Raw genomic sequence first — 110,191 nt, forward strand, 5'->3', positions numbered from 1 at the left:
TGCAGCCGGCGGCGGCGTCACCGGTTCGATCATAGACCCCAATCCAGAGGTCCGCACCTATGTCCAGGAAAACCCGGTCGAACCGGTCTACCTGGAAGGTGAAGTGGTCGTCGGTGCCAGCCTGCCGGAGACCGTCGAGGTTCGCGAGATTCCCGACTACGAATACCGCTACGTTTACGTGAACGGCCAGCCGGTGCTCGTCGAGCCGGGCACGAACCGCATCGTGTACATCGTCCGCTAGTTCCCTCAGTCTGTCGGACGATGTCGAGGCCGCCTGTCCTCCGCGACAGGCGGCCTCTTCTGTTGGGACGGCATTTGCCTTGACTCTGCCGCGCTTTTCCTGTCTAGAGCGCCTGAATTCAGCGACGAGTGACAACTCCGAGCCGCCGACCGGGGCGATCTTCCTGCGAGAAGATAACGATCCCGGAGGTCAACACCCGGCAGCGCGATGCGCCCCCGGGTGCTTTTCGGCTTTGAGGTTTGGCATACCGCCGCTGGGGCATTACCTCTCTGGCGAACGAAATCGACAGGGAACGGGAAAAGCGGATGTTTGAGAGCCTACAGGAACGACTTGGTTCGATATTGAACGGCCTGACCGGCCGTGGCGCGCTGTCGGAAGCCGATGTGTCCGCCGCGCTGCGCGAGGTTCGCCGTGCGTTGATCGAGGCCGACGTTGCGCTAGAAGTCGTCCGCTCCTTCGTCGACAAGGTGCGCGAGAAGGCCGTCGGCGCCGAGGTACTCAAGTCGATCAAGCCCGGCCAGATGGTCGTCAAGATCGTCCATGACGAGCTGGTCGAGATGCTCGGCTCCGAAGGCCAGACCATCGACCTCAACGCGCCTGCGCCCGTCGTCATCATGATGGTCGGACTGCAGGGTTCCGGCAAGACGACCACCACCGGCAAGATCGCAAAGCGGCTGACCGAGCGGCAGGGCAAGAAGGTCCTGATGGCCTCGCTCGACACGCGCCGGCCCGCCGCTCAGGAACAGCTTCGCCAGATCGGCGAGCAGACCGGCGTCGCCACCCTGCCGATCATTGCCGGCCAGTCGCCGGTGGACATCGCAAAGCGCGCCGTGCAGGCAGGCAAGCTCGGCGGGCACGACGTCGTCATCCTCGACACCGCTGGCCGCACCCATATAGACGAGCCGCTGATGGTCGAGATGGCCGAGATCAAGCGGTCCTCGACCCCGCACGAAATCCTGCTCGTCGCCGACTCGCTCACCGGTCAGGACGCCGTCAACCTCGCCCGCAACTTCGACGAGCGCGTCGGCGTCACCGGCCTCGTGCTCACCCGCATGGATGGCGACGGTCGCGGCGGTGCTGCTCTTTCCATGCGTGCCGTCACCGGCAAGCCGGTAAAGCTCATCGGCGTCGGCGAGAAGATGGACGCGCTCGAGGAGTTCCATCCCAAGCGCATCGCAGACCGCATCCTCGGCATGGGCGACATCGTCTCCCTTGTCGAGAAGGCTGCCGAAACCATCGACGCGGAAAAAGCCGCGGCGATGGCCAAGAAGATGCAGTCGGGCAAGTTCGACCTGAACGATCTCGCCGACCAGCTTGGCCAGATGCAGAAGATGGGCGGAATGGGCGGCATCATGGGCATGATGCCCGGCATGGGCAAGATGAAGGACCAGATGTCTGCAGCCGGCCTCGACGACAGGATGTTCGGTCGCCAGATCGCCATCATCCAGTCGATGACCAAGGCCGAGCGCGCCAACCCCGATCTGCTCAAGCATTCGCGCAAGAAGCGCATCGCGGCGGGCTCGGGCACCGACGCCGCCCAGATCAACAAGCTTCTGAAGATGCACCGCCAGATGGCCGACATGATGAAGGCCATGGGCGGCAAGGGCAAGGGCGGCGGCATGATGCGCGGCCTCATGGGCGGCATGGCGTCGAAGATGGGGCTTGGCGGCATGATGCCCGGCATGGGTGGCATGCCCGACCTGTCGAAGATGGACCCCAAGCAGTTGGAGGCGCTGCAGAGGCAGGCCGAGGCAGCGGGCCTCGGTGGCGGGCTGCCAAAGGGCCTGCCGGGCGGTTTTCCCGGCCTGCCGGGTGGAGGGCTTCCGGGACTTCCCGGCGGCATGAAGCTTCCGGGCCTGCCCGGCAAGAAGAAGTGAGGGGGAGATGAACGAAGCGACACCCATGGACGCCGCGCGCGCCCAGCTCGCCGAATACCGGGCCTCCATCGACAATATCGACGCGGCCCTCATCCACATGCTTGCCGAGCGCTTCCGCTGCACCAAGGCGGTAGGCGTGCTGAAGGCGAAGCATGATTTGCCGCCGGCAGACCCGGCGCGCGAGGGCCAGCAGATCGCGCGGCTTCGCCAGCTCGCGCAGGACGCTCACCTCGACCCAGATTTTGCGGAGAAGTTCCTGAACTTCATTATCCGCGAGGTCATTCGCCACCACGAGGCGATCGCCTCCGGCAACCAGACAAATCCCTGAACACCAAGATCAACGAACCAAGGCCCAGGCCCAGAAATCCAGGAGAAATGAAATGGCACTGAAAATCCGTCTCGCCCGCGCGGGCTCCAAGAAGCGCCCCTACTACCACGTCGTGATCGCCGACGTCCGTTCGCCCCGCGACGGCCGCTTCATCGAGCAGGTCGGCTCGTGGAACCCGATGCTGCCCAAGGACGGCGACCGCGTGAAGCTCGACGAAGACCGCATCAAGCACTGGCTGTCGAACGGCGCGCTGCCGACCGACCGCGTCGCCCGCTTCCTGTCGGAAGCCGGCCTCGTGACGCGCGACGCCCGCTCGAACCCGACCAAGGGCGTTCCGGGCAAGAAGGCGCAGGAGCGCGTCGCCGCTGCCAAGCAGGCCGAGGAAGACGCAGCCGCCAAGAAGGCCGCAGCCGAAGCCGCTGCCGCCGAGGCAGCAGCCGCGCCGGCAGAGGAAGCCGCTTCGGAAGAAGCTGCATCCTGATTTCTTCCTGCACATCGCAGATACGAAAATGGCGGGCCTGAGCCCGCCATTTTTTTGGTACCCGGACGCCTTTCAGCTGGTGCCGAAGCGGTCGATCACATCGGTAAGCGGCACATGACCCCTGCACGCGCCGTTGCCCGGCTGCATCTCGCCGCTCTCCAGCGCCATCGCATAGGCGACGGCGGGTTCGGCTTCGATGCGCTTTCTCAAAGCTGCGAGCTTCGGCCAGCGGGACGTGTCCGCCACCTGGTGAAAATCAAGCCAGCGCGCGACGCCGATCAGAACGCCGTCGGCCAGAGTGGGATGGTCCGCGACCAGAAATCGCCCGTCGCCGATCATTTCTTCCAGTCGGTCATGGCGCTCGATGACGCCGTCTGCTCCCCATTCCTTCAAAACCGCCTGAACAGGCGGGTTTGGCGGCTCCATCTCCATTGCGGCCCATAAGGGGCCGAATGCTCCCGTGAAGCCGGTGTTGATGAACGCCATCAGCTGGTGCGCCCGCTCTGCCTCGCGCGACAGCGGATCGAAGCTGATGCGGCGACCCGTATCCCTCGCCTCCAGCCAGGCGGCGATCGCCATGGTTTCCGTGAGAACGCCGCCCTGTTCGGTGATGAGGGCCGGCGTTTCCACACGCGGGTTGATTCGCCTGTAGGAGGGCTCTCTCATCTCGCCGAGCATGTCGACGCGACACAGGCTGTAGGGCTTGCCCAGCCATTCCAGCGAGGCGACGAGCCCCATGGAGCTTCCGGCCGGGAAGCCATATATAAGGATCGGTTCCATATTTGTTGTTCTCCGTGATTTCTTGAGATCACGCTGCGCAGCGGAGCCGGACCATATCGGGCGGCCGCGCCAAGTAAATTACGCACCTTTTTGTAACCACGAGCTGCTCATGAAAGACCTCGTCTCCCGCTGCCCGATCGAAGAAGTCATGCAGGTGCTGAGCGGCCGCTGGCCGGCGCTGCTGATTTACTACCTGCATGAGGGGACCAAGCGGTTTACCGACCTTCGTCGCGACAATCCGACGATCTCGCACAAGATGCTCGCGTTCGAGCTTCGCAAGCTCGAAGACGCCGGTATTGTCCGCCGCACCGAATTTGGCGGCTATCCGCTGCGGGTCGAATACGACCTGACCCCTGCCGGAGAACGCCTGGTGCCGCTCATCGACGCGCTGGGGGACTGGTGGGAGGCGCAAGAGCCGGGCTTCACGGATACGCCGCCAACGGTGGCCGCTTCAGCCGAGGTCTAGCCAGCAGCGTAACAGCAGAAACACAAAAGCCGCGACGACGCGCGGCTTTGTGATCGGTTGGGAAAACTGGAGCGGGCGAAGGGATTCGAACCCTCGACCCCAACCTTGGCAAGGTTGTGCTCTACCCCTGAGCTACACCCGCTCGCGCGGCTCTCGCCGCAAGCCGCGCCTATATGGCCGAACTCGACCGGGAATGCAACAGGCAAAGACATGAATTTCTTGGCCTCTCGCGGCGCGGCTTGAGGCCATGTCTGGCGACGCCACCAACCGGGCTGGACGCGCGGCGCGCGCTTCGGCTAAGCACGATCTTCCATGCCTTCGACGGAGCTGACGCAATGCCCAAGACGCCCGACCAGCTTTTCGCCTTTCTGGACGGCCTGGGCATCGCGGTGAAGACGGTCACCCATCCGCCGCTCTTCACCGTGGCCGATTCGCAGGCCCTACGCGGCGAGATCGCCGGCGGTCACACCAAAAACCTGTTCCTGAAGGACAAGAAGGACAACTATTTCCTGCTCACGGTAGAGGAGAATGCGGAGGTGGACCTGAAGCAGATCCACCATGTCATCGGCGCGGCGAGCCGCGTCTCTTTCGGCAAGCCCGACAGGCTGCTCGAACTTCTGGGCGTCACGCCGGGAGCCGTCACCGCCTTCGGCATCGTCAACGACACAGCCGGCGCTGTGAAGATCATCTTCGACGAGGCGCTGATGCGCCACGACATCGTCAATGCCCACCCGCTGACCAACGATGCCACGACGTCGATAGCGCGCGAAGACCTGCTTCGCTTCGTGGAGGCGACCGGCCACCAGCCGCTCGTCTTGAAACTCTCGGCCTAGACGCCACATTTCATTGCGCGTCTACTCGACCTGCCGCGCCGCTGGTATTAGAGCGTGCGAAAGTCTCGGCGAAACAAGGAACGGTTATGAGCGTTCAGGACAACCCCTATGGCGGCTATGCCGTCCAGTACGGCGACAACGGTGCGCCGGCCGAACCCGCGCAGGACGCCGCGGGAGCGGTGAAGGACACGACCACGGCCGGCTTTGCCGCGGACGTGATACAGGAATCGCGGAACCAGCCGGTTCTTGTCGATTTCTGGGCGCCTTGGTGCGGCCCGTGCAAGCAGCTTGCGCCGGCGCTTGAAAAGGCGGTGCGTGAATCGCGTGGCCGGGTGAAGCTGGTCAAGATGAACATCGACGAGCATCCGGCCATTGCCGGCCAGCTCGGCATCCAGTCCATTCCCGCGGTCATTGCTTTCCGCGACGGCCAGCCGGTCGACGGCTTCATGGGCGCGATACCCGAAAGCAAGATCGTCGAGTTCATCGACAAGGTGGCGGGTGCGGGCGGCGCCGGGCAGGCGACTGCCGACGCTCTCGCCGCCGCCCAGGAAGTGCGCGCGGAAGGCGACCTGCAGGGCGCGGCGCAGATCTATGCCGCGATCCTCCAGCAGGAGCCGGAAAACCTCGATGCTCTGGGCGGTCTGGCGGAAGTGCTGTTCGACGCCGGTAGCGCGGACAATGCCCGCGAAGTTCTTGCCCGCGCGCCCGAAACCGCCAGCGATGCGCCGCAACTTGCCGGCATCCGCGCCAAGCTGGCGCTGGCCGAGCAGGTGGCCGAGCTGGGCGACCCTGCGGCGCTGGAGCGCCGTCTGGCCGAAAACCCGAAGGACCATCAGGCGCGTTTCGACCTCGCTCTGATCGCTAACGCGCTCGGCGAGCGCGATCAGGCGGCCGACCATCTGCTGGCGATCATGAAGGCCGACCGCACCTGGAAGGACGACGGCGCGCGGCTCCAGCTTCTGAAGTTCTTCGAGGCTTGGGGCATGGCTGACGAAGCGACGCTTGCGGCCCGGCGCAAGCTTTCGTCGCTTCTGTTCTCGTAAGCGCAGGCGAGGTAACGCCGGCAGCGGCAGATAGGAGACGATGGTGCAGGCGGGAAACGCGCGCTACCGAACGGCGAAGGACATTCCCGACACGGTCCCGGTGTTTCCGCTGACCGGCGCGCTGCTCTTGCCGGGTGGCCGCATGCCGCTCAACATATTCGAGCCGCGCTATCTGGAGATGATCGACCATGCGCTGGCCCATCAGCGCCTCATCGGCATGATCCAGCCGCGTCTTGACGGGGCGCTGCGCAGCGATGGCGAGCCGGAACTGTGCGAGGTCGGCTGCCTTGGGCGCCTCACCTCCTTTGCCGAGACCGGCGACGGACGTTACCTCATATCGCTTCAGGGCGTGTGCCGTTTCCGGATTGCCTCCGAGATGCACACAAGGGCCCCTTTCCGCCAGAGCCGCATCGCCGCCTTCATCGCCGACCTCGACGCCGAGGCGGGCGCGGGCGAGGTCGACCGCCCAGCCCTGCTCAAGGCTTTCCGTGCCTATCTGAAGGCCAACGACCTCGACGCGGACTGGGAAAGCGTCAGCCGCGCCGAGAACGCGATGCTGGTCAACGCGCTGTCGATGATGGCGCCCTATGGCCCGGCCGAAAAGCAGGCGCTCCTTGAAGCGCCGGACCTGAAGACCAGGGCCGAGACGCTGATCGCCATCACCGAGATCGCGCTGGCGCGCGACGACGAGGATTTCGGCTCCAGCCTGCAATAGTGGGGAAACATGGACGAGACGGCACTGGCCAAAGCACACGCGGTCGACCCGAAACTTCTCGAGATGCTGGCCTGCCCGCTGACCAAGGCGCCGCTGAAGTGGCGGCCCGAAACCTCCGAGCTGGTATCGCCTTCGGCAAAGCTGGCCTATCCCGTGCGCGACGGCGTGCCCATCATGCTTCCCTCCGAAGCGCGGCCGCTGGCCGAGGACGAGCTGGACCGGTGAGGTTCTTCCCGGACAGGCTCGGTCCAGTTGCGCGCAGGTGCCACCGTGACCCGTCGGGACCCTCGTGAGCAGCCCTGAAAAGCAGGCCCGCCGCAGCAAGGGCTATGCCAACCGCGAGGCGATCACCGCGGCCGCGGCTGGGCTGTTCTGGCGCGAAGGCTACGCCTCTACGACGCTTGCCGACGTGGCGATTGCCGCGAACGTGCCTCCCGGAAACCTCTTCTACTATTTCAGGACCAAGGCCGACCTCGCCCGCGCCGTCGCCGACGTGTTCGTGGCCGAGACGGAGGCGATGCTGGAAGCGACCGGCGCGGATGAAGGCGAACCGCGCCGTCGGCTGGCTGCCCTGGTGGCGAGGCTGTCGCGCAGCGCGCCCGGCCGTGTGGCGCATGGCTGCCTGATCGCGCTTTGCGTCAGGGATTTTCGCCGCGACGCGCCGGAAGCCTCCGATCGTGCCGCCGAGGCTTTCGCGATGCTCGTCGGCTTCATGGCGCGCGAGCTTGGCCGGGCCGGCCAGCGCCCCTCGCTGGCGCTTTCACGCGCGCGCGCCGCACTGGCCGAGTGGCAGGGCGGCATCATGCTTGCCCATGCGCTCAAGGACGCCTCCATCCTGTCGGAGAGCTTTCGCCGCATGGAACGTACGCTGGCTGGATGAGCCGCTGAAAAGCGCTTTCCGGCGGTCGTGATGGATGCCATGCACATCAATGAAAATTCCGTCCCTTGGGCATCACCTTGACGATCCGGGCCGCCGCGTTCTCGGCAGACGGGCCCGCATGCTTTGAAGGAACGGCGACGACGGCATGGCGACGAAGCAGCCCCGCCGCAGCCAGCGTCCGCCGGTCTTCGTCTATGCCACGCTTCACCTCGTCGGCCGGTCCGGCAAACTCCACCCTGCCTGCGGTTTCCGAAAGTGCGCCAAGTTGCCAGCTCAGATCCTCCATCTGCTCGGCCACAATATGAATGACGTCTGCCTCGCACTGCAGGCGGCCGCTCACGCGCAGCAGCTTGCCGCCCATGATGACCGGCCGGAACCGCTCGAAATCCCTGTGCCAGACGATGACATTGGCGATTGCCTCTTCGTCTTCCAGCGTAAGGAAGATGGCATTGCCCTTCCCCGGCCGCTGCCGCACCAGAACCAGCCCCGCCACCGAGACCCTGCGCCCGTTCGGCACCGATCCGAGATCGACATTCGGCGTGATGCCGGCCTGATCGAACTGCCGGCGCAGGAAGGAGAGCGGATGGGCCTTGAGCGACAGGGACAGCGCGCGATAATCGTGGATCACATGCTCTCCAAGCGGCATGACAGGCAGTTGCATTTCAGGCTCCCTGTCTTCGAGGTGCACGTCGGGCCTGTCGAAAAGCGGCAGCGTTTCCGTGGCCGAAGCGCGATCGAGCGCGCGGACGGCCCAGAGTGCGGCGCGCCTGTCGAGGCCGATGGATCGGAACGCATCGGCCTGCGCCAGCTTCTCGATAGCGCCGACATCGAGGCCGGACCGTAGCCACAGGTCGCGGACCGAACGATAACCCTCGCCGCGTCGTTCGACGAAAAGCTTCATCTGCTTCTCGGGCAGCCCTTTCACCTGCCGGAAGCCGAGCCGAACTGCGTGGGCAGTTTTGATGACACCGCGCATCGAGGCATGCCGCCCGATGATCTTCGAAGGATCGAAACTCATCTTTTCGAGAGTGCAGTCCCAGTCCGACTCGTTGATGTCCACGGGCAGAATCCCGACCCCGTGGTCGGCCGCATCCCGCACCAGTTGCGCCGGCGCATAAAAGCCCATCGGCTGCGAATTGAGGATCGCCGCACAGAAGACGTCCGGATAGAAGGTCTTGAACCAGCAGGAAGCATAGACCAGCAAGGCGAAGGACGCGGCATGGCTCTCGGGAAAGCCGTAGTCGCCGAAGCCTTCGATCTGAGCGAAGCAGCGCTCGGCGAAATCCTTCGTATAGCCCTTGGCAATCATGCCGGAGACCATTCTTTCCCTGTAATTCTGAATCGTGCCGTTTCGGCGGAACGTCGCCATGGCCCGGCGGAGCTGGTCGGCTTCGCCGGGCGAGAAACCGCCCGCAACGATGGCGATCTTCATCGCCTGTTCTTGGAACAGGGGTACGCCGAGCGTCCTGCCGAGGATTTCCCGCATCTCCTCCTTCGGGTAGTCGACCTTCTCCTTTCCCATCCTGCGCCGCAGATAGGGGTGGACCATGTTGCCCTGGATCGGGCCGGGCCTAACGATCGCCACCTCGATCACGAGATCGTAGAATTCACGTGGCCTTAATCGCGGCAGCATCGACATCTGGGCACGGCTCTCGATCTGGAAGACGCCGAGCGTGTCGGCGCGGCAGATCATGTCGTAGACGTGCCTGTCCTCCTTCGGCATCGTCATGAAATCCACGATTGCTTCGCCCCGTTCGTTACGGGGCGCATAATTGGCGGAAAGAAGATCAAACGCCCGCCGCAAACACGACAGCATCCCAAGCGCCAGCACATCGACCTTGATGAGACCGACCGCATCGAGGTCGGTTTTGTCCCATTCGATCATCTTGCGTTCGTCCATCGCCGTCTTGATGATCGGCACGATTTCGTCCAGCCGATCCTTGGTGATGACGAAGCCGCCGACATGTTGCGACAGATGGCGCGGACATTCGATCTTCATAAGTTCGTTGGCACAATCCATGACGTGCGCGCGCATCGGATGACCTTTGGAAAGGCCGCCGGTATCGGCTTCTCTTTCGCCTAGCCTGGACGTCCACCATCCCCAGATCGAACCGGAAAGAGCGGTCTGCAGGTCGTTGGACAAGCCCATGGCCTTTGCGACTTCCCGCAACGCGGAGCGCCCGCGATAGGTGACGACCGAAGCAGCCAAAGCCGTGCGCTTGGCGCTGTATTTATTGTATATATAGTCGATGATTTCGGCGCGTCGTTCGTGCTCGAAATCGACGTCTATATCCGGAGGCTCGTCGCGTTCCGTCGATACGAACCGCTCGAAAAGCAGGTCTGACTTGTCGGGATCGACATCGGTGATGCCTAGACAATAGCAGATCACGGAGTTAGCGGCCGACCCCCGCCCCTGGCAGAGAATTTTCTCCTGCTTCGAAAAACGGACGATGTCGTGCACCGTTAGGAAATAGCGGGCATATTTCTTTTCGGCGACAATCTGGAATTCACGCCGAAGTGCGGCCGATATCTTCTCGGGTATGCCATCGGCATAACGTTTATGCGCTCCTTCCCATGCAAGTCTTTCCAGTTCGGTCTGGGGATCGACGCCTTCTTCGGTCGTTTCTTCAGGATAGTTGTGCTTGAGCTCATCGAACGAAAAACCCAGCGTTCCTGCAAAGCGGACCGTCTCGGCGATCGCCTGCGGATGGCGGCGGAACAGGCGCGCCATTTCGGCAGGCGGCTTCATATGCCTCTCGGCATTGGCTTCGAGCTCAAGACCGGATTTCGCAACCGGCCTGTTGAGACGGATCGCGGTCATCACGTCCTGCAGCGGGCGACGCTCACGCCCATGGTAGAGCACATCGTTGATCGCCATCAGCGGCAGACGGGCAACGGCGGCAAGAGCCGCCGCCTGCTCGATGCGGAAGCGGTCGTCGCCTCGATAGGCGGGAGCGACGGCTACCCAGATCGCATCGGCGCCGAAACGGTCGCGCAACTGCACCAGAAACGCCAGATCGGCGGTTCCATCCTGCTCGAGTTTCGGAATGACGGCCAATGAGATTCGGTCGCCCCACTCGAGCAGATCCGAACGATAGACCTGCGGGTCTCCCTTGGGGCTTTCGTCGCGAAAATTAGCCTGGGTGAGCAAGCGGCACAGATGCCCCCAGCCCTTGCGATCGCGCGGATAGGCGAGCACGTCCGGGGTGCCGTCGGCAAAGGCCAGGCGGCAGCCGGGATGATAGGGCAAGGTGGATGCCGGGCCCTTTTCTTTCAGAATAATCTGTTTGGACTGGCTCCATGCGCGCACGGTTCCGGCAACCGTGTTGCGGTCTGCCAGCCCCATCGCCGCATGACCCAGCCCATAGGCCGCAAGCACCAGCTCTTCAGGCCTTGATGCCCCGCGCAGGAAGGAAAAATTCGACTGCACGGCGAACTCGACATAGGCGGGGGAAGTCGGGGAACTCAAGCGAAGAGCCCGTGCAGATACCAGCGCGGCATGTCGGCCGTCGCGTCGTAGAGACCCTGCCGATAGAGCCAGTAGCGGCGGCCCTCCTCGTCCTCGATACGGAAATAGTCGCGCGTGGGTTCTTCCTGCCTGCCGCCGAGCCACCATTCCGGCGCGATGCGTTCCGGCCCTTCCGCGCGCGCGACCCGGTAGAGCACGCGCCGCCAGCGGAACTGGCGCGGCGGGCCCTCCGGCACCTCCGCCATGAAGACGTCGATCGGCTCGGCCTGCGGCAGGAGCCGTATCGGGCGCTCGCGCGGCACGGGCCTGGGCGCCGCGCCGGTGGCCAGGCCGCCATACGGCATCAACGCGACCGCGCGTTCGGGAATGTGGCTCTCGACCGGCCTGGGGATCGCCAATGCGCCTTCCCCCAGCCTGGCGCGGACACGATCTGCAAACATCGCTAGATCGGTCTCGTCGGCCCCGTTGCCGCCGGCAAGGTTGGCCTGCTCCGGCGCAATCCGCGCGGTTTCCAACGCCGAAAGCCGCACCAGCTCGAAGCCGCAATCCGCCTCCAATTCACCGATGGCCGAAAGCCGCTCGCGAAACAGCTTCAGCACCAGCGCCGGCTCGCGCAGCGGCCGCGACGCCCCAACCCCCAGCCGCCTGACCGCGCCATCGACGCGAAAGAGAGAGAGCTGAAGAAAGCGTGCGCCCTCGCCGCGCCGTTCCATGTCTTCCTTCAGCGTGCCCGCCAGCAGGAAGACGAGCCGCTCCACATCCTCGGAACGCACGACGGGTTCCGGCAGATGGCGCTCGACCGAAAGGGCCGCGACAGGCAACCGGGGCGAAACCGCCTCCTCGACCTCGCCCAGCGCCTGGTCGAGCCGCAGGATCACCCCCGCACCGAAGCGGCGGGCAAGCGGCGCGCGCGGCGCATCCACGATCGCGCCCACGGTGCGCAGGCCCACGCTTTCCAGACCGGCGCGCGCCGCAGGCTCCAGCCTCAGGGCTGCCAGCGGCAGCGGCATTAGTGTTGCCCGCTCTTCGCCGGGAGCCACGGGAACAGGGTCCAGAAAGCGCGCCGCCGCCCAGGCCATGCCCGGCGTGGAGGCAAGCCCGGCGCGGGCGCGAAAACCCTGCTGCGAAAGCCGCTTCAGCGCGTCCTCGAGCATCGCCTGCTCGCCGCCGAAGAGATGCGCGCAGCCGGCAATGTCGAGGAAAAGCCCGTCTGCACCGTCTAGCGCGACCAGCGGCGTGTAGCGGTCGCACCAGTCGGCGAGGCTTTCGAGCAGCTGCCGGTCGGCCGCATCGTCGGCTTCCACGACCTCGATTTCGGGATGCATGGCGCGCGCATCGGCCAGCCCCATGCCGCGCCTGAGCCCCAGCCCGGCCGCATCTTCCTCGACTGCGGCGATGCGCTGGGCGTTGTTTTCGTGGCGGCTGACGACAAGAGGCGGGCGCGGTTCACGCCACCCCGCGCGCCAGGACCGTCCCAGCCTGCCCCGCAGGATGCGCTCCGTCGGCAGATACGGAAACCACAGCGCCATGATCCTGCGCTTCGTCCGGCAATGTATGTCGCTCGTGAAAGGCGCGTTCATCTGCGTTCCACTCCAGCATGAAGGTTGCGGGGATGCCGGTCCGGCTTCGGCTCGTCTCGACGCGGAAGGCAGGCGGGCCGATCGAGCCGGCAAGCCGGCCGGCAAGAGTTTCGCGCTCTCCCGACGCGGCAGCCGACACGACGAGGCGCACGGGCGCGGCGGTCGGCTCCGGCAATCCCGCCTGGCGCAGGAGAAACAGGGGCCTGCGCGCTGCCTGCGTGCGGTGGTGCAGGCGGCGCGTCGCTGTCAGGTCGAGCCGACGCGAAGGCCCGCGCACTTCCAGCAGCACGACCGAAAGCGCAGTCAGCGACGCGGCCTCTTCCGCCACCCACAGTGCGTCCTCAAGCCGGCGCGTCCGGGTGAACATCATGGCTTCCGGCTCGATACCGAAGCGGTTGAGAATGCCCGGCATGTAGGGCGCTCCCGCTTCCGAAAACGCCTCGCCCGCGCCCACCCACAGCAGCGGCGCGTTCGCCGTCCGTTTCCGGGCAAGCGCGGCCAGCGCCAGCGTGAACCCGGCCACCGCGCCCGCATCGCGCGACTGCCTGCCGTGGATTTCCACCAGGGAGGCAAGGGGCAGGCCGCCGCCCAGCGCCGTGTCGAGCCCGGCTGAGCCTGTCCTTAGAAGGCCCGCCGCTCTTTCGGGCGCGCCACCCCGACGCAGCACCAGACCCTCCTGCCCACTTTCGCGCGCGGGCAGCTCCAGCCTTTCCGGCAGCGTTCCCTCGATCCTCGCAATTTCCCGGCGCAAGGCAAAAACGGCCTCACGCGCCACGGCGGCTGTCGCCATGATGCTGCTCTTTCGCGGTCTGTGTTCCTGTTATGTTCTTATGGATTCCAGAGCGCCGCGAAAGAGTCAAGCAGCTTGGAAAGAATTTATTCCTGTCGTCGCGCGGGGCGGCGAGTCCTTTCGGCACACGGGTCTTGGCCGCTCGTGCAATAGGGGGGTCGAAAGCCTTGCGGCAAAGCTATATATGCCCCCAAAAGGACACTGAATGGCCCGCATCTATCAGACCCGCGACTGGAGCGACCAGCTCTCCCCCTCGCTTCAGGAGTTCGAGCTTCTGGCGCTGGAAACCTATGCGCATCTTCCAGCCGAGTTCCGCCAGCTCACCGGCGAGATCGTCATCCAGATCGCCGAGTTCCCCACCGACGAGATCATGGACGACCTGTCGCTGGAAACCCCGTTCGACCTGCTCGGGCTGTTCGAGGGCCGCGGCATCGCCGAGCGCTGGAACCCGTCCACCGGCGAAGGGCCGAACCGCGTCACGCTCTACCGCCGCGCCATCCTCGACTACTGGGCGGAAAACGAGGAGACGCTGGGCGACATCGTCGCCCATGTGCTGATCCACGAGATCGGCCACCATTTCGGCCTGTCGGACGACGACATGGAGCGCATCGAGGAAAACGCGGAATGACCGCGCCGTCCGAACTCTATGACCGCCTGAAGGGGGCATGGAGCGTTCGGACTTCCACCGTATGGACGGCTGAAAATCCCGCCCGCGGCCAGTGCAGCGTCACCGCGCTCGTGGTTCAGGACATTCTCGGCGGAGACATACTCAAAACCGGAACACCCGGCGGCACGCATTTCTACAACAGTATCGACGGCGTGCGCTGGGACTTCACAATCGGCCAGTTCGAGCAGCCGATCCCGTTCGAGGATATTCCTTCCACCCGCGAGGAAGCCATGGCCGACACCAGCCCGGCACAATACGCCGAACTGCGGCAAAGGCTCGGCCTCTGACCGCCTGCTGCTCTCCGAGCTCCCTTAAATGGCAGTCTTGAGTACGGGACGCCGAAGCGCAGAAAACCGCCATTTGCAGCCCGCCATCGCGCGTTTCTACTGCTCCCCGAGCTTCATCTCGGGGTCGTAGTCCTTCCCGTGCACTTCCTTCACCACCGCCTGCCCGCAGCGCATGGTCTTGGTCTCGGCATCGAAGGCGTAGGTGGGTGACCCGTGCAGGTGCCAGCCCTTGCTCAGCGCCAGCGTCACCTTGTGGCAGAAGCTGGAATCATCAGGTCCGGTGAGAAGCCGGTAGAGTTTCATGGTGTCTGTCCCTGTGAATCTGTCACTGCAGGTCGGCCCGGGCCAGCAGCCGTTCCGCCTGTTCGAGATGCAGCCGCTCGACCATCTTGCCGTCCAGCGAGATGGCGCCCCTGTCGGCGTTTTCCGGAAGCGCGAAGGCCGCGCGGATCGCAAGCGCCTCGGCCACCTGCTTTTCCGAGGGCGAAAACGCAACGTTGGCAGAGCCGATCTGCGCCGGGTGAATCAGCGTCTTGCCGTCGAAGCCCATGTTGCGGGCCTCCGTGCATTCCGCGGCAAATGCGTCGAGATCGGAGAAATCGTTGCTCACCCCGTCCAGCACGTCGAGAGAACCCGCGCGCGCCGCCAGCACCATCTGCAGCAGCCACGGCGTCAGGTAGCGGCGGTCGGGCGTGGCGAGGATACCGGTTTCCTTCACGAGATCGTTCGTTCCGGCCACGAGGCAGGAAAGCCTGGCGCCCCGGTCCCGCCCCAGCGCTGCGATCGCGCCTATATTGAGCATGGCGCGCGGCGTCTCGATCATCGCCCACAGAGACAGCGACGGCCGTGCGTCCCGGTCGTCCAGCAGGTCGTTGGCTTCCAGTATGTCGCGCGCCGTCTCCACCTTGGGCAGCAGGATGGCGTCCGGACGGCACGTGCGTGCGGCAAGCAGATCGTCGGCGCCCCATTCTCCCGAAAGGGCGTTGATGCGGATGACCATCTCGCGGCCATCCTTCTCGCGACCCGCAAAGAAGTCTTGCATCCGCTCTCGCGCTGCCTGCTTCTGCAAGGGCGCGACCGAATCTTCCAGGTCGATCACCACCGCGTCGCAGTCGAGCGAGGCGATCTTGCCAAGCGCCTTCTCGTTGGTGGCGGGCACGTAGAGCACGGAACGGCGGCGGCGCGGCGGTCTGATCTGCATGACCTCTTTCTGGCGCAACCGATTCTTCCGCGCAAGCACCACTGCGCGGCAATGCGCCACTTGCGGGGCGGCGGTGAAGCTGTTTCCTTCCGCCCGACAACAAGGGGAGCCTTCAGCCATGCCCGATACCGACATCGTCATCATCGGCGGCGCGATCGTGGGCGCGTCCGTGGCATGGTTCCTGCGAGAGGAAGGCTTTGCCGGATCGATCACGGTGATCGAGCGCGACCCGCAATTCGCCACCGCCTCGACCACGCTTTCGGCAGCCTCCATCCGTCAGCAGTTCTCGATCGCCGAGAACATCCGCCTGTCGCGCTTCACGCTCGGTTTCTTCAACGAATTGAAGGATCGTTTCGGCTCCGACGCCGACATCGCGTTTCACGAGAAGGGCTATCTGATCCTCGCCGGCCCTGAAGGCATGCCGATCCTCGAAGCCAACCATGCGGTTCAGATCGGCGAAGGCGCGGACATCGTGCTGGAGGACGCGGGCGCGCTCCAGAAGCGCTTTTCCTGGCTGTCGGGCGACGGGATTTCGGGCGGTGCCTATGGCCGCAGCGGCGAGGGCTGGTTCGACGCGCATGCTCTGCTCACGCTCATTCGCAGGTCGCTGAAGGACAGGGGCGTCCGACTGGTCACCGGCGAGGTGACCGCCATCCAGCGGCAGGGCGACCGCGTCACCGGCGTCACGCTTGCCGACGGCACTAGGCTCGACGCCGGTATGGTCGTCAACGCCGCCGGGCCCTCTGGCGGCAAGGTGGCCGCGATGGCCGGGCTTGCCCTCCCGGTAGAGCCGCGGAAGCGCTCGGTCTTCGTCTTCGAGGCGCGTGAGCGCTACGGGGACATGCCGCTTCTGGTCGATCCGTCCGGCATCTGGGTGCGCCCGGAAGGTGCCGTCTACATCACCGGGGGCGCGGAAAACGAGGACGGCGAAGGCCCGGCCGAACCGGGCGACTTCGAGCCCGACTGGTCGCTGTTCGAGGATGTCGTGTGGCCGACGCTCGCAACCCGCATCCCCGCCTTCGAGGCGATCCGCCCCGGCCGCGCCTGGGCCGGCCACTACGAATACAACACGCTCGACCAGAACGCGGTAATCGGCCCGCACCCGGAGGTGACGAACTTCCTCTTTGCCAACGGCTTTTCGGGCCATGGTCTTCAGCAGGCCCCGGCTGTCGGCAAGGCGCTGGCCGAACTCGTCGTGCACGGCGCATATCGCACCATCGACTGCTCGGCCTTCGGATACGCACGCATCGCGGAAGGCCGCGCCTTCCGCGAGCTGAACGTGATCTGAGCGGCCATTGACGCCGCCCGCCTGAATTCCTATCTGAGCCGCGGGCTTGGAAGCCCCTGCCGCCCGCGGGCGAAAGCCACGGTGAAGCTTCCCCTAAACGTCTCGTTTCCCTGTCATTCGACGGCCGAAACGGCAATGCGGGCACCCGTGACCTTTCATGCCGTCCCAACGGATAGGAGAAACGCGATGACCACGCCGTCATCCGATTACAAGACCCATGCCAGACGCCTGCGCGATGCGCTGGCCGCCGAAGGCATCGCCATCAGCCACGGCAAGGCGCTCGACATCGTCGCACGCCAGAACGGCGAACGCGACTGGAACACGCTTGCTGCCCGCACCGACAACGAAACCGCTGTGGTGACGGCGGCGCCATTTTCGGTTGGCGACGAGGTCCGGGGCACGTTCAACGAGGTTCCTGCGCATGGCCGCGTCATCGGCCTGTCGGAGACGATCAAGCCGAACCTCTGGCGCGTTACCGTGCGCTTCGACCCGCCGGTCAACGCCTCGACTTCCAGGCACTTCGCTGCCGAGCGCAGCCGCGTGGAAATGGTGGTGGGTGCCGACGGCCGCTCGCGCCGTCTCACCGGCACCGAAACCGGCGTCATGGCGCTTCGCCGCGCGTGATCGAAAAAACAAAGGGGCGGTCGTTCAGGCCGCCCCTTCTGCATCGAGGCTGGCAAGAAAGCCCGACACCGCTGCAAGCCCGTCGCGAAGCACCTGCGTGCTGTTGGCATAGCCGATGCGCGCAGTTCCCTCGACGCCGAGCGCCGCGCCCGGTGTAAACAGCGCGCCCGTTTCTTCCAGGAGCCGCGTGCAGAACCTCTCCGATCCCATCGCGTGGCGATAGGCGAGCAGCGCCGTCGTGCCCGAGCGCGGCCTAACCCACGAGATCGAAGGCTCCTGCGCCACCCACGCATCGAGGATGGCAAGGTTGTCGCGCACGATGGCGCGATTACGTGCGAGGATCGCACCGCTGGCCTCCAGCGCGGTTGCCGCCATGAGATCGTCGATCATGCCGACGCTGATCGTGTTGTAGTCGCGGTGGATCGAGACCGCGTGAAGCAGGTCGCGCCGCGCGACGATCCAGCCCAGCCGCAGTCCCGCCAGCGAGAACGCCTTCGACATCGACCCGGTCGAGATGCCTTTTTCGTAGAGATCGGCGATGGAGACCGTGCTGCCATCGCCCTGCTGGTCGAGCCCGCGATAGACCTCGTCGGCCAGCACCCATGCGCCGCAGCCTTGCGCGATGCGAACGATCTCCTCCAGCACGTCGCGCTCCATCAGCGCCCCGGTGGGATTGTTGGGGTTGGAGAAGACGATCAGCTTCGCGCTGTCGCCCGCAAGCGCCCGCAGCGCATCGAGGTCCGGTGCGTAGACGTCTTCCTGCCTCAGTTCCAGACGCACCACCTCGGCTCCGAGACTTTCGGGGATCGAGACATGCTGCTGGTAGGTCGGCACGATGGAGACAACCCGGTCGCCCGGCTCCACCAGCGTCGAATAGACCAGCGCATTCGCCCCAATCGCGCCATGCGCGACCATAACCTCGTCGGCGTCGCGGCTTTCGTAGAGCGCGGCGATCGCATCGCGCAGCCGCTGCGAGCCCTCGATGGCCCCATAGGTAAGCTTCATCGGCAAAAGCTCGTCGAGGATAGCGTTGGACTTGCCGGCGAGTGCCAGCACTTCCGCCACGGTCAGCGATTCCACGCAGGTTTCGGCGAGATTGTAGCGGCAGTCGTTCTCGTGCCGGTTCATCCAGATTTCGACGCCGAATTCCTCGATCTTCACGACCACGCCTCCCCAGTCTTTGAATTTCCGGACTTTATGTGTAAAGCGGGTTCCATCCAATTCCGAGGCCGAAAGACAGGCAGAACCATGGACAAGTTCACCAAGCTGACGGGCGTCGCCGCTCCCCTTCCGATCGTCAATGTCGACACCGACATGATAATCCCGAAGGACTACCTCAAGACGATCAAGCGCACCGGGCTCAGCAAGGGCCTGTTTGCCGAGATGCGCTTCAACGAGGACGGCACCGAGAACCCGGATTTCGTGCTCAACAAGCCTGCCTATCGCAATGCGCAGATCCTCGTTGCCGGCGACAATTTCGGCTGCGGTTCCTCGCGCGAGCATGCGCCTTGGGCCCTGCTCGACTTCGGCATCCGCTGCGTCATCTCGACCTCTTTCGCCGACATCTTCTACAACAACTGCTTCAAGAACGGCATTCTGCCGATCAAGGTCAGCGAGGAAGATCTCGAGAAGCTGATGGACGACGCCTCGCGCGGCGCGAATGCGACGCTCACCGTCGATCTCGAAGCCATGGAAATCCGCGGCCCCGACGGCGGCGTCATCGCCTTCGACCTGGACGCATTCCGCCGCCACTGCCTGCTCAACGGCCTCGACGATATCGGCCTGACGATGGAAAAGGCACCGTCCATAGACAGCTTCGAGAAGCGCAACGCCGAGAGCCGCCCCTGGGCCTGACGCCGCGATGACTCCCTTCGTCCCGAAGCGTTTCGAGCATGTCGCGTTCGGCCTGCTGCTGTCCGGCATGATGTCGTTTCTGGTCTCCGGCCTGTCGACGATCATCGCGCGGGGCGTCGATTCCGGCCTGCCGATGGTCTGGCTGGCGGCATGGCTGCCTTCCTGGGCCGTCGCCTTTCCGGCCGTCCTGGTGGTGGCCCCCTTCGTGCGCCGCATCCTGCGGCGCATCGTCAGGGAAAGCTGAGTCACACGAACCCGGTTTCGTGACCGGAGCGGACGAGCTACATTGCGCGGCGCAATATACGGAGCCGCCATGCCCTTCCCGCTCAAGACCATCCTTTCCGTGTCGGCACTTGCGGCGCTGCTGGCGTGGCCGGCGGCCGCGCAGGACGATGCGGCCGAACCGATCCCGTTTGCCGGCGGCGAGCTTACCGTCACCGAGACCGAGGACTTCGAGAAGATCCTCGCCTTTGACGGCCGCGAGCTGGCGCGCGACTATTTCGTCATGTTCGACAGGATCGCCAGCGTCGGGGGCACGGACGTGGCCTTCTTCAGCGTCGGGCCGGGCGGCAACGCCTGCGCGCCGGCGGCCGTCATGGTCTGGAAGCCGCAGGATGGCGAGGTGAGGTCAGCCGCGCTCGACGACGAGTGCGACACCCCTGCCGCAGCCATCTCCGATTACGAGGTCTTCTTCGTACCCTACCTGTTGCCGGGCGCCACGGCTGACGTTCGCGTCTGGAACCCCCAGGAGGGTTTTCGCATGCACGGGCGGATCGCCTACGCGCCCGAACCCGATACGGGCTGGGACACGCTCGATCAGGCCGCCCTCTCCCACCCCATGGATCTGTTCCGCAATTCCGCCATCTACGCCGCCGCGCAATCTTTGCTGGGCGACGAGCTGGGCGATGTCGCACTCGGCCTCGGCACGTCCAGCATGCCGACGGAGGCCGGCGGCCTGCTCTACGCGCGCGGCTGCGTGCCTCATGCGTGCGGCGGCTCCGACACCTTCATGGTGGTGGATCGCGATGCGCAGGCGCTCTACTTCGCCCAGCAGGGCGACCCGACAAGCTACTGGCCCGCGCTGGACCAGTGGCCGCAGGCCGCCGTTGCGCTCATCCCCTCCGATTTCTGAGAAAGCGATGACGCGCCGCCTGATTTCCACCGGCTCGCCCTTCGAGAAGACCGCCGGCTATTCGCGCGCCGTGGTGGACGGCGAATGGTGCTTCGTGTCCGGTACCACCGGCTACGACTACGCCACCATGACCATGCCTCAGACGGTCGAGCAGCAGACGCGCAACTGCCTAGCCACGATCGCTGCAGCGCTCGAGGAAGGCGGCTTCTCGCTCGCCGACGTGGTGCGCGCACACTACTACGTCACCGACCGCGCCTATGTCGCCAGGGTGTTCCCGATCCTCGGCGAGCATTTCGGCGACATAAGGCCCGCCGCGACCATGATCGTCTGCCAGCTCAACGAGCCGGAAATGAAGATCGAGATCGAGGTGACAGCGCTGCGGCGCGACCGCTGACGCACCCGCCACTTGCGTGGAGCTTCCGCTGCGGATAGCAAGACGCGGCTGCAACTTCTTCCGAAAGGCTTTCCCATGGCATCGCGCAAGCTCCTCCTTCTTCCCGGCGACGGCATTGGCCCCGAGGCGATGGCGGAGGTGAGGAAACTCATCGCGGTCATGAATGCGGAAATGAACGCCGGTTTCGAGACCGACGAGGGCCTCGTCGGCGGCTGCGCCTACGACACGCATGGCGCGGCGATCTCGGATGCCGACATGGAAAAGGCCATGGCGGCCGACGCCGTTCTGTTCGGCGCTGTCGGCGGGCCCAAGTGGGACGCCGTGCCCTACGACGTGCGGCCCGAGGCCGGCCTGCTGCGCCTGCGCAAGGACATGGAACTGTTCGCCAACCTGCGTCCGGCCATCTGCTACCCGGCGCTGGCCGCCTCCTCCTCGCTCAAGCCCGAAGTGGTCGAGGGTCTGGACATCCTCATCCTGCGCGAGCTGACCGGCGGCGTCTATTTCGGCGAGCCCAAGGAGATCATCGACCTGGGCAACGGCCAGAAGCGCGGCATCGACACGCAGGTCTACGACACGTTCGAGATCGAGCGCATCGCGGGCGTCGCCTTCGAACTGGCGCGTACGCGCGGCAACAAGGTCTGCTCGATGGAAAAGCGCAACGTCATGAAGTCGGGCGTGTTGTGGAACGAGGTCGTCACCGCCACCCACAAGGCGAAGTATCAGGACGTCGAGCTCACCCACATGCTGGCCGATGCCGGCGGCATGCAGCTCGTGCGCTGGCCCAAGCAGTTCGATGTCATCGTCACCGACAACCTGTTCGGCGACATGCTGTCCGACGTGGCCGCCATGCTCACGGGCTCACTCGGCATGCTGCCCTCCGCCTCGCTCGGCGCGCCCGACCCCAAGACCGGCAAGCGCAAGGCGCTCTACGAGCCGGTGCACGGCTCCGCGCCCGACATCGCCGGCCAGGGCATCGCCAACCCGATTGCCATGATCGCATCTTTTGCCATGTGCCTGCGCTATTCGTTCAACATGGTGGCCGAGGCCGACCGTCTGGAAGCCGCCGTCTCGGCGGTGCTGGACGACGGTCTGCGCACGCGCGACATCATGTCTGACGGTATGACGGAAGTCGGCACCGTCGCGATGGGCGATGCGATCGTGGCGAAGTTCCGGGCCGCGTGACTGTTGGGTGACTACGGGTTGGGATTGGGCATACACCCCGAGACCACCAGCAGCACCGCAACGAGAACGACTATCGCAAGGGCGACGGTAACGACGCCCTTGCTGGCGCGGAACTGCGGTCTGGCGCGCGCTCCCGAAAACTCCTTGGGTTTTCCGAGTTCGGACATGACCGGCTCCTTTCACGGGTTCAACCGGTGCGCCGCGTGAAGGTTCCCTCAGATGAAGCCGATGAAGCGCCCGGCGACGAGGATCGACACCCATAGCAGCATCGAGAGCGCAGCCAGCAGCCGCGCAGCGATCGGGTAGACCGTATCGCCCGCCGGCTGCGGCAGCAGGCGGAATGCCAACAGGTTCACGCCTGCCAGCGCAAGCAGCGCCATCTTGATGAGGAACGCCTGGTTGGTGGCGTATTCCTGCGCACGGATGGAAAAGAGCGCGAGTCCCGACAGCACGGCAACGGGAAAGGCGAACGCGATCGCTTCGCGCAGCAGATGCAGCAGCGGCCGGCGCGCGACACCGCCCCCCACGCCCAGAATGCGCAGATCCATCAGAAGCACGCAGGTCACCGTCGCGCCGATCGAAAGGATGTGCAGCGCGTTGATGAGCGGATAGACGACGAAGGAGACCTTCAGCGCGTTGACCGCCGGCAGGCCCTCGATGCCGGCGAGGATGTCGAAGAGCATCTCGCTCAGTTGGCCGGCACCCGGCTCGGATAGACGTCGAAGGTTTCGCCGTTGACGATGATGCGCACCGCCTTCATCCATCGCTCGGTCGAATCGCGCGAGCGGTTGCCGATCGCATAGACCTCGTCGCCGACCTCGGCCTTGTCCTCAGTGAAGCCGGCGCGCTGGGTCGCCGCCGGTGTGGCGAGGTCTACGCGCCAGACCTCGCCGTCGATCTCGACATCCAGCGTCGGGTGCGGGTTTGCGAAGCTGATCGCGACGATCACGCCCTCGAGCTCGAAATAGCCATCCTCGGTCCACGCCCAGCCGTGATGCGCCACCGCCGCGCCGGCCCCGCCGATCACAAGCGCGCCGGCAAGGCAGGCCGCCCGGAAGAATGCGGTCAATGCCATGGGTCTCTCCTCGATCCGGTTTCGTCCTGTAATGAAACCCTATGGCGGAGGCAGCGGGGGTCAAATCACTTAGACCTGATCGCGATGGCCCGTGGCGATGCCCGCTCATTGACTCCCGACGCAAAGCGCGTAAAAGGCGGGCGCGAACTGGAAAAACGCGATGCGCGGCCTTCTGACGGCATATCTGGCATTCTTCTCCCATGGCGGGCTTCTTGCCGCTTCGGGCACAGATGCCGCACGCGCGCGTTTCACCAAAACCATGGCCAAAACGACGACCACGAAAACGGTCTGATTTCCCTTGGCCTTCTCGCCCTCTCCCCGGGTCTGGCCCGAGGGAGACGCCCGCAGCCGGCGGGTCTTTCCAAACCAGCGGAGAGTTAGGCGTGGTCCGCCACGCTTCCACAAGGAGCAACGGGAATGGGTTTCAAGATTGCAGTCGCCGGCGCCACGGGCAATGTCGGGCGCGAAATGCTCAACATCCTCGAAGAGCGCGGCTTTCCCGCCGACGAGGTCGTAGCGCTGGCCTCGCGCCGCTCGGTCGGCTCCGAAGTCTCCTACGGCGACCGCACGCTGAAGGTTAAGGACCTTGCCACCTACGACTTTTCCGACACCGACATCTGCCTGATGTCGGCCGGCGGCAACGTGTCCAAGGAATGGTCGCCGAAGATCGGCCGTCAGGGCTGCGTCGTGATCGATAATTCTTCGGCATGGCGCTACGATCAGGACGTCCCCCTCATCGTGCCGGAAGTGAACCCGGACGCCATCGAGGGCTTTACGAAGAAGAACATCATCGCAAACCCGAACTGCTCGACCGCGCAGCTCGTCGTCGCGCTCAAGCCGCTGCACGACAAGGCGAAGATCCGGCGCGTCGTGGTCGCCACCTACCAGTCCGTCTCGGGCGCGGGCAAGGAAGGCATGGACGAACTGTTCACCCAGACCCGCGCGGTCTTCGTGGCCGACCCGGTCGAGGCCAAGAAGTTCACCAAGCGCATCGCCTTCAACGTCATTCCCCACATCGACGTCTTCATGGAAGACGGCCAGACCAAGGAAGAGTGGAAGGTGATGGCCGAGACCAAGAAGATGCTCGACCCGAAGATCAAGGTCACCTGCACCGCCGTGCGCGTGCCGGTCTTCATCGGGCATTCCGAAGCGGTCAACATCGAGTTCGAGAACCCGATCACCGCCGACGAGGCGCGTGAAATCCTGCGCGAGGCGCCGGGCTGCCTCGTCATCGACAAGCACGAGGACGGCGGCTACATCACCCCGCTGGAATCGGCGGGCGAGGATGCGACCTACATCTCGCGCATCCGCGAGGACCAGACGGTGGAAAACGGCCTCAACATGTGGGTCGTCTCCGACAATCTGCGCAAAGGCGCAGCGCTCAACACCGTCCAGATCGCCGAGCTTCTGGTCGCGCGCGGCCTGATCCAGCCCAAGAAGCAGGCCGCCTGATCTTGACCGCATGAAAAACCCGCTCCGGCAGGGGCTGGAGCGGGTAAATGACTTTCACATGGAAGCCGGAGCCGGGGCCTATTCGGCCTCCTTCTCCTTCTTGATCGCCGGCGTGTCCGCCGGGGTCGATGTGGCAGGCGCCGAGATGCTCGCCACGGTCATTTCCTTGTCCACGGACGCGGTCACGTCGCGTTTCATCGGGCAGGCCGCAGCGACCGAAACCGACAGGCCAAGAGCGGCTGCAAGAGCCAGTGCCGTCTTCATGGTCATTCTCCTGTGCTTCAGACCTGGGAAGGCTAACAAAGCCACACTTGACGACCAAATCACGATTGCCGTGATCGCGCCGGCAGGCCCGTGGAACCTTAGTCACCGCTCCGCATTTATGCGGCAGGTTCATCGAGCTGAGGAGAGGACCATGGACGACGCAGGCATTGGCTGGATCGCAGCGATCATCATCGGCGGTTTCGCCGGCTGGTTCGCATCGAATTTCATGAAAAGCGACACCGGCATCTTCATGAACATCATTCTGGGCATTATCGGCGCGGCGGTCGCGAGCTTCCTCTTCGGGCTGCTCGGCGTGTCGTTCGGCGGCTGGCTCGGCTATCTCGTTGCCGGCTTTATCGGCGCCTGTATCCTGATAGGCCTCGGGCGGGCGATAAGGCGCTAGCCTGAAAAACCCTGAAAGAATGAAGGCGGCTCGAAAGGCCGCCTTTTTCAGTTCACCGCTTGGATACTGTACCCGGCATCGCGCAGCAGCGCCACGAGGCCTTCTTTGCCGGGCAGATGCAGCGCACCCACCGCGACGAATGCACCGCCCGCATCGATGAAAGGTGCGGCATGCTCGGCCATCGTCCTGTTGCGCGCCGTCACCATTGTCTCCTCGAAGGCGGCGAAGCCCGCTTCCGTCTCTTCGTCGGATTGCAGCGCGACGCGGAAGAACGGCCAGAACATCGCCGTGTCACCCCCCAGATAGAGCACGATCATCGTCTCGATCATGTCGTCGACGCGGTCGCCCAGCTTCAGCGTATCGACCAGCCCGCGAATGTGAAAATCCATCGGCAGCGAGGCCATCGCGCCGAGCTGGTCGGCGATCGTCTCCAGCCCGCCCAGCGCCTTGCCCGACGCTTCGGCCTGCTTGGCCAGTTCCACGTCGAGCACGGGAGCGCCGGCAGACTTGCGCGCCAGTTCGCAGGCCGGCAGTGCGATCATGGACGCGATGATCCAGGGTTTCATTTTCTGGACGCTTGCGGGCGGAATGCCGCGCGCGTTCAGCGCAGCCTCGACTTCGGCGCGCTCGTCTTCGGGCAGAAGCGAGAACAGCGTCGTCCCGTCGGTGAACATGGTCATCTCGGGATTGGCCAGCATCGCCGCCATTGCCTTCGCAGGATCCAGCACTTCCGTGGTTTCGATGACCACCGTGGAGGAGGCATCGAAGGCGGCCTTCGCGGCTTCGGAAAGTTTCACCACGCGCGGGTCGGCCATGTGCATGGTGCCGAACAGATAGGAGGGCTCGACGCCCTCCTTCTCGATCTTCCATAACAGTGCGCCGCCATTCTCGACATTCGCCGCTTCGGCGCGGATGCGTTCGAGCGCTGCGGGGTCCTCGCGCTGCATCTGCGCCAGCATGTCCTTGCCGGTGCAGGCGACCGCCTCCTGCGCACCGGCCTTGGTGGCGGCAAACAGCAGCGTCGCCAGGAAAGCCGCGACGAAGAGAAGGTTGATCGCCGCGATCAGCCTGAGCGACAGGCCGGCGGCGCGTTCTGCGAAGGAGAAGGCGGTTTTCATGGCCGCACCCTCGCAGCAAAGTGCGGCAAAACGGTTAAGGCGGTCATGAAAACCCGACGCGATCGGTCACGCGCGCGGATGCGCGGCGTCGTAGATGTCGAGCAGCCTTGCGGTATCGACGCCGGTATAGATCTGCGTGGTCGAGAGGCTGGCATGGCCCAGCAGTTCCTGGATGGTGCGCAGGTCGCCGCCCTTGGCCAGCAGGTGTGTGGCGAAGGAATGGCGCAACGCATGGGGCGTAGCAGTGTCGGGCAGGTTGAGTGCCGAGCGCATCTTCGCCATTTCACGCTGGATGATCGCCGGCTGCAAGGGCCCGCCGCGCGCACCCCGAAACAGCGGGCTTTCGTCGGCAAGATGATACGGACACAGCCGGCGGTACGCCGCGATGGCCTCGAACGCGATCGGCAGAACCGGCACCAGCCGCGTCTTGCCGCCCTTTCCGGTGACGCGAAGCACGGTCTCGCCGGCGTCCTTCAACTCGTGGCCGGCAAGGCCCAGCGCCTCTGAAATGCGCAGTCCGCAGCCGTAGAGCAGGGTGAGGACGGCGGCATTGCGGGCCGCGATCCATGGCTCCTCGGCAAGCTGCTCGCCGGCCGAAACGACACGCCTGGCATCGGCCGCCGTCAGCGGTTTCGGCAATGATTTCGGCTGCCTGGGAGCACGCATGGCGGCCGCACCGGCGGCATTGGCAAGGCCCCTTCGCTCCAGAAACCTCAGGAAGGAGCGGATGCCGGCCAGCCCACGCCCGAGCGAGCGGGCGCCGGCCCCTCCATTGCGGCGATGGGCCAGAAAAGCCCGCAAATCCACGGGCTTGAGTTGCGCGATGTCGGAAATTCCCGGCGCGCCGCCACCATGGCCGGTGAGGAACTGGAGGAACTGGCGCGTATCACGCTCATAGGCGTCGACCGTCAGCGCCGAAAGACGCCGCTCGGAGCCCAGAGAACCAAGCCATTCGGTCCGCGCACGCTGGAGATCCGGCCTCGCGGAAACAAGAAATTCGTCCATCCGGGTATGATACCCAGAAGGTCGTTATCGGCTGATGAATCCAACCTCGGATGGGTGGCTCTTCTGAACACTCGAAATACGGCCAGCGGCCGCAAGCCCGACCGGGCGTCGGGGCACTTGCCCCGCCCCGCGGAGGGCCAGCCGCCACCGGGCGGCGGTACGGCCCGTGAGCGAGAACAAGACATTGAAACCTGGAAGCCACGCGGATAGAGACGCACGATGACAAATCCGCAAAAACAGGTCCAGATGGCCGTCATCGGCGCCCCGCACGGCATCAAGGGCGAGGTGCGGGTGAAGACGTTCACCGCCGATCCGCTGGCACTGGGCGATTACGGCCCGCTGAAGGACGCCGCAGGCAAGACCTACACGGTCGCGGCCATCCGCCCGGCCAAGAACGTCGTCGTGGTGCGGTTCAAGGAGATCGCCAGCCGCGAGGCTGCGGAGGCGGTGACCGGCACCGAGCTTTTCATCGGCCGCGACGCCCTGCCGGACGATCTGGACGAAGAGGAGTTCTACCACGCCGATCTGGTCGGGCTGGCCGTGCGCGACGAGACGGGCGAGACGGTGGGCAGGGTAACGGCCGTGCAGAATTTCGGCGGCGGCGACATCGTAGAGGCGACCATTTCGGGCAAGAAGGGTCTCATGATCCCCTTCACGCTGGCGGCGATCCCCGAAATATCGGTGTCCGAAGGCTTCATCCGCATCGACATGGCGGCGGCAGGGCTGCTGGACGACGAAGAGGAAGGCGGCGAGGAATGAGCTTCCGCGCCAGCGTCGTCACGCTCTATCCGGAGATGTTTCCCGGCGCGCTCGGCCTCTCGCTGGCCGGACGCGGGCTGGAAGCCGGCGCATGGTCGCTCGAAACGGTCCAGATCCGCGATTTCGCCACCGACCGCCACCGCACCGTGGACGACACGCCGGCAGGCGGCGGCGCAGGCATGGTGCTGCGGGCCGACATTCTGGCAAAAGCCATCGACCATGCAGCGCCGGAAGGCGACCAGCGGCCGAAGCTTCTGATGAGCCCGCGCGGCAGGCCGCTGACGCAGGCGCGGGTGCGCGAACTGGCGCAGGGACCGGGCGCGGTGATCGTCTGCGGCCGCTTCGAGGGCGTCGACCAGCGGGTGATCGACGCGCGCGGGCTGGAGGAGGTCTCCATCGGCGACTACATCCTGTCGGGCGGCGAACCGGCCGCCCTGGTGCTGCTCGACGCGGTGGTGCGGTTGCTGCCCGGCGTCATGGGCAACGAGGCGTCGGGCGAGGAAGAAAGCTTCGAGGGCGGCCTGCTGGAGCATCCGCACTACACCCGCCCGCAGCTCTTCGAGGACCGCCCCATCCCCGAGGTGCTGACTTCGGGCAACCATGGCAGGATCGCGCAGTGGCGGCGCGACGAGGCTGTGAAGCTGACGCAGGAGCGCAGGCCGGACCTGATCGCCGCCCCGCAGGCGAAAAATTCGCCGCCAGACAGGTGACAGCGGGGCCAAAAACCTGTATGAGCCCGCCACAATCCGGGGAATGAATCCCGGCCCGTCAACAATTACGGTGAATTCGCTCCTGCCTTCCGGTCTCGACCGGGCGGCATAGCCCAGCGGCCAAGGATGCTGCAAGGCAAGTGAGAGCGCTCTGGCTGTTCGAAGAACAAGAAGAGGATTCTCGCGATGGACATCATCCGTCAGCTCGAGGCCGAGCAGGCCGCCAAGATCGAAGAAAAGCGTACGCTCCCCGAATTCCAGCCGGGCGACACCGTTCGCGTGCAGGTTCGCGTGACCGAAGGTACGCGTACCCGCGTGCAGGCCTATGAAGGCGTGTGCATCGCCCGTTCGGGCTCCGGCTTCCAGGAAAGCTTCACGGTCCGCAAGATCTCCTACGGCGAAGGCGTGGAGCGCGTGTTCCCGGTCTACTCGCCGCTGGTCGAGGCCGTCGAGGTCGTGCGCCGCGGCAAGGTCCGTCGCGCCAAGCTCTATTACCTGCGCGACCGTCGCGGCAAGTCGGCCCGTATCGTCGAGAACACCGGCGTGCGCGCCCGCAAGCTGAACGACGCCGAGCGCGAGGCGATCGCGGCCGAGAAGGCCCGCCTCGAGGCCGAGAAGGTTGCCGCCGCACAGGCGCTGGCAGCCGAGAAGGCAGCAGCGGACGCAGCCGAGAAGGCCGCCGCCGATGCAGCCGCCAAGGAAGCGGCAAGCGCCGAATAAGCGCATCGCTCACAGGATTTCGACAATGGCGGTCCCTCGGGCCGCCATTTTCGTTTCAGGGCGGCGGATTTGGGAGAAACCTTGATGGACAACCAGAAAGGCACGATACGGCCGCTGACCCCTGCGGATGTCGCACGCTACAGGGCGCTGCGTCTTGCGGCACTGGCCGAGAGCCCGGAATCCTTCGGTTCCAGCGTCGAGGATGAAAAGGACGCCTCCGACGCCTTCATGGCCGAACGCGCGGTGCCCGCTGCACCGGGCGTGACGTTCGGCGCGTTCGATGGCGAAGACCTCGTCGGCATCGCGAGCTATGCCGCATCGCAAAAGGTGAAGACGCGCCACAAGGGCCCGATGGTCGGCGTCTACATCGCCCCTTCGCACCGCGGAACGGGCCTCGGGCGCAGGCTGGTCGAACGCGTGGTGGAGCATGCTGCACGGCTGGGCGTCATTCTCAACTGCACCGTGACCAGCCACAACGCAGCCGCGCTTCGGCTTTATCGCGACCTCGGCTTCCGGACCTATGGCCTGGAAATGGCCGGGCTGTATGTGAACGGTGTCTTCCTCGACGAGGAACTTCTTGCTCTCGACCTGCGGGAAAACAGGTAAGCGCCTTGCTTGCGCCGGCCGGCGGCCTGACTAAACTACGCTTCATCAAATTCTCAGGAGCGTCGTCATGATCCGTGTTCTCTCGTCGCTGGCCGCAATGGCGGCCGCTTTCACCCTGTCTGCAACGGCCTTCGCACAGGACCTTCCCGATCTGGGCGGGCGCACGGTGGTGGTGGTGACCGAAAACGCCTATCCGCCGCTGCAATTCGTGGACCCGTCGAGCGGCAACGCCATCGGCTGGGAATACGACGCGATGAAGGAAATCTCGGAGCGGCTGAACTTCACGGTCGAGTACCAGAACACCAGCTGGGACGCGATGATCCAGTCGGTCTCCGACAAGCAGTACGACATGGGCATGACCGGCATCACCATCCGTGACGACCGCAAGGAGAAGGTCGATTTCTCCGCGCCCTACATGCACTCCGAAATGCGCATGCTGGTGCGCGCCGACGAGACGCGCTTTACGGACGAAAAGGAATTTGCAGCGCTTGAAGACGGGCTGATCGCCGCCCAGCCGGGCACCACGCCGTTCTACGTCTCGGTCTATGACATTCTCGACGGCAACGAGGCCAACCCGCGCATCAAGCTGTTCGAGACTTTCGGTGCGACCGTGCAGGCGCTGCGCGCCGGCGACGTCGACCTCGTGCTGACCGACGGCGTTGCGGCCAACGGCTATGTCGATGCCTCGGGCGGTGCGCTCAAGGTGATCGGCGGGCCGCTCGGCTCGGAGGATTTCGGCTTCATCTTCCCCAAGGGCTCCGATCTGGTCGAGCCGATCAACGCCGCCATCGCAGCGCTCGAGGCCGACGGCACGCTCGACGCGCTGAACACGAAGTGGTTCCTCGAATACAAGATGGGCGAGTGAGCGCGGCGCAGCCTTCCTCGCCCGACAAGGAATTCCCCTACTGGCTTGCAGCCGCCGGCGCGATCGCCGCCGGCGTCGCGATATACGTAGGGACCAGCGATCTTTACGCGCAGGTCTTTTCCATCGTCGTGCGCGGCATCGGCATCACAATCTTCGTCACGCTTGTGGGCTTCGCGCTGGCCTCCGCGCTGGGGCTGGGCATTGCGCTGATGGCGCTGTCGGGCTCGCGCGTGCTGCGCGAAATCTCGCGCTTCTATGTCGAGATCATCCGCGGCGTGCCGATCATCGTGCTTCTGTTCTGGATCGCCTTTGCCGGCGTGCCGGCCTTCGTGGCCGGCTGGAACTGGCTGACCGGACCGCTGGCGCAGGCGGGAATTGTCGAGCCGATGATGGTGCGCGACATCTCGCTTCTGTGGCGCGCGGTCATCGCGCTGACCATCGGCTATTCCGCCTTCATCTCCGAGGTTTTCCGCGCCGGCATCCAGTCTGTCGATCCGGGCCAGATCGAGGCTGCAAAGGCGCTCGGCCTGTCGCGATTCCAGCGCTTCCGCCTCATCGTGATGCCGCAGGCGCTGCGCACGATCCTGCCGCCGCTCGGCAACGACTTCGTCGCCATGGTCAAGGATTCCTCGCTCGTCTCGGTGCTGGGCGTCGCCGACATCACCCAGATGGGCAAGGTCTATGCGGCCGGCTCGTTCCGCTTTTTCGAAACCTATTCAATCGTGGCCTATATCTACCTTCTGCTGACCGTGAGCCTGTCGCTGGCGCTGCGCGGCCTGGAGAAGAGATTGAGAAGAGGACCGACCGGATGAACGAAAACAAGAGCGCGCTCGATCGCGTCTATGCCGCTAATGGCCCGCAGGAGCTGGGCGACGCCTATGCGCAGTGGGCCGCCGACTACGACCGCGAAACCATAGCGCTGGGCTATTGCCTGCCCTTCGTGATCGCGGGCTGGGTGGCACGTTACGTCGCGCGAGGGGCGGGGCCTCTGCTCGACGCCGGCTGCGGCACCGGCCTTTCGGGCCCATTCCTGCGGGCGCTGGGCTATGACCGGCTGGAAGGGCTCGACTATTCGCACGAGATGCTGGAGCTTGCAGCCGGGCGAAACGCCTACGACGAGCTGAAGCACGCGGAGCTGGGCAAGGCGCTGCCATGGGCGGTCGGGCATTTCGCGGCGTTCCTGTCGACGGGCGTCTTCACGGCCGGTCATGCGCCCGCCTCCAGCCTCGAAGAGCTGGCCCGCATCACGCAACCGGGCGGCCACGCGATCTTCACCGTGCGCGACATGCTGATCGAGGATGGCGGGTTCGCCGACATTTTCCGCCAGTTGGAAGAAGCGGGCCGCTGGCGTAAGCTGGAAGAGAGCGAGCCGTTCCGCGCCTTCGTGCTGGCCGAGCCGGATGTGAAGGTGAAGGCCTTCGTCTTCGAAATCCGTTAGCCGGAACCCGTTCTATCGATCCGCGTTGAGGGATGCGGCGCAGAGGGGCGCCGTTTTCGAGGGCAATCCATGCAGGACATTTTCGACGACATCGGCCACGCCACCTGGCTGCCGTTTTCGGTCATCGCCGCGCGTCTGGCGCTGGCGGCGCTTCTGGGCGCGGTGATCGGTTTCGAGCGGGAATGGCGCAACCATCCCGCGGGCCTCAGAACCCATATCCTCGTGTCTCTGGCGGCCGCCTGTTTCACCATCATCGGCATCGAGATCGTCCACAGCGCCCAGTTCGAGCAGGAAGGTTCGCGGCTCGATCCGCTGCGCCTGATCGAGGCGGTGACGGCGGGCGTCGCCTTCCTTGCCGCCGGCACGATCATCTTCGCGCGCGGGCGCATCAAGGGCCTGACGACCGGCGCGGGCCTGTGGCTTGCCGGCGCGATCGGGCTGGCCGCGGGCCTCGGCTTCTGGCAGATCGCTGGCTTCGCAACGCTGCTGGCGGTGGTGATACTCGGGCTGATGCACCCGCTGGAAAAGGTGGTGCTGCCCGCAGACAAGGCCAGGCAGCGCGCCGAGGAAGAGTAGACCCGGCCGCGTTGCCGCCGATTGCCGATCCGGCCAAAGGCTGGTAATAGCGGCGCATGGAAGAACTCTTCGGACACCCGGGATATAAGGGCTTCGTACTGCAGGACGTGAAGCGCCTGCCGTCGCGCTTCTTTGCCCGCATTTCCGGCGCGCGCCTCACCCGCACGGCCTGACGGCTGCCGCCGGCCGCCTCGCGGCCTTCTTCCTGTTTCCACATCGACGGCCAAAATCGATGGCCAAAATCGACGGATTGACGCACATGACCGCACCGCGCACGCTCTACGACAAGATTTTCGACGACCACGTGGTCGACCGCCAGGACGACGGAACCTGCCTGCTCTACATCGACCGCCACCTCGTGCACGAGGTGACCAGCCCGCAGGCCTTCGAGGGGCTGCGCATGACGGGCCGCAAGGTTCGCCAGCCCGAACGGACGCTGGCCGTGGTGGACCATAACGTGCCGACCTCGCCCGACCGCAAGAACGGCATCAAGAACGAGGAAAGCCGCATCCAGGTCGAGGCGCTGGCGAAGAACGCGGCCGATTTCGGTGTCGAGTACTATTCGGAAAACGACGTGCGCCAGGGCATCGTGCACATCGTGGGGCCGGAGCAGGGCTTCACCCTGCCGGGCATGACCATCGTGTGCGGCGACAGCCACACCTCGACGCATGGCGCGTTCGGCGCGCTGGCACACGGCATCGGCACGTCGGAGGTGGAGCATGTGCTGGCCACCCAGACGCTGATCCAGAAGAAGGCCAAGAACATGCTGGTGCGCGTCGACGGGCAACTGCCCGAGGGCGTGACGGCCAAGGACATCGTGCTCGCCATCATCGGCGAGATCGGCACGGCGGGCGGCACCGGCTACGTCATCGAATATGCGGGCGAGGCGATCCGCGCGCTGTCGATGGAAGGCCGCATGACCATCTGCAACATGTCGATCGAAGGAGGCGCGCGCGCCGGCCTGATCGCGCCCGACGAGACGACGTTCGCCTACGTCAGGGACAAGCCGCGCGCACCCAGGGGCAAGGCGTGGGACATGGCGCTCGATTACTGGAAGACGCTCAACACCGACGAGGGTGCGCATTTCGACAAGGTGGTGGTGCTGGACGCAGCCAAGCTGCCGCCCATCGTCACCTGGGGCTCCTCGCCGGAAGACGTCGCCGCCGTGACCGGCGTGGTGCCGAACCCCGACGACATCGCCGACGAGAACAAGCGCAACTCCAAGAAGCGCGCGCTCGACTATATGGGCCTGACGCCGGGCACGAAGATGACCGACATCGCGGTCGACCGCGTCTTCATCGGCTCGTGCACCAACGGCCGCATCGAGGATCTGCGCGCGGTCGCCAAGGTGGTCGAGGGCAGGAAGGTCGCCTCCACCGTCAATGCCATGATCGTACCGGGCTCCGGCCTCGTGAAGGCGCAGGCCGAGGCCGAGGGCCTGGACCGGATCTTCGTCGCCGCCGGCTTCGACTGGCGCGAGCCGGGCTGCTCGATGTGCCTTGCCATGAACGACGATCGCCTCAGCCCCTACGAGCGCTGCGCGTCCACCTCGAACCGCAATTTCGAGGGACGGCAGGGCTTCAAGGGTCGCACGCATCTGGTGTCGCCCGCCATGGCCGCCGCCGCGGCGATTGCCGGCCACTTCGTCGACATCCGCGACTGGAAATGACGATATGCCCGCAGCCGGTGAAAATGTCGCCGGCTGCGGGAAATCCGCCAAAAGAACTTGCTTGTTTCACGGCGCTTAACGGCTTGTTCGTTGTTGCGCTGTAAAGCCTCTGCCCTAAGGTAAATTGGGTGGGGCGACTTGGACACGAGCGTTTTCATCGCATTGATGAACCCAGGAATGTCGCTGGTCTTCGCAGCGACATTTTTTCTGCTCTGGCGTCATCAAAGGCAGCAGCGCTACATCGCGCTGCTGAGCGCCTCCTTCGTGGCGATAGCCGGCGGCTTCCTGCTGCAATATTTCACCATCTACAGCGTGCCGATCTCCAAGCTGCTCTCGAACCTGCTGTTCCTCGCCGGCGGAGTGGGCTTCGCCATCGGCGGTCTGGGGCGGTTCGAGCGCAGGCCACCAGTCGCATCGACCGCGTTCTTCGCCACGGCGGGGATCAGTGCGTTCACGTGGTTCCTTTTCGTCGATCCGGACATCACCAAGCGCATCTACGCGATCAACTTCGCCTTCGGCGCGATCACGCTCATCATGGCGGCAGAGCTGCGGCGGGCTCATGAGCGCAGGTTCGTCGACAACCTGCTGCTCGGGCTGCTGGTTTTCTACGGGATCAGCTTCTTCGTGCGGCCGGTGGCGGTGATCTGGATCGACGGGCCGTATCAGAGCTATGAAAATTTCCACCAGTCGCTCTACTGGATCACGCTCACCTTTTCGGCATCCATGTTCCTGCTCATCTTCGCGCTGTGCCTCATCACGGCGATAACGCTGGAGCTGATGGACGATCTGCGGCGCGAATCGCAGACCGACCCGCTTTCCGGGCTGCTCAACCGGCGCGGCTTCGAGGAGGGCGTGGCCGAGGCGCTGCGAACGGCCCGGCGCAGGCACATGGAAGGCGTGCTGATCTTCTGCGACCTCGACCACTTCAAGACCGTCAACGACACCTACGGCCACGCAGCCGGCGACCGGGTCATCAAGACCTTTGCCGAATGCCTCCACGGCTGCGTGGGCCCGAACCACGTGGTCGGGCGCATCGGCGGAGAGGAATTCGCGATCTTCCTGCGCGGGATCGACCTTCGCGCCGGTAGGCTCTTCGCCGAAGGGGTGCGAGCGGCCTTCGGCGCACTCTGCGTGCCGGGCCTACCGGAGGAGCTGCGCTGCACCGCAAGCTTCGGCGTCGCCGAATGGCGCGAGGGCGAAACCGCGACAGAGCTCTTCATCCGCGCAGACCGCGCGCTCTACGACGCCAAAGCGGCCGGCCGCGACCGCGTGCGCGTCGACCGGCGCAAGGCGGCTCCCGAGGTAAGGGACGGCCCGTTGCTGACCGCCGAAGCGTGAGCGCCGGCAGCCCGAAATAAACGTACCCGCGGAAGCCGGCGTTAACGACTTCTTCGCCAACCGTCCCCGAATATGCCCTCGGGAACGGGTCGGGTCATGAGCGGCGCAGCTTTTATTCTTCTTATCAATCTGGCCGTGGCCGGACTTTTCTGCGCGACATTCGTCCTGATCGCCTTCTACAGCCGCTACGAATCGGCCCGCTGGTTCGCGGCCGCCTACGCGGCCGGCATGGTGCATCTGGGCCTCGAGGCAACGCTGCCTACCCTTGACGACGCGCGCGTGGGCGTGCTGCTCGGCGCGATGGCGTTTCTGTGCGCCCTGCTTTTCCTGAATGTCGGCCTTGCGCGCCGCTACGATATCGAAGCCCCACGCACGCTGCTTACCGCGGCATTCGCGGTTTCCCTGGTCGTCATCGCGCTGACGCTGGGAATGGAGCGCGGCTCCATGCTGCGCATGGCGCTTTACCAGGCGCCGTTCGCCGCGATGCAGGCCATCGGCGCAGGGATCGTGATGGCGGCCGGACGCCGCAGGCTCGCAGACAGCCTGCTCGCGGGCTTCATGACGCTGAGCGCGCTGCATTTTCTCGCCAAGCCGGTGGTTTCGGTTCTGGTCGGGGGGCCGGGCGCAAGCCCGCAGGACTATCTGGGCACCAGCTACGCGATGTTCTCGCAATCGATGGGAACGATCCTGTCGGTCGCGACCGCGCTGCTGCTTCTGGCCATGCTGATCGCCGATCTGGTCAAGGACATTACCGCCAAGTCGGAAACCGACATTCTTTCTGGCCTTCTCAACCGCCGCGGCTTCGAGCAGCGGCTGGAAGAAGCGCTCCGGCGCAGCGCGTCGAACGGCCTGCCGGTGTCGCTGGTGATCTGCGATCTCGACCACTTCAAGGATGTGAACGACACCTACGGCCACGCGATCGGCGACCGTATCATCGCGCTGTTCGCGGCCACGCTGCGCGAAAATGCTGCCGACCACCATGTGCTGGGCCGGATCGGCGGCGAGGAATTCGCCATCATGCTGCCGGGAAGCAATCTGGCGGCGGGGCGCCTGTTTGCCGAAAACGCCCGCGGCGCCTTCTCGGGGCTCGAAAGCGAGCGCCTGCCCGTCGCCTCCCGCTTCACCGCCAGCTTCGGCGTGGCCGAGATGAGCCACGGAGAGGTTTCCGTCTCGCTGATGGCGCGGGCGGACGCCGCCCTCTACGAGGCCAAGCGTGCCGGCCGCGACTGCGTGCGCGTCGCCCGCGTAGAGCAGATCATCGACGACGGCCGCTCGATCACCGCAGGCGCGAAAGCGGCGAAATAGCTAACGGCTTGCGACCGACGACCCGGTGGTGACGAGCCGGTATCGCGCCATCTCCTCGCGCGACAGGTAGTAGAGCGCCTGCGGCGGGGTATCGAGCGCGTGAAGCCACAGCGCCGGGTCGACGTCCATCTCGGCCAGATAGCGCGAGATGCGGGCCGCCGTGGCCTGCGCGTCGGACATCGCCTGCGCCGGGCCGGTGACGGTGTCCGACATCGCGTAGAACTGGTGCAGCCCTACCGCCGCCTTCGGGCCGACCTCGCGCCCCACGCCGCCAGCCAGCACCAGCGGGCAGGAAGACGCGCACAGCGCGCCGTCGGCGACCTGCGTGCCGACCCCACGCTCCCGCGCCAGCCGGGCCATCGCCATGGCGTCCTCCAGAGAGCCGCCCGGCGAATTGAGCGACAGGACGCGGACATATTCGCCGCGCTCTTCCATTTCGGCGGCGAAACGCTGTGCCGCGCCGACATCGATGGAGCCCTCGGCCGCAAGGACACCGCCGGGACGCAGATCGAACTGCATCGGCCGACGCAGCGCGTCGTTGTCGAGCGTGACGTTCTCGCGCGGGTCGAGGCCCGGCGCGCCACCCGGCCCCGGCTGCACGACCGGCGGCAGCGCCGGCTCGACATGCACCGTGGTGCCGGTCGACTGCGGGTCGAGCATCGGCCGCGTGTCGTAAAGCTCCTTGAGGTCGAGGCCGATCACGAAGACAGCGCCGACCAGCAGGCCGCGAAATGCCCAGCGCGCCATCTCGCCGTCGTCGAACCGCGCCGCGTAGCGCATCAGGAGGTTGCGGCGCGGGTGGGCGCCGAGGGCCATGCGGTTTTCGCTCATAGTTCATGTCGCTTCCTGTCGGCCACCGAAAGTGGCGTGACGTTTTCCGCCGCAGGCGGTGGCTGGTCCTGCTCCGTTTGCGCTACGGCTGCGATATCTTCCTGCGGGACGGCGTCTTCGATGGCGGCTGCGCGCCGTCGCGCGGCGATGGCCTCGTGGATTTCGAGCGACCGCATCATGTCCGCCGCCGTGATGCGCTCGGCATCGTCCATCTCGTCCTCTCCGCGCCGCATGGCGGCATGGGCGACCGCGAGAATGGCCACCAGCACGCCGGGAAGAAGATCGATGGAGATGGCACCGGCCCAGCTGGGCAGGAAGGAGCCGGCATAGAGGATGACGGCCTCGGCCGAGGACAGCGGCACGAAGCGGCGTTCCTCTACCTTGGGCTGGGCCAGGATTTCGGCTGCGGCGGCCGACAGCGCCTCCGACTGGGCGGCCACGGAGGTGCGGATCGTGTCCATGATCTGGTTCTGGCGGCCGGCAAGGTCGGCGGTACCGCCACCGGCGACCGGCGCGATGAACCCGACCGAGAGATCGGCGGCCGCGCGCGCCACCGAAGGCGCGATGGAGGTCTGCTCCAGCGACGAGATGACGCCCGACAGGGCAACCGCCTCCGACGCGAAGGAATCCGCGCGCGGCTGGACCGACCCCGCCCCGGAGACGAGGCCGCGCATGGTGGCCAGATGCTGCTGACCTTCCTCGAACAGCGTGCGCACCGTGTCGCGCGAGCCCTGTATGGTGGCTTCCAGCTCGCGCATCTGCGCCGACATCTGGGTGAGAAGCTGTACCACCGTGCCCGAGCCGGACGTGCCGGTGAGCGCGCCGGATTCGCGCTCGTCTTCGGCCAGCCGGGCGAAGCGCTCGGATGCGCGCTGGATGTCGGGCAGGAGAGACAGCGCGCCGAGCGCGTTGGAATGGGCCTGATCGAGATCGGCGGTGTAACCTTCCTGCGTGACGGCCAGATGCTGCTCGACCGCTGCCGAGCCGGCCAGCGCGGCGGCGTTAAGCCATGACGACATGGCGATGATCATCACCGAGCCGACGGCCATGATGGCGACCAGCGCCAGCCGGGAGGCGCCGTCGCGCAGCTCAGGCAGGAAGCGGCTGAGATAGACCCAGAACCCGTAGATGCCCACCGACACGGCGACCGAATAGACGATGGCCGCGAAGAAAACGATGGTCGCGTCGCCGTCGAGCAGGCTGCGCACGCCCAGATAGGTGTAGACGCCGCTGGCCAGCGCCAGCGTCGCCAGCACGAAGCGGGTCATCGTTTCCAGGGACGAGACGTGTTCCCTGAGGCGGCGGGAGGTGCGGGCCTTGCTGCTGCTCATGGAAGCTCCTTTTTTCCCCATTGCAGCGGCAAAGGTGACCAAAACGCGGCCATTAACCTGCTCGTCCTCGCCAATCGCCCGTTCTCACGTCACTGTTATTCGCAGACCAGAGGCGCCTGCGGGATTTCGCCGTCCTTCAGCCCGTACATGTGGGCGCGGCCATGCCAGACATGCGGCGGCCGCGAGCAGCGGCGTACCTGCGGCGAAGCGCGGTCCTCGTCCAGATAGACCACCTGCGGATCGGCGGGCTCGTAATAGGAGCCGGTGAGGTTGTAGGAGTGGGCGACTTCGCCCATGCCCACGATGATGCGCTTGTAGCCGGCGCTGCTGTGGATCACCAGATTGCCGAAGGAATCGGCGTAGACGCGGTCGCGCCCGTCGCCGGCGCTCGCCGGCGCAGAGAAGGCCGCCGCAAAAGCCGCAGCGGCGATGAAGCATGAAAGTCTGCGCATGGCGTTCGCTCCTTGCCCGTGGAGGAATCGAACCCTCCCTGCATGGGAACTTAACGCTTTATTAACCTTTGTTAAGACCCCGGCCGCATCGTCGCCCTGCCTGTCGGCCAAGATGGTTAACGCACGCGCCGATTGACAGGCGCCGCCGAAAGAGCCGAAAGGAGAGGATCGGGAAGGACAAGCCATGGCATCGAACCACCAGATCGACATCTCGCTCCTGCGGCTCAAGGATGCGCGCGACCTGGCACCGCTTCTGGCGGCCTACGCGCAGGCGCTGAAACGCGGCGCGCCGCGCAGGCCAGACGAGTTCTATGCCGAAAGCCTGCTGCAGGACCGGACCGCCGAGGTGATGGGCGCGCGCATCGACGGCGAACTGGTGGGCTTCGCCATCTTCACCGACCTGCCAGACCCGGTGACCGGCCTGCGCTGCGGACAGGTGGATCACATCTACGTGCACCACGACCACCGCAAGAAGGGCATCGCCAAGGCGCTGGTCGACATTCTGGCGGATCAGGCCGAGGAACGCGGCTGGTCGCGCCTTGCGCTGAACGCGCCGCGCCAGCCCGATGACGGCCGCAAGCTCTACGAGCAGATCGCGGCACCCGCCGACTGGACCGCGTTCGTCATCCGCTACGACGTGTCGTAGGGCGGGCCGTCAGTTGAGGGGAATGGCGTTGTCGGCCTTGCCCTGCTGGTAGGCGTCGGAGAGACGCGCATACTCCGCCCGGATCGCCTCGGCGCGCCGCATCATCTCCGCCCGCGAGGCGGGATCGGCCCTGGCGATCAACTCGGCCATCGAGCCGCTGCGCCAGAAGGCGTTTTCCTTGCGGTAGCCGCCGGGATCGAGCGTGAAGACCTCTTTCAGGATCTTCAGGTCGTGCGGGATGGCGAAGCTGTCGCGCGAATCCTCGTGGCTGAAGAAATAGGTGAAATTGTCGAAGCCGGCCCAGGTGATCGCCGATAGGCACATCGAGCAGGGCTCGTGCGTCGAGAGGAAGATCAGCTCGGCAGGGTTCGGGCGTGTGTCCGCCGGCATCTCGTAGAAGCGCTTGAGCGTGTGCACCTCGCCATGCCAGAGCGGGTTCTCGATCTCGTTGTTGGTTTCCGCCAGCACCACCGACAGGTCGGATTTGCGCAGCAAGGCCGCGCCGAACACCTTGTTGCCGCGCGCCACGCCTGCGCGCGTCAGCGGCAGGATGTGGTTCTCCATCGCGTCGAGAAGCGCGTTCGCCAGTTCGTCAGCCATCGTGGCCTCCCGTCCATTCGATCCAGCGGCCGTGATAGTCGCACCGCGCAAGATGGCGCGTCCGCCCGCCGGGCCACAGCGTCAGGCTGAGCGTGGCATGGGGATCGCTGAGTTCCAGCGGCTCCATGCGCAGATGCGCGACCGGCGCCTCCGCTGTCGCGGCCTCGCCGGCCTGCGCCATCGCGCGCGTGATGGCGGCGCGGGTTTCGTGCGGCATGTACTGCCACATGATCGAGTGGAACAGCGCGAAGGCGGAACCGGGCGTCCGGCCCGCCAGTCGACCGGCCACGAAGGAAGCCGCGTCCGCCTCGGCCAGAGAGTACTCATGCTCCCGCGCGAGCTGGAAAGCGCCTTCCAGCCGCTCGTGGCGCAGGGGCTGGTCCGGCCAGACATAGGAGCGCAGGCGCATCCGGCCCGCCTGCGACCGCGCATCGACCGGGGCGATATCGCAGCCATCGCGCGAGGCGACCGACAGCGTCCCGTCGAGCGGCGGCGGCGCACCGCGTATGTCGGGCGCAAGCCTGACTGGCGAGGCGGCATCGCCCCAGTTAAGGTCGCCGTAGCTGTAGGCGAAACGGTCGAAGAGCAGGTTCAGCCCGCCGCTGGACCCGATCTCGCACAGCGCCAGCGGCAGCCTCGTCTCGCGCGCGATGGCGAGGAAGCCCGGCAGCAGCATGCCGGAACGGCCGATCTCGTTGGTCTGCGGCGGGGAATCGAGGTTGGCGAGCAGCGCGTCTTCATGGGCCACGATCGCGGCGCGGACTGCCGAAGCGAGCGCCGCATCGCCCGCTTCATGGGGCGGATAGACGGCTGCAAGCCCGGGATCGCGGCCTTCGAGCACCAGCCGGTGAAGCCCGCCACACATGCGCAGGGCGACCGCGTCGTCGCGCACCTCGCCCGGCCAGTTCGCGACCCGCGCGCCGGTGGCCGTCGTGTCGTCGAGCACCTCGACCAGAATGCGGCAAAGCCTGGCGGTGAATGGCGAGCCGAGCCGGTCGCAGGAATCGGCCTGCGCCAGAAAGTGGGCAGCGATGCCGCCGCCCAACGCCATCAGACGCGGCGCTCCACCATCATCTTCTTGATTTCCGCGATCGCCTTGGCCGGGTTGAGCCCCTTGGGGCACGCCTGCGTGCAGTTCATGATGGTGTGGCAGCGATAGAGCCGGAAGGGGTCTTCCAGATTGTCGAGCCGGTCGCCGGTGGCCTCGTCTCTGGAATCGATCAGCCAGCGATAGGCCTGCAGGAGCACTGCGGGGCCGAGATAGCGCTCGCCATTCCACCAGTAGGACGGGCACGAGGTCTGGCAGCAGAAGCACAGGATGCACTCGTAGAGGCCATCGAGCTTGGCGCGGTCCTCGTGGCTCTGCTTCCATTCCTTGGCAGGTTCCGGCGACACGGTCTGGAGCCATGGCTGGATCGAGGACAGCTGCGCGTAGGGCACGGTGAGGTCCGGCACCAGATCCTTGACCACCGGCATATGCGGCAGCGGGTAGACCTTTACGGCACCGTCGATCTCGTCGCAGCCCTTTGTGCAGGCGAGCGTGTTGGTGCCGTCGATGTTCATGGCGCAAGAGCCGCAGATGCCCTCGCGGCAGGAGCGGCGCAGCGTCAGTGTGGGATCGACCTTGTTCTTGATCCACAGGAGCGCGTCCAGCACCATCGGCCCGCAATCGTCCATGTCGACATGGTAGGTGTCGACGCGCGGATTCTCGTCGTCATCCGGCGACCAGCGATAGATGCGATACTCGCGCAGATTGGTCGCGCCTTCCGGCTTCGGCCAGACCTTGCCTTCATTGACCCGCGAGTTCTTGGGGAGGGTGAGTTCAACCATTCTTTTCCCTCGCGATCAGTAGACGCGCGCCTTGGGCGCGATCTTTGCCGGGTCGATGCCGCCCTTGTCCGTGGGCAGCATGGTTTCGGTATGCACAGGGCGATAGTCGAGCTTCACGTCGCCCGCCTCGTTGACCCATGCCAGAGTGTGCTTGCGCCAGTTGACGTCGTCTCTGCTGTCGAAGTCCTCGCGGGCGTGGGCGCCGCGGCTCTCCTTGCGCGCTTCCGCGCCGTAGACGGTGGTGATGGCGCAGGCCATCAGATTGTCCAGCTCCAGCGTCTCGACGAGATCGGAGTTCCAGATCATCGAGCGGTCGTGGACCTTGACATCCGGCAGCTCGCTCCAGATCGCCGAGATGCGCCGGCAACCCTGCTCCAGCGTCTCCTGCGTGCGGAAGACAGCTGCGTCCTCCTGCATGGCGCGCTGCATCTTCTCGCGCAGCAGGGCGGTCGGCTTGGAGCCGTTGGCGTGCCGCACGCGGTCGAAGCGCTCCATGATCTTCTCGACCGCCTGCTCGTTGACGGCGGGGATCGCCGCTTCGCGGTCGATCACCTGGCCGGCCCGGATGGCGGCGGCGCGCCCGAACACGACGAGGTCGATCAGCGAGTTGGAGCCGAGACGGTTGGCGCCGTGCACCGAGGCGCAGCCGGCTTCGCCCACGGCCATCAGGCCCGGCTGGATGCGCTCGGGATTGGAGGCGTCGGCGTTGAGCACCTCGCCCCAGTAGTTGGTCGGGATGCCGCCCATGTTGTAATGGACCGTCGGCAGCACCGGGATCGGCTCACGCGTGACATCGACGCCGGCGAAAATCTTGGCGCTCTCGGAAATGCCCGGCAGGCGCTCGTGCAGGACGGCCGGGTCGAGATGGTCGAGGTGAAGGAAGATGTGGTCCTTCTCCTTGCCGACGCCGCGGCCCTCTCGGATCTCCATGGTCATGCAGCGCGAAACCACGTCGCGCGAGGCAAGGTCCTTGGCCGACGGAGCGTAGCGCTCCATGAAGCGCTCGCCTTCGGAATTGACGAGATAGCCGCCTTCGCCGCGCGCGCCCTCAGTGATGAGGCAACCCGCGCCATAGATGCCGGTCGGGTGGAACTGCACGAACTCCATGTCCTGGAGCGGCAGGCCCGCGCGCGCGACCATGCCGTTGCCGTCGCCGGTGCAGGTGTGGGCCGAGGTGGCCGAGAAATAGGAGCGGCCATAACCGCCGGTCGCCAGCACCACCATCTTGGCCGCGAAGCGGTGGATGGTGCCGTCATCGAGGTTCCACGCCACGACGCCGGTGCACACCCCGTCGGTCATGATGAGGTCGAGCGCGAAATACTCGATGAAGAACTGCGCGTTGTTCTTGACCGACTGGCCATAGAGCGTGTGCAGGATGGCGTGGCCGGTACGGTCGGCCGCCGCGCAGGTGCGCTGCACAGGCGGGCCGTCGCCGAAATTCTGCATGTGGCCGCCGAACGGGCGCTGGTAGATACGGCCGTCCTCGGTGCGCGAGAACGGCACGCCGTAATGCTCGAGTTCGTAGACGGCGGCAGGTGCTTCCCGCGCCAGATATTCCATCGCGTCCACGTCGCCGAGCCAGTCGGAGCCCTTGACGGTATCGTAGAGGTGCCACTGCCAGTTGTCCGGCCCCATATTCTGGAGCGAGGCGGCGATGCCGCCCTGTGCGGCGACCGTGTGCGAGCGGGTAGGGAACACCTTGGTGATGCAGGCCGTCTTCAGGCCCTGCTCGGCCATGCCGAGCGTGGCGCGCAGGCCGGCGCCGCCGGCGCCCACCACCACCACGTCGAACTTGTGGTCGACATAGGTGTAGGCGCTTCCGGTCACGCCCGGCTTTGCGACGTTGTTTCTTGTATCGGCCACGCCTCAGCCTCCGAATGCGATCTTGAGCAGCGCGAAGATGCAGACCGCGCCGACGATAAGGGTGTAGAAGATGTTGAGCATCAGCGAGACGATCTTGAGGAACTCGTCATGGACGTAGTCCTCGATGATCATCTGCATGCCGAGCTTCATGTGATAGGTCACCGAGATGACCGCCAGAACCAGCAGCACGGTGATGAAGGGGTTGGCCAGCGTGGCGCGCACGTCGGCGAAGGACGCATCGCTGAGCGCGATGATGAGGCCGACGAAGAACAGGATGAGCGGGATGTTGGCCGCCGCGGTGACGCGCTGATACCAGAAATGCCCGGTTCCCTCGCGGGCGGCGCCCAGGCCGCGAACGCGCGAAAGCGGAGTGCGGAAATCGGTCATGTCAAGCTCCCCGCGCCATGAAGCCGACGACCCAGAGCAGCACCGTCAGCGCGATCGAGACGACGGGCATCAGCGCCGCCACCTTCGTGGAGAAGTGCTTGTCCAGCCCCAGGCCCAAATCCATCACGAAGTGGCGAACGCCGCCGAGCATGTGATGAACCAGAGACCAGGTGAAGCCGAACAGCACGAGCAGCCCCAACCAGGAGCCGTAGATGGCCGACACCGTGTTGAACCAGGCCTCCGACGTCGCCGCCGCCAGCAGCCATGCCGCCACGAGCAGGATGCCGAAATAGAGCGACGCACCGGTGATGCGATGCACGATCGACATCACCATCGTCGGTATAGGCTTGTAGATGAAAAGATGCGGAGACAGCGGTCTCGGGCGGGTGGCTGCGGATTTGCTCATGGCTCCCCCAATCTGGTGGACGCGCCCTGCGGAGCCTGTTGAATGCGGCATCGACGGTTTGGAACGCGACCTGTGGCTGCGGGTCTTCTAATGCGGTTTTTGCACCGCGTCAAAGCCGGAAAACCAAGTCTGTGCGCCTGTTTAGCGAGACCCGCGGAGACGGCCGCAACTTCAATCGATTGAAGCGCTTATGCCCGGTGCCGGTTCCGGCGGGAGACGTGTTGCCGGCGAATCAGCGCCGGCAGGTCATCGGCTCGTGCCGCGCCTTCATCCAGAGCGCCTCGCGGCCTTCCAGCACAAGCGCATATCCGCCTTCGCCGTAGCGGCTGGTCTGGGTGGGCGGCGAGGCAGGAAGGTCGTAGCTGTCGCCCTGCGCTTCCACCAGCCGGACGGCGGTGCGCCCGTTTTCCACGGTGATCGAGCCGTCCTCGCCGCAGTCGTAGGTGGCGTTGCGCGGCTGGATCATGGCGGTCTCGGCCAGTTCCTGCCGCGCCTGGCTCTGCTGGTCGTCGGCCATGCAGGCCGTCATGAGAACGCCAAGAGCGATAACGGCCGCGACGCGCCGGACACGGGGCCCGCTGTGTGGATTCGCATTCATGGGGCGCAGACTTATCGCCAATCGTGGCGAAAGATCAACGGCGCGGGTGCTGACCCTACCAGAGCGTCTTGGCGTAGGCGTCGTCCAGCGAGCGATCGACATCGTCGGCGCTTTCCGAAAGCGCGAGCTGGTCGCGAAGGATTTCGCCCAGCGTCGGCATCGACGCGCGGTCGGGCCACGTTTCCGGCTTCCAAAGCCCGGAGCGCATGAACGCCTTGGCGCAGTGCATGTAGGTTGCCTTGACCTCCACGATCATCACCGTGACGGGCGACCTGCCATCGACCGCGAGCCGGTCGCGCAGGCTTTGGTCTGCGGTGATGCGGCCTTGGCCGTTGACGCGCAGCGTCTCGTTCATGCCGGGGATGAGAAAAAGCAGACCCACGGCCGGATTGACGATGACGTTCTGCCAGGTGTCGAGCCGGTTGTTGCCCGGCCGGTCCGGGATCGCGAGCGTCGTGTCGTCGAGCACGGCGACGAAGCCCGGCCTGTCGCCCTTGGGCGTCACGTCGGCATTGCCGGCCTTGTCGGACGAGCCGATCAGCACGAACGGGCTTCGGGCGATGAAGGAGCGGGCGTGATGGTCGAGCGCGCGCAGCTCCTTGCGCACGGCCTTGTCATGCACCTGCCCGTAGTGCTCGCGCAGCCCTTCGAGGCTGGTGATGAATTCCATTGCTCCCCCTTCGCCGGTCTATTCCGCCGGCTTGTCCTCCAGCGAATGGCGCATGATGAGCGGCATCTGGCTGAATGTGAAGACGAGCGTGATGGGCATGATGCCCCACACCTTGAAGGCCACCCAGAAATCGGTCGAGAAATTGCGCCAGACGATCTCGTTGGCCACCGCAAGGAAGAAGAAGAACAGCCCCCAGCGGAAGGTGAGCTTGCGCCAGCCTTCGGCGTCGAGCTTGAAGGCAGAATCGAAGACGTAGCCCAGAAGCGCCTTGCCGAAGAAAAGCCCGCCCAGCAGCACCGAGCCGAACAGCGTGTTGACGATGGTCGGCTTCATCTTGATGAACACGTCGTCCTGAAGCCACAGTGTCAGCGCGCCGAAGACGAACACCACGACGCCGGAAACCAGCGGCATCATCGGCAGCGACCGCGTGAGCAGCCACGACACCGACAGCGAAATGGCCGTGGCGACCATGAAAAGGCCTGTGGCGAGGAAGATCGGCCCGCCGAAGGAGCCGAGCGCCGGCCAGCTTTCGACGAGGCTTTCGCCCCGCGCATTGGCGAAGAAGAAAACGACCAGCGGCCCCAGCTCCAGCGCCAGCTTGAGCAGGGGGTTGATGTCTTCCTTCTTCTTTGGGTCGGCGGGGTCGCGTTCGATAATCTGGTTCATCAGGACACTCCGGCGATCGCCTTGGCGAAATCGCCTGCGGAAAAGGGTTCGAGGTCGTCGACCTGCTCGCCGACGCCGATGAAGTAGACCGGCAGTTTATGTTTCGCCGCGATGGCGACGAGGATGCCGCCGCGCGCCGTGCCGTCGAGCTTGGTCATGACGAGCCCGTTGACGCCCGCAACATTGCGGAAGATTTCGACCTGATTGAGGGCGTTCTGGCCCGTCGTCGCATCCACCGTCTGGAGCACCGTGTGCGGCGCTTCCGGATCGTGCTTGCCAAGCACGCGGACGATCTTTTCGAGCTCCGCCATCAGCTCGGCCTTGTTCTGGAGGCGGCCGGCCGTATCGATGATGAGCACGTCGGAGCCTGCGTCCTTCGCCTGCTTGTAGGCGTCGAAAGCGAGGCCCGCCGCATCCGCGCCCAGCCTGGACGAGACGACCGGCGAGCCGGTGCGCTCGCCCCAGATCTTCAGCTGCTCGATGGCCGCAGCGCGGAACGTGTCGCCGGCCGCAAGCGTGACCTTGAGCCCGCCGGCCGTTAGCTTGGCGGCGAGCTTGCCGATGGTGGTGGTCTTGCCGGTGCCGTTGACGCCGACGACGAGGATGACATGCGGCCTGTGCGACAGGTCGAGCTCCAGCGGCAGCGCCACGGGCGTCAGCACCTTCTCGACCTCCTGCGCCATCACGGCGCGCACCTCGCCGTCGGACACATCCTTGCCGTAGCGGCCCGACGCCAGCGCATCGGTGACGCGGATCGCCGTCTCCATGCCGAGATCGGCGCGGATCAGCACGTCCTCGAGATCCTGCAGCGTGTCGTCGTCCAGCTTGCGCTTGGTGAAGACGCCGGAAATGTTGTCGCGCAGCTCGCGCGAGGACCGCGACAGGCCTTCGCGCAGACGCTGGAACCACGGCGTACGCGGCGCGGAAGCGGGCTCCGCAGGCGCGACCGGAGCCGCCTTCGCCTCGACGGCTTTCGAGACCGTGACGCGTGACGGCTGGACCTCTTTTGCCGGCTCTGAGAGTGGCTCGTTCGATAGAGCGGAGGGCATCGGCTTGGACGCGCTCGACGATCCGGGGACCCCACCTCGCTCGGCTTCGCCGGCCGACCCTCCCCTCAAGTGGGAGGGAGGCGCAGGCGCTACTTCTGGCTCTGGCTCTGGCTCTGGCTCTGGCTCTGGCTCTGGCTCTGGCTCTGGCTCTGGCTCTGGCTCTGGCTCTGGAATTGTCGGGGCCGGTTCCGGCATCTCAAGCGGAATTTCAGGCACGGGACGCGGTTCGGGAACGGGCGCGATCTCCGGCTCGAGCGAAACCGGCGGGATTTCGGCTGGAACCGGCTCGGGCTCGACCGGCTGCTCTGCCTCGGGCGCGGGCTCTGGCTCGACGGCAGGCGCTGCTTCATGGGCGGGGCGGCGCAGAAATTCCGGGACCGGGCCTTCGACGGGGGGCTGGGCGACGGGAGCCGCCGCAACAGCGGGCTCGACAGGCGGGGGTGCTGCCGGCTCGACGGCCGGCGCGGGCGTAACCGGCGCGGCTTCGGCAGGCTGCGGCGGGGTCAGCGCGGCTGGTGCGTCGTCGGCCGGGCGCTCCTCGACCTCCTTGTTGCCGAAGGAGAATATCTTCTTGATGAAACCGAATGCCATGTCTGTGCGCGTATCCTTCAGGCGGCCCGTGCGGCCACGGGCCGGGCAAGCAGCCGCTCGCCGTCATGGCCGGTTATTGTCGCATCGACGATCTCCCCCGGCGCACCGGCATCGATGGCTGCAAGCGTGAAGCCCTCGGTGCGGCCCAGTCCCTCGCGTTCGACCAGCACGCGCTGGGTGGTTCCGGCGAGCGTGGCGAGATGCCGGCGATAGGCGGTGTCGCCCGCGGCGCGAAGCCGGGCCGCGCGTTCCTTGACGATGCCGCGGTCCACCTGCGGCATGCGCGCGGCGGGCGTGCCCTCGCGCGGGCTGAACGGGAAGACGTGAAGGTGGGTGAGCCCGCACTCCTCGACGATCTTCAACGAGTTCTGGAACATGTCTTCGGTTTCGGTCGGGAAACCGGCGATCAGGTCCGCGCCGAACACGATGTCGGGCCGCAGCCTGCGCACGTCCTCGCAGAACCGGATCGAATCGTCGCGGCTGTGCCGGCGCTTCATGCGCTTCAGCACCATGTCGTCGCCAGCCTGCAGGGACAGGTGCAGATGCGGCATCAGCCGGCTTTCGGTGGCGATGGCTTCCAGCAGTTCTTCGTCGGCCTCGATGGAATCGATCGAGGAAAGCCGCAGGCGCGCAAGGTCGGGCACCTGCCTCAGGATCGTCTTGACCAGCCGGCCGAGCTTGGGACTGCCGGGCAGGTCGCCGCCATAGCCGGTCATGTCGACGCCGGTCAGCACCACCTCGGCATAGCCATTGCCGGCAAGCCGCTTGACCTGCTCGACCGCCGCACCCATGGGCACCGAGCGTGAATTGCCGCGTCCGTAGGGGATGATGCAGAAGGTGCAGCGATGGTTGCAGCCGTTCTGCACCTGCACGAAGGCGCGTGCGCGACCCTCGATGGCGTCGACCATGTGCGAGGCGGTCTCCGTCACCGACATGATGTCGTTGACGCGGGCCTTCTCGAAGTCGTTGACGCCGAAATCGGGCAGGGCGCGGTAGTTGTGCGCCTTCAGCTTCTCCTCGTTGCCCAGAACGAGATCGACCTCGCCCATGGCGACGAAGCTGTCGGGGTCTGTCTGGGCCGCGCAGCCGGTGACGATGATGCGGGCAGCCGGATTGTCGCGCCGTGCCTTGCGGATCGCCTGTCTCGCCTGCCGCACGGCCTCGCCCGTGACCGCGCAGGTGTTGACGATGATCGCGCCGCCGGCGAGTTCGCCGAGTCCGGCGGCCGTCGCTTCCCGGCGCATCACCTCGGACTCGTAGGTGTTGAGACGGCAGCCGAAGGTGACGAGGTCGATGCCCCTGTTGTCGATGCCCTTGCCGCCGCTCATGCCGCGCCCTCGACATCGCGCTGCCACGCGCCGGTCGCCGGATCGAGCGTCCCGGAAAACTCCCACTCGGCAGGACCGGTCATGATGACGTGATCGTCGTCGCGCCATTCGATGGCGAGCTTGCCGCCGCTGGGCGCGGTCACCGTCACGGAGCGGCCGGTACGGTTGGTGCGCGCTGCCGAGACGGCGGCCGCGCAGGCGGCCGAGCCGCAGGCGAGCGTCAGCCCCGCGCCGCGCTCCCATGTACGGATGGTCATGGCGTCGCGCGCCGTGACCTGCGCGATGGTGATGTTGGCGCGCTCGGGAAAGAGCGGATGGTTTTCAAGCAGCGGGCCGAAGCGGTCGAGCTCGTAGGACCAGACGTCGCGATCGACCCAGAAGATCGCATGCGGGTTGCCCATCGATGCGACCGACGGCGAGTGCAGCACCGGCGCGTCGATCGGCCCGATCTGCAGTTCGATCATCCGCGTGTCGCGAAACTCCTCAGCCAGCGGAATGTCCTGCCAGCCGAAGCGCGGCTTGCCAAGATCGACCGAGATCAGCCCGTCCTCGTGCTCGCGCGCGTTAAGAAGGCCTGCCACTGTCTCGAAGGTGAAGGTCTTCCTGCCGGTTTCGGCCGAAAGCGCCTGGACGACGCAGCGCGTGCCGTTGCCGCAGGCCTGCGCATGGCTGCCGTCGGAATTGAGGATCTCGACATAGGCGTCGGTTCCGGGCGTGCGCGGATCGTGGATCGCCATGATCTGGTCGAAGCGCGTCGCCGGATCGACGTTGATCGCGATGGCGGCGGCGGCCGAGATGCGGTCGGCACGGCCGCGCATATCGGCGACGATGATCTCGTTGCCGATGCCGTTCATCCTGGCGAAGGGGACGCGTACGCTCATGCGCCGCTATATGGCGGAATTGACCCGGAATTACCAGTCTCGCGCGGTCTCACGCGGCCGTGGATGCCGGTGGAACCTCCCAGGCCTCGCCGGGCAGCATCGGTCGAAACCGCTCGCGCGCCACGCCGCGTGCATCGAGCGCGGCCTCCAGAAGCTGGCGGGGCTCTTCCACCGGCTCGTTGGTGAGCTGGAACGTGCCCCAGTGGTGTCCGGCGGCGAACGAAGCGTTGGCAAGCAGCATGCCCTCGACCGCCTCGGCGGGGTTCTGGTGCTGCGCCTCCATGAACCAGCGCGGCTCGTAGGCACCGATGGGCAGGATGGCGAGGCGGAAGCCGCCGTGTTTCTGCGCCGCGCCCCGATAGTTGGTGCCGCCGTGAAAGCCCGTGTCGCCGACGACATAGATGTTGCCGCCGGGCGTCTCGATGACGAAGCCCGCCCAGAGCGCCATGCGCCGGTCGCCCATGCCGCGCGCCGACCAGTGATGCACCGGTTCGACATGCACCGGCACCGAACCGCAGATGGCGGTCTCGCCCCAGTCATGCGCGGCGACGCGGATATCGGGCACCGAGCGGCGGACGATGACGTCGTTGCCGAGCGGCGTGATGATTTGCGGATCGTGCGCAGCCTTCAGCCGCGCCAGAGTGGCGACGTCGAGATGGTCGTAATGGTTGTGGCTCAGCAGGACGAGGTCGACCGGCGGCAGGTCTTCAAAGGAGATGCCCGGCGGATTGGCGCGGCTGGGCCCGACGAAGGAGAAAGGCGACACACGCTGCGACCACACGGGATCGGTGAGGATGTTGAGGCCGGCGGTCTGGATCAGCAATGTCGCGTGGCCGACCATCGTGACCACGAGGCGGTTGCCTTCCACGCGCGGCTCGGGCTTGGCCGGCTCGAACGGGCTCGGCCATTCGGCGGGCCAGGTGGCCCTGCCGCCGCCCAGCTGCCACCGCATCAGGTCGGCGAAGCGGGCGGGCGGCTTCCCCTGCGGGTTGAAGAACACAGAACCGTCGAAATGGTCGCTTTCCGGCCCGTCATAATAGCGGTTGCCGGCCTGCGCCTGCACGGCCACGCCGCCACCGACGGTGGCAAGACCCCCGACACCCAGCCACTTCATCATTCTGCGTCTGTTCATGGCTGGCAGGATAGCGTCTCGGCACCGCCGTGCAACCGAAAGGAGAGGCCGTTTTCTCCCGCAGAACCATTGCCTCGAACGCTTATTTAACCATATGCGGTGGATTGTCCCCAAGATCGCCACTATTCTGGCGATTGAAGGGGACGTGAACAAACGTGCGGAGCGGCATTCGCTTCGACGGAGGGAATTTATGGCTTTCAAACTGACCGGCGTCGTTGCCACGACCTTTCTCGCACTCGCGCTGGCGGGTTGCCAGAGCGAGCGTTTCTCGCGGCTCGATACCAGTGGCCCGTCTCCGGCACCGCTTCCGGCAGCGCCCGCAGGTACGGTGACCATGGGCCAGCTTCCGCCGCCCGTTCAGCCCGGCACGACCGATCCGAGCCAGTTTCCAGCCCCTCCCGGCTCCGAAGGCCTTCCCGGCGATGGCACGCAGATGGCAGCCGTGGACCCCGGAGCTGCCAGCGGCCCGGAAGTGACTACGGGCGCGGTTGCAGGCGTGTGGAACGCCAGCGTTTCGGGCCAGAGCTGCCGCATCGCCACGCCGCAGACGCGCTTCGGCCAGGGCTACCGCGCAGGACCGCTGCGCTGCCCCGCGCCGCTCGACGGGGTGCGCTCGTGGAACGTCTCGGGCAGCCAGCTGGCACTCTACGACGACAATGGCGACGTGCTGGCGCGGCTCCAGTCTGCGGGCGGCGAGCGTTTCGACGGCCAGACCAGCAGCGGCATTCCCATTTCGCTTTCCCGCTAGTATTGGTGCGGACCGAATAGCAGCAATCGGGTTCCCGCAATGTCCTCGCTTGACGGGCTGCCGACGTTTCGCACCGTCAGGCAGGACTACCAGCATCTCGAGCAGTCCGGCACCATCGTCGGCGACACGGCGCAGCTTGCCGTGGTGGATGCGCTCGACCGCCTGATCGAGGAGATCGCGTCCAAGCGCCTCGCCTCCAAGTCGAGCGCGCTGGGCTGGCTCTTCGCCAAGCGCAAGCCGACGCATGAGCCGGTCAAGGGCCTCTACGTCCATGGCGGCGTGGGGCGGGGCAAAACCATGCTGATGGACATGTTCTTCGAGCGCGTGACCGTGAAGCGAAAGCGCCGGGCGCATTTCAACGACTTCATGGCCGACGTTCACGACCGCATCCAGAAGCATCGCGAGATGCTCAAGCGGGGCGAGACGAAGGAAACCGACCCCATTCCACCCGTTGCCAGGGCGCTCGCCCAAGAAGCGTGGGTGCTGTGCTTCGACGAGTTCACGGTCACCGACATCGCCGATGCGATGGTGCTGTCGCGGCTTTTCTCCAGCCTGTTTTCCGAGGGCGTGGTGCTGGTGGCCACCTCCAACGTCGCACCACGCGACCTCTATCGCGACGGTCTCAACCGGGCGCTGTTCGAACCTTTCATCGGCATACTGGAGCGCCACACGCGGGTGATGGCGCTGGACGGGCCGACCGACTATCGCCGCCGCAACCTCGACCGCATGCAGGTCTATATCTCGCCGCTGGGCGAGGACGCCGACGCGCTGATGGACGAGGCGTGGGAGGCGGCGACCGCCGGCCACGTGACGAGGCAGGAGCGCCTTGCCGTCAAGGGCCGCGAAGTGGTGGTGCCCCGCGCCAACGGCACGGCCGCGCGCTTCACCTTTGCAGATCTGTGCGAAAAGCCGCTGGGGGCGCGCGACTATCTCGCGATAGCCGCCCATTTCGACACGCTGTTCATCGACCGCATACCGGTGATGGGGCAGGAGCGGCGTAACGAGGCCAAGCGCTTCATCCTGCTGGTCGACACGCTGTACGACCAGAAGATGCGCCTCGTGGCCAGCGCCGAGGCCTCGCCCGAACGGCTTTATGCCGGCACCAGCGGCACGGAGGCATTCGAGTTTGCGCGCACCGCTTCGCGCCTCACCGAGATGCAGAGCCGCGAATGGCTGGACGCAGCCGCGACGCGCGCTGGCGCCGACTGATCCATCCGGCGTGCAATTCCGTGCGCCGCCGACGCTTGCATGCTCGACCGACTCAAAACAATTGACGTTTACGTAAGACAAAAAACATCTAAACGATTGAAAATGTTTGCTCGGTAATAATCGGTTGAGTTTTTTGGGCGATGCGTCTATGCCCCAACGCTAATTCGGACGGCCTCCCGTGTCCGAACGCAGTTCTCGGCAACGCTTTATTCAGGCCGGCGCGGTAGCAGACCGGCGCACTCAACAGGGAAAACAATCACCATGGCTCGAAACAAGATTGCCCTCATCGGCTCCGGCATGATTGGCGGCACGCTCGCCCATCTCGTCGGCCTCAAGGAACTCGGCGACGTCGTCATGTTCGACATCGCCGAAGGCATCCCGCAGGGCAAGGGACTGGACATCGCGGAATCCTCGCCGGTGGACGGCTTCGACGCGCGCTATGTCGGTGCCAACGAGTATTCGGCCATCGAGGGCGCGGATGTCTGCATCGTGACCGCCGGCGTGCCGCGCAAGCCCGGCATGAGCCGCGACGACCTTCTGGGCATCAACCTCAAGGTGATGGAGCAGGTGGGCGCGGGCATCAAGAAATATGCGCCGAACGCCTTCGTCATCTGCATCACCAACCCGCTCGACGCCATGGTCTGGGCGCTGCAGAAGTTTTCCGGTCTCCCCAAGACCCACGTGGTCGGCATGGCCGGCGTGCTGGACTCGGCCCGTTTCCGCTATTTCCTGTCTGAGGAATTCAACGTCTCCGTCGAGGACGTGAGCGCGATGACGCTCGGCGGCCACGGCGACGACATGGTGCCGATGGTGCGCTATTCCACCGTTGCCGGCATTCCGCTGCCCGACCTGGTCAAGATGGGCTGGACCTCCAAGGAAAAGCTGGACGCCATCGTCGAGCGCACCCGCAAGGGCGGCGGCGAGATCGTCGCCCTGCTCAAGACCGGCTCCGCCTACTACGCGCCGGCCGCCTCGGCGATCGCCATGGCCGAGAGCTACCTCAAGGACAAGAAGCGCGTGCTGCCCTGCGCCGCGCACCTTTCGGGCCAGTACGGCTTGAAGGACATGTATGTCGGCGTGCCGGTGGTGATCGGCGCCGGCGGCGTCGAGCGCATCATCGAGATCGACTTCAGCAAGGCCGAACAGAAGATGTTCGACAAGTCTGTCGCAGCCGTGCAGGGTCTCTGCGAGGCCTGCATCGGCATCGCGCCGGCTCTCGGCAAGAAGAAGTGAGGCTATCCGCATGAACATCCACGAATATCAAGCCAAGCAGCTCCTCAAGGGCTATGGCGCACCGGTCGCCGAAGGCGTGGCCATCATGAAGGCGGGCGAGGCTGAAGCTGCCGCAAGGTCGCTGCCAGGCCCGCTTTATGTGGTCAAGAGCCAGATCCACGCGGGCGGCCGCGGCAAGGGCAAGTTCAAGGAACTCGGCCCCGACGCCAAGGGCGGCGTGCGGCTTGCGAAGTCCGTCGAGGACGTCGTCAGGAACGTCAACGAGATGCTCGGCAACACGCTGGTGACCGCCCAGACGGGCGATGCCGGCAAGCAGGTCAACCGCCTCTACATCGAGGACGGCGCGGACATCGACCGCGAGCTGTATCTTTCGCTGCTGGTGGACCGCTCGGTCGGCCGCGTCGCTTTCATGGTGTCGACCGAAGGCGGCATGGACATCGAGGCTGTCGCCCATGACACGCCCGAGAAGATCCACACCATCGCCATCGACCCGGAAGCCGGCGTGACCGCTGCCGATGTCGCCAGGATCAACGAGGCGCTGGAACTGGCCGGCGAAGCGGCGAAGGACGGCGAGAAGCTGTTCCCGATCCTCTACAAGGCATTCGTCGAGAAGGACATGAGCCTGCTGGAGGTCAACCCGCTGATCGTCATGACCAACGGCCGCCTGCGCGTGCTGGACGCCAAGATGTCGTTCGACGGTAACGCCCTGTTCCGCCACGACGACGTGAAGGAACTGCGCGACGAGACCGAGGAAGACGCCAAGGAGATCGAGGCTTCCAAGTGGGACCTCGCCTATGTCGCGCTCGACGGCAATATCGGCTGCATGGTCAACGGCGCGGGCCTCGCCATGGCGACGATGGACATCATCAAGCTCTACGGCAAGGAGCCGGCGAACTTCTGTGACGTCGGCGGCGGCGCAGGCAAGGAAAAGGTCGCGGCAGCGTTCAAGATCATCACCGCCGACCCGAAGGTCGAAGGCATCCTCGTCAACATCTTCGGCGGCATCATGAAGTGCGACGTCATCGCTGAAGGTGTTGTCGCTGCGGTCCAGGAAGTGGGCCTGAAGGTGCCGCTGGTCGTGCGCCTCGAAGGCACCAATGTCGAGCTTGGCAAGAAGATCCTCAACGAGTCCGGCCTCGCCATCACGGCCGCCGACGACCTCGATGACGCCGCCAAGAAGATCGTCGCCGCGGTCAACGGCTAACGGACAGGACCAGAATTTATGTCGATCCTTATCAACAAGAACACCAAGGTCCTCGTCCAGGGCCTGACCGGCAAGACCGGCACCTTCCACACCGAGCAGGCGCTGGCCTATCACGGCACGCAGATGGTCGGCGGCATCCACCCCAAGAAGGGCGGCGAGACCTGGACCGGCTCGAAGGGTGAAAGCCTGCCGATCTTCGCTTCCGTCGCCGAGGGCAAGGAAAAGACCGGTGCGGACGCATCGGTGGTCTACGTGCCGCCGGCAGGTGCCGCAGCCGCCATCATCGAGGCGATCGAGGCCGAAATCCCGCTGATCGTCTGCATCACGGAAGGCATCCCGGTGATGGACATGGTCAAGGTCAAGGCGAAGCTCGACAAGTCGAAGTCGCGCCTGATCGGCCCGAACTGCCCCGGCCTCGTCACCCCCGACGAATGCAAGATCGGCATCATGCCGGGCTCGATCTTCCGCAAGGGCTCGGTCGGCGTTGTATCGCGCTCGGGAACGCTTACCTATGAGGCAGTGTTCCAGACGACGAATGAAGGCCTCGGCCAGACCACGGCCGTCGGCATCGGCGGCGACCCGGTCAAGGGCACCGAGTTCATCGACATCCTCGAGATGTTCCTCGCCGACGACGAGACCAAGTCGATCATCATGATCGGCGAGATCGGTGGTTCGGCCGAGGAAGACGCTGCCCAGTTCCTGCGCGACGAAGCCAAGCGCGGACGCAGCAAGCCGATGGCCGGCTTCATCGCCGGTCGCACGGCCCCTCCCGGACGCACCATGGGCCATGCCGGCGCGGTGATTTCCGGCGGCAAGGGCGGCGCGGAAGACAAGATCGCGGCGATGGAGGCAGCGGGCATCCGCGTGTCGCCTTCGCCGGCCCGCCTCGGCAAGACCCTGGTCGAGGCGATCAAGGGGTGAGGCATTCGGCATCTGGCAGCCGGCAGTCGGGACGATCCGATTGCCGGCTGCCGAAAACCGACTGCCCTTAAGAAGGAGACGGAGCAAGCGCTCCGGAAAGACAGATGGCGCGGCAAGATCAGGCCAACGACCAATTTTCGCTCACCTCGTTTCTCTATGGCGGCAATGCCGACTATATCGAGACGCTTCATGCGGCCTGGCAGGAAAACCCTTCTTCGGTCGATCCCGAATGGCGGGATTTCTTCGCCGCGCTGAAGGATGACGCCGGCGACGTGCGCAAGAGCGCAGAGGGCGCTTCCTGGACGAAGCCCAACTGGCCGGTAGCCGCCAATGGCGAGCTCGTCTCCGCGCTCGACGGCGACTGGGGTGCGGTCGAGAAGCACGTCGAGAAGAAGGTGAAGGAAAAGGCGGCCGACAAGGGCGCCGCGCTCTCCGACGCCGACGTGCTGCAGGCGACGCGCGATTCGGTTCGCGCCATCATGATGATCCGCGCCTATCGCATGCGCGGCCATCTGCACGCCGATCTCGACCCGCTCGGCATTGCCGAGGAAAAGGAAGACTACAACGAGCTTTCGCCCGAGGCCTACGGCTTCACGGAGGCCGATTACGACCGCCCGATCTTCATCGACCATGTGCTGGGGCTGGAATACGCCACCGTCCGGCAGATGCTCGACATCCTCAAGCGTACCTACTGCTCGACGCTGGGCGTCGAGTTCATGCACATCTCCAATCCCGAGGAGAAGGCCTGGATCCAGGAGCGCATCGAGGGGCCGGACAAGGGCATCGACTTCACGCCGCAGGGCAAGAAGGCGATCCTTTCCAAGCTGATCGAGGCGGAAGGCTTCGAGCAGTTCATCGACGTGAAGTACAAGGGCACCAAGCGCTTCGGCCTCGATGGCGGTGAATCGCTTATTCCGGCGCTCGAGCAGATCATCAAGCGCGGCGGCGCGATGGGCCTGAAGGAAGTCGTGCTGGGCATGGCCCACCGCGGCCGCCTCAACGTGCTGACCAACGTGATGGCCAAGCCGCACCGCGCCGTGTTCCACGAGTTCAAGGGCGGCTCCTACGCCCCCGACGACGTCGAGGGCTCGGGCGACGTGAAGTATCACCTTGGCGCATCGTCGGATCGCGAGTTCGACGGCAACAAGGTGCACCTGTCGCTGACGGCCAACCCGTCGCATCTGGAGATCGTCAACCCGGTGGTGATGGGCAAGGCCCGCGCCAAGCAGGACCAGATTTTCGGCCGCACCCGCGAGGAGACCGTGCCGATCGAGGAGCGCGCCAAGGTTTTGCCGCTGCTGCTGCACGGTGATGCCGCCTTTGCCGGACAGGGTGTCGTGGCCGAATGCCTCGGGCTTTCGGGCCTGCGCGGCCACCGCGTCGCCGGAACGCTGCATTTCATCATCAACAACCAGATCGGTTTCACCACCAATCCGCGTTTCTCGCGTTCGTCGCCCTATCCGTCGGATGTGGCCAAGATGATCGAGGCGCCGATCTTCCACGTCAACGGCGACGACCCGGAAGCCGTGGTCTACGCCGCCAAGGTGGCGATGGAATTCCGCATGACCTTCCACAAGCCGGTGGTCATCGACATGTTCTGCTACCGCCGCTTCGGCCACAACGAAGGCGACGAGCCGGCGTTCACCCAGCCGATCATGTACAAGAATATCCGCGCCCATAAGACGACGGTACAGCTCTACTCCGAGAAGCTGATCGGCGAAGGCCTGCTGACGCAGGATGAGGTCGATGCCATGCGTGCCGACTGGCGCGCGAGGCTCGAAACCGAGTTCGAGGCCGGCCAGTCCTACAAGCCCAACAAGGCAGACTGGCTGGATGGCGCATGGTCGGGCTTGCGCACCGCCGACAATCAGGATGAGCAGCGCCGCGGCAAGACCTCCGTGCCGCTCAAGACGCTCAAGGAAATCGGCAAGAAGCTGACCGACGTGCCGAAGGACTTCGAGGTACACCGTACCATCGGGCGCTTCCTCGAAAGCCGGCGCAAGGCGATCGAATCGGGCGAAGGCCTCGACTGGGCGACCGGCGAAGCGCTGGCGTTCGGCTCCATTCTGATGGAAGGCAACCCTATCCGCCTTTCGGGCCAGGATTCGGAACGCGGCACGTTTTCGCAGCGCCATTCCGTGCTCTACGACCAGAAGAGCGAGGACCGCTATATCCCGCTCAACAATCTGAGCCCGGCGCAGGCGAACTACGAGGTCATCAACTCGATGCTCTCGGAAGAAGCCGTGCTCGGCTTCGAATACGGCTTCAGCCTCGCAGAGCCGCGCGCGCTGACGCTGTGGGAAGCCCAGTTCGGCGATTTCGCCAACGGCGCGCAGGTCGTGTTCGACCAGTTCATCTCGTCGGGCGAGCGCAAGTGGCTGCGCATGTCGGGTCTGGTCTGCCTTCTGCCGCATGGCTACGAAGGGCAGGGACCGGAACATTCGTCTGCCCGTCTGGAGCGCTTCCTGCAGATGTGCGCAGAAGACAACATGCAGGTGGCCAACGTTACGACGCCGGCTAACTACTTCCACATCCTGCGCCGGCAGCTCAAGCGCGACTTCCGCAAACCGCTCATCATGATGACGCCCAAGTCGCTGCTGCGCCACAAGCGCGCCGTGTCGACCCTGTCGGAAATGTCGGGCGAAAGCTCCTTCCACCGCCTGCTGTGGGACGATGCGCAACTGCTGGCCGACCAGCCGATCAAGCTGGTGAAGGATTCCAAGATCCGCCGCGTCGTGCTGTGCACCGGCAAGGTGTATTACGATCTCTACGAGGAGCGCGAGAAGCGCGGCGTCAATGACGTCTATCTGCTGCGTGTCGAGCAGCTCTACCCGTTCCCGGCCAAGGCGCTCATCAACGAGCTGTCGCGCTTCCGCAATGCGGAGATGGTCTGGTGCCAGGAAGAGCCCAAGAACATGGGCGCGTGGTCCTTCATCGACCCGTATCTGGAATGGGTGCTGGCCCATATCGACGCCAAGCATCAGCGCGTGCGCTATACCGGGCGTCCGGCGGCAGCATCCCCGGCGACGGGCCTCATGTCCAAGCATCTGGCGCAGCTCGAGGCCTTCCTCGAAGACGCGCTGGGCGAATAGGCCAATGAGCGTCGCGCCCAGGCACTCCCCCACCCCTTACCCCTCCCCACAAGGGGGAGGGAGACATGCGCGTCGCGCGCGCACCGTCATCTTTGCATCGATGGAAACGACAAATGAGACGCTGACGCCCTCCCTCCCCCTTGTGGGGAGGGATAAAGGGTGGGGGTCCTTTCTCGCGACCGACATTCATTCCAGAACCAACGGATAGGAATCCGACATGGCAACCGAAATCCGCGTCCCGACCCTCGGGGAATCCGTCACTGAAGCGACCATCGGCAAGTGGTTCAAGAAGGCAGGCGACGCGATCGCCGCCGACGAGCCCGTCGTGGAGCTGGAAACCGACAAGGTGACCATCGAGGTTCCCGCGCCTGCCGCCGGCACGCTGGGCGAGATTACCGTCAACGAGGGCGACACGGTCGAGCCGGGCGCGCTGCTGGGCATGATCGAGGCGGGCGGCGGTGCTGCCGCAGCTGCACCTGCAAAGAAGGAAGAGCCCAAGGCCGAAGCGCCGAAGGCGGAGCCTGCGAAGGCTGCTCCGGCCGCCGCGCAGGCCGGCAAGACCGACATGCCACCAGCTCCGGCCGCGGCAAAGGCGCTGGCTGAAGCCGGCATCTCGGCCGATCAGGTTACGGGCTCCGGCAAGCGCGGCCAGGTGCTCAAGGGCGACGCGCTCGAAGCAATCGCCAAGGGCGTTTCCGCACCGGCCGCCGCCCCGTCGGTGCCCGCAGCGGCCCGTGCGCCTTCTTCGGGCGACGATGCTGTCCGCGAGGAACGCGTGCGCATGACCAAGCTGCGCCAGACCATCGCGCGCCGCCTCAAGGACGCCCAGAACACGGCCGCCATGCTCACCACCTTCAACGAGGTGGACATGAAGCCGGTGATGGACCTGCGCGCCAAGTACAAGGACCTGTTCGAGAAGAAGCACGGCGTGAAGCTGGGCTTCATGGGCTTCTTCACCAAGGCCGTGACCCACGCGCTGAAGGAAATCCCCGCCGTCAACGCCGAGATCGACGGCACCGACATCATCTACAAGAACTATGCCCATATCGGCGTGGCTGTTGGCACGGAGAAGGGTCTCGTCGTGCCGGTGGTGCGCGATGCCGATGCCATGTCCATCTCGGAGATCGAGAAGGAGATCGGCCGTCTGGGCATCGCCGCACGCGACGGCAAGCTCTCGGTCGCCGACATGCAGGGCGGCACCTTCACCATCTCCAACGGCGGCGTCTACGGCTCGCTGATGTCGACGCCGATCCTCAACGCGCCGCAGTCGGGCATTCTGGGGATGCACAAGATCCAGGAGCGCCCCGTCGTCGTGGGCGGCCAGATCGTCGTGCGGCCGATGATGTATCTGGCGCTCTCCTACGATCACCGCATCGTCGATGGCAAGGAAGCGGTTACCTTCCTCGTCCGCGTCAAGGAAACGCTGGAAGACCCCGAGCGCCTGGTGCTGGATCTGTAGGGCTGACAGGCCAAACCGGAGCGACCGACATGGCTGCAAAGGCGATGCTGGTGACGGGCGGCGGGCGCGGGATCGGCGCCTCCGTCGCACGGCTGGGCGCAGCCTCTGGCTGGCGCGTCGCGATCAATTATGCGGCGAACGACAAAGCAGCCACCGCGCTGGTGGACGAAATCACCGAAGCCGGCGGCGAGGCTTTTGCCGTCAAGGGTGATGTCGGGGTCGAAGCCGACGTGCTTTCCATGTTCGAGGCCGTCGACAGACGCTTCGGACGGCTCGACGGGCTGGTCAACAATGCCGGCGTGGTGGATCGCAAGGCGCGGCTCGACGAGATGGACATCGCGCGTTTCGAGCGCATGATGCGCATCAACGTCATCGGCTCGTTGCTGTGCGCCCGCGAAGCCGTGAAGCGCATGTCGACCAGGCATGGCGGCCAGGGCGGCGCCATCGTCAACATATCCTCGGTCGCCGCGGTGCTGGGCTCGCCGGGCGAGTATGTCGACTACGCGGCCTCCAAGGGCGCGATCGAAAGTTTCACGCTGGGGCTTGCCCGCGAGGTGGCGACCGAGAACATCCGGGTCAACGCCGTGCGGCCGGGCATCATCGACACGGAGATCCACGCCTCGGGCGGCCAGCCCGACAGGGTGGCGGCAATGCGCGGGCTGGTGCCGATGCAGCGCGAGGGCAAGGCCGACGAGGTCGCCCGCGCCGTGCTGTGGCTTCTGTCCGAAGAAGCGTCCTATACGACGGGCGCGATACTGAATACGAGCGGCGGGCGCTGAGGGCCGCCGCGCAGAAGGAAGGACTTCCCATGAGCTATGATGTCGTCGTTATCGGAGCTGGCCCCGGCGGCTATGTCTGCGCCATCAAGGCCGCGCAGCTCGGCCTCAAGACCGCGCTGATCGAAAAGCGCGACACCTATGGCGGCACCTGCGTCAATGTCGGCTGCATCCCCTCCAAGGCGCTGCTGCACGCGACCGAGATGCTGCTGGAGGCAGAGCACTCGTTCGACGCGCTGGGTATCGAAATCTCGAAGCCGAAGGTGAACCTGAAGAAGCTGATGGCGCACCGCGTCAACACGGTGGAGCAGAACACCAAGGGTCTGGTCTTCCTGATGAAGAAGAACAAGATCGACACGTTCCAGGGTACCGGCCAGGTTCTGGCGGCCGGCAAGGTGTCCGTCACCGGTGAGGACGGCAAGGCGCAGGAGATCGAGACGAAGAACATCGTCATCGCGACGGGTTCCGACATTGCCGGCATCCCGGGCGTCGACGTCGCCTTCGACGAGAAGGTGATCGTGTCGTCCACCGGCGCGCTGGAGTTCGACAAGGTGCCGGGCCATCTCGTCGTCGTCGGCGGAGGCGTGATCGGGCTGGAGCTCGGTTCGGTCTGGGCGCGGCTGGGCTCCAGGGTCACGGTGGTCGAGTATCTCGACACCATCCTCGGCGGCATGGACGGCGAGGTCGCCAAGCAGTTCCAGCGCATCCTGGCCAAGCAGGGCATGGACTTCAAGCTGAGCGCGAAAGTGACGGGCGTGAAGAAGACCGGCAAGGGCGCTTCAGTCACGTTCGAACCCGTCAAGGGCGGAGACGCCGAGACCATCGAGGCGGATGCCGTTCTGGTCGCGACCGGCCGCAAGCCCTACACTGATGGCCTAGGCCTTGAAAACGCCGGCGTCGAGCTGGACGAGCGCGGTCGCGTCAAGGTCGACGGCCACCTCAAAACCAACGTGCCGGGCATCTACGCCATCGGCGACGTGGTCGTAGGCCCCATGCTTGCGCACAAGGCCGAGGAGGAAGGCGTCGCCGTCGCCGAGATGCTGGCGGGGCAGGCGGGCCATGTGAACTACGACGTCATCCCCGGCGTGGTCTACACCAGCCCCGAGGTCGCTTCCGTCGGCAAGACCGAGGAAGAGCTGAAGAAGGCGGGGGTGGACTACAAGGCCGGCAAGTTCCCGTTCACCGCCAACGGACGTGCCCGCGCGATGCTGCAGACCGAAGGTTTCGTCAAGGTGCTGGCCGACAAGGCGACGGACCGGGTGCTGGGCGTCCATATCGTCGGCTTCGGGGCCGGCGAGATGATCCACGAGGCTGCGGTTCTGATGGAATTTGGCGGTTCGTCGGAAGATCTCGCCCGCACCTGCCACGCCCACCCGACGATGTCGGAGGCCGTGAAGGAGGCAGCACTGGCCACTTTCTCCAAGCCGATCCACATGTAGACGGTATTCCTCGCAGACGAGAAAAGGCGGGCCCTTTCGGACCCGCCTTTTTTGTACGCGAACACTTACTTACGCGGTAACGCCACGCTTACTGGTCGGCGGCAGGCGCTTCGTCAGCCGGGGCGGCCGGAGCGGTCGGCTCTGCCGGAGCAGCCTCGGGAGCCGGCGCAGGCGCCATTTCCTCGGTCTGCTCGGGGATCACGGCAGTCGTGCCGGGATCGGTAGCGGGACCGGAGGTAAACGCGATGAGCGCAATGACCAGCAGCACGGCAATGACGCCGGCTGCGATCAGCCCGCCACGGCCGCCGCTGTTGTGCACGACGGTCTCGTTCACGACGCGCGGGTCCGCCGCAGGGTCGGTGTAGGGTGAATGGGGTGCTACGCGGGGAGCGTCCGGATGGCCCGGATCGACGTAGCGCGGATCAGTGTTCCTCGGGTCTGTCATGGTCGTTCTCCATGCGTTTACTTGCATTATCGGGGTGAACAACGCGCAAAAGGCGAAACCGGTTCCCCCGGCCCCCAAAAGCACAACGATATTGGGCTTCCCTTCCCCGCGTGCTGTGGTAGCCAGAGCGCATGGCTCAGAAGAAAGCGCACGAGGTCGACGGCTGGCTGCGGCGTCCCGATCCGGACGTCCGCATCGTGCTGATCTACGGACCCGACAGGGGGCTGGTTTCGGAACGCGCCAAGGCTTTCGTCGCGAAAACGGGGCTGGATGCGGACGATCCGTTCTCGTCGGTACGGCTGGACGCTTCGGAGGTGGACGCAACGCCCGGGCGGCTGAGCGACGAGGCCGGCACCGTGCCGATGTTTTCCGACCGCAGGCTCATCTGGATCAAGGGCGCGGCTGCCCACAAGCAGCTTGCAGACGAGGTCAAAGCGCTGGCGGCGTCGCCGCCGAAGGATTCGATCATCCTCATCGAGGCGGGCGACCTGAAGAAGGGGGCGGGCCTACGCGCCACGGTTGAGAACGCGTCGGGCGCGATGGCCCTGCCCTGCTACGCCGATGAAGGCCGCTCGATCGACGGGGTGATCGACGAAATCCTCGGCCGCGACAAGCTGACCATAGGCCTCGAAGCAAGGCAGGCGCTGCGCGCCAATCTGGGCGGCGACCGGCTCGCCACCCGCAGCGAGATCGAAAAGCTGGCGCTCTACTGCCACGGTGCGGGCGAGGTTTCTCTCGAAGACGTGGGCGCGATGACCGGCGACGTGTCGAGCCTCAGCCTCGATGACGCGGTCGATGCAGTGCTTTCCGGCAATGCCGATGCGTTCGAGACGGCCTTTGCACGGCTGGTTTCGTCGGGCACCAACCCGTATCTCGTCCTTGCCGCCGCGATGCGGCAGTTTCAGGCGCTCAGCGTCATGCGCAACGAGATGGACAAAGGCGGCAAGCAAGCCGGCGCGGTGGTCGCCTCCGCCCGGCCGCCGGTGTTCTTCACACGCCGCAAGCTGGTGGAATCGGCCCTCCAGCGCTGGAACGCCGCCGCCCTCGCGCGCGCACTGGACAGACTTCAGGCGGCGGTACTGCAGACGCGCCAGCGTGCCGATCTGGCGGTTCCCTCGTCGCGCCAGGCCCTGATCGCATTGCTGGTCGAATCAGCGCGAGCGGCAAGGCGATGAACGGTAGCTGCTTCGCAAAGCGTTGTTTTTACTTGTTTATCAGCCCTGAAGGCGTCGGCACAGCTCGTCCAGCTGCTCAAGCGTCTTGTACGACACCTTCAGCTCGCCGCCCTTCTGGCCGTGATTGATCGACACCTTCATCCCGGTGACGTCCGACAGTGCCTTTTCAAGCGCTAAGGTGTCGGCATCCTTTTCGGCCGCCGTCTTCGGGCGCGACGGCGCTTCCCACGGCCGGGTCGGCTGATGGGCCAGCGCTTCCGCCTGCCGCACCGAAAGGCCCTCCTCGACGATGCGCTTGGCCAGCGCCGCCGGATCGTCGGACGTGACCAGCGTGCGCGCATGGCCGGCCGACAGCGAACCGTCCACCAGCATGTCGCGGATCACGTCGGGCAACTTCAGCAACCGCAGCGTGTTCGCCACGTGGCTGCGGCTCTTGCCGATGACCTGGCCCAGGTCGGCCTGCGTGTAGTTGTGTTCGTCGATGAGCTGCTGATAGCCCTGCGCCTCCTCGACCGGGTTGAGGTCGGCACGCTGGACGTTCTCGATGATGGCGATCTCGAGCGCCACGCGGTCGTCCACGTCGCGGATGATGACCGGCAGCTCGGTAAGACCGGCGCGCTGCGCCGCACGCCAGCGGCGCTCGCCGGCGATGATCTCGTAGCGCCCCGCGGGCGTGGTGCGCACGACCACGGGTTGCACGATGCCGTGCTCACGGATCGACTGCGCGAGGTCGGCGAGGTCGGCCTCGCCGAAGGTGCGGCGCGGATTGCGCGGGTTCTGGGTGACGAACTCGATCGGCACCCGGCTGTCGGCGCCTATGCGCGGGGTCGAGGCCGATTGCTGCGCCGGCTTGTCCATTTCGCCGATGAGAGCGGCCAGGCCGCGTCCAAGCCGTTTTCTTGAAGGATCGTCGCTCATGGTCAGTTCCGCATCATTTCGACTTCGGCTCGAGGCGTTCTAGGCTGCCCTGAGGCGACGTTCGCGCCGGATGACCTCCGACGCAAGCTGGAGATAGGCCTGGCTGCCGGTGCATTTCAGGTCGTAGAGGATCGCCGGCTTGCCGTAGGAAGGCGCTTCCGAAACCCGCACGTTGCGCGGAATGACCGTCTCATAGACCTTGTCGCCCATATGCGCGCGCACATCCTCGACCACCTGGTTGGCGAGGTTGTTGCGGCCATCGAACATCGTCAGCACGATGCCCTGTATCGTCAGGTTCGGGTTGATCGAGTTGCGCACCTGCTCGACCGTCTGGAGCAGCTGGCTCAGGCCTTCCAGCGCGAAGAACTCGCACTGAAGCGGCACCAGCACCGAATCGGCCGCCGCCATCGAGTTGAGCGTCAGGAGATTGAGCGACGGCGGGCAGTCGATCAGCACATACGAAAAAGCCGAGCCCGAATCCGCCGAGCGCCGCAGCGCGTTGCGCAGGCGCAGTACGCGGTCTGGTGCCGACGCGATCTCCATCTCGATACCCAGAAGATCGAGAGTGGAGGGGATGATGCTCAAACCCGGCACCGCGGTCGGCATAGCCGCCTCTGCCACGCCGGCGTCCCCTGTCAGCAGGTCGTAGGACGAAACCTCGCGGTCATGCCTGTCGATGCCCAGCCCGGTGCTGGCATTGCCCTGGGGGTCGAGATCGACGACGAGCACCCTCTCGCCGATGGCTGCAAGTGCCGTGGCGAGGTTGATGGCGGTGGTGGTCTTTCCGACGCCGCCCTTCTGGTTGGCGACGGTGATGATGCGGGGATAGGGGGTCATGACGTTGGTCTACCGCGCGGATTCGTTGGCATTTGCTTCTGCCTGGCGGCGCGCCAGCCCCGAAATCTCGAGAACGCGGCTCGCCGGATCGATCTTGCTTCGATGTTCTACCAGATCGAATCGCCACGCGTCACGGCTTTCAGCAATCTCGGCGGCGTAATCCCGTCCTTTGTGAAAGAGACCGACAGCGCCGGCTTCTAGCCACGGAGCAGCAAGCTCCAGCAGGCGCGACAGGGGCGCAAGAGCGCGTGCAGTAACGATTTCCGGTGTGTCCATGCGACCGGTTGCGTCTTCAATCCGGCAGATGTGGACGGTGGCAGGAGCGTTGAGGCTGCCGAGGATGGTGCGCAGGAACGCGGCTTTCTTGTTGTTGCTCTCCACCAGATCGATGATCGCACAATCCCGCTCCGCCAGCAGGATCGCCATCACCGCGCCGGGAAATCCTCCTCCGGAGCCCAGATCCAGCCATCTAAGCGCTTGCGGTTTCAAGGCTGCAAGCTGCGCACTGTCGAGAATGTGGCGCTCCCACAGCGATTCGAGCGTTGAGGGAGCAGCGAGATTGATGCGGGTGGACCACCTTCGAAATTCGGCTTCGAACAGCTCAAGCTTGTTCAGTGTTTCACGTGAAACCGTTCCGGAAACGTCACGAATTTGCTCTAGCCGACCGATGCTCACGCCGCGCCTCGCTGAGCGGCGCGGTGCTGGAGGCTTGCGATCACGATGGCAAGCGCAGCCGGTGTCATCCCGTCGATTCGCTGGGCATCGGCCAGCGAGCGCGGCTGACGGATCGCCAGCTTGTGCTTGAGTTCGTTGGACAGGCCCGGTATCGCACTGAAATCCATATCAGCCGGGATGACACGTTCCTCCTCCCGTTTCAGCACTGCGGCGTCCGCCTTCTGCCGGTCGAGATAGACCGAGTAGCGCGCTTCCGTCTCCAGCCGCTCGGCCACGCGCGGTTCGATGGCGCCGAGCTCCGGCCAAATATCGGTAAGACGCTCAAGGCCTATGTCCGGATAGGCCAGCAAGTCATAGGCGCTGCGCCTCTGCCCGTCGCGGTTGAGATTCAGCCCGAAGTTGGCCGCCTCGTTAGGAGTCAGTGAAAGCTGGCGGGCCATGGTCCTGGCATTTTCGAGAGCCGCATTCGAAGCTTCGAAACGCTGCCGACGATGTGTGCCGACAATCCCCAACCCGATGGCCATGGGCGTGAGCCTATCGTCGGCATTGTCGGCGCGCAGCGACAGGCGATATTCGGCACGCGAGGTGAACATGCGGTAGGGCTCACTGACGCCCCGGCTCACCAGATCATCGACAAGGACGCCGATATAGGCATCCGCACGCCCGAAGATCACCGGCTCGCTGCCGCCAGCCTTGCGCGCGGCATTGAGGCCTGCGACCAGCCCCTGTGCGGCGGCCTCCTCATAGCCGGTCGTTCCGTTGATCTGGCCGGCGAGAAACAACCCCGGGACCCTCTTGGTTTCCAGCGAGTGATCCAGCTCTCGCGGATCGACATGATCGTATTCGATGGCGTAGCCGGGCTGCGTTATGACCGCCCGCTCCAGGCCGGGGATCGACGCGATCAGCGCCTCTTGCGCGTCGCGAGGCAGCGAAGTCGAGATACCGTTCGGATAGACGGTGTCATCGTCCAAACCCTCTGGCTCGAGGAAAATCTGGTGGCCGTCGCGATCGCCGAACTTGACGATCTTGTCCTCGATCGAGGGACAGTAGCGCGGGCCGATACCCTCGATCGAACCGGAATACATCGCCGAGCGTGAGAGATTCGCGCGGATGACGTCGTGAGACTTTATAACCGTTCGGGTGATACCGCAGGCGATCTGGGGGTTGCGGATGGTATCCGTCAGCAAGGAGAAAGGAACGGGATCATCGTCGGCGTGCTGCTTGTCAAGCGAGGCCCAATCTATGGTCCGCCCGTCGAGGCGTGGCGGCGTGCCGGTCTTCAGGCGACCGAGCGCAAACCCCAGCCGGCTCATCGATGCAGACAGCCCGGTCGATGCCTGTTCGTTCATGCGGCCTGCGGGAAAACGCTCGTCACCAATGTGGATGAGGCCGCGCAGGAACGTTCCAGTCGTCAGCACCACGGCGGCACAGCGTATGGCGCGCCCGTCGGCGAGCGTGACACCCGCTATGCGGCCGGCCTCGATCACCAGATCGAAGACTTCACCTTCGACAACATCGAGATTCGTGTGATCCGCTATCGCTTCCTGCATGGCCTGACGATAGAGCTTTCGATCCGCTTGGGTTCGCGGGCCGCGCACGGCCGGACCCTTTCGGCGATTGAGCAGGCGGAACTGGATGCCGGCGGCATCGGCCACCCGGCCCATCAGCCCGTCCAGCGCATCGACCTCGCGCACGAGATGCCCCTTGCCGAGCCCGCCGATTGCCGGGTTGCACGACATGACACCGATGGTGTCGCGCTTCATGGTGACGAGCGTGGTCCTGGCGCCGGCACGCGCCGAGGCCGAAGCGGCCTCGCAACCTGCGTGGCCGCCGCCAATCACGACAACGTCGTAGCTGAGCGTCATTGCCCGTTCCTCATATGTTGAGCCGCACAGATGTTATCGGGAAACCAGCAAGTCAACAGAAAATCTGCAGGTCGTTTCACGTGAAACGCAAAGTCGAGCCCCGCGGAGCTGTTTCACGTGAATCATGCTGCTTTTCGGGGTGAGCAATGTTTCACGTGAGTCATTTGCCGATGCAGAACTCTGAAAAGATGACGCCGAGAAGGTCTTCGACATCGATCGCTCCGGTGATTCGACCCAGCGCGTCGCCGGCCAGCCTCAACTCCTCGGCGCGCAACTCAAGACCATGGCCATCACGCAGCGCTGACTTAACATGGCTTCGACATGCGCGCAGCAATTCGACCTGCCGGAGGCGAGATGGGACGGTAGCGCCGGCCGGTGCCGCCGCCCCGCGCGCCCTTCTCGCAATCTCGGCGATGAGTTCCGCCATCCCGATGCCCGTCAACGCAGAGATGGCTTGGCCTTCATGTTCGGGTGTCCCGCCTTTGTCCGCCTTCGTCCAGACGCGAATAGTTGGTGCATCCCAATCGCCACAGGCCTGAGCAACCTCACCGGCCGGATCGATCAGCTGGACCACGAGATCGGCGCGCGCTGCGGCCTCTAACGCGCGGTCTACCCCGATCCGCTCAACGACATCGCTTGTCGACCGGATTCCGGCCGTGTCGGTGACGAGAACCTTCATCCCATCCAAATCCAGCGCGACCTCCACAAGGTCGCGAGTTGTCCCCGGCACATCGGTCACGATGGCGACGTCGCGTCGAGCCAGCGCATTGAGAAGACTGGATTTTCCCGCATTGGGCGCGCCGACGAGCACGACGCGGAAGCCGTCGCGGACGATTTCCGCAGCGCGATAGCCGTCGATATGGTTACCGATTTCTTGCGCCAGCGCCGCCATGTCGGCCCATACCGTTCCGGAAACAGACCCGGGTACGTCGGCCTCGTCGGCGAAATCCAGCTCGGCCTCGATCATCGCCCGTGCATGCAGCAGCCTGTGCCGCCAGCCCGAGTACAGTTGCGCTTGTCCGCCCTCCGCGTTGGCGAGCGCCATTCGGCGCTGCGTCTCCGTCTCGGCCGCGATCAGATCGGCCAGGGCCTCCGCACCTGTCAGATCGATCTTGCCGTTTATGAAGGCGCGGCGGGTAAACTCGCCAGCTTCGGCGGCCCGCAATCCAGGCAGCGCGGCAAGCGCGGCAAGGGTGGCCGACACGACCGAGCGGCCGCCATGAAGGTGGAGTTCGGCACAGTCTTCGCCAGTAAAGCTCTCCGGGCCTTGAAAGAAGAGTACGAGACCCCTGTCTATCGGCGCTCCGGCAGCATCGAGAATGCGGCGCAGCACTGCTCGCCGCGGCGCGGGCACGCCGCCAGCCAAGCCTTCAAGCGCAGGCGCTACGTGTTGGCCCGATATGCGTATGACCGCCACGCCCGACGGCAGGCCGCCGGTCGACAGCGCGAAGATCGTATCCGGGAAGTGTGATTGTCCGGCCACCGCCTACACCCAAAGCCTGGTCGAGAAAGACAGGGGGCACATGTCCTTCTTATCGCTGAAACCTGCTCAGCCGCGAAACCGCCTGTTTGTAGTTCCAACGAGTACACCCGCCTACGTTTGAACATCAAGGCCGATCGCGAGGAACCAACGTCATCGATCGCCTTTGGATGGCAATCTAACGCAACTGGTTGTTTCGTTGCCGAATCGATGTGGCTACCGCTCGGCTTGCGCGCCATCAGGTGCCGGTAACTGGCGTGGAACGACGCGCCGGTCGCCGTGGTCATTGAGAGGAAAGGCTTGTTTCGGAAGCGAATCGGCCGGCGTCGCACGCATTGAATATCGCGCTTCGCGTGGTCGGAGTTTAGTTGCTTGCCAACAGTCCGGTGCCAGAGGAGCGGGCAACTCCTCCGATACCGACGCTGTGCGTCAGGTGTTCATCGAATCGAAGAAGTCCGAATTCGTCTTCGTCTGCTTCAGCTTGTCAATGAGGAACTCGATCGCATCGGTCGTGCCCATCGGCGCGAGGATGCGGCGCAGCACGAAAATCTTCTGCAGATCCTGACGCTGGACGAGCAGGTCTTCCTTGCGGGTGCCCGACTTGAGGATATCCATCGACGGGAAGATGCGCTTGTCGGCCACCTTGCGGTCCAGCACGATTTCCGAGTTGCCGGTGCCCTTGAACTCTTCGAAGATCACTTCGTCCATGCGGCTGCCTGTGTCGATCAGCGCGGTCGCGATGATGGTGAGCGATCCGCCTTCCTCGATGTTGCGCGCGGCGCCGAAGAAGCGCTTTGGGCGCTGCAGCGCGTTCGCATCGACACCGCCGGTCAGCACCTTGCCGGAGGACGGCACCACGGTGTTGTAGGCGCGGCCGAGGCGGGTGATCGAATCGAGAAGGATGACGACGTCGCGGCCATGCTCGACCAGGCGTTTGGCCTTTTCGATGACCATTTCGGCCACCTGCACGTGACGAACCGCCGGCTCGTCGAAGGTGGAGGACACGACCTCGCCCTTAACCGAGCGCTGCATGTCGGTCACTTCCTCCGGGCGCTCGTCGATCAGCAGAACGATGAGGTAGGCTTCCGGATGATTGGTCGCGACCGAATGCGCGATGTTCTGGAGCAGAACGGTCTTACCGGTACGCGGCGGCGCGACGATCAGGCCACGCTGGCCTTTGCCGAGGGGGGCGACGAGATCGATCACGCGTGCGGAAAGATCCTTGGTGGTCGGGTTCTCCGTCTCCATGCGCAGACGCTCGTTCGGGTAGAGCGGCGTCAGATTGTCGAAATGGATCTTGTGACGGATCTTCTCGGGATCCTCGAAATTGATCGTGTTGACCTTGAGAAGCGCGAAATAGCGCTCGCCTTCCTTGGGGCTGCGGATCGGGCCTTCGACCGTATCGCCGGTCTTGAGCGAGAAGCGCCTGATCTGCGAGGGCGAGATGTAGATGTCGTCCGGGCCGGGCAGATAGTTGGCGTTGGCCGAGCGGAGGAAGCCGAAGCCGTCCTGCAACACTTCGACGACGCCTTCGCCGATGATTTCGATGTCCTGAGCCGCAAGCTTCTTCAGTATGGCGAACATCAGCTCCTGCTTGCGCATGACGCTGGCGTTCTCGACCTCGAGCGATTCGGCGAACGCGATCAGGTCGGTCGGGCCTTTGCTTTTCAGCTCTTGTAGTTTCATTTCCTGCATGATGCGGACTCTGGGATAGGCGGTAGGAAGAGGGTGCGGGCGGCAGTGTACGCGAGGAGCGCCTGTAGAGGACAGAAAGCACTACGCCATGCGGGGAGAGAGGATGAGACTCTTATCCCTCATCCTTCCAAAGCGCAATATGGGAATTCCGGTCCGATTTTAGAAGGGCTTCACCACGACCAGGATGACGATGACGATCATCAGCACCGTCGGGATTTCGTTGACGATGCGCCAGTGACGTGCGGGCTTCTCATTGCGATCGTCCGCGAAGCGGCGCACGGAGGCCGAAAGATAACCGTGGACGCCCGACAAAAGCAGCACCGCGAGAATCTTGGCGTGTAGCCATCCGCCGGCAAAGTCGAAGCCGGACCATGCGAGCCACAGCCCCAGAACCCAGGTGACGACCATCGCCGGGTTGATGATGGCGCGCAGAAGCCTGCGTTCCATCACCTTGAAGGTCTCGGATTTCTCCGAGCCGGGCTGTGCCTCCGCATGGTAGACGAAAAGCCGCGGCAGATAGAGCATGCCCGCCATCCACGAGATCACCGCGATGACATGCAGGGCCTTGATCCAGGGGTAGAGCCCCTGTGGATCGAGCCATAAGAGCAGCACCGTCAGCACTGCGACTATGGCCAGGCCCGCCACCGCGCGAACCGCCACATTGCCGCTGTCGGAACCCTGCGTCATCGACCTGCCCCCCGAACCAGCGCAATCATCTTCTCGACATGCGCGATCGGGGCTTCCGGCGTGATGCCGTGCCCGAGATTGAAGACCAGCGGTCCGTTACCGAGCTCGCGCAGGATCGCCGCCACGCCTTCTTCCAGCGCCTGGCCGCCGGCCACGAGCCTGAGCGGGTCGAGATTGCCCTGTATCGCGCCCTCTGCCTGAAGTGCGCGCGCCTGGCTCCAGGGCACGCTCCAGTCGAGCCCCAGCGCCGTCACGCCCGTCCTTGCCCGGTAGGAACCGTAGAGGGCTCCAGCGCCCTTCGGAAAGCCGATGATCGGCACGTTCGGGTGAACGGCACGGACCTTTTCCACGATACGCGCCACCGGACGAACGCAATATTCCTCGAAGCAGGCCTCATCGAGCACGCCCGACCACGAATCGAAAATCTGCACGGCATCCGCGCCCGCATCGATCTGTCGGATCAGATACTCGCCAGACTGCTCGGCAAGCAGACCAAGCAGATCGCGCATCTTATCGGGATGGCGATAACCGAATAGCCGCGCCGGCGCCTGATCCGGCGTTCCATGCCCGGCGATCATGTAGGTCGCCACCGTCCACGGCGCGCCGCAGAAGCCCAGCAGCGTCGTGGTCGCCGGCAACTCACCACGCAGCCGCCGCACCGTCTCGTAGACCGGGGCCAGATGGTCGTGAAATCCTTCGCCGTCGAGCTTGCCGATCTCGGCAGCCTCGATGGGCGTCATCAGCGGCCCGCGTCCTTCCTCGAAGCGAAGATCGCGGCCAAGTGCGTGAGGCACGACGAGGATGTCGGAGAACAGGATCGATGCATCAAAGCCGAAACGGCGGATCGGCTGAAGGGTCACCTCGACTGCCAGGTCGGGATTGTAGCAGAGGTCGAGAAAACTTCCCGCCTTTTTGCGCGTTTCCCGATACTCGGGAAGGTAGCGTCCAGCCTGACGCATCATCCAGATCGGAGGGGGAAAGACCGCTTCCCCGTTCAGGACGTCGAGGACGATCCGTTTCTCGGCCATGCTGTACCTCTGCGAACCGGGCGCCAGAAAACAAGTAAGATTCTTTTAAATGAATCTTCTGATTCTATGACTCTGTTGGAATCGGCGATTACGGCTTGTCCACGCTCGGCCGCCAAAACTCAATGCGCAAAGCGCCGCAGCCGCCGTGTACCGCCATCGGTGAATAGTGGGGAAAGTTCCGGAAATCGTTGCCGGATCAGCTGCTTGCCGACCACCCCCATCTGCGTCCGAAAACGTCCATTGTGGATGTCGACGTTCTATCCCCGTTTTCCCGCACACGGGCGCAACGATTTCCGATGCGGGGTGAATTGTGGATAGATCGGGGTCTGATACAGTCCGCCTCCGCGGCGCGGCGAATTTCCGCCCGTTATCCACACCAGCCAACAGGGCAGCATCCGGCCTGTGAACAAACCGCAGAGCTTCTTTCATCTCCACCTGATCTCCGATGCCACCGGCGAGACGTTGCTGGCGGCAGGCCGCGCCGCGTCCGCGCAATACAAGGATGCGCGCGCCATCGAGCACATCTACCCGCTCATTCGCACCGAAAAGCAGCTGCTGAAGGTGCTGGAGGAGATCGACGAGACGCCGGGCATCGTGCTCTACACGGTGGTGGACCAGGAGCTGGCGCAGCTCATCGATACGCGCTGCGCGGCGATGGGCCTGCCCTGCGTTTCGGTCCTCGAGCCGGTTCTGGGCGTGTTCCAGTCCTATCTCGGCGCACCGGCCGGCCGCCGGGTCGGCGCGCAGCACGTCCTGGATGCGCAATATTTCCGCCGCATCGACGCGCTGAACTTCACCATGGAGCACGATGACGGCCAGCTTCTCAATGATGTCGAGGAAGCCGACGTCGTGCTGATGGGCATCTCGCGAACGTCGAAGACGCCGACAAGCATCTATCTGGCCAATCGTGGCATCAAGACCGCCAACATCCCTATCGTGCTGGGTGTGCCGGTTCCCGAAAGCGTCATCTATGCCAAGCGCCCGCTGGTGGTGGGACTGGTGGCGACGGCCGAGCGCATCTCGCAGGTGCGCCAGAACAGGGTGCTCGGCAGTTCGGTGGGTTACGATTCGCAGACCTATATCGACCGCACCGTCATCGCGCAGGAACTGGCCTATGCAAGGCAGCTCTGCGCCAAGCACGGCTGGCCGATGATCGATGTCAGCCGCCGTTCCATCGAGGAAACGGCTGCGGCAATCGTTGCGCTGAAGGCAAAGACGCGCTAACGCCTGCGCGCCAGGGAGATTGCGCAATGGCGACTACAATCGTGCTGGCCTCGGGCAGTCCGTTCCGGCGCAAGATGCTGGAAGACGCCGGACTGGTCTTCGAGGCGGAAAAACCCGAGATCGACGAACGCGCCGTGGAAGCGGCGGTGGAGGGCTCGGGCGTCACGCCCGAAGACCTCGCGCTGATCCTTGCCGAAGCCAAGGCTCTCGACATTTCCCAGAACCGGCCGGGCGCACTGGTGATCGGCACGGACCAGACGCTCTCGCTGGGCGACGAGGTTCTGCACAAGCCGCGCGACATGGAAGAAGCGCGCCGCCGGCTGCTGGCCCTGTCGGGCAAAGCCCATCAGCTCAACAGTGCCGTCGTGCTGATGCGCGACGGCGACGTGATATGGAGCCATGTCGGCGTCGCCCGGCTGACGATGCGCGACCTCGAACCCGGTTTCGTCGGCCGCCATCTGTCGCGCGTGGGCGACAAGGCTCTTTCCAGCGTCGGGGCTTACCAGATCGAGGGCGAGGGCATCCAGCTCTTCGAAAAGATCGAGGGCGATCATTTCACCATCGTCGGCATGCCGCTGCTGCCGCTGCTTGCAAAGCTGCGCGAGCTCGGGGCGCTGGATGGCTGAACCGGTCAGGGCTTTCGTGATCGGCCACCCGATCGCGCACTCCCGCTCACCCCTCATTCACGGCCACTGGCTGGAAAGATACGGCATCGCCGGCAGCTACGAGCGCATCGACGTCGCGCCGCAGGCGCTGGAGGGTTTCGTCAGGAGCCTTCCAACAAGCGGATTTGCCGGCGGCAATGTCACGATCCCGCACAAGGAGGCGGCATGCCGGCTGGCCGACCGGCTGGACGCGGCGGCGCAAACCATAGGCGCGGCCAACACGCTTTGGCTGGAAGACGGGCTTGTCTGCGCCGGCAATACCGATGCGGAGGGTTTCGCAGCCGATCTCGACCAGCGGGCGCCGCGCTGGCGGCAGGCGCGAAGCGCGCTGGTGCTGGGGGCCGGCGGCGCCGCGCGCGCCATTCTCTTTGCCCTTCGATCGGCCGGCATTTCCGACATACGCATCGTGAACCGCACGGTCGCGCGGGGACAGGAACTGGCGGATCATTTCGGCGGAGGCATAACCGCCCATGGGTGGGAAGCCGCCGACGAGCTGGCGGGCGATGCGGCACTCGTCGTCAACACCAGCGCCGCGGGGCTGAAGGGTGATGGCGGCTCGGGGCTCGACGTGTCGCGTCTTCCCGCTTCCGCAATCGTCACCGATATCGTCTACACGCCGCTACAGACGCCATTGCTTGCGGCGGCGGCACAGCGCGGTCTTCACACGGTGGATGGGCTGGGCATGCTGCTTCATCAGGCCGTTCCGGGTTTCGAGCGCTGGTTCGGCGTGCGCCCCGAGGTGACCGCCGAGCTGCGCGACAGGATCGTTGCCGACATCGAGGGCCGTCCGGCATGATCGTTCTGGGTCTCACCGGCTCCATCGGAATGGGCAAATCCACCACCGCCGGCATGTTCCGCGAGGCGGGCGTGCCGGTGCACGATTCCGACGAGACGGTTCACCGCCTTTATTCCGGCATCGCCGCACCGCTGATCGAAGCCCGCTTTCCGGGCACCGTGGTCGACGGCAAGGTCGATCGCGACCGGCTGGCCGCTGCCGTTCTGGGCAAGCCGGAAGCGCTGAGGGAGCTGGAGAAGATCGTCCATCCGCTGGTGCGGGCCGACGCCGACGCATTCCTCGCGCGCCATCGCGAGGCTGGCGCTCCGCTGGCGCTCCTCGACATCCCGCTGCTCTTCGAGACCGGCGGCGAAGACCGGGTCGATCGCATCGTCGTGGTGACGGCGCCGGCGGAAATCCAGCGCGAACGCGTGCTGGCGCGACCGGGCATGACCAAAGACAAGTTCGAGGCGATCCTCGCGCGGCAGGTGCCCGATGCGCAAAAGCGTGCAAGGGCCGATTTCGTCATAGACACCGGCAAGGGGATGGAAGCGGCGCGGCAGGCCGTGCACGCCATCGTTGCCGAATTGACCGGGGACAGCGCCGGCTAGACCTTGTCGCGGCCGCGGGCACCGCCCATTCTGTCCCGAAGGAGCGAATCCATGCGCGAGATCATCTTCGATACGGAAACGACCGGGCTCGACGCGCGCGAGGACCGCGTCATCGAGTTCGGCGGTATCGAGCTGGTCAACAAGTTTCCGACCGGGCGCACCTTCCATCATTACATCAACCCGCAGGGCCGGGCGGTTCACCCCGAGGCGCTGGCCGTCCACGGCATCGGCGACGACCAGCTCGTCGGCAAGCCGACCTTCAACGAGCTGGCCGGGGAACTGGCGGCGTTCCTGGATGGGGCGATGCTGGTCGCGCACAATGCGAATTTCGATATCGGCTTCCTGAATGCCGAGTTTGCCCGGCTGGGCATGCCGGCCGTCGATCCGGGCGTGGTCATCGACACGCTGGCGCTCGCGCGGCGCAAGCATCCGATGGGTCCCAACTCGCTCGACGCGCTCTGCCGGCGCTACGGCATCGACAACAGCCACCGCGAAAAGCACGGGGCGCTACTCGATTCGGAATTGCTGGCAGAGGTCTATATCGAGCTGATGGGTGGCAAGCAGGCCGCGTTCAGCCTCGAGATCCAGAGCCAGACTGTCATCGTCGAAAGCGAAGTCGATGTCGTGGCTGCGGTTCGCATGCGCGACCGGCCGCTGGCCCCCCGGCTGCAGCCGGAAGATTTGGAGGCGCACCGCGCCCTTGTCGCCAGGCTCGGCAGTGGCGCGGTCTGGAAGCAGGTCGATCAAGCCTATGCGGACGAGGCCTCGGCCTGAGCCGGAGCAGTGCGCGGCGACGCTGCGATTCACGTGAAACCATTACTGCATAGAAAAAAGGCCCGGATCGCTCCGGGCCTTTCTCGTTTGAAACGGCTGCGCCTCAGGCGGTGCCGCTTGCCTGCACCTTGGCGCGGGCCTGCTCTTCGGCCATGCGCTGCTGGAACATCTGCGCGAAATCGATCGGATCGATCATCAGCGGAGGGAAGCCGCCATTGCGGGTGCAGTCGGCGACGATCTGGCGGGCGAAGGGGAATAGCAGTCGCGGGCATTCGATGAACAGGATCGGCAGCATGTGCTCCTGCGGGAAGCCGACCGCGCGGAAGACGCCGCCATAGACCAGCTCGACGTTGAACAGAACGTCCTTGTCCGCGCCCGCCTTGGCGTTCAGCGTCAGCGTCACGTCGTACTCGGTATCCGAAATCGGATTGGCGTTGACGTTGACGTTGATGTTGATGCCCGGCGCCTTGTCGCGGCTGCGCAGCGAATTGGGGGCGTTGGGGCTCTCGAAGGAAAGGTCCTTGATGTACTGGGCAAGGACGTTGAGCGACGGCTGAACGCCGTTTCCGGCCGTTGCGCCGCCTGCCGGGGGCGGGGTGGTGGTTTCTTCTGGTTTCTTGGCCATCAGCCGGAATCCTCTTTGTACAGCCGTTCCCGGCCGGGAATGAAAACGCGGCGTTGGCTACCATGGCACGTCCGGCGTGACAAGCTTGGCCGCCTCAGCGGTCGTCTTCGATCCGGGGGCGGCGCGGCGGGCTTTGCGGCTCCTCATCCATGTCGCGCGCATAATCGCCCGTGTCGAGGTCGATGGTGCGTCCGCGACCACGCCTGTTCGCGAAACCGGGGCCGGCCGTAGCCGTGACGACGGTGATGCGGCTCTTGATCAGCCGCCAGCCGAGGTCGCGCACCGGCGGAATGAACAGCAGCAGGCCGATCACATCGGTGATGAAGCCGGGCACCAGCAGCAACACGCCGGCCAGCATGATCATGAGGCCGTGAACCAGGTCTCGGCCGGGCGACCCGCCCGCGTCCATGGTTTCGCGCATGCGGGCGAGAATGCCGAAACCCTGAATGCGCAGCAGCACCGCACCCAGGATCGTCGTGGCCACCACCAGGCCGATGGTGGCGAGCACGCCGATATGGCTGCCCACCAGCACGAAAACGGCGATTTCGGCCAGCGGCAGCGCAAGCATCAGGAGAGGAACGATCGGGAACGCCACGTTGAGGTCTTTCCGGGTTGGCATGGTTCGAGTGCGAGGCAATTAGATAGTGATGCTGCGCTTTGATTTGAATGATGACGGGATGCGTTCTATATGCAAGGGAACATCCGGCTGAAGGGGGATCTTCACCGGGCAAGAGGTTTTGGCGGACGCTATGGAATTTCTCGACTTCGGCACGATATTCTTCCTGATTGCAGCGATTGTGATCTTTTTCCAGCTGCGGAACGTGCTCGGCCGTCGTACCGGGAACGAACGGCCGCCATTCGATCCCTATACCGCGGCGCGCACCGGCGAGAAGACCGAGGGCACCCCGTCGGAGAACGTCGTGTCCCTGCCGCGCCGCAAGGGCGACGCCGAGGCGACCTATGCGGCCATCGATGCATTCGCCAAGCCGGGCACGGACCTCAACAAGGGCCTGCGCGCCATCCGCGACGCGGACCCCTCCTTCGAACCCAAGACTTTCGTCGACGGCGCCAAGATGGCCTATGAGATGATCGTCATGGCCTATGCCGACGGCGACCGCCGGACGCTCAAGAACCTGCTTTCACGAGAAGTTTATGACGGCTTCGTCGCCGCCATCGCTGACCGCGAAAGCCGCTCGGAAAAGATCCAGTCGTCCTTCGTCGGCATCGACAAGGCCGATATCGTCAATGCCGAGATGAAGGGCAGCGAGGCGCATGTGACGCTGCGCATCGTCAGCGAGCTGATTTCGGCCACCCGCAACAGCACCGGCGAGGTGATCGACGGCGATCCCGAAACCGTCGCCGAGGTCAAGGATGTGTGGACCTTCGCGCGCGACACACGCTCCCGCGACCCGAACTGGAAGCTGGTCGCCACCGAAGCCGACGACTGAGTTTCGCGGCCGGATCGCGCGACGGAGCCCGCGCCGTGCCGCTTTCACCCCTTTTCAGGCAGGCACGCTACGCCGAACTGCCGGGCTGGGCCGGTGACGACCACGCAGCAGCCTTTGCAGCGTTCCGGCGAAGCGCGCTGCATGCGTGCGAAAAGTCCTACAAGAGCGGATCGCTCGGCATCGAGGCGCAGGCGTTCACAGACGCCTTTTCCGCAGCTCGCGGCGTCCCCGAAATTGACGCTGAGGCGGCGCGTCGCTTCTTCGAGGATCATTTCCTTCCTTTCCGCATCGTGCCCGACACGGCTGATGGCGGCTTCGTCACCGGTTTCTATGAGCCCGAGGTGGAGGCATCCGACAAGCGCACCCACAGGTTCGGGGTGCCGTTGCTGGGTGTCCCGAACGATCTGGTTAAGGTCGACGATGACAGCCGCCCTGCCGGGCTCGATCCCTATCTGGCCTTCGGCAGGAAGATGCCCGACGGCATTGTCGAATATTTCGACCGCGCGGCGATAGAAGCCGGCGCCATCGAGGGCAGGGCGCGGCCGCTCGCATGGCTGGCCGACCCCGTCGATGCGTTCTTCATTCATGTGCAGGGTGCGGCGCGCCTTCATATGCGGGACGGTACGGTGCGGCGCGTGACCTACGCCGCCAAGTCCGGCCAGCGTTTCACCGGGGCCGGACGGGTGCTGGTGGACATGGGAGAAATTCCGCCGGAGGACGTGACCATGCAGTCGATCCGCGCATGGTTTCGCGACAACCCGACCCGCATCGCCGAAATCCTGCACCGAAACCGTTCCTACATCTTCTTTCGCGAAGCGCCGGTGGATGACCCCTCGCTCGGGCCAGTCGCCGCCGCCAAAGTCCCGCTCACGCCCGGCCGCTCTGTCGCGGTGGACAGGCTTCTGCATACCTTCGGCACGCCCTTTTTCATCAGCGCCCCGACGCTCCACGCCTTCGGAGAGCCGTTCTCCCGGCTCATGATCGCGCAGGACACCGGCTCGGCCATCGTGGGTCCCGCGCGGGGGGACCTGTTTGCGGGCTCGGGCGATGCAGCGGGCGAGATCGCCGGCGTCGTGCGCCATGGCGCCGACTTCTTCGCGCTCGTGCCGCGCACCCTGGTCGAAGGGCGGGCGGCATGAGCGGGCATGCCGACAGGAAGCTTTCGCTGGAAGACCGGATCCTGTGGGGCAAGGTCGCACGTTCCGCGACGCCGCTGCCGGGCAAGGCCCATGAGGAGGAGCCGGCAGTAGCCGAGGATTTCAGCAGCATGCTCGATGCGCCGAAGGCCCCTTCGGCCAGAACCGAGCCCGCCGCTCCCGCGCGCCCGAAAACACAGGTTCATCACCGCCAGCACGGCATCGACATGCCCACCCGCGAGAAGCTCGCCAAGGGTCGCCTGCCCATCGAGGGCAAGGTGGATTTGCACGGCCTGACGCAGGCCGAGGCGCACAGCCTGCTGCTCTCCTTCCTTCATCGCGCCTATGCAGACGGCCGCCGCCACGTGCTGGTCGTGACCGGCAAGGGCTCGTCGCTCGGCTCCGACGGCATCTTGCGGCGCGCGGTGCCTGCATGGTTCGCCACACCTCCGTTTCGCGCCCTCGTCGCCGGCCATGAAGATGCGGCGCGCCGGCATGGCGGCTCGGGGGCGCTCTATGTGCGGCTGCGAAGGCAGGGCAGCGCGTCATGACGCCCTTCGGTGAAAAGATGCGCGAGCTGCGCGCCAGAAAGGCTGTCTCGCAAAAGGAAATGGCTTTAGCGCTCGGTGTCAGCGCTGCCTACCTCTCGGCGCTCGAGCATGGCCGCCGCGGCGCGCCCAGTTGGGCGCTGGTGCAGAAGATCGTCGGCTATTTCAACGTCATCTGGGACGATGCCGAGGAATTGCAGCTTCTGGCCGAAATCTCGCATCCGCGCATCGTCGTCGACACGTCGGGTCTGTCGCCCAGGGCGACTCGGCTCGCCAATCGCCTGGCCGCCGACATCGGCAAGCTCGACGACGAGACGCTCGACATGCTCACCGACATGCTGGATTCGCGCAAAAAATCGTAGCGCCTGTCGGAAGCCCGGCAGCTGCAACGTCCTTCGATCACAAATCGAGGGAGACGACCAATGTCCGAACGCGCCATGACCATAACCGGCTGGCTTCTCACCGGGCTCTTTTCGCTGTTCATGCTGGGCGCGTCCATCGCGCCGAAGCTCGTCGGCGCCGAGGTGGCCGACGAGACGATGCGCCAGCTCGGCTGGCCGGACGGCTACGTCCTGATGATCGGCCTGATCGAGCTGGCCTGCGTCCTGCTCTATCTCTACCGGAAGACGAGCGTGCTCGGCGCCATGCTGATGATGGCGGTGCTGGGTGGCGCGATGGCGACGCAGATACGCATCGGCAATCCGCTGTTTTCGCACATCCTGTTTTCGCTCTATCTGGGCCTGTTCATGTGGGGCGGCCTTTGGCTGCGCGATCCGGCGCTGCGCCGCCTATTCCCTTGGCGGCGCGACTGAGCCGCTTCAGAACAGCTCTTTCAGCTCGTCCAGCCTGTCGTTGACCAGCCAGCCGTAATAATTCTCTTCGGGAAGGCGCGGCGCCTGGCCCGCGGCGCGGCGCTTGCGGTTCTCCGCCCGCAGCGCCTGTGCCCGCTGTTCGGGGTTGCCGACATTGTAGAGCGTGGCGGTGATGCCGGGGTTCTTCGAAATGTCGTAACCCGCGATGTCGCGATAGGCGTCGATGGACTTCTTCAGCGTCGCCGCGACGTAGTTCAGCGTCAGGTCGGGGTCCATGATGGTCCGGTAGACCTGCTGCGCGTCGTTGTGATCGAGCTTGGGCAGGCCCGACACCTTCGCCACCAGATCGCTCATCTGCAGGGCCGTCAGCGGGTTCAGCTGGCCGATGCCGAAGGTCTGCCCGGCATAGAAGGGCTGGAAGAAGACGGCGCTGAAGCGGTCGTTGGGGAAGCGCTTGCCGTCCACGGTCTTGTTGCGGAAGTCCTTTTCCCAGACGGTCTCGCGGCAGGACCAAAGCTTGTAGCTTTCCGAAATGCCGGCGCATTTCTCGAACTGCGCGCGCTCGACGAAATCGCCGACCGCTTCCCCGCCATAGGAGAAGCTGAAGCTGGTCTGGAGGTACGAAACCGCCTTGACGTAGTATGTCTGGAGACGGTCGTAGGCATCCACATTGTAGGTGTGCTCGCCGACGATCGCGCCGGCCATGTGCAGCGGGTCGATACCGTATCTCTTGGAGATCGAGACGATCTTGGAGCGCAGCGCGCTGTCGGTCTTCAGCAGCGCATAGACCTTGGCGTATTTGGCCTCGTAGGTCGAGCGCGACGCGCGCGTGCGGCTGGCCGACGCCGCCGGCACCCCGGGCTGCGTGGCGAAGCGGTTGCCGGGCGGCACGAGCGTGGCGGCATCGGCCGGAACGACCGTCGCGACGAGGCAAAGGCTGGCAAGGAGCCGCGTTGCAGAGTTCATCACTGACCTTATGAAGATCAAGCCCGATAGACCCTTATCCGGGTCTAGAGCGGCGAAAATAGTTGCAGCCGTAGATCAAGTCGAGAGCCGCGGCGTTCAAACTCACGTCATGACTCTCGAAAACTTGAACGGCTTCCCGCCGCGGACGCTCCCTTACAGGATGAAGCGCGACAAGTCAGTATTTTTCGCAACGTCGCCGACATACTTCGCGACATAGTCCGCGTCGATGACCAGTTCGGCGCCCGATTTGTCGGGGGCGTTGAATGAGATGTCGTCCAGCACGCGCTCCATCACCGTCTGCAGGCGGCGCGCGCCGATGTTCTCGACGCTGGCATTGAGGTCGACCGCGATGCCGGCAAGGCTGTCGATGGCGTCGTCGGTGAAGTTCAGCGTCACGCCTTCGGTGCCCATCAGCGCGATATACTGCTTGATGAGGCTGGCCTCCGTCTCCGTCAGGATGCGGCGGAAATCGTCCTTCTCCAGCGCCCGCAGTTCGACGCGGATAGGCAGGCGGCCCTGAAGCTCGGGCAAAAGGTCCGACGGCTTGGCGACATGGAATGCGCCGGAAGCGATGAAGAGGATGTGGTCCGTCTTCACCGGCCCGTACTTGGTCGCCACCGTAGTGCCCTCTACCAGCGGCAGCAGGTCGCGCTGCACGCCCTCGCGCGAGGGGCCGCCCGAAATGTCGCTGCGGGCCGCCACCTTGTCGATCTCGTCGAGGAAGACGATGCCGTCGTTCTCGGTCGATTCCAGCGCGCGGCGCACAACCTCGTCCTGGTCCAGAAGCTTGTCGGACTCATCGTTGATGAGCAGGTCGTAGGATTCCTTGACCGTGGTCTTGCGCGTCTTGGTGCGCTGGCCGCCCATCGCCTTCTGCATCATCTCGCTGAGATTGATCATGCCGACGCCGCCCGGCATGCCGGGTATCTCGAACCCGGGCATGCCGCCGGAGCCGGTGTCGGCCACCTCGACCTCGATTTCCTTGTCGTCCATGCTGCCTTCGCGCAGCTTCTTGCGGAAGGAATCGCGCGTCGCGGGGCTGGCATTCTTGCCGACCAGCGCTTCCAGCACGCGCTCTTCGGCGTTGAGATGCGCGCGGGCCTTCACGTCCTCGCGCATCTTTTCGCGCGTCAGGCCGATGGCGGCCTCGACCAGATCGCGAATGATCTGCTCCACGTCGCGGCCGACATAGCCGACCTCGGTGAACTTTGTTGCCTCCACTTTGATGAAGGGGGCGCCCGCCAGCTTTGCGAGACGGCGCGAGATCTCTGTCTTGCCGACACCGGTGGGGCCGATCATCAGGATGTTCTTGGGCATCACCTCCTCGCGCATCTGGCCTTCGAGCTGCTGGCGCCGCCAGCGGTTGCGCAGGGCGATGGCCACGGCGCGCTTGGCGTCCTTCTGGCCGATGATGTAGCGGTCGAGCTCGGAAACGATCTCGCGGGGGGAAAAATTGGTCATCAGGGTCAAATCTCTCGGGGGGCGTCCAGCGCCATCATCAGGGCCGGACCATATTGTGTGGTTCTGGTGTCGAAGGGGCGAAACCCGGCCTTCTCGTAGGCGCGGATCGCGCGGGCGTTCGCTGGGTCGGGGTCGATGATGAGCCGCGGCGCGCCCTCGTCGAAAAGCTGCGCCGCAAACTGCCGGATGATCGCCGAACCGTGGCCCTTGCCGACGAGCGCGGGATCGCCGATCGACATGTCGAGACCCAGCGTTCCGGTCGGCTGGTCCTGATAGGGATGGCCGTCCTCCAGATGCGGATCGTAGTTCTGGAGGTAGGCGATGGGCTTGCCGTCCAGCTCGACGATCAGCGGCTCGGTCGAGATGTCGTCGATGGCCGCCTCGATTTCCTCGATGGCTTCCACCGGGTCGCCCCACCATTCCTTCAGGTGCGGCTCTTCCAGCCAGCGCGCGACCATCGGCAGGTCGCGCGGCGTCAGAGCCCGAAACGTGTAGCGCGCCACGCCGCTACTCCGCATCCAGCGTTTCGACGACGAAATTGCCGTTGGTGTAGACGCAGATCTCGGCCGCGATCTCCATCGCCTTGCGGGCGATCTCCTCGGCGTCCTTGTCGGTGTCGATCAGCGCGCGGGCCGCAGCCAGCGCATAATTGCCGCCCGAGCCGATGGCCATGACGCCGTGCTCGGGCTCCAGCACGTCGCCGGTGCCCGTCAGCGCCAGCGTGACGTTTTTGTCGGCCACCAGCATCATGGCCTCGAGCCGGCGCAGGTAGCGGTCGGTGCGCCAGTCCTTGGCGAGCTCGACGCAGGCGCGGGTGAGCTGGTCGGGATATTGTTCGAGCTTGGCTTCGAGCCGCTCCAGAAGCGTGAAGGCATCGGCGGTCGCCCCGGCGAAGCCGGCGATCACGTTGCCCTTGCCGAGCCGGCGCACCTTGCGTGCGTTGCCCTTCATGATGGTCTGGCCGAGGCTGACCTGTCCGTCGCCGGCGATCACCACCTTGTTGTCCTTGCGCACCGTGACGATGGTCGTCGCGTGCATGGTCAGTTCATTCGACATATCAACTCCGATACTGCCTTCGGTCGGCCTATGGGAAATGCAGCGCCGGCCGCATGATCGCTTATGTATGCGCGCCGGGCGCGAATGCAAATCGCGCCGCGCTGGCAATCGCTTTGCCATGCTGGTAAGAGGCTGTCGCTTCGAGGCAAAAGAGGTCGCACGGCATGGCGAATACCGACCGCAAGGCGAGCGTTTCGCGCAAGACGAAGGAAACCGAGATCGCGGTCAGCGTCGATCTCGACGGCAAGGGCGCGTCGAGCATCTCGACCGGCGTCGGCTTCTTCGACCATATGCTCGACCAGCTTTCGCGCCATTCGCTCATCGACATGAAGGTCGAGGCCAAGGGCGATCTGCACATCGACGACCACCACACGGTGGAAGATACCGGCATCGCGATAGGCCAGGCCATCGCGAAGGCGCTGGGCGAGCGGCGCGGGATCGCGCGCTACGCCTCGATCGACCTTGCCATGGACGAGACGCTGACCAAAGCTGCCGTCGATGTGTCTGGCCGGCCGTTCCTCGTCTGGAACGTCGCTTTCTCATCGCCCAAGATCGGCACCTTCGACACCGAACTGGTGCGCGAGTTCTTCCGGGCGCTGGCGCAGAACGCCGGCATCACGCTGCATGTCATGAACCACTACGGCGCGAACAACCACCATATCGCCGAGACGTGCTTCAAGGCTGTGGCGCGCGCCTTGCGCAGTGCCGTCGAACCCGACCCGCGCCAGAAGGGGGCCATCCCCTCGACCAAGGGCACGCTGAACGGATGAACGGCAATGGCTAGCTATGTGGTGATGGAGCCGCCCGGTCGTGGCGGCGAGGAACGCGCCGTTCTGGTTCGCGACGGCTTCCATTTCCTTGCCTTCCTGCTGCCGCTCGTCTGGCTGCTTTTCAACCGGCTGTGGATCGAAGCACTGGCGGTATTTGCCGCCGGCGCGCTCATTGGCGCTCTGGGGTCGTGGTTCGGCGCAGGCGCGGCCGCATCCGTCGTCTCGGTCCTGCTGGCGCTCTTCGTCGGGCTTGAAGCTGCGTCGCTGAAGATCGCCGCCTTGCGCCGCCGCGGCTGGCGCGAATGGGGCGTGGTGGAAGCCGACAATGCCAGCAATGCCGAAATCCGCTTCGCGGCCAGCCTCGAGACGCAACTGGCGGACGAGTTCGTGCCGGCTGAAGATATAGCGCAGCCGCAACTGCCTCCGAGCCGGCCGGCGACACACCCTGCGCGGCCGACGGGCCCGGTGCTGGGCATGCTCGGCTATCCAGGACGGAACTGACATGCGCGTCGCCATCATCGACTACGGCTCCGGCAATCTGCGTTCGGCGACCAAGGCTTTCGAGCGCGCCGCGCGCGAAGGCGGCATCGCTGCCGAGATCGACCTGACCGCCGACCCGAACCGCGTGTGCACGGCCGACCGCATCGTGCTGCCCGGCGTCGGCGCCTATGCCGACTGCAGCGCCGGGCTTCATGCGGTGGAAGGCATGGTCGAGGCGATCCGGGACGCGGTCGAAAATCAGGGGAGACCATTCCTCGGCATCTGCGTCGGCATGCAGCTCATGTCTTCGCGAGGCCTCGAAAAGACGATCACTCAGGGTTTCGGCTGGATCGAGGGCGACGTGAAGGAGATCACGCCGTCCGACCCGTCGCTGAAGATCCCGCAGATCGGCTGGAACACGATTCACGTGAAACACGACCATCCGCTTTTCGCCGGCATCCCGACGGGGGATGATGGGCTGCACGCCTACTTCGTGCATTCCTATCATCTGGACGCGGCGCGGCCGGGCGACGTTCTGGCCACCGCCGACTATGGCGGCCCGGTCACGGCCGCCGTTGCGCACGGCAACAAGGCCGGAACGCAGTTTCACCCCGAAAAGAGCCAGAAGCTCGGTCTGGCGTTGATAACCAATTTCCTGCGATGGAAGCCATGAGGAGGATGCCGTGAGCAAGAAGGGCTACTGGATGGGTATGGTGGACATCACCGATGCCGAGGGCTACCCGCAATACATCGCGGCCAACGCTGCTGCGTTTGCCAAATACGATGCGAAGTTTCTCGTGCGTGGCGGGCAGGGCGAGGTGTTCGAGGGACCGGCAGCTTCCCGGCTGGTGGTGATCGAGTTCGACAGCTACCAGAAGGCGCTCGACTGCTACCATTCGCCGGAATATCAGGCGGCGCTCGCGCTGCGCCAGAAGTTCGCGAAGGTGCATTTCGCGGTCGTGGAAGGCGTCTGATCCCGTGATCCTGTTTCCGGCCATCGACCTCAAGCAGGGTCAGTGCGTTCGCCTGAAGCTGGGCGAAATGGACAGTGCGACGGTCTACAACCCGGACCCGGCCGCACAGGCGCGCGCCTTCGAGGAGCAGGGGTTCGAGTGGCTTCACGTGGTCGATCTCGATGGCGCATTTGCCGGCGAGAGCCGGAACGGTGATGCCGTCGAGGCGATCCTTAAAGCGACGAAGAACCCGGTGCAGCTCGGAGGCGGCATCCGCACGCTGGCGCATATCGAGGCGTGGCTGGCCAAGGGCCTCGCCCGCGTCATCCTCGGCACTGTGGCCGTGCGCGATCCCCAACTGGTGAAACAGGCCTGCAAGGCGTTTCCGGGCAAGGTCGCGGTCGGCATCGACGCGCGCGGCGGCAAGGTTGCCGTGGAAGGCTGGGCCGAGGCGTCTGCGCTTGGCGCGATCGAACTGGCAAAGAAGTTCGAGGGCGCCGGCGTTTCCGCGATCATCTACACGGACATCGACCGTGACGGTGTGCTGACCGGCATCAACTGGGAGGGAACCATAGAGCTGGCTGACGCCGTATCTATCCCTGTCATCGCCTCGGGAGGCCTCGCCTCGCTCGCCGATATCGTTCGCATGACGATGCCGGACGCGCGCAAGCTGGAAGGCGCGATCTCCGGCCGCGCGCTTTATGACGGAAGGATCGATCCGGCCGAGGCGCTGGAAATCTTGGGCAAGGCGAGGGCAGCATGACCCTCAAGGCCCGTGTCATTCCCTGCCTCGACGTGCATAACGGCCGCGTGGTCAAGGGCGTCAATTTCGTCGATCTCATCGACGCGGGCGATCCGGTCGAGGCCGCGCGCGCCTATGACGCCGCAGGCGCAGACGAGCTCTGCTTCCTCGACATCACGGCATCGTCCGACAACCGCGAGACCATCTTCGACATCGTGGCGCGCACGGCCGAGCAGTGCTTCATGCCGCTGACGGTGGGGGGCGGCGTGCGGCAGGTCGCCGACATCCGCAAGCTTCTGCTGGCGGGCGCCGACAAGGTGTCGATCAACACGGCTGCGGTGAACAACCCGGATTTCGTCTCCGAAGCCGCCGACAAGTTCGGCAACCAGTGCATCGTGGTGGCCATCGACGCCAAGAAGGTTTCCGGCTCAGGCGAGGCCGATCGTTGGGAAATCTTCACCCATGGCGGGCGGCAGCCGACCGGCATCGACGCGGTCGATTTCGCGGTCTCGATGGTAAGGCGTGGAGCCGGCGAAATCCTGCTCACCTCGATGGACCGGGACGGCACCAAGGCCGGCTACGACATCTCGCTCACCCGTGCGATTGCCGATGCAGTTCGTGCCCCCGTCATCGCGTCCGGCGGCGTCGGTAATCTCGATCACATGGTCGAAGGCATCCGCGATGGCCATGCGACGGCGGTGCTTGCCGCATCGATCTTCCACTTCGGCACCTACACCATTGCACAGGCCAAGGCCCACATGGCAAAAGCGGGCTTGGCCGTGCGGCTCGACGCCGCCTGACGCTCGGGAGGACAGGTCTTTGGCCGGATTTTCGCTGAACGATCTCGAACGGATCGTGGCCGAGCGCGGGGCGTCGGGAGCGGCCGATTCCTGGACCGCCAGGTTGTTTGCCAAGGGCACCGAAAAGGCCGCCCAGAAAATGGGCGAGGAGGCGGTCGAGGCCGTCATCGCTGCCGTGAAGGGCGATCGCGCCGGCCTCGTTTCCGAGAGTGCCGACCTTCTTTATCATTGGCTCGTCGTGCTGGCGCTCGAAGGCGTGAAGCTGGACGACGTGATGGCCGAACTGGAGGCGCGCACGGCGCGGTCGGGCGTCGCCGAAAAAGCCTCGCGCGACGCCGGTTGACCCTGTCGGGACCGAGACGGATGCCCATGGACCAGTTCACACCCGGCGAGAAATACTCCCCCTATCGCATCTTCACGGCCGAGCGATGGGCCGAGTTTCGCGCCGACACGCCGCTGACCTTGACCGAAGACGAGGTGCGGCGGCTGCGCTCGCTCAACGATCCGGTCGACCTCGATGAAATCCGGCGCATCTACCTCTCGCTGTCGCGGCTGCTCTCGGCCCATGTCGAGGCGAGCCAGCTGCTGTTCCAGCAGCGCCGCGTGTTCTTCAATGCCGACAACGAGGTCAAGAAGACGCCCTTCATCATCGGCATTGCCGGTTCGGTGGCCGTCGGCAAGTCGACCACCGCGCGCGTGCTGAAGGAGCTTTTGCAGCGCTGGCCGTCGAGCCCGAAGGTCGATCTCATCACCACAGACGGTTTCCTGCTGCCGAACGACGTGCTGCGCCGCGAGAACCTGATGGAGCGCAAGGGCTTCCCCGAAAGCTACGATGTCGGCGCGCTGCTGCGGTTCCTTTCGGCCATCAAATCCGGACAGCCCGATGTCCAGGCCCCACTCTACTCGCACATGACCTACGACGTGCTGCCGGGCGCCTATGTCACCATCGACCGGCCCGACATCCTCATCTTCGAGGGCATCAACGTGCTCCAGCCGCGCCAGCTGCCGCCGGACGGCAAGTTCGTGCCCTTCGTGTCGGACTTCTTCGATTTCTCGATCTACATCGACGCCGACGAAACCATGATCCACCAATGGTACATCGACCGCTTCATGCGGCTGCGCGAGACCGCGTTCAAAAACCCGGAATCCTTCTTCCACCGCTATTCGCAGCTCTCGGAAGAGGCCGCGCGCGCCATCGCCGAAGGGCTCTGGTCGAACATCAACCTGAAGAACCTGCGGGAAAACATCCTCCCCACCCGCCCCCGCGCCGACCTCGTGCTGCGCAAGGGCGCGGATCATCTCGTCGAGGAAGTGGCGCTCAGGAAGCTGTGAGGGTCGCGCCGGGTGCGGGCGAGGGGGCAGGCACCGTGCCGGCAGCCTCCTTTTCCCTTCGCGCCATAGCCTTCACCGCGTAGTGGATGATCGCGACCAGCACGATCGAGGCGTAGCCGTCGATCGCGTAGTGCCAGGCCAGATAGACCGAGCTTGCAACGATGAAGCCAAGATAGGCCCATGCCATCAGGCCAAGCCGGCGCGAATATTCCGCAATGAAGATCGCATTGAGCGCGACAAGCCCGACATGGATGCTGGGAAAGGCCGATATGCCCGAGCCGAAGCTGGTGGCGCCGGCCTCGTGCAGCGACCACAGATAGTCCTGATAGGCGACGGCCGAGTTGGGGTTGGCCGCGCCCTGTGCAAGAAAGGCCAGCTGCTCGGCGAACCGCGCCTCGTCTCCCGTCACCGCGCCGTAGAAGGCGGGGCCGGCCGAAATGAACATCACCGCGAAGATGTTGCCGCATACGATCCAGACCAGCATGAAGCAGGCGAGATAGCGGCCCCTGACCTCTATGGCGCGAGGCGAGGTGACGACGAAGAAAAGCGCGCCGAAGCAAAGCACGAACCACAGCACGTTGTAGTTCCACTCTACGACGGTCCGCGTCAGGTCGTTTTCGCCGAAGGCGAAGAGCAGCCGCCACGGATCGACGCCGAAATGCAGCCATTTGTCGATGTCGGCCTGCACGCGGTCGTGCAGGAAGCCGCCCTGCCAGTACACCATCGCGTTCTTCAGCGAGGTGAAAGTACCCTGGAACAGCACGAACGCCATCAGCAGCGCCGCACCGGCCAGCAGCCAGGCGACGCGCTTTTGCGAAAAGGCGCGGCTGAACGCCAGCTTTCGGCGGCGGTCGAACCGGTGGACGACCATTGCGCCGTCCGCGATCAGCGCCACCAAGGGGAAGAACAGGCCGAAGACCACCGCCCATTTGGCAAAATACACGCCATAGGTCGCCCGGTCGTCCGCGCCCGTCCATTGTAGCAGGAGCAGGCCGAGCGTCGTATAGAGCAGGATCGCCAGATAGAATCCGGCATCCGCGCGCACGTTGCGCGCCGTTTCGGCCAATGTTGCCGCGCCCCAGCGCGCAAGCTTCGTCATGGACTGCGTTCCGGCCGCTGTCTCCGATCGGCAGACGCTAGCGCCAAAATCTCAACATTCTCCTAGCGGGGCGCGGTCACCCGCCGCAGCGTGAGGTTGATGCGGCCGCCGTTCTTCAGCAGCGTCGACGTGCCGGGATAGATGCGGTCCACGCCGTGAAAGGCGAGGCGGCCTTCCCCGCCCAGCACCACGAGGTCGCCGCTCGCCAGCTTGAACGAAGCCGTCGGCCCCTGCCGCGTCGTTCCGCCCACCCTGAAGCGGCAGCTGTCGCCGAGCGAGACGGAAAGCACGGGCGCGTCGAAATCCTGCTCGTCGCGGTCCTGGTGGAGGCCCATCTTCGCGGTGGAATCGTAGAAATTGACGAGGCATGCCTGCGGCGGCGCTGGATATCGCGCCACCTCGTCCCACAGCTCGAGCAGGCGAGCGGGTATCGGCGGCCAGCTTTCGCCCGTCACCGGATGCTCCGGCTGGTAGCGATAGCCGCGGTCCTTGTCGGTTACCCAACCGAGCTCGCCGCAATTGGTCATGCGCACGCTCATCGGCTTGCCGGTGCGCGGCATCGCCGGCACGAACAGCGGGGCTGCCTGCACCACGGCGCGGATGTCCTCGACCAGCGCCTCCTGCGCGGCGCGGTCGAGATGGTCGGGAATGTGCCGCACGCCGTGCGGAAGATCATGGGCCATGGTCGTCGTCATAAAAGAATTTCGGCGGCATCGAAGCCGCCGAAAATGGTTCTCATGGATGCCCGCTTGTCAGGCCTTGTCGAGTTCCGGAATGCGCAGCACCTGCCCGGGATAGATCTTGTCGGGGTGCTTAAGCATCGGCTTGTTGGCCTCGAAGATCACGTCGTGCTTCGCGCCCTTGCCCTTGCCGTAATGCGCCTCGGCGATCTTCCAGAGGTTGTCGCCCTTCTTCACGGTGTAGAAGACGGGGGCCTTCTCGGCCTTGTCGGGGGCGGCTTCAACCGTCAGCGCCGTTTCCACCTTCTCGACGCCGAGCGTGTTGCCCACGGCAACGACAGCCTTTTCGAGCGTCGCCTGGTCTGCGACCGAGCCTTTGAGCACGGCCTTGTTGCCCACCACCTCGATCTGCACCTTGTCGGTTCCGAGCCCGTGCGAATCGAGCTCCTTCTTCAGCTCTTCGACCTTGGGTTCGTCATCGTCGCCGCCGATGCCAAGCTTCTTGCCGATGGACTTCGCAAAATCGAACAAACCCATGAAAGGTCTCCCTGCAACATTGGATCATCGCCCCAGTGGACTGTGACGCAGGCAGGTCGAAATTGAAAGCGGGATTCGTTGGACCGGCGTTTGCCGAAGATCAGTCGGACGAAATCTTGCCGCGCATCTTCTTGATGCCGGATCTGCCCGCCTTTTCCTTAAGCCGCCGCTCGACCGCCCCCTTGGAGGGCCTTGTCTTCTTGCGTGGCTTCGGCGGCGGTTCGGCGGCCTTCGCCAGCAGCTCGGCAAGGCGGCTGCGCGCATCGGCGCGGTTCTGCTCCTGGGTGCGGAAGCGGCTCGCCTCGATGACGATGACGCCGTCCTTCGTGGCGCGCTGGCCGGCGAGCGATATAGCGCGCAGGCGCACGCGCTCGGGCAGTCCCTGCGCATTGGCCGCGTTGAAGCGTAGCTGGACTGCGGTCGCGACCTTGTTGACGTTCTGGCCGCCCGGTCCCGACGACCGGATGAAGTTCTCTTCCAGCTCGTCCTCGCCGACCTCGACGCCGGGCGCGATCTGCAACCCCTTCTCCGCGCTCATGCCCCAGCCTCCGTTCCAGTCCCGAAAGGACCGGCACTACATAGGACGATGCGGGACGTGCGAAAAGCCCGTCAGAATTCCTCCCAGCCGTCCTCGGCCGTTTCCACCGCCACTGCCGCTGCCGTGGCTGCACCCCCGCCACGCGACATTGTCGCGATGCGCTGGCTTACCGCACGAACCTGTGGCCGGTCGGGCGCGGCGGCAGGCTGCTGCACCGGATGGGCGCGCTGGGCCGTTTCGCGGCCGAGCTTGAACTGCGACAGCAGGTCGTTGAGCGCGCTGGCCTCGCCTGCCAGCTTGTGGCTTGCGGCCGTGGACTCCTCCACCATCGCCGCGTTCTGCTGCGTGCCCTGGTCGATGCGGCTGACGGCGATGTTGATCTCGTTGAGCCCCGTCGCCTGCTCGCGCGACGCCTCCACAATGGCCACCACGTTTTCGCTGATTTCCTTGACCTCGACCACGATGGTGTTCAGCGCCTGGCCTGCCTCGCCCACGAGCGACACGCCGGATTTCACGTGCTCGCCAGAGGCGCTGATGAGGGTATTGATCTGTTTGGCCGCGTTGGCGGCGCGCTGCGCCAGCTCGCGAACCTCCTGCGCGACCACGGCGAAACCGCGGCCCGCCTCGCCGGCGCGCGCGGCTTCGATGCCGGCATTGAGCGCCAGCAGGCTGATCTGGAAGGCGATCTCGTCGATCACGCCGATGATCGTGCCGATCTGCGTGGACGACTGTTCGATGCGGTCCATTGCCGCCACAGCGTCCTGCACGATCACGCCGGAGCGCTCCGCGCCGGCACGGGTGCGGGCCACCAGCGCGCCCGCCTCGTCGGCGCGGCGGCTGGAATCCTGCAGCGTGGTCACCAGCTGTTCCAGCGCGGCTGCCGTCTGCTCGACCGAGGCGGCCTGCTGTTCCGTGCGTTTCGACAGGTCGTCCGACGCGTTGCGGATTTCCTCGGAGCCGGCATGGATGGCGTTGGCATTCTCGCCCACGGCCTGAAGGGCGGCCTGCAGCCGTGCCGCGGAATGGTTGAAGTCGGCGCGCAGCTTTTCCATCGATTGGGTGAAGGGCTCTTCCAGCCTTTGCGCCACATCGCCGTCGGCAAGCCGGCTCAGCGCGCCGGCCAGCATCTCTACCGCGTGCTCCAGCTCGCGGGCGTGCATTTCCTTTTCGGCGCGTTCGCGCTCCTCGCGCTCGTGCGCCTGCCGCTGGCGGGCGTCCTCGGCGTCGCGCTCCTCGTTGACCTTTCGGACGGTGTTCTCGCGAAACGCATCGAAGGCGCTGGCGATCTCGCCGATCTCGTCGCGGCGTCCGAGCCCAGGCACCTCCACGTCGAGCCGTCCGGAAGCCAGTTCCCGCATCGATCCCGCGGTGCGCGAGATCGGCAGCGCGACAGAGCGCCAGACGAGAAATCCACCAACGATCACGGCCAGCAGGATACCGCCCACCGAGATCATCACGATCCGCTCGATCGACGCCGACGTGGACGCCTTGGCGGCGGCTACCTCGGCCTGCACGCGGTCGATGGCTGCGCGGATGCGTACGAAGCCCGGCTCCAGATCGGCGAAGGTCGCGGCCACGCGCGTCTGCAGCTGAACATTGCGCCCGGTGGTCGAGGCGAAGTCCTCGAACGTTCCCTGGTAGGCATCGAGCGTCGCCATCACGCCGCCATACATATCGGAGGTACCGAAGACGCCGCGCGGCTTCTTGCGCAGGGTTTCGATCGCGGCTGCGACATTGGCGTGGTTTGCGTCCGTCGGGCTCAGCACGAAATCCTTCTCGGCCGAGAATATGGCGGCGGCATCGACGCGGAGCGGCGGATAAGGAATCGTTGAAAGCTGCCTGGCGAGCGTGTCGTTGGCCGTGCGCATGTCCTGCTGCAGGCCCGATTGCGGGTTCAGGCCGAGCCTCCGGCTCGCGTCCACCGATCTGCCGAAGGCTTGCATGTAGCGCTGGAATCCGGAGGTCAGCGCGCCTTCCTCGGGAATGTCGCGATGCTGGTTGCGCGCGACGATCACCTCCAGCGTCTCCAGCGTCTGCTCCACCTCGCCGCCGAGCGCGGCATGCGCCTCGATCAGGCTTTCTCCCTTGTTGAGAAAGAAGTCCTTCTCGATGGTCCGCAGCCGGAAAAGCTGATTCTCCAGCGTGTTCGTCACGTCTCCGGCGATCTGCGCCTCGGCCTGAAGCTGGTCCTGCGCGCGCATCACATTGCGCTCATGCAGGAAAAGTCCCGAAACCGCGACGACGCCGACGACGCCCACCAGGGCGATCAGCGCGATGCGGTGGGAGATGCGAAAGGCGGGAAGCTTCATTGTCGAACCTTGGGGGCTTCGCGTCCGTCTTCACCGGGGAAGCGGACGGCGATTTCTTCAGGATGGAAGAATGCTGGTGACATGCCGAACGCGGCAGAGGCTCGACGTCATGTCTGCCCGGACGTTTCGCCCGGACCCCCGCGATCACAAGAAACGGATTTCATTAAATCCGCGTGAACGGCAGACCGCGTTACCGCTTCTGCGACGTTTAAAAGCAAAGGCCCGGCTTTCGGCCGGGCCTCTGGAAGACAACGAGCGCGGCGTGCCTACTCCGCCGCTTCCTGGTAACGCGGTGCTGCACTGAGCGTGCTGGCGTCCACATGCGCCTCGAACTTCCCGAAATTGTCGACGAACATGCCGACCAGCCGGCGGGCCTGCCGATCATAGGCCCCAATGTCGGCCCAGGTGGAGCGCGGGTCGAGAATGGCGCTGTCCACGCCCGGCACGGCGACGGGAACCTCGAAGCCGAAATTGGCGTCGGTGCGAAACTGGGCATCATTCAGCGAGCCGTCGAGTGCGGCCGACAGCAGCGCCCGCGTCGCCCTGATCGGCATGCGGTGGCCGATGCCGTAGGCGCCGCCGGTCCAGCCGGTGTTCACCAGCCAGCAGTTCACCCCGTGGCGCGCGATCAGCTCGCGCAGCAGGTTGCCGTATTCTGAAGGGTGACGCGGCATGAATGGCGCGCCGAAGCAGGTGGAGAACGTCGCTTCCGGTTCGGTGACGCCCTTCTCCGTGCCGGCAACCTTGGCGGTGTAGCCGGAAAGGAAATGGTACATCGCCTGCGCCGGCGTCAGCCGGGCGATGGGCGGCAGCACGCCGAAGGCGTCGGCCGTCAGCATGATGATGTTCTTCGGGTGCCCGGCCTGCCCGCTCGCGCTGGCGTTGGGGATGAAGTCCAGCGGATAGGCGCAGCGGGTGTTTTCCGTGAGCGAGCCGTCGTCGAAATCGGGAATGCGGTTCTCGTCCAGCACGACGTTCTCGAGCACGGTGCCGAAGCGGCGCGTGGTCGCGAAGATTTCGGGCTCCGCCTCGGCCGACAGCTTGATCGTCTTGGCGTAGCAGCCGCCCTCGAAATTGAAGATGCCGTCTTCGCCCCAGCCATGCTCGTCGTCGCCGATGAGCGTGCGCTTCGGGTCGGCCGACAGCGTGGTCTTGCCGGTGCCCGACAGGCCGAAGAAGACGGCCGCGTCGCCCTGCGGGCCGACATTGGCGGAGCAGTGCATCGGCATGACTTCGCTGGCCGGAAGCAGGTAGTTGAGCGCGGTGAAGACCGATTTCTTCATCTCGCCCGCATAGGAGGTGCCGCCGATGAGCACCAGCATCCGCGAGAAGTCGATGGCGATGACGGTCTCGGTGCGGCATCCGTGGCGCGTGGGGTCGGCGCGGAAGGACGGCAGGTCGATGATCGTCATCTTCGGCGCAAACGAGGCGAGTGCCGCGCGATCCGGCCGGATCAGCAGGTTGCGGATGAACTTGGAGTGCCAGGCATATTCCGTCACCACGCGCGTCGGCAGGCTGTTGCGCTCGTCGGCGCCGCCGATCAGGTCCTGCACATAGAGGTCCAGCCCGGCCGCATGCGCTATCATGTCGTCGTAGAGCGTCTGGAAATGCTCCGGCGACATCGGCTTGTTGTTGTCCCACCAGACGTGGTCCTCGGTGGACGCGTCGCGCACCACGAACTTGTCCTTGGGCGAGCGGCCGGTGTGCTGGCCCGTATAGGCGACGAGTGCGCCATGGGCCGTCAGCTTCGCCTCGCCGCGCGCGATCGCGTGCTCGGCGAGTTCGGCCGGGCCGAGATTGTAATGGACCGTGCCCGTCGTCTTCAGACCGCAGGTTTCGATCCCGTTGCCGGGATTGCGCAGGCCGATTTCTGTCATCCTCACCACCAAATACCGGAGCCGAACTTGCAACGCTTCGCTCGTGGGCTTGGGCGGAATGGGGCCGGCCTCACTGAAGGTCGTCTGGTTCAGAAACAGAAAAGCTTATTGATTTCAAATCATTAATCGATTTAAAGAATCCAGTTCCAGTTTAAATCGTTTGTAAGTGTTTAAATCTCGGCGGGTTGGCCACATATTGGGCAGCAATTGCCGGGTCGACGGGCAGGCCCGCATCGATTTGCCGGGTTGATCTTGGCCCCGGCTCTGCGCCACAATTTGTACCCAATTTGTCCGTCTACAGCCCTTTCTTTATGCAGGAAGGGACCCGCTCATGAGGGAGCCGCTTGATATGGCAACGATCGCGCTAGTCGATGACGACCGGAATATTCTCACGTCCGTTTCGATCGCGCTGGAGTCCGAGGGCTATCGGGTGGAGACCTATACCGACGGCGCTTCCGCGCTCGAGGGCCTTGCCGCCCGCCCGCCGAACCTCGCCATCTTCGACATCAAGATGCCGCGCATGGACGGGATGGAGCTGCTGCGCCGGCTGCGCCAGAAGAGCGACATGCCCGTCATCTTCCTCACCTCCAAGGACGACGAGATCGACGAGCTGTTCGGCCTCAAGATGGGGGCCGACGATTTCATCCGCAAACCGTTCTCGCAGCGCCTTCTGGTCGAGCGCGTACGCGCCGTCCTGCGCCGCGCCAATGCCCGCGAAGCCGGCGTCAAGGCGCCCAGCCAGCAGGCACGGTCGCTCGAGCGCGGCCAGCTCGTGATGGATCAGGAGCGGCACACCTGCACCTGGCGCGGCGAGCCGGTGACGTTGACGGTCACCGAGTTCCTCATCCTGCATTCGCTGGCCCAGCGCCCAGGCGTGGTCAAGAGCCGTGACGCGCTGATGGATTCGGCCTATGATGAGCAGGTCTACGTCGACGACCGCACCATCGACAGCCACATCAAGCGGCTGCGCAAGAAGTTCAAGGCGGTCGATGACGATTTCGACATGATCGAAACGCTTTATGGAGTAGGCTACCGCTTCCGCGAGGCATGAGGCCTGCGGGCGCAATGCAGGGCTGAATGTCGGCAGAGTTCGAGACCTACGAGACGCAGGCCGCCGAGGCGAAGGCCGAGGCGCGGCGCGGCCCCCGCCCGTGGAGCCGCCGCATCGTCGTGCCGTTCCGCCGCATTCTCGGCCACTACGTGTTTTCCAGCCTCACGCGCCGCATCCTGGTTCTCAATCTCGCCGCGCTCGGCGTGATGGTGATCGGCATCCTCTACATCAACCAGTTCCGCGACGGGCTGGTGCAGGCTCGCATCGAGAGCCTGATGATACAGGGCGAGATCATCGCCGGCGCGATAGCCGCGTCGGCAACGGTCGAGACCGACTCGATCACCATCGACCCGGAAAAGCTACTCGAGCTGCAGGCCGGCGAGAGCCTTCCGCCCGGCACCGGCCAGCTTGAAAGCCTCGACTTCCCGATCAATCCGGAGCGCGTCGCCCCCGTGCTGCGACGGCTGATTTCGCCGACGCTCACGCGCGCGCGCATCTTCGACCGTGACGCCAACCTGCTGCTGGATTCGCGCGCTCTCTATTCGCGCGGCCAGATACTGCGCTACGGCCTGCCGCCGGTGGCCGAGGAGGAGCCCGGCCTCCTCAAGCGGGTGGAGCGCTTCGTGTTCGGTCTGTTCAACCGCTCCGACCTGCCGGTCTATCGCGAGCAGCCGGGCGGCAGCGGCACCGCCTTTCCCGAGGTGATGAGCGCGCTGCAGGGCAGCCCCTCCTTCATCGTGCGGCGTAGCGAGCAGGGCGAGCAGATCGTCTCGGTGGCGGTACCGGTCCAGCGCTTCCGCGCCGTGCTGGGCGTGCTGATGCTGTCGACGCAGGGCGGCGACATCGACAAGATCGTGGCGGCCGAGCAGCGCGCCATCCTGCGCGTCTTTGCAGTGGCCGCCGTCGTCAACGCCATCCTGTCCATGCTTCTGGCGTCCACCATCGCCAATCCGCTGCGCCGTCTGGCCGCAGCCGCCGTCAGGGTGCGGCGCGGCGTCAAAAGCCGTGAGGAAATACCCGATTTCTCCGATCGACAGGACGAGATCGGCAATCTCTCGGTCGCCCTGCGCGACATGACCAATTCGCTCTACGCGCGCATCGAGGCGATCGAGAGCTTCGCGGCCGATGTCAGCCACGAGCTCAAGAACCCGCTTACCTCGCTGCGCAGCGCCGTCGAAACCCTGCCATTGGCCAGGAACGAGACATCGCGCGCCCGGCTGCTGGAGGTGATCCAGCACGATGTGCGCCGCCTCGATCGCCTCATCACCGACATATCCGATGCCTCGCGCCTCGATGCCGAGCTGGCGCGCGACGACGCGCAGCAGGTCGATCTGCTGACGCTGGTGACCGAGATCGCAGACGCATCGAAGGATGCCGGCCGCCACAAGAAGGCGGTGGAGATCGAGGTGCGCACGGGCAAGAAGGGGCAGGCGGCGCGCGAGTTCTTCGTGTCCGGCCACGACCTTCGCCTCGGGCAGGTCATCACCAACCTCATCGAGAACGCCCGCTCCTTCGTGCCGGAGGAGGGCGGGCGCCTGCTCATCACGCTGTCTCGCACGCCCCGCCACGTCGTCGTCACCGTGGACGACAACGGCCCCGGCATCCGCGTCGACAATATCGAGCGCATCTTCGAGCGGTTCTACACCGACCGGCCTTCCGGCGAGGCATTCGGCCAGAATTCGGGCCTCGGCCTGTCGATCAGTCGCCAGATCGTCGAAGCCCATGGCGGCCGGCTGACCGCCGAGAACATCCCCGGCGCCAAGCCTGGCGAGTTCAAGGGCGCCCGCTTCGTCATGACCCTACCGGCCGAGAGCTAGACCCGGGAATGACGCGCACCAATGTTCACGCGACCGCGCTGGTGGTGGGCGCGACCGGCCTGCTCGTCGTCGGCCGCTCGGGCGCGGGCAAGTCGATGCTGGCGCTCCACATGCTCGGAATCCTCCATGCGCGCGGGATATTTGCGGCGCTGGTTGCAGACGATCAAATCTGGCTCGACATCAGGGGCGACCGTCTCGTCGCCGAAGCGCCGCAGACCATTGCCGGCATGATCGAGGTGCGCGGTTACGGACCTGCGTCGATCGCCTTCGAGAAGCAAGCCGTGATCGACCGGGTCGTCGCGCTGGTCGATCCGGCCGAGGCGCCGCGGCACCGTGAGGACGCGATCGAGACGATCCTCGGCATTCCCCTGCCGCGCCTCGACCTTCCGCACGGCGACGCGCCTGCGTCCGCGCGCGCCGTCTTCGCCTGGCTCGGCCTTTCGCCGGCGGGTGGGCGCTGTTGAGCCGAATCTTCGCCGAACTGCGGCAATTTGGCTTCCTTCGTGGCAATTTTGGGCTTGTCAAAGGCCAAACCGCTGACAAGATAGCGCTCCTTGTCGTCCGGGCTCCATGAGCCGGGTCTGCCGGCAGCAGGGTCTGGGAACGGAGGCGGGTCGCGCGAATCGCAGGATGCTCGTGCCGAACGCGTGTGACGGGAGTGGGTGTTGACCAGTTCTGACAGTGCCGGGGGTCGCCGCGCGTGCAGCGTGGACCCGTCGAAACCGTCTGCCGCGGCGCGGTTTGCCGCATGATCGGCCTTGTGCTCGTGACACATGGCCAGTTGGCCGTCGAGTTCCGCCACGCCGTCGAGCATGTGGTGGGGCCGCAGCAGAATTTCGAGACCGTGCCCATCGGCGCCGACGACGACATGGAGCAGCGCCGCACCGACATCGTCGATGCGGTCGACCGCGCCGACACGGGCGCCGGCGTTATCATTCTCACCGACATGTTCGGCGGCACGCCTTCCAACCTCGCCATCTCTGTCATGAGCCCCGGCAGGGTCGAGGTGATCGCGGGCGTCAACCTGCCGATGCTCATCAAGCTCAGCAGCGTCCGCGCCACCGACGACATGACGGCCGCGCTGGAGGAAGCGCAGATGGCGGGGCGCAAATACATCAACGTCGCAAGTCAGCTTCTGAGCGGTAAATGACCCAGCCAGCGGACGCCGGGGCGGACGGCACGATCAGGCGCGAGCTGACGATCGTCAACAAGCGTGGCCTGCATGCGCGCGCCTCGGCCAAGTTCGTCCAGCTCGTCGGCGGCTACGACGCACAGGTCGAGGTCGAGAAGGATGGCGTCAAGGTGGGCGGCACCTCCATCATGGGCCTTATGATGCTGGCTGCCAGTCCCGGCTGCGGCATCACCGTCACGGCCCGCGGCCCGCAGGCGGCCGCCGTCATGCAGGCGCTTGAAGAGCTGGTCGCAGAGCGTTTCGGCGAGGAATGCTGAAGGCCGGTCGTCCGCTTCCTCCATATGTACGAATAAAGATTTCTTTATATGCCATTGCCGAAATGCCGGTTTTCTGCTAGTCGGCGGACCAAATATGCGCGCTGTGTATACAGGGCGGCGCGCGCCATGATTTCAAGGGATTTGGAGCGAACGCCATGAGTGGCCAGGATTACATCGTTGCAGACATCTCGCTTGCCGACTGGGGTCGCAAGGAGATCGAGATCGCCGAAACCGAAATGCCCGGCCTGATGGCCAGCCGAGAGGAGTTCGGCGCGAGCAAGCCGCTCAAGGGTGCGCGCATCACCGGCTCGCTGCACATGACCATCCAGACAGCGGTTCTCATCGAGACGCTGCAGGCGCTGGGTGCGGAGGTTCGTTGGGCCTCGTGCAACATCTTTTCAACCCAGGACCACGCCGCAGCCGCCATTGCGGCCGCCGGTACGCCGGTCTTCGCCGTGAAGGGCGAGACCCTGACGGAATACTGGGAATACACCGACCGGATCTTCCAGTGGGCCGATGGCGGCCTGACCAACATGATCCTCGACGACGGCGGCGACGCCACCATGTATATCCTCATCGGCGCGCGCGCCGAGGCCGGAGAGGACGTGCTTTCCAAGCCGGGCAACGAGGAAGAGGAAATCCTCTTCGCCCAGATCAAGAAGCGCATGCAGGCCTCGCCCGGCTTCTTCACCAAGCAGCGCGAAGCGATCAAGGGCGTGACGGAGGAGACGACGACGGGCGTCAACCGCCTCTACCAGCTCCAGAAGAAGGGCCTGCTGCCCTTCCCCGCCATCAACGTCAACGACAGCGTCACCAAGTCGAAGTTCGACAACAAGTACGGCTGCAAGGAATCGCTGGTCGATGGCATCCGCCGCGCCACCGACACCATGATGGCCGGCAAGGTCGCCGTCGTCTGCGGCTATGGCGATGTGGGCAAGGGTTCGTCGGCATCGCTGCGCGGCGCGGGTGCGCGCGTCAAGGTCACCGAGGTCGATCCGATCTGCGCGCTGCAGGCTGCCATGGACGGCTATGAGGTCGTCACGCTCGACGACGCGGCCGCTTCCGCCGACATCGTGATTACGACGACCGGCAACAAGGACGTCATCACCATCGAGCACATGCGCAAGATGAAGGACATGGCGATCGTCGGCAACATCGGTCACTTCGACAACGAGATCCAGGTCGAGGCGCTGCGCAACCTGAAATGGACCAACGTCAAGCCGCAGGTCGACCTCGTGGAGTTCCCCGGCGGCAACCGCATCATCCTTCTGTCGGAAGGCCGCCTGCTCAATCTCGGCAACGCGACCGGCCACCCCAGCTTCGTCATGTCGGCTTCCTTCACCAATCAGGTGCTGGCGCAGATCGAGCTCTGGACGAAGGGCGAGCAGTACAAGAACGAGGTCTACGTTCTGCCCAAGCACCTCGACGAGAAGGTCGCGCGCCTGCATCTCGACAAGGTCGGCGCCAAGCTCACCGAGCTTTCGACCGAGCAGGCCGCCTATATCGGCGTGACTCAGCAGGGTCCGTTCAAGCCGGAACACTACCGCTACTGATTTATTAACCATTCGACACAACATATTGAGGCCGGACGATTGACTTTCGTCCGGCCTTTTTTGCGTCCGGCTCACCTTCACGGCGATTCGCTCGCACGGTACAGTGGTGTGATTCGTAACGCCTCCGTCTCCGGTGAGGGGAAACTGGAAGGGGCGCGACCTTTCTGGGCGGTTATGGCGCTCATGCGGCGGAGAGGACATTTGCACATGCCAGGGGTGCACCCACTGGATGCGGGGAAATCCGGCACCGGCAGCCGGAAGGATTCGATGCCGGGCTTTGCGCCGTTGCCGCGGCGCGGCACTGTTCGCGCACTCGCGGCCCGTGCACGCGGCGGCGTTGCCGCGGCCCTGACGCTGGCGGCAATGCCTGCCACCGCACTGGCCCAGTCGTCGGACGGGTCGCCGCTCGGCGGGCGCATCTCCGTGGGCGCCATGGAGGTCATCCAGCTGGCGCTGTTCGCCGGCATCACCGGCGCCGCGATGATCTCGGCCATTCTGCTTATCCGCGAACGCACGCGCACGGCCGCCGAGAACGTGCGCCTGCGTGAGCGCATCGCCGAGATCGGCAACACCCTGCAGCGTTCCGAAGCTTTGCTCAACCTGAAGGACCAGCGCATCCTCGTCTGGTTCGGCGACGAGAAGAAACCCGAGCTGGTGGGTTCGCTCGCCGGTGCCGACGCGCCCGAGGATCGGGCCACCTTCCTCGCCTTCGGCCGCTGGCTGGCTCCGCGCAGCGCCTCGCGTCTGGAGCGCGCCATCGCCGCGTTGCGCGAAGGCGGCCAGTCCTTCGATCTCGTGGCCGAGACCAGCAAGGGCGTGTTCCTCGAGGTGCAGGGGCGCATCGCTACCGGCCACGTCGCGGTAAGGTTCTTCTCGCTCTCGGACGCACGGCGCGAGCACGCCGAGCTGCGCGTCGAGCACCAGCAGCTTCGCAACGAGCATGACACGCTGCGCCACCTTCTCGACGCACTCCCCATGCCCGCCTGGCTGCGCGGCGACGATGGCCGCCTGAGCTGGGTCAACGCGGCCTATGCGAGAGCCGTCGAGGCGCCGAGCGCCACGGTCGCGATGAGCGAGAACCGCGAATTTCTCGGCACCGCGGCGCGCGAGCAGATCGCCCGCGATCATCTCTCCGCGCCGGTCTTCCAGCAGAGCCTCTCCACCGTCATCGGCGGCGACCGTCGTATCTTTGCCGTCACCGATGTCGTCGGCAGGGAAAGCTCGGCAGGTCTGGCGCACGACACCAGCGACATGGAGACCATCCGCGAGGAGCACGAGCGCACGGTGCGCAGCCACGCCGATACGCTCGACCAGCTCAACACCGCGGTCGCCATCTTCGATACCGACCAGAAGCTGCGCTTCTTCAACCAGGCGTTCCAGAAGCTCTGGGAGCTCGATATCGGCTTCCTCACCAGCGCGCCCGACAACACGCTGCTGCTCGACAGGCTGCGCAGCGACGGCAAGCTGGCCGAGCAGCCGGAATGGCGGCGATGGAAGGAGAACCTTCTGGGCGCCTACCGTGCGGTCGAGCCGCAGGAGCATCTGTGGCACCTTCCCGACGGCCAGACGCTGCGCGTCGTCGCCAACCCGCAGCCCAAGGGCGGCGTGACCTGGGTGTTCGAGAACCTGACCGAGAAGATCAATCTCGAAAGCCGCTACAACACCGTCGTGCGGGTGCAGGGCGTGACGCTCGACAATCTGGCCGAGGGCGTCGCCGTGTTCGGGCCCGACGGGCGGGTGCGCCTTTCCAACCCCGCCTTTTCCACGCTTTGGGGCCTGCCCGAGGGGCTGGTCAAAGCCGGCACGCATATCTCCGTCATCAAGGCCGCCTGCCAGACGCTGGCCAAGGCGAGTCCATGGGGCGAGTTCGCCGCCTCCGTCACCGGCTTCGACGAGGAACGCAGCGACGGCCACGGCCAGGTCGAGCTTTCCGACGGCAACATCCTTCGCTACGCCGTCATCCACCTGCCCAACGGCCAGGTGATGACCACCTTCATCGACGTGACCGACAGCGTCAACGTCGAGCGCATGCTGAAGGACAAGAACGAGGCGCTGGAGCGCGCCGACCAGCTGAAGAACGATTTCGTGCGACACGTCTCCTACGAGCTGCGCTCGCCGCTGACCACAATCAGCGGTTTCGCCCAGCTTCTGGCGCAGGATGCGGCCGGGCCGCTCAACGAGCGCCAGCGCGACTATGTCGATCACATCGCCTCGTCGTCCTTCGAGCTCGAAACCATCGTCGACGACATTCTCGACCTTGCCACCGTCGATGCGGGCATCATGGAGCTCGACATCGGCGAGGTCATGATCGAGCAGGCGGTGAAGTCGGCGGCCGACCTCGTGGCCGAACGTCTGCGCGAGCACGACATCAGGCTGGAGATCGAGCTGGCCCAAGCGCCGGCCTCCTTCCACGCCGACGAGAACCGCATCCGCCAGATCCTGTTCAACCTGCTCAGCAACGCGGCCAATTTCGCGCCCGAGGGCTCCGCCATTCGACTCTCCTGCTTCCGCGATCCCGGCGGCGTGGCCTTCGCCGTGCATGATGACGGGCCGGGCATTGCGCCCGACGTGCTCGACGGCATTTTTCGGCGCTTCGAGCCCCATGCCAATGGCGGTCGCCGGCGCGGCGCGGGCCTCGGCCTTTCCATCGTCAAGAGCTTCGTGGAACTGCATGACGGGTCGATCGAGATCGACACCGGCGAAGGACGCGGCACGACGGTGATCTGCCGTTTCCCGATGGCTCCCGAAGGGTTCAGGGCGGCGGCGGAATAGTCCATGGCAGGACGCATGCTCCGCCTCCCGCTGCCCGACGAGGACGCTTCGCGCAGGTTCGGCGAAGACCTCGCCGCGATCCTCATGCCCGGCGACGTGATCGCGCTCGAAGGCGATCTCGGCATGGGCAAGACCACGCTCGCCCGCGCCATCCTGCGCGCTCTTGCCGGCGATCCGGCGCTTGAGGTGCCGAGCCCAACCTTCACGCTGGTGCAGGCCTATGCGGGTCGCGTGCCGGCCCAGCACTTCGACCTCTACCGCCTGTCGTCGCCCGACGAGCTTGAAGAGCTGGGACTTGGCGAAGCGATCCGCGAAGGCGTCGTGCTGATCGAGTGGCCTGAACGTGCCGGCGACGCCCTGCCCGCGGACCGCGCAACCATCGCCTTGTCGGAAGAAGGCGCCGGCCGTGCGGCCGAAATCTTCGCCCTGCCCGCCTTTCTCGACCGGCTCGAGCGCACGCTGGCGATCAGGAATTTTCTCGCTCAGTCGGGCCTGGGCGATGCGACGCGCCGCTTCCTCACGGGCGATGCGTCCGCCCGCGCCTATGAGACCGTAGAGCTGCCGGGCGGCCCTGCCGTCATCCTGATGAACACGCCGCGCCGGCCCGACGGCCCGCCGATCCGCGACGGCAAGCCCTACAGCCAGATCGCTCATCTGGCCGAATCCGTCGTTCCCTTCGTGGCGATCGCAGAGACGCTGCGGGGGGAGGGTTTCTGCGCGCCGCAGATCCATGCAGCCGATCTCGAACGCGGCCTGTTGCTGGTCGAGGATCTGGGGCGCGAAGGCGTGCTCGACGCCGAAAGCCGGCCCATCCCCGAGCGCTACCTCGCCAGCGCCGAATTGCTGGCTGCGATGCACCGCCGCACGTGGCCCTCGCATATCGAGGTGGCACCCGGCTTCTCGCATGATGTGCCGGCTTACGACCGGAGCGCGCTCGCTATCGAGACCGAGCTTCTGACCGACTGGTATCTGCCGCACGTGTCGGGCCGCGATTCAACCCCGGCGGATCGCGAAGCCTATGCGGCAGCGTGGACCGCAGCCTTCGATGTGCTTGACCGGACCGAAAAAAGTCTGGTGCTGCGCGACTTCCATTCGCCCAACATCATCTGGCGCGCCCATGCCGAGGGGCATGACCGCGTCGGGCTCATCGACTTTCAGGACGCTCTGATCGGCCCGTCAGCCTACGATGTCGCGTCGCTGGCGATGGATGCACGGGTGATGGTCGAACCCACGCTCGAGCGCGAAATCGTCGAGGCGTATTGCCGGGCCAGAGAGGCCGCTGGCGCTTTCGACCGCGCGGGCTTCGATGCGGCCTACGCCATCATGGCCGCGCAGCGGAACTCCAAGATTCTCGGCATCTTCGTGCGGCTCAACATGCGCGACGGCAAGCCCGGCTACATGAAGCACCTGCCGCGCATCCGCGGATACATGGAGCGTGCGCTGGTGCACCCTGCCCTTGCGCCGGTGCGCGCGCTGTACCAGCGGCTTGGCGTCATATGAAAGACGGGCCGCGCACGGCGATGGTGCTCGCAGCCGGCCTCGGCAAGCGCATGCGCCCGCTGACCGACACGAAGCCGAAGCCGCTGATAGAAATAGCCGGCAAAACATTGCTCGACCGCGGGCTCGACGCACTCGCGCGTGCCGGCGTCGAACAGGCCGTCGTCAACGTTCATTACCTTGGCGGACAGATCGTCGCCCACACGGCCGGCCGGTCTTCCCCGGCCGTCACGATATCGGACGAAACCGACCAGCTTCTCGATTCGGCAGGC

121 protein-coding genes and 1 tRNA gene (2 of these 122 cut by a window edge) are annotated in these 110,191 nt (G+C 65.2%); 71 read left to right on the forward strand and 51 right to left on the reverse strand.

Annotated features, from left to right (window positions below; translation table 11 throughout):
- The 4 genes from FY036_RS13865 to rpsP all read left to right on the forward strand — a co-directional run.
- Positions 1–241, forward strand: partial view of a DUF1236 domain-containing protein gene (locus tag FY036_RS13865; RefSeq protein ID WP_148915339.1) — the 3' portion only. The gene continues 452 nt to the left of window position 1, outside the view; the window shows 241 of its 693 coding nt (coding positions 453–693); its start codon lies beyond the left edge, outside the window; the stop codon is at positions 239–241.
- Between the two features lie 305 nt (positions 242–546).
- Positions 547–2,118 (forward strand): signal recognition particle protein, encoded by a 1,572-nt coding sequence (gene ffh, locus FY036_RS13870; RefSeq protein WP_148915340.1) that lies wholly within the window; start codon positions 547–549, stop codon positions 2,116–2,118.
- Between the two features lie 7 nt (positions 2,119–2,125).
- A complete protein-coding gene (locus tag FY036_RS13875) occupies positions 2,126–2,446 on the forward strand; it encodes a chorismate mutase (protein WP_148915341.1) in 321 nt (106 codons plus the stop codon).
- A gap of 52 nt (positions 2,447–2,498) precedes the next feature.
- Positions 2,499–2,927: a 30S ribosomal protein S16 gene (rpsP, locus tag FY036_RS13880; protein WP_148915342.1), complete on the forward strand. Its 429-nt coding sequence runs from the start codon at positions 2,499–2,501 to the stop codon at positions 2,925–2,927.
- A 72-nt stretch (positions 2,928–2,999) separates the two neighbouring features.
- Here rpsP and FY036_RS13885 read toward each other — a convergent pair whose 3' ends face one another.
- Positions 3,000–3,707 (reverse strand): glutathione S-transferase family protein, encoded by a 708-nt coding sequence (locus FY036_RS13885; protein WP_148915343.1) that lies wholly within the window; start codon positions 3,705–3,707, stop codon positions 3,000–3,002.
- Between the two features lie 109 nt (positions 3,708–3,816).
- Here FY036_RS13885 and FY036_RS13890 point away from each other — a divergent pair, with 109 nt between their 5' ends.
- On the forward strand, positions 3,817–4,173 hold the full coding sequence (locus FY036_RS13890; protein ID WP_148915344.1) for a winged helix-turn-helix transcriptional regulator: 357 nt from the start codon (positions 3,817–3,819) through the stop codon (positions 4,171–4,173).
- 67 nt (positions 4,174–4,240) lie between these two features.
- On the opposite strand, the gene FY036_RS13895 is transcribed toward FY036_RS13890, so the two are convergent.
- Positions 4,241–4,315 (reverse strand) — tRNA-Gly (locus FY036_RS13895).
- Positions 4,316–4,508: 193 nt separating this feature from the next.
- On the opposite strand from FY036_RS13895, the gene FY036_RS13900 reads away from it, so the two are divergent.
- The 5 genes from FY036_RS13900 (at position 4,509) to FY036_RS13920 (ending at position 7,644) form a co-directional block, all read left to right on the forward strand.
- Complete coding sequence (locus FY036_RS13900) at positions 4,509–5,006, forward strand: prolyl-tRNA synthetase associated domain-containing protein (RefSeq protein ID WP_148915345.1); 498 nt, start codon at positions 4,509–4,511, stop codon at positions 5,004–5,006.
- An 86-nt stretch (positions 5,007–5,092) separates the two neighbouring features.
- Positions 5,093–6,049 carry a thioredoxin gene (trxA, locus tag FY036_RS13905; RefSeq protein ID WP_148915346.1) on the forward strand — a complete coding sequence of 319 codons (957 nt, stop codon included), beginning with the start codon at positions 5,093–5,095 and terminating at the stop codon, positions 6,047–6,049.
- Between the two features lie 43 nt (positions 6,050–6,092).
- On the forward strand, positions 6,093–6,764 hold the full coding sequence (locus tag FY036_RS13910) for an LON peptidase substrate-binding domain-containing protein (protein ID WP_148915611.1): 672 nt from the start codon (positions 6,093–6,095) through the stop codon (positions 6,762–6,764).
- Between the two features lie 9 nt (positions 6,765–6,773).
- Positions 6,774–6,989 carry a Trm112 family protein gene (locus tag FY036_RS13915; RefSeq protein WP_148915347.1) on the forward strand — a complete coding sequence of 72 codons (216 nt, stop codon included), beginning with the start codon at positions 6,774–6,776 and terminating at the stop codon, positions 6,987–6,989.
- Between the two features lie 64 nt (positions 6,990–7,053).
- On the forward strand, positions 7,054–7,644 hold the full coding sequence (locus FY036_RS13920) for a TetR/AcrR family transcriptional regulator (protein ID WP_148915348.1): 591 nt from the start codon (positions 7,054–7,056) through the stop codon (positions 7,642–7,644).
- Positions 7,645–7,690: 46 nt separating this feature from the next.
- On the opposite strand, the gene FY036_RS13925 is transcribed toward FY036_RS13920, so the two are convergent.
- Genes FY036_RS13925 through FY036_RS13935 form a run of 3 tightly spaced genes read right to left on the reverse strand, consistent with a single transcriptional unit; the run spans position 7,691 to position 13,483 of the window.
- Positions 7,691–11,113 (reverse strand): error-prone DNA polymerase, encoded by a 3,423-nt coding sequence (locus tag FY036_RS13925; RefSeq protein WP_148915349.1) that lies wholly within the window; start codon positions 11,111–11,113, stop codon positions 7,691–7,693.
- Entirely contained in the window at positions 11,110–12,642 is a 1,533-nt protein-coding gene (locus FY036_RS13930) for a DNA polymerase Y family protein (protein WP_235897675.1), read from the reverse strand. Before FY036_RS13930 ends, FY036_RS13925 begins: the two co-directional genes overlap by 4 nt.
- Complete coding sequence (locus FY036_RS13935; RefSeq protein WP_235897676.1) at positions 12,560–13,483, reverse strand: ImuA family protein; 924 nt, start codon at positions 13,481–13,483, stop codon at positions 12,560–12,562. Before FY036_RS13935 ends, FY036_RS13930 begins: the two co-directional genes overlap by 83 nt.
- A gap of 205 nt (positions 13,484–13,688) precedes the next feature.
- Here FY036_RS13935 and FY036_RS13940 point away from each other — a divergent pair, with 205 nt between their 5' ends.
- A complete protein-coding gene (locus tag FY036_RS13940) occupies positions 13,689–14,111 on the forward strand; it encodes a metallopeptidase family protein (RefSeq protein ID WP_148915351.1) in 423 nt (140 codons plus the stop codon).
- Positions 14,108–14,437, forward strand: a complete 330-nt coding sequence (locus tag FY036_RS13945; protein WP_148915352.1) for a YunG family protein — start codon at positions 14,108–14,110, stop codon at positions 14,435–14,437. Before FY036_RS13940 ends, FY036_RS13945 begins: the two co-directional genes overlap by 4 nt.
- Before the next feature lie 96 nt (positions 14,438–14,533).
- On the opposite strand, the gene FY036_RS13950 is transcribed toward FY036_RS13945, so the two are convergent.
- On the reverse strand, positions 14,534–14,740 hold the full coding sequence (locus tag FY036_RS13950; RefSeq protein ID WP_148915353.1) for a DUF1737 domain-containing protein: 207 nt from the start codon (positions 14,738–14,740) through the stop codon (positions 14,534–14,536).
- 22 nt (positions 14,741–14,762) lie between these two features.
- Positions 14,763–15,638: an HpcH/HpaI aldolase/citrate lyase family protein gene (locus FY036_RS13955; RefSeq protein ID WP_148915354.1), complete on the reverse strand. Its 876-nt coding sequence runs from the start codon at positions 15,636–15,638 to the stop codon at positions 14,763–14,765.
- A 118-nt stretch (positions 15,639–15,756) separates the two neighbouring features.
- Between FY036_RS13955 and FY036_RS13960 the strand changes: the two genes are divergently transcribed.
- Together FY036_RS13960 and FY036_RS13965 are read left to right on the forward strand one after the other, a co-directional pair.
- Positions 15,757–16,926 (forward strand): NAD(P)/FAD-dependent oxidoreductase, encoded by a 1,170-nt coding sequence (locus FY036_RS13960; RefSeq protein ID WP_148915355.1) that lies wholly within the window; start codon positions 15,757–15,759, stop codon positions 16,924–16,926.
- Between the two features lie 186 nt (positions 16,927–17,112).
- A complete protein-coding gene (locus FY036_RS13965; RefSeq protein WP_148915356.1) occupies positions 17,113–17,550 on the forward strand; it encodes a glyoxalase superfamily protein in 438 nt (145 codons plus the stop codon).
- Between the two features lie 24 nt (positions 17,551–17,574).
- Here FY036_RS13965 and FY036_RS13970 read toward each other — a convergent pair whose 3' ends face one another.
- Entirely contained in the window at positions 17,575–18,711 is a 1,137-nt protein-coding gene (locus tag FY036_RS13970) for an aminotransferase (protein ID WP_148915357.1), read from the reverse strand.
- A gap of 87 nt (positions 18,712–18,798) precedes the next feature.
- On the opposite strand from FY036_RS13970, the gene leuD reads away from it, so the two are divergent.
- The 5 genes from leuD to leuB all read left to right on the forward strand — a co-directional run bounded on the left by leuD (position 18,799) and on the right by leuB (position 22,112).
- On the forward strand, positions 18,799–19,404 hold the full coding sequence (gene leuD, locus FY036_RS13975) for a 3-isopropylmalate dehydratase small subunit (protein ID WP_148915358.1): 606 nt from the start codon (positions 18,799–18,801) through the stop codon (positions 19,402–19,404).
- A gap of 7 nt (positions 19,405–19,411) precedes the next feature.
- A complete protein-coding gene (locus tag FY036_RS13980; RefSeq protein WP_148915359.1) occupies positions 19,412–19,648 on the forward strand; it encodes a DUF2798 domain-containing protein in 237 nt (78 codons plus the stop codon).
- Positions 19,649–19,717: 69 nt separating this feature from the next.
- Positions 19,718–20,536, forward strand: coding sequence for a hypothetical protein (locus FY036_RS13985; protein ID WP_148915360.1), 819 nt, complete (start codon positions 19,718–19,720; stop codon positions 20,534–20,536).
- Positions 20,537–20,543: 7 nt separating this feature from the next.
- Positions 20,544–20,930: a RidA family protein gene (locus FY036_RS13990; protein WP_148915361.1), complete on the forward strand. Its 387-nt coding sequence runs from the start codon at positions 20,544–20,546 to the stop codon at positions 20,928–20,930.
- A gap of 75 nt (positions 20,931–21,005) precedes the next feature.
- Positions 21,006–22,112 (forward strand): 3-isopropylmalate dehydrogenase, encoded by a 1,107-nt coding sequence (gene leuB / locus FY036_RS13995; protein ID WP_148915362.1) that lies wholly within the window; start codon positions 21,006–21,008, stop codon positions 22,110–22,112.
- Positions 22,113–22,123: 11 nt separating this feature from the next.
- Here the strand turns inward: leuB and FY036_RS23790 are convergent, their stop codons facing one another.
- From FY036_RS23790 to FY036_RS14005, 3 genes are read right to left on the reverse strand one after another with little or no spacing between them, the layout of a single operon-like run.
- A complete protein-coding gene (locus FY036_RS23790) occupies positions 22,124–22,279 on the reverse strand; it encodes a hypothetical protein (RefSeq protein WP_161601138.1) in 156 nt (51 codons plus the stop codon).
- Positions 22,280–22,327: 48 nt separating this feature from the next.
- Positions 22,328–22,795, reverse strand: a complete 468-nt coding sequence (locus FY036_RS14000) for a DUF6644 family protein (protein WP_148915363.1) — start codon at positions 22,793–22,795, stop codon at positions 22,328–22,330.
- A gap of 5 nt (positions 22,796–22,800) precedes the next feature.
- Entirely contained in the window at positions 22,801–23,187 is a 387-nt protein-coding gene (locus FY036_RS14005; protein ID WP_148915364.1) for a DUF6152 family protein, read from the reverse strand.
- Between the two features lie 160 nt (positions 23,188–23,347).
- Here FY036_RS14005 and FY036_RS24230 point away from each other — a divergent pair, with 160 nt between their 5' ends.
- Complete coding sequence (locus tag FY036_RS24230; RefSeq protein WP_268932185.1) at positions 23,348–23,479, forward strand: hypothetical protein; 132 nt, start codon at positions 23,348–23,350, stop codon at positions 23,477–23,479.
- 125 nt (positions 23,480–23,604) lie between these two features.
- A complete protein-coding gene (locus FY036_RS14010; RefSeq protein ID WP_148915365.1) occupies positions 23,605–24,639 on the forward strand; it encodes an aspartate-semialdehyde dehydrogenase in 1,035 nt (344 codons plus the stop codon).
- Positions 24,640–24,717: 78 nt separating this feature from the next.
- Here the strand turns inward: FY036_RS14010 and FY036_RS14015 are convergent, their stop codons facing one another.
- Entirely contained in the window at positions 24,718–24,903 is a 186-nt protein-coding gene (locus FY036_RS14015) for a hypothetical protein (protein WP_148915366.1), read from the reverse strand.
- A gap of 151 nt (positions 24,904–25,054) precedes the next feature.
- Here FY036_RS14015 and FY036_RS14020 point away from each other — a divergent pair, with 151 nt between their 5' ends.
- A complete protein-coding gene (locus FY036_RS14020) occupies positions 25,055–25,306 on the forward strand; it encodes a GlsB/YeaQ/YmgE family stress response membrane protein (RefSeq protein WP_148915367.1) in 252 nt (83 codons plus the stop codon).
- Between the two features lie 47 nt (positions 25,307–25,353).
- Here the strand turns inward: FY036_RS14020 and FY036_RS14025 are convergent, their stop codons facing one another.
- Together FY036_RS14025 and FY036_RS14030 are read right to left on the reverse strand one after the other, a co-directional pair.
- Complete coding sequence (locus FY036_RS14025) at positions 25,354–26,424, reverse strand: TraB/GumN family protein (protein WP_148915368.1); 1,071 nt, start codon at positions 26,422–26,424, stop codon at positions 25,354–25,356.
- A gap of 66 nt (positions 26,425–26,490) precedes the next feature.
- Positions 26,491–27,429 carry a tyrosine recombinase XerC gene (locus tag FY036_RS14030; RefSeq protein ID WP_148915369.1) on the reverse strand — a complete coding sequence of 313 codons (939 nt, stop codon included), beginning with the start codon at positions 27,427–27,429 and terminating at the stop codon, positions 26,491–26,493.
- A gap of 219 nt (positions 27,430–27,648) precedes the next feature.
- On the opposite strand from FY036_RS14030, the gene rimM reads away from it, so the two are divergent.
- The 11 genes from rimM to FY036_RS14090 all read left to right on the forward strand — a co-directional run bounded on the left by rimM (position 27,649) and on the right by FY036_RS14090 (position 37,415).
- The gene (gene rimM, locus FY036_RS14035) at positions 27,649–28,188 is read left to right on the forward strand and encodes a ribosome maturation factor RimM (protein ID WP_148915370.1); all 540 of its coding nucleotides are present in this window, start codon (positions 27,649–27,651) and stop codon (positions 28,186–28,188) included.
- On the forward strand, positions 28,185–28,898 hold the full coding sequence (trmD, locus tag FY036_RS14040) for a tRNA (guanosine(37)-N1)-methyltransferase TrmD (RefSeq protein ID WP_148915371.1): 714 nt from the start codon (positions 28,185–28,187) through the stop codon (positions 28,896–28,898). Before rimM ends, trmD begins: the two co-directional genes overlap by 4 nt.
- Positions 28,899–29,084: 186 nt before the next feature.
- The gene (gene rplS, locus FY036_RS14045) at positions 29,085–29,618 is read left to right on the forward strand and encodes a 50S ribosomal protein L19 (protein ID WP_148915372.1); all 534 of its coding nucleotides are present in this window, start codon (positions 29,085–29,087) and stop codon (positions 29,616–29,618) included.
- Between the two features lie 84 nt (positions 29,619–29,702).
- Entirely contained in the window at positions 29,703–30,224 is a 522-nt protein-coding gene (locus FY036_RS14050; protein WP_148915373.1) for a GNAT family N-acetyltransferase, read from the forward strand.
- Between the two features lie 67 nt (positions 30,225–30,291).
- Positions 30,292–31,089, forward strand: coding sequence for a transporter substrate-binding domain-containing protein (locus FY036_RS14055; protein ID WP_148915374.1), 798 nt, complete (start codon positions 30,292–30,294; stop codon positions 31,087–31,089).
- A complete protein-coding gene (locus FY036_RS14060) occupies positions 31,086–31,901 on the forward strand; it encodes an amino acid ABC transporter permease (protein ID WP_148915375.1) in 816 nt (271 codons plus the stop codon). Before FY036_RS14055 ends, FY036_RS14060 begins: the two co-directional genes overlap by 4 nt.
- The gene (locus FY036_RS14065) at positions 31,898–32,527 is read left to right on the forward strand and encodes a class I SAM-dependent DNA methyltransferase (RefSeq protein WP_148915376.1); all 630 of its coding nucleotides are present in this window, start codon (positions 31,898–31,900) and stop codon (positions 32,525–32,527) included. Before FY036_RS14060 ends, FY036_RS14065 begins: the two co-directional genes overlap by 4 nt.
- Before the next feature lie 69 nt (positions 32,528–32,596).
- Positions 32,597–33,103: an MgtC/SapB family protein gene (locus FY036_RS14070; RefSeq protein ID WP_148915377.1), complete on the forward strand. Its 507-nt coding sequence runs from the start codon at positions 32,597–32,599 to the stop codon at positions 33,101–33,103.
- Between the two features lie 259 nt (positions 33,104–33,362).
- Positions 33,363–34,772: a 3-isopropylmalate dehydratase large subunit gene (gene leuC, locus FY036_RS14080; RefSeq protein ID WP_148915379.1), complete on the forward strand. Its 1,410-nt coding sequence runs from the start codon at positions 33,363–33,365 to the stop codon at positions 34,770–34,772.
- 138 nt (positions 34,773–34,910) lie between these two features.
- Entirely contained in the window at positions 34,911–36,110 is a 1,200-nt protein-coding gene (locus FY036_RS14085; protein WP_148915380.1) for a GGDEF domain-containing protein, read from the forward strand.
- A gap of 96 nt (positions 36,111–36,206) precedes the next feature.
- Positions 36,207–37,415, forward strand: a complete 1,209-nt coding sequence (locus FY036_RS14090) for a GGDEF domain-containing protein (RefSeq protein ID WP_148915381.1) — start codon at positions 36,207–36,209, stop codon at positions 37,413–37,415.
- Here FY036_RS14090 and FY036_RS14095 read toward each other — a convergent pair whose 3' ends face one another.
- The 3 genes from FY036_RS14095 to FY036_RS14105 form a co-directional block, all read right to left on the reverse strand.
- Positions 37,416–38,246 carry a COG3904 family protein gene (locus FY036_RS14095; protein WP_148915382.1) on the reverse strand — a complete coding sequence of 277 codons (831 nt, stop codon included), beginning with the start codon at positions 38,244–38,246 and terminating at the stop codon, positions 37,416–37,418.
- Positions 38,243–39,577: a hypothetical protein gene (locus tag FY036_RS14100; RefSeq protein WP_148915383.1), complete on the reverse strand. Its 1,335-nt coding sequence runs from the start codon at positions 39,575–39,577 to the stop codon at positions 38,243–38,245. The genes FY036_RS14095 and FY036_RS14100 overlap by 4 nt, the downstream gene beginning before the upstream one ends.
- A gap of 95 nt (positions 39,578–39,672) precedes the next feature.
- Complete coding sequence (locus tag FY036_RS14105; protein ID WP_148915384.1) at positions 39,673–40,029, reverse strand: hypothetical protein; 357 nt, start codon at positions 40,027–40,029, stop codon at positions 39,673–39,675.
- 184 nt (positions 40,030–40,213) lie between these two features.
- Between FY036_RS14105 and FY036_RS14110 the strand changes: the two genes are divergently transcribed.
- Positions 40,214–40,675 carry a GNAT family N-acetyltransferase gene (locus tag FY036_RS14110; RefSeq protein ID WP_148915385.1) on the forward strand — a complete coding sequence of 154 codons (462 nt, stop codon included), beginning with the start codon at positions 40,214–40,216 and terminating at the stop codon, positions 40,673–40,675.
- Positions 40,676–40,684: 9 nt separating this feature from the next.
- Here FY036_RS14110 and FY036_RS14115 read toward each other — a convergent pair whose 3' ends face one another.
- From FY036_RS14115 to FY036_RS14175, 13 genes are all read right to left on the reverse strand, one after another.
- Positions 40,685–41,275 carry a nucleoside deaminase gene (locus FY036_RS14115; protein WP_148915386.1) on the reverse strand — a complete coding sequence of 197 codons (591 nt, stop codon included), beginning with the start codon at positions 41,273–41,275 and terminating at the stop codon, positions 40,685–40,687.
- The gene (locus FY036_RS14120; RefSeq protein ID WP_148915387.1) at positions 41,268–42,326 is read right to left on the reverse strand and encodes a DUF2332 domain-containing protein; all 1,059 of its coding nucleotides are present in this window, start codon (positions 42,324–42,326) and stop codon (positions 41,268–41,270) included. The genes FY036_RS14115 and FY036_RS14120 overlap by 8 nt, the downstream gene beginning before the upstream one ends.
- A complete protein-coding gene (locus FY036_RS14125) occupies positions 42,326–43,105 on the reverse strand; it encodes a succinate dehydrogenase iron-sulfur subunit (protein ID WP_148915388.1) in 780 nt (259 codons plus the stop codon). The genes FY036_RS14120 and FY036_RS14125 overlap by 1 nt, the downstream gene beginning before the upstream one ends.
- A gap of 15 nt (positions 43,106–43,120) precedes the next feature.
- The gene (gene sdhA, locus FY036_RS14130) at positions 43,121–44,968 is read right to left on the reverse strand and encodes a succinate dehydrogenase flavoprotein subunit (protein ID WP_407941185.1); all 1,848 of its coding nucleotides are present in this window, start codon (positions 44,966–44,968) and stop codon (positions 43,121–43,123) included.
- A 3-nt stretch (positions 44,969–44,971) separates the two neighbouring features.
- On the reverse strand, positions 44,972–45,355 hold the full coding sequence (sdhD, locus tag FY036_RS14135; RefSeq protein WP_148915389.1) for a succinate dehydrogenase, hydrophobic membrane anchor protein: 384 nt from the start codon (positions 45,353–45,355) through the stop codon (positions 44,972–44,974).
- Position 45,356: 1 nt separating this feature from the next.
- Positions 45,357–45,761 carry a succinate dehydrogenase, cytochrome b556 subunit gene (gene sdhC / locus FY036_RS14140; protein WP_148915390.1) on the reverse strand — a complete coding sequence of 135 codons (405 nt, stop codon included), beginning with the start codon at positions 45,759–45,761 and terminating at the stop codon, positions 45,357–45,359.
- 232 nt (positions 45,762–45,993) lie between these two features.
- On the reverse strand, positions 45,994–46,290 hold the full coding sequence (locus tag FY036_RS14145; protein WP_148915391.1) for a lysozyme inhibitor: 297 nt from the start codon (positions 46,288–46,290) through the stop codon (positions 45,994–45,996).
- 124 nt (positions 46,291–46,414) lie between these two features.
- On the reverse strand, positions 46,415–47,029 hold the full coding sequence (locus tag FY036_RS14150) for a pyridoxamine 5'-phosphate oxidase family protein (protein WP_148915392.1): 615 nt from the start codon (positions 47,027–47,029) through the stop codon (positions 46,415–46,417).
- A gap of 18 nt (positions 47,030–47,047) precedes the next feature.
- On the reverse strand, positions 47,048–47,695 hold the full coding sequence (locus FY036_RS14155) for a septation protein A (protein ID WP_148915393.1): 648 nt from the start codon (positions 47,693–47,695) through the stop codon (positions 47,048–47,050).
- Positions 47,695–49,335: a signal recognition particle-docking protein FtsY gene (ftsY, locus tag FY036_RS14160; protein ID WP_148915394.1), complete on the reverse strand. Its 1,641-nt coding sequence runs from the start codon at positions 49,333–49,335 to the stop codon at positions 47,695–47,697. Before ftsY ends, FY036_RS14155 begins: the two co-directional genes overlap by 1 nt.
- A 17-nt stretch (positions 49,336–49,352) precedes the next feature.
- Complete coding sequence (mtaB, locus tag FY036_RS14165; RefSeq protein ID WP_148915395.1) at positions 49,353–50,663, reverse strand: tRNA (N(6)-L-threonylcarbamoyladenosine(37)-C(2))-methylthiotransferase MtaB; 1,311 nt, start codon at positions 50,661–50,663, stop codon at positions 49,353–49,355.
- Positions 50,660–51,544, reverse strand: a complete 885-nt coding sequence (gene dapF, locus FY036_RS14170; RefSeq protein ID WP_148915396.1) for a diaminopimelate epimerase — start codon at positions 51,542–51,544, stop codon at positions 50,660–50,662. The genes mtaB and dapF overlap by 4 nt, the downstream gene beginning before the upstream one ends.
- A gap of 49 nt (positions 51,545–51,593) precedes the next feature.
- A complete protein-coding gene (locus FY036_RS14175) occupies positions 51,594–52,676 on the reverse strand; it encodes an MBL fold metallo-hydrolase (protein WP_148915397.1) in 1,083 nt (360 codons plus the stop codon).
- A 190-nt stretch (positions 52,677–52,866) separates the two neighbouring features.
- On the opposite strand from FY036_RS14175, the gene FY036_RS14180 reads away from it, so the two are divergent.
- The 9 genes from FY036_RS14180 to lpdA all read left to right on the forward strand — a co-directional run bounded on the left by FY036_RS14180 (position 52,867) and on the right by lpdA (position 64,757).
- Positions 52,867–53,424: an AprI/Inh family metalloprotease inhibitor gene (locus FY036_RS14180; protein ID WP_148915398.1), complete on the forward strand. Its 558-nt coding sequence runs from the start codon at positions 52,867–52,869 to the stop codon at positions 53,422–53,424.
- Positions 53,425–53,463: 39 nt separating this feature from the next.
- A complete protein-coding gene (gene zapE / locus FY036_RS14185; protein ID WP_148915399.1) occupies positions 53,464–54,633 on the forward strand; it encodes a cell division protein ZapE in 1,170 nt (389 codons plus the stop codon).
- Positions 54,634–54,894: 261 nt separating this feature from the next.
- On the forward strand, positions 54,895–55,866 hold the full coding sequence (mdh, locus tag FY036_RS14190; protein WP_148915400.1) for a malate dehydrogenase: 972 nt from the start codon (positions 54,895–54,897) through the stop codon (positions 55,864–55,866).
- Positions 55,867–55,876: 10 nt separating this feature from the next.
- Positions 55,877–57,070: an ADP-forming succinate--CoA ligase subunit beta gene (sucC, locus tag FY036_RS14195; protein ID WP_148915401.1), complete on the forward strand. Its 1,194-nt coding sequence runs from the start codon at positions 55,877–55,879 to the stop codon at positions 57,068–57,070.
- 18 nt (positions 57,071–57,088) lie between these two features.
- A complete protein-coding gene (gene sucD, locus FY036_RS14200) occupies positions 57,089–57,991 on the forward strand; it encodes a succinate--CoA ligase subunit alpha (protein WP_148915402.1) in 903 nt (300 codons plus the stop codon).
- Positions 57,992–58,095: 104 nt separating this feature from the next.
- Positions 58,096–61,083 carry a 2-oxoglutarate dehydrogenase E1 component gene (locus FY036_RS14205; RefSeq protein ID WP_148915403.1) on the forward strand — a complete coding sequence of 996 codons (2,988 nt, stop codon included), beginning with the start codon at positions 58,096–58,098 and terminating at the stop codon, positions 61,081–61,083.
- Between the two features lie 217 nt (positions 61,084–61,300).
- Positions 61,301–62,542, forward strand: coding sequence for a 2-oxoglutarate dehydrogenase complex dihydrolipoyllysine-residue succinyltransferase (odhB, locus tag FY036_RS14210; RefSeq protein WP_148915404.1), 1,242 nt, complete (start codon positions 61,301–61,303; stop codon positions 62,540–62,542).
- Positions 62,543–62,571: 29 nt separating this feature from the next.
- Positions 62,572–63,321 (forward strand): SDR family oxidoreductase, encoded by a 750-nt coding sequence (locus FY036_RS14215; protein WP_148915405.1) that lies wholly within the window; start codon positions 62,572–62,574, stop codon positions 63,319–63,321.
- Between the two features lie 29 nt (positions 63,322–63,350).
- On the forward strand, positions 63,351–64,757 hold the full coding sequence (gene lpdA / locus FY036_RS14220) for a dihydrolipoyl dehydrogenase (RefSeq protein WP_148915406.1): 1,407 nt from the start codon (positions 63,351–63,353) through the stop codon (positions 64,755–64,757).
- An 88-nt stretch (positions 64,758–64,845) separates the two neighbouring features.
- On the opposite strand, the gene FY036_RS14225 is transcribed toward lpdA, so the two are convergent.
- Positions 64,846–65,202, reverse strand: coding sequence for a hypothetical protein (locus FY036_RS14225; protein WP_148915407.1), 357 nt, complete (start codon positions 65,200–65,202; stop codon positions 64,846–64,848).
- Between the two features lie 131 nt (positions 65,203–65,333).
- Here FY036_RS14225 and holA point away from each other — a divergent pair, with 131 nt between their 5' ends.
- Positions 65,334–66,377, forward strand: a complete 1,044-nt coding sequence (holA, locus tag FY036_RS14230; protein WP_148915408.1) for a DNA polymerase III subunit delta — start codon at positions 65,334–65,336, stop codon at positions 66,375–66,377.
- 39 nt (positions 66,378–66,416) lie between these two features.
- Here the strand turns inward: holA and FY036_RS14235 are convergent, their stop codons facing one another.
- The 8 genes from FY036_RS14235 to hemE form a co-directional block, all read right to left on the reverse strand.
- Positions 66,417–67,295 carry a ParB/RepB/Spo0J family partition protein gene (locus FY036_RS14235; protein ID WP_148915409.1) on the reverse strand — a complete coding sequence of 293 codons (879 nt, stop codon included), beginning with the start codon at positions 67,293–67,295 and terminating at the stop codon, positions 66,417–66,419.
- Between the two features lie 39 nt (positions 67,296–67,334).
- Positions 67,335–68,132 carry a ParA family protein gene (locus tag FY036_RS14240; protein ID WP_148915410.1) on the reverse strand — a complete coding sequence of 266 codons (798 nt, stop codon included), beginning with the start codon at positions 68,130–68,132 and terminating at the stop codon, positions 67,335–67,337.
- A 9-nt stretch (positions 68,133–68,141) separates the two neighbouring features.
- Positions 68,142–68,807 (reverse strand): 16S rRNA (guanine(527)-N(7))-methyltransferase RsmG, encoded by a 666-nt coding sequence (rsmG, locus tag FY036_RS14245; protein ID WP_407941186.1) that lies wholly within the window; start codon positions 68,805–68,807, stop codon positions 68,142–68,144.
- Positions 68,804–70,672 (reverse strand): tRNA uridine-5-carboxymethylaminomethyl(34) synthesis enzyme MnmG, encoded by a 1,869-nt coding sequence (gene mnmG, locus FY036_RS14250; RefSeq protein ID WP_148915411.1) that lies wholly within the window; start codon positions 70,670–70,672, stop codon positions 68,804–68,806. Before mnmG ends, rsmG begins: the two co-directional genes overlap by 4 nt.
- 160 nt (positions 70,673–70,832) lie before the next feature.
- On the reverse strand, positions 70,833–72,155 hold the full coding sequence (mnmE, locus tag FY036_RS14255) for a tRNA uridine-5-carboxymethylaminomethyl(34) synthesis GTPase MnmE (RefSeq protein ID WP_148915412.1): 1,323 nt from the start codon (positions 72,153–72,155) through the stop codon (positions 70,833–70,835).
- Between the two features lie 426 nt (positions 72,156–72,581).
- Complete coding sequence (gene rho, locus FY036_RS14260; RefSeq protein ID WP_148915413.1) at positions 72,582–73,847, reverse strand: transcription termination factor Rho; 1,266 nt, start codon at positions 73,845–73,847, stop codon at positions 72,582–72,584.
- A gap of 159 nt (positions 73,848–74,006) precedes the next feature.
- Positions 74,007–74,534: a protoporphyrinogen oxidase HemJ gene (hemJ, locus tag FY036_RS14265; RefSeq protein WP_148915414.1), complete on the reverse strand. Its 528-nt coding sequence runs from the start codon at positions 74,532–74,534 to the stop codon at positions 74,007–74,009.
- The gene (gene hemE, locus FY036_RS14270; RefSeq protein ID WP_148915415.1) at positions 74,531–75,562 is read right to left on the reverse strand and encodes a uroporphyrinogen decarboxylase; all 1,032 of its coding nucleotides are present in this window, start codon (positions 75,560–75,562) and stop codon (positions 74,531–74,533) included. The genes hemJ and hemE overlap by 4 nt, the downstream gene beginning before the upstream one ends.
- A 402-nt stretch (positions 75,563–75,964) precedes the next feature.
- On the opposite strand from hemE, the gene FY036_RS14275 reads away from it, so the two are divergent.
- Genes FY036_RS14275 through dnaQ form a run of 5 tightly spaced genes read left to right on the forward strand, consistent with a single transcriptional unit; the run spans position 75,965 to position 79,611 of the window.
- A complete protein-coding gene (locus FY036_RS14275) occupies positions 75,965–76,786 on the forward strand; it encodes a pyruvate, water dikinase regulatory protein (protein WP_148915416.1) in 822 nt (273 codons plus the stop codon).
- 26 nt (positions 76,787–76,812) lie between these two features.
- Complete coding sequence (locus FY036_RS14280) at positions 76,813–77,412, forward strand: Maf-like protein (protein WP_148915417.1); 600 nt, start codon at positions 76,813–76,815, stop codon at positions 77,410–77,412.
- Positions 77,405–78,247 (forward strand): shikimate dehydrogenase, encoded by an 843-nt coding sequence (locus FY036_RS14285; protein ID WP_148915418.1) that lies wholly within the window; start codon positions 77,405–77,407, stop codon positions 78,245–78,247. Before FY036_RS14280 ends, FY036_RS14285 begins: the two co-directional genes overlap by 8 nt.
- Entirely contained in the window at positions 78,244–78,837 is a 594-nt protein-coding gene (gene coaE / locus FY036_RS14290) for a dephospho-CoA kinase (protein WP_148915419.1), read from the forward strand. The genes FY036_RS14285 and coaE overlap by 4 nt, the downstream gene beginning before the upstream one ends.
- A gap of 51 nt (positions 78,838–78,888) precedes the next feature.
- Positions 78,889–79,611, forward strand: a complete 723-nt coding sequence (dnaQ, locus tag FY036_RS14295; RefSeq protein ID WP_148915420.1) for a DNA polymerase III subunit epsilon — start codon at positions 78,889–78,891, stop codon at positions 79,609–79,611.
- Positions 79,612–79,714: 103 nt separating this feature from the next.
- Here the strand turns inward: dnaQ and secB are convergent, their stop codons facing one another.
- Both secB and FY036_RS14305 read right to left on the reverse strand, forming a co-directional pair.
- Complete coding sequence (secB, locus tag FY036_RS14300) at positions 79,715–80,236, reverse strand: protein-export chaperone SecB (RefSeq protein ID WP_148915421.1); 522 nt, start codon at positions 80,234–80,236, stop codon at positions 79,715–79,717.
- Between the two features lie 94 nt (positions 80,237–80,330).
- Positions 80,331–80,855, reverse strand: coding sequence for an FxsA family protein (locus FY036_RS14305; RefSeq protein ID WP_328593105.1), 525 nt, complete (start codon positions 80,853–80,855; stop codon positions 80,331–80,333).
- 130 nt (positions 80,856–80,985) lie between these two features.
- Here FY036_RS14305 and FY036_RS14310 point away from each other — a divergent pair, with 130 nt between their 5' ends.
- Genes FY036_RS14310 through FY036_RS14330 form a run of 5 tightly spaced genes read left to right on the forward strand, consistent with a single transcriptional unit; the run spans position 80,986 to position 84,180 of the window.
- Complete coding sequence (locus FY036_RS14310; protein WP_148915422.1) at positions 80,986–81,684, forward strand: Tim44/TimA family putative adaptor protein; 699 nt, start codon at positions 80,986–80,988, stop codon at positions 81,682–81,684.
- A 35-nt stretch (positions 81,685–81,719) separates the two neighbouring features.
- On the forward strand, positions 81,720–82,823 hold the full coding sequence (mltA, locus tag FY036_RS14315) for a murein transglycosylase A (protein ID WP_148915423.1): 1,104 nt from the start codon (positions 81,720–81,722) through the stop codon (positions 82,821–82,823).
- A complete protein-coding gene (locus FY036_RS14320) occupies positions 82,820–83,371 on the forward strand; it encodes a Smr/MutS family protein (RefSeq protein ID WP_148915424.1) in 552 nt (183 codons plus the stop codon). The genes mltA and FY036_RS14320 overlap by 4 nt, the downstream gene beginning before the upstream one ends.
- Entirely contained in the window at positions 83,368–83,730 is a 363-nt protein-coding gene (locus FY036_RS14325; RefSeq protein WP_148915425.1) for a helix-turn-helix domain-containing protein, read from the forward strand. The genes FY036_RS14320 and FY036_RS14325 overlap by 4 nt, the downstream gene beginning before the upstream one ends.
- 60 nt (positions 83,731–83,790) lie before the next feature.
- Positions 83,791–84,180 (forward strand): DoxX family protein, encoded by a 390-nt coding sequence (locus FY036_RS14330; RefSeq protein WP_148915426.1) that lies wholly within the window; start codon positions 83,791–83,793, stop codon positions 84,178–84,180.
- Between the two features lie 6 nt (positions 84,181–84,186).
- On the opposite strand, the gene FY036_RS14335 is transcribed toward FY036_RS14330, so the two are convergent.
- From FY036_RS14335 to hslV, 4 genes are all read right to left on the reverse strand, one after another.
- Positions 84,187–85,146, reverse strand: a complete 960-nt coding sequence (locus FY036_RS14335; RefSeq protein ID WP_148915427.1) for a DUF1402 family protein — start codon at positions 85,144–85,146, stop codon at positions 84,187–84,189.
- 153 nt (positions 85,147–85,299) lie between these two features.
- Complete coding sequence (hslU, locus tag FY036_RS14340; protein WP_148915428.1) at positions 85,300–86,607, reverse strand: ATP-dependent protease ATPase subunit HslU; 1,308 nt, start codon at positions 86,605–86,607, stop codon at positions 85,300–85,302.
- A gap of 5 nt (positions 86,608–86,612) precedes the next feature.
- Entirely contained in the window at positions 86,613–87,125 is a 513-nt protein-coding gene (locus tag FY036_RS14345; protein WP_148915429.1) for a GNAT family N-acetyltransferase, read from the reverse strand.
- A complete protein-coding gene (gene hslV, locus FY036_RS14350; RefSeq protein WP_148915430.1) occupies positions 87,115–87,663 on the reverse strand; it encodes an ATP-dependent protease subunit HslV in 549 nt (182 codons plus the stop codon). Before hslV ends, FY036_RS14345 begins: the two co-directional genes overlap by 11 nt.
- 164 nt (positions 87,664–87,827) lie before the next feature.
- Between hslV and hisB the strand changes: the two genes are divergently transcribed.
- Genes hisB through coaA form a run of 8 tightly spaced genes read left to right on the forward strand, consistent with a single transcriptional unit; the run spans position 87,828 to position 92,740 of the window.
- Entirely contained in the window at positions 87,828–88,433 is a 606-nt protein-coding gene (gene hisB / locus FY036_RS14355; protein ID WP_148915431.1) for an imidazoleglycerol-phosphate dehydratase HisB, read from the forward strand.
- Positions 88,434–88,439: 6 nt separating this feature from the next.
- Positions 88,440–88,934 (forward strand): DUF2628 domain-containing protein, encoded by a 495-nt coding sequence (locus tag FY036_RS14360; protein WP_148915432.1) that lies wholly within the window; start codon positions 88,440–88,442, stop codon positions 88,932–88,934.
- Between the two features lies 1 nt (position 88,935).
- Entirely contained in the window at positions 88,936–89,586 is a 651-nt protein-coding gene (gene hisH, locus FY036_RS14365; protein ID WP_148915433.1) for an imidazole glycerol phosphate synthase subunit HisH, read from the forward strand.
- 10 nt (positions 89,587–89,596) lie between these two features.
- A complete protein-coding gene (locus FY036_RS14370) occupies positions 89,597–89,887 on the forward strand; it encodes a DUF1330 domain-containing protein (protein WP_148915434.1) in 291 nt (96 codons plus the stop codon).
- A gap of 4 nt (positions 89,888–89,891) precedes the next feature.
- Complete coding sequence (gene hisA, locus FY036_RS14375; protein ID WP_148915435.1) at positions 89,892–90,629, forward strand: 1-(5-phosphoribosyl)-5-[(5-phosphoribosylamino)methylideneamino]imidazole-4-carboxamide isomerase; 738 nt, start codon at positions 89,892–89,894, stop codon at positions 90,627–90,629.
- Positions 90,626–91,408, forward strand: a complete 783-nt coding sequence (gene hisF, locus FY036_RS14380; RefSeq protein ID WP_148915436.1) for an imidazole glycerol phosphate synthase subunit HisF — start codon at positions 90,626–90,628, stop codon at positions 91,406–91,408. The genes hisA and hisF overlap by 4 nt, the downstream gene beginning before the upstream one ends.
- Before the next feature lie 19 nt (positions 91,409–91,427).
- On the forward strand, positions 91,428–91,751 hold the full coding sequence (locus FY036_RS14385; RefSeq protein ID WP_148915437.1) for a phosphoribosyl-ATP diphosphatase: 324 nt from the start codon (positions 91,428–91,430) through the stop codon (positions 91,749–91,751).
- Positions 91,752–91,777: 26 nt separating this feature from the next.
- Positions 91,778–92,740 carry a type I pantothenate kinase gene (coaA, locus tag FY036_RS14390; protein ID WP_148915438.1) on the forward strand — a complete coding sequence of 321 codons (963 nt, stop codon included), beginning with the start codon at positions 91,778–91,780 and terminating at the stop codon, positions 92,738–92,740.
- On the opposite strand, the gene FY036_RS14395 is transcribed toward coaA, so the two are convergent.
- The 6 genes from FY036_RS14395 to FY036_RS14420 form a co-directional block, all read right to left on the reverse strand.
- Positions 92,727–93,839, reverse strand: a complete 1,113-nt coding sequence (locus tag FY036_RS14395; RefSeq protein ID WP_148915439.1) for a phosphatase PAP2 family protein — start codon at positions 93,837–93,839, stop codon at positions 92,727–92,729. The two genes, coaA and FY036_RS14395, sit on opposite strands and share 14 nt — an antisense overlap.
- Before the next feature lie 62 nt (positions 93,840–93,901).
- The gene (locus tag FY036_RS14400) at positions 93,902–94,534 is read right to left on the reverse strand and encodes an alpha-ketoglutarate-dependent dioxygenase AlkB family protein (RefSeq protein WP_235897677.1); all 633 of its coding nucleotides are present in this window, start codon (positions 94,532–94,534) and stop codon (positions 93,902–93,904) included.
- Between the two features lie 57 nt (positions 94,535–94,591).
- A complete protein-coding gene (lysM, locus tag FY036_RS14405; protein ID WP_148915440.1) occupies positions 94,592–95,056 on the reverse strand; it encodes a peptidoglycan-binding protein LysM in 465 nt (154 codons plus the stop codon).
- 100 nt (positions 95,057–95,156) lie between these two features.
- Entirely contained in the window at positions 95,157–95,594 is a 438-nt protein-coding gene (arfB, locus tag FY036_RS14410) for an alternative ribosome rescue aminoacyl-tRNA hydrolase ArfB (protein WP_148915441.1), read from the reverse strand.
- Positions 95,595–95,665: 71 nt separating this feature from the next.
- The gene (locus tag FY036_RS24245) at positions 95,666–97,903 is read right to left on the reverse strand and encodes a methyl-accepting chemotaxis protein (protein WP_328593106.1); all 2,238 of its coding nucleotides are present in this window, start codon (positions 97,901–97,903) and stop codon (positions 95,666–95,668) included.
- 266 nt (positions 97,904–98,169) lie between these two features.
- A complete protein-coding gene (locus tag FY036_RS14420) occupies positions 98,170–99,780 on the reverse strand; it encodes a phosphoenolpyruvate carboxykinase (RefSeq protein ID WP_148915442.1) in 1,611 nt (536 codons plus the stop codon).
- Positions 99,781–100,129: 349 nt separating this feature from the next.
- On the opposite strand from FY036_RS14420, the gene FY036_RS14425 reads away from it, so the two are divergent.
- The 9 genes from FY036_RS14425 to FY036_RS14465 form a co-directional block, all read left to right on the forward strand.
- Positions 100,130–100,831 carry a response regulator transcription factor gene (locus FY036_RS14425; RefSeq protein WP_148915443.1) on the forward strand — a complete coding sequence of 234 codons (702 nt, stop codon included), beginning with the start codon at positions 100,130–100,132 and terminating at the stop codon, positions 100,829–100,831.
- 26 nt (positions 100,832–100,857) lie between these two features.
- Positions 100,858–102,648 (forward strand): sensor histidine kinase, encoded by a 1,791-nt coding sequence (locus FY036_RS14430; protein ID WP_148915444.1) that lies wholly within the window; start codon positions 100,858–100,860, stop codon positions 102,646–102,648.
- 8 nt (positions 102,649–102,656) lie between these two features.
- Positions 102,657–103,112 carry an HPr kinase/phosphorylase gene (locus FY036_RS14435; protein ID WP_148915445.1) on the forward strand — a complete coding sequence of 152 codons (456 nt, stop codon included), beginning with the start codon at positions 102,657–102,659 and terminating at the stop codon, positions 103,110–103,112.
- Between the two features lie 284 nt (positions 103,113–103,396).
- Complete coding sequence (locus FY036_RS14440) at positions 103,397–103,798, forward strand: PTS sugar transporter subunit IIA (RefSeq protein ID WP_148915617.1); 402 nt, start codon at positions 103,397–103,399, stop codon at positions 103,796–103,798.
- Positions 103,795–104,097 carry an HPr family phosphocarrier protein gene (locus tag FY036_RS14445; protein ID WP_148915446.1) on the forward strand — a complete coding sequence of 101 codons (303 nt, stop codon included), beginning with the start codon at positions 103,795–103,797 and terminating at the stop codon, positions 104,095–104,097. The genes FY036_RS14440 and FY036_RS14445 overlap by 4 nt, the downstream gene beginning before the upstream one ends.
- Positions 104,098–104,252: 155 nt before the next feature.
- Entirely contained in the window at positions 104,253–105,650 is a 1,398-nt protein-coding gene (ahcY, locus tag FY036_RS14450; RefSeq protein WP_148915447.1) for an adenosylhomocysteinase, read from the forward strand.
- Positions 105,651–105,857: 207 nt separating this feature from the next.
- On the forward strand, positions 105,858–108,422 hold the full coding sequence (locus tag FY036_RS14455; protein WP_148915448.1) for a sensor histidine kinase: 2,565 nt from the start codon (positions 105,858–105,860) through the stop codon (positions 108,420–108,422).
- Positions 108,423–108,425: 3 nt separating this feature from the next.
- Complete coding sequence (tsaE, locus tag FY036_RS14460; RefSeq protein ID WP_148915449.1) at positions 108,426–109,922, forward strand: tRNA (adenosine(37)-N6)-threonylcarbamoyltransferase complex ATPase subunit type 1 TsaE; 1,497 nt, start codon at positions 108,426–108,428, stop codon at positions 109,920–109,922.
- On the forward strand, positions 109,919–110,191 hold the 5' portion of the coding sequence (locus FY036_RS14465) for a nucleotidyltransferase family protein (protein WP_148915450.1). It continues 450 nt past the right edge of the window; the window shows 273 of its 723 coding nt (coding positions 1–273); the start codon lies at positions 109,919–109,921; its stop codon lies beyond the right edge, outside the window. Before tsaE ends, FY036_RS14465 begins: the two co-directional genes overlap by 4 nt.

The sequence above is a fragment of the Neoaquamicrobium microcysteis genome (assembly GCF_008180155.1).
In the GTDB taxonomy this organism is placed as follows: Bacteria; Pseudomonadota; Alphaproteobacteria; order Rhizobiales; family Rhizobiaceae; genus Aerobium; species Aerobium microcysteis.

Bases quoted from the DNA above. Each gene is read 5' to 3' on its own strand.
- ffh (WP_148915340.1), top strand. From the start codon at position 547: ATGTTTGAGAGCCTACAGGAACGACTTGGTTCGATATTGAACGGCCTG.
- FY036_RS13875 (WP_148915341.1), top strand. From the start codon at position 2,126: ATGAACGAAGCGACACCCATGGACGCCGCGCGCGCCCAGCTCGCCGAA.
- rpsP (WP_148915342.1), top strand. From the start codon at position 2,499: ATGGCACTGAAAATCCGTCTCGCCCGCGCGGGCTCCAAGAAGCGCCCC.
- FY036_RS13885 (WP_148915343.1), bottom strand. From the start codon at position 3,707: ATGGAACCGATCCTTATATATGGCTTCCCGGCCGGAAGCTCCATGGGG.
- FY036_RS13890 (WP_148915344.1), top strand. From the start codon at position 3,817: ATGAAAGACCTCGTCTCCCGCTGCCCGATCGAAGAAGTCATGCAGGTG.
- FY036_RS13900 (WP_148915345.1), top strand. From the start codon at position 4,509: ATGCCCAAGACGCCCGACCAGCTTTTCGCCTTTCTGGACGGCCTGGGC.
- trxA (WP_148915346.1), top strand. From the start codon at position 5,093: ATGAGCGTTCAGGACAACCCCTATGGCGGCTATGCCGTCCAGTACGGC.
- FY036_RS13915 (WP_148915347.1), top strand. From the start codon at position 6,774: ATGGACGAGACGGCACTGGCCAAAGCACACGCGGTCGACCCGAAACTT.
- FY036_RS13930 (WP_235897675.1), bottom strand. From the start codon at position 12,642: ATGGCGCTGTGGTTTCCGTATCTGCCGACGGAGCGCATCCTGCGGGGC.
- FY036_RS13935 (WP_235897676.1), bottom strand. From the start codon at position 13,483: ATGGCGACAGCCGCCGTGGCGCGTGAGGCCGTTTTTGCCTTGCGCCGG.
- FY036_RS13940 (WP_148915351.1), top strand. From the start codon at position 13,689: ATGGCCCGCATCTATCAGACCCGCGACTGGAGCGACCAGCTCTCCCCC.
- FY036_RS13945 (WP_148915352.1), top strand. From the start codon at position 14,108: ATGACCGCGCCGTCCGAACTCTATGACCGCCTGAAGGGGGCATGGAGC.
- FY036_RS13950 (WP_148915353.1), bottom strand. From the start codon at position 14,740: ATGAAACTCTACCGGCTTCTCACCGGACCTGATGATTCCAGCTTCTGC.
- FY036_RS13955 (WP_148915354.1), bottom strand. From the start codon at position 15,638: ATGCAGATCAGACCGCCGCGCCGCCGCCGTTCCGTGCTCTACGTGCCC.
- FY036_RS13960 (WP_148915355.1), top strand. From the start codon at position 15,757: ATGCCCGATACCGACATCGTCATCATCGGCGGCGCGATCGTGGGCGCG.
- FY036_RS13965 (WP_148915356.1), top strand. From the start codon at position 17,113: ATGACCACGCCGTCATCCGATTACAAGACCCATGCCAGACGCCTGCGC.
- leuD (WP_148915358.1), top strand. From the start codon at position 18,799: ATGGACAAGTTCACCAAGCTGACGGGCGTCGCCGCTCCCCTTCCGATC.
- FY036_RS13980 (WP_148915359.1), top strand. From the start codon at position 19,412: ATGACTCCCTTCGTCCCGAAGCGTTTCGAGCATGTCGCGTTCGGCCTG.
- FY036_RS13985 (WP_148915360.1), top strand. From the start codon at position 19,718: ATGCCCTTCCCGCTCAAGACCATCCTTTCCGTGTCGGCACTTGCGGCG.
- FY036_RS13990 (WP_148915361.1), top strand. From the start codon at position 20,544: ATGACGCGCCGCCTGATTTCCACCGGCTCGCCCTTCGAGAAGACCGCC.
- leuB (WP_148915362.1), top strand. From the start codon at position 21,006: ATGGCATCGCGCAAGCTCCTCCTTCTTCCCGGCGACGGCATTGGCCCC.
- FY036_RS23790 (WP_161601138.1), bottom strand. From the start codon at position 22,279: ATGTCCGAACTCGGAAAACCCAAGGAGTTTTCGGGAGCGCGCGCCAGA.
- FY036_RS14000 (WP_148915363.1), bottom strand. From the start codon at position 22,795: ATGCTCTTCGACATCCTCGCCGGCATCGAGGGCCTGCCGGCGGTCAAC.
- FY036_RS14005 (WP_148915364.1), bottom strand. From the start codon at position 23,187: ATGGCATTGACCGCATTCTTCCGGGCGGCCTGCCTTGCCGGCGCGCTT.
- FY036_RS24230 (WP_268932185.1), top strand. From the start codon at position 23,348: ATGCGCGGCCTTCTGACGGCATATCTGGCATTCTTCTCCCATGGCGGG.
- FY036_RS14010 (WP_148915365.1), top strand. From the start codon at position 23,605: ATGGGTTTCAAGATTGCAGTCGCCGGCGCCACGGGCAATGTCGGGCGC.
- FY036_RS14015 (WP_148915366.1), bottom strand. From the start codon at position 24,903: ATGAAGACGGCACTGGCTCTTGCAGCCGCTCTTGGCCTGTCGGTTTCG.
- FY036_RS14020 (WP_148915367.1), top strand. From the start codon at position 25,055: ATGGACGACGCAGGCATTGGCTGGATCGCAGCGATCATCATCGGCGGT.
- FY036_RS14025 (WP_148915368.1), bottom strand. From the start codon at position 26,424: ATGAAAACCGCCTTCTCCTTCGCAGAACGCGCCGCCGGCCTGTCGCTC.
- FY036_RS14030 (WP_148915369.1), bottom strand. From the start codon at position 27,429: ATGGACGAATTTCTTGTTTCCGCGAGGCCGGATCTCCAGCGTGCGCGG.
- rimM (WP_148915370.1), top strand. From the start codon at position 27,649: ATGACAAATCCGCAAAAACAGGTCCAGATGGCCGTCATCGGCGCCCCG.
- trmD (WP_148915371.1), top strand. From the start codon at position 28,185: ATGAGCTTCCGCGCCAGCGTCGTCACGCTCTATCCGGAGATGTTTCCC.
- rplS (WP_148915372.1), top strand. From the start codon at position 29,085: ATGGACATCATCCGTCAGCTCGAGGCCGAGCAGGCCGCCAAGATCGAA.
- FY036_RS14050 (WP_148915373.1), top strand. From the start codon at position 29,703: ATGGACAACCAGAAAGGCACGATACGGCCGCTGACCCCTGCGGATGTC.
- FY036_RS14055 (WP_148915374.1), top strand. From the start codon at position 30,292: ATGATCCGTGTTCTCTCGTCGCTGGCCGCAATGGCGGCCGCTTTCACC.
- FY036_RS14065 (WP_148915376.1), top strand. From the start codon at position 31,898: ATGAACGAAAACAAGAGCGCGCTCGATCGCGTCTATGCCGCTAATGGC.
- FY036_RS14070 (WP_148915377.1), top strand. From the start codon at position 32,597: ATGCAGGACATTTTCGACGACATCGGCCACGCCACCTGGCTGCCGTTT.
- leuC (WP_148915379.1), top strand. From the start codon at position 33,363: ATGACCGCACCGCGCACGCTCTACGACAAGATTTTCGACGACCACGTG.
- FY036_RS14090 (WP_148915381.1), top strand. From the start codon at position 36,207: ATGAGCGGCGCAGCTTTTATTCTTCTTATCAATCTGGCCGTGGCCGGA.
- FY036_RS14095 (WP_148915382.1), bottom strand. From the start codon at position 38,246: ATGAGCGAAAACCGCATGGCCCTCGGCGCCCACCCGCGCCGCAACCTC.
- FY036_RS14100 (WP_148915383.1), bottom strand. From the start codon at position 39,577: ATGAGCAGCAGCAAGGCCCGCACCTCCCGCCGCCTCAGGGAACACGTC.
- FY036_RS14105 (WP_148915384.1), bottom strand. From the start codon at position 40,029: ATGCGCAGACTTTCATGCTTCATCGCCGCTGCGGCTTTTGCGGCGGCC.
- FY036_RS14110 (WP_148915385.1), top strand. From the start codon at position 40,214: ATGGCATCGAACCACCAGATCGACATCTCGCTCCTGCGGCTCAAGGAT.
- FY036_RS14115 (WP_148915386.1), bottom strand. From the start codon at position 41,275: ATGGCTGACGAACTGGCGAACGCGCTTCTCGACGCGATGGAGAACCAC.
- FY036_RS14120 (WP_148915387.1), bottom strand. From the start codon at position 42,326: ATGGCGTTGGGCGGCGGCATCGCTGCCCACTTTCTGGCGCAGGCCGAT.
- FY036_RS14125 (WP_148915388.1), bottom strand. From the start codon at position 43,105: ATGGTTGAACTCACCCTCCCCAAGAACTCGCGGGTCAATGAAGGCAAG.
- sdhD (WP_148915389.1), bottom strand. From the start codon at position 45,355: ATGACCGATTTCCGCACTCCGCTTTCGCGCGTTCGCGGCCTGGGCGCC.
- sdhC (WP_148915390.1), bottom strand. From the start codon at position 45,761: ATGAGCAAATCCGCAGCCACCCGCCCGAGACCGCTGTCTCCGCATCTT.
- FY036_RS14145 (WP_148915391.1), bottom strand. From the start codon at position 46,290: ATGACGGCCTGCATGGCCGACGACCAGCAGAGCCAGGCGCGGCAGGAA.
- FY036_RS14150 (WP_148915392.1), bottom strand. From the start codon at position 47,029: ATGGAATTCATCACCAGCCTCGAAGGGCTGCGCGAGCACTACGGGCAG.
- FY036_RS14155 (WP_148915393.1), bottom strand. From the start codon at position 47,695: ATGAACCAGATTATCGAACGCGACCCCGCCGACCCAAAGAAGAAGGAA.
- ftsY (WP_148915394.1), bottom strand. From the start codon at position 49,335: ATGGCATTCGGTTTCATCAAGAAGATATTCTCCTTCGGCAACAAGGAG.
- mtaB (WP_148915395.1), bottom strand. From the start codon at position 50,663: ATGAGCGGCGGCAAGGGCATCGACAACAGGGGCATCGACCTCGTCACC.
- dapF (WP_148915396.1), bottom strand. From the start codon at position 51,544: ATGAGCGTACGCGTCCCCTTCGCCAGGATGAACGGCATCGGCAACGAG.
- FY036_RS14175 (WP_148915397.1), bottom strand. From the start codon at position 52,676: ATGAACAGACGCAGAATGATGAAGTGGCTGGGTGTCGGGGGTCTTGCC.
- FY036_RS14180 (WP_148915398.1), top strand. From the start codon at position 52,867: ATGGCTTTCAAACTGACCGGCGTCGTTGCCACGACCTTTCTCGCACTC.
- zapE (WP_148915399.1), top strand. From the start codon at position 53,464: ATGTCCTCGCTTGACGGGCTGCCGACGTTTCGCACCGTCAGGCAGGAC.
- mdh (WP_148915400.1), top strand. From the start codon at position 54,895: ATGGCTCGAAACAAGATTGCCCTCATCGGCTCCGGCATGATTGGCGGC.
- sucC (WP_148915401.1), top strand. From the start codon at position 55,877: ATGAACATCCACGAATATCAAGCCAAGCAGCTCCTCAAGGGCTATGGC.
- sucD (WP_148915402.1), top strand. From the start codon at position 57,089: ATGTCGATCCTTATCAACAAGAACACCAAGGTCCTCGTCCAGGGCCTG.
- FY036_RS14205 (WP_148915403.1), top strand. From the start codon at position 58,096: ATGGCGCGGCAAGATCAGGCCAACGACCAATTTTCGCTCACCTCGTTT.
- odhB (WP_148915404.1), top strand. From the start codon at position 61,301: ATGGCAACCGAAATCCGCGTCCCGACCCTCGGGGAATCCGTCACTGAA.
- FY036_RS14215 (WP_148915405.1), top strand. From the start codon at position 62,572: ATGGCTGCAAAGGCGATGCTGGTGACGGGCGGCGGGCGCGGGATCGGC.
- lpdA (WP_148915406.1), top strand. From the start codon at position 63,351: ATGAGCTATGATGTCGTCGTTATCGGAGCTGGCCCCGGCGGCTATGTC.
- FY036_RS14225 (WP_148915407.1), bottom strand. From the start codon at position 65,202: ATGACAGACCCGAGGAACACTGATCCGCGCTACGTCGATCCGGGCCAT.
- holA (WP_148915408.1), top strand. From the start codon at position 65,334: ATGGCTCAGAAGAAAGCGCACGAGGTCGACGGCTGGCTGCGGCGTCCC.
- FY036_RS14235 (WP_148915409.1), bottom strand. From the start codon at position 67,295: ATGAGCGACGATCCTTCAAGAAAACGGCTTGGACGCGGCCTGGCCGCT.
- FY036_RS14240 (WP_148915410.1), bottom strand. From the start codon at position 68,132: ATGACCCCCTATCCCCGCATCATCACCGTCGCCAACCAGAAGGGCGGC.
- mnmG (WP_148915411.1), bottom strand. From the start codon at position 70,672: ATGACGCTCAGCTACGACGTTGTCGTGATTGGCGGCGGCCACGCAGGT.
- rho (WP_148915413.1), bottom strand. From the start codon at position 73,847: ATGCAGGAAATGAAACTACAAGAGCTGAAAAGCAAAGGCCCGACCGAC.
- hemJ (WP_148915414.1), bottom strand. From the start codon at position 74,534: ATGACGCAGGGTTCCGACAGCGGCAATGTGGCGGTTCGCGCGGTGGCG.
- hemE (WP_148915415.1), bottom strand. From the start codon at position 75,562: ATGGCCGAGAAACGGATCGTCCTCGACGTCCTGAACGGGGAAGCGGTC.
- FY036_RS14280 (WP_148915417.1), top strand. From the start codon at position 76,813: ATGGCGACTACAATCGTGCTGGCCTCGGGCAGTCCGTTCCGGCGCAAG.
- FY036_RS14285 (WP_148915418.1), top strand. From the start codon at position 77,405: ATGGCTGAACCGGTCAGGGCTTTCGTGATCGGCCACCCGATCGCGCAC.
- coaE (WP_148915419.1), top strand. From the start codon at position 78,244: ATGATCGTTCTGGGTCTCACCGGCTCCATCGGAATGGGCAAATCCACC.
- dnaQ (WP_148915420.1), top strand. From the start codon at position 78,889: ATGCGCGAGATCATCTTCGATACGGAAACGACCGGGCTCGACGCGCGC.
- secB (WP_148915421.1), bottom strand. From the start codon at position 80,236: ATGGCCAAGAAACCAGAAGAAACCACCACCCCGCCCCCGGCAGGCGGC.
- FY036_RS14305 (WP_328593105.1), bottom strand. From the start codon at position 80,855: ATGCCAACCCGGAAAGACCTCAACGTGGCGTTCCCGATCGTTCCTCTC.
- FY036_RS14310 (WP_148915422.1), top strand. From the start codon at position 80,986: ATGGAATTTCTCGACTTCGGCACGATATTCTTCCTGATTGCAGCGATT.
- FY036_RS14320 (WP_148915424.1), top strand. From the start codon at position 82,820: ATGAGCGGGCATGCCGACAGGAAGCTTTCGCTGGAAGACCGGATCCTG.
- FY036_RS14325 (WP_148915425.1), top strand. From the start codon at position 83,368: ATGACGCCCTTCGGTGAAAAGATGCGCGAGCTGCGCGCCAGAAAGGCT.
- FY036_RS14330 (WP_148915426.1), top strand. From the start codon at position 83,791: ATGTCCGAACGCGCCATGACCATAACCGGCTGGCTTCTCACCGGGCTC.
- FY036_RS14335 (WP_148915427.1), bottom strand. From the start codon at position 85,146: ATGAACTCTGCAACGCGGCTCCTTGCCAGCCTTTGCCTCGTCGCGACG.
- hslU (WP_148915428.1), bottom strand. From the start codon at position 86,607: ATGACCAATTTTTCCCCCCGCGAGATCGTTTCCGAGCTCGACCGCTAC.
- FY036_RS14345 (WP_148915429.1), bottom strand. From the start codon at position 87,125: ATGCGGAGTAGCGGCGTGGCGCGCTACACGTTTCGGGCTCTGACGCCG.
- hslV (WP_148915430.1), bottom strand. From the start codon at position 87,663: ATGTCGAATGAACTGACCATGCACGCGACGACCATCGTCACGGTGCGC.
- hisB (WP_148915431.1), top strand. From the start codon at position 87,828: ATGGCGAATACCGACCGCAAGGCGAGCGTTTCGCGCAAGACGAAGGAA.
- FY036_RS14360 (WP_148915432.1), top strand. From the start codon at position 88,440: ATGGCTAGCTATGTGGTGATGGAGCCGCCCGGTCGTGGCGGCGAGGAA.
- hisH (WP_148915433.1), top strand. From the start codon at position 88,936: ATGCGCGTCGCCATCATCGACTACGGCTCCGGCAATCTGCGTTCGGCG.
- hisF (WP_148915436.1), top strand. From the start codon at position 90,626: ATGACCCTCAAGGCCCGTGTCATTCCCTGCCTCGACGTGCATAACGGC.
- coaA (WP_148915438.1), top strand. From the start codon at position 91,778: ATGGACCAGTTCACACCCGGCGAGAAATACTCCCCCTATCGCATCTTC.
- FY036_RS14395 (WP_148915439.1), bottom strand. From the start codon at position 93,839: ATGACGAAGCTTGCGCGCTGGGGCGCGGCAACATTGGCCGAAACGGCG.
- FY036_RS14400 (WP_235897677.1), bottom strand. From the start codon at position 94,534: ATGACGACGACCATGGCCCATGATCTTCCGCACGGCGTGCGGCACATT.
- lysM (WP_148915440.1), bottom strand. From the start codon at position 95,056: ATGGGTTTGTTCGATTTTGCGAAGTCCATCGGCAAGAAGCTTGGCATC.
- arfB (WP_148915441.1), bottom strand. From the start codon at position 95,594: ATGAGCGCGGAGAAGGGGTTGCAGATCGCGCCCGGCGTCGAGGTCGGC.
- FY036_RS24245 (WP_328593106.1), bottom strand. From the start codon at position 97,903: ATGAAGCTTCCCGCCTTTCGCATCTCCCACCGCATCGCGCTGATCGCC.
- FY036_RS14420 (WP_148915442.1), bottom strand. From the start codon at position 99,780: ATGACAGAAATCGGCCTGCGCAATCCCGGCAACGGGATCGAAACCTGC.
- FY036_RS14425 (WP_148915443.1), top strand. From the start codon at position 100,130: ATGGCAACGATCGCGCTAGTCGATGACGACCGGAATATTCTCACGTCC.
- FY036_RS14430 (WP_148915444.1), top strand. From the start codon at position 100,858: ATGTCGGCAGAGTTCGAGACCTACGAGACGCAGGCCGCCGAGGCGAAG.
- FY036_RS14435 (WP_148915445.1), top strand. From the start codon at position 102,657: ATGACGCGCACCAATGTTCACGCGACCGCGCTGGTGGTGGGCGCGACC.
- FY036_RS14440 (WP_148915617.1), top strand. From the start codon at position 103,397: ATGATCGGCCTTGTGCTCGTGACACATGGCCAGTTGGCCGTCGAGTTC.
- FY036_RS14445 (WP_148915446.1), top strand. From the start codon at position 103,795: ATGACCCAGCCAGCGGACGCCGGGGCGGACGGCACGATCAGGCGCGAG.
- ahcY (WP_148915447.1), top strand. From the start codon at position 104,253: ATGAGTGGCCAGGATTACATCGTTGCAGACATCTCGCTTGCCGACTGG.
- FY036_RS14455 (WP_148915448.1), top strand. From the start codon at position 105,858: ATGCCAGGGGTGCACCCACTGGATGCGGGGAAATCCGGCACCGGCAGC.
- tsaE (WP_148915449.1), top strand. From the start codon at position 108,426: ATGGCAGGACGCATGCTCCGCCTCCCGCTGCCCGACGAGGACGCTTCG.